General features: G+C 67.0%; 114 protein-coding genes, 3 tRNA genes and 1 other RNA gene (2 of these 118 cut by a window edge). 47 read left to right on the top strand and 71 right to left on the bottom strand.

From position 1 onward, the window contains the following. Positions 1-830, top strand: the 3' portion of a protein-coding gene (locus MRBLWH12_RS04250; protein ID WP_341974965.1) for a glutamate--cysteine ligase. It extends 328 nt beyond the left edge of the window; 830 of the gene's 1158 nt are visible here — the last part of the coding sequence; its start codon lies beyond the left edge, outside the window; the stop codon is at positions 828-830. 7 nt (positions 831-837) lie between these two features. Here the strand turns inward: MRBLWH12_RS04250 and MRBLWH12_RS04245 are convergent, their stop codons facing one another. After that, entirely contained in the window at positions 838-1809 is a 972-nt protein-coding gene (locus MRBLWH12_RS04245; RefSeq protein ID WP_363546447.1) for a sugar-binding transcriptional regulator, read from the bottom strand. 103 nt (positions 1810-1912) lie between these two features. Here MRBLWH12_RS04245 and MRBLWH12_RS04240 point away from each other — a divergent pair, with 103 nt between their 5' ends. The 3 genes from MRBLWH12_RS04240 (at position 1913) to glpK (ending at position 6021) form a co-directional block, all read left to right on the top strand. Continuing rightward, positions 1913-3622, top strand: coding sequence for a glycerol-3-phosphate dehydrogenase/oxidase (locus MRBLWH12_RS04240; protein WP_363546444.1), 1710 nt, complete (start codon positions 1913-1915; stop codon positions 3620-3622). Positions 3623-3712: 90 nt separating this feature from the next. Further along, positions 3713-4465 carry an MIP/aquaporin family protein gene (locus MRBLWH12_RS04235; protein ID WP_341974968.1) on the top strand — a complete coding sequence of 251 codons (753 nt, stop codon included), beginning with the start codon at positions 3713-3715 and terminating at the stop codon, positions 4463-4465. A 41-nt stretch (positions 4466-4506) separates the two neighbouring features. Next, entirely contained in the window at positions 4507-6021 is a 1515-nt protein-coding gene (glpK, locus tag MRBLWH12_RS04230) for a glycerol kinase GlpK (protein WP_341974969.1), read from the top strand. 72 nt (positions 6022-6093) lie between these two features. Here glpK and MRBLWH12_RS04225 read toward each other — a convergent pair whose 3' ends face one another. Then, entirely contained in the window at positions 6094-6957 is an 864-nt protein-coding gene (locus MRBLWH12_RS04225) for a LysR family transcriptional regulator (protein ID WP_363546440.1), read from the bottom strand. A 78-nt stretch (positions 6958-7035) separates the two neighbouring features. On the opposite strand from MRBLWH12_RS04225, the gene MRBLWH12_RS04220 reads away from it, so the two are divergent. After that, positions 7036-7953, top strand: a complete 918-nt coding sequence (locus tag MRBLWH12_RS04220) for an EamA family transporter (protein ID WP_363546437.1) — start codon at positions 7036-7038, stop codon at positions 7951-7953. 7 nt (positions 7954-7960) lie between these two features. On the opposite strand, the gene ffh is transcribed toward MRBLWH12_RS04220, so the two are convergent. Genes ffh through MRBLWH12_RS04205 form a run of 3 tightly spaced genes read right to left on the bottom strand, consistent with a single transcriptional unit; the run spans position 7961 to position 10290 of the window. Then, entirely contained in the window at positions 7961-9517 is a 1557-nt protein-coding gene (gene ffh / locus MRBLWH12_RS04215) for a signal recognition particle protein (RefSeq protein WP_363546434.1), read from the bottom strand. Between the two features lie 36 nt (positions 9518-9553). After that, a complete protein-coding gene (locus tag MRBLWH12_RS04210; protein ID WP_363551298.1) occupies positions 9554-9706 on the bottom strand; it encodes a sigma factor-like helix-turn-helix DNA-binding protein in 153 nt (50 codons plus the stop codon). Continuing rightward, positions 9703-10290: a TetR/AcrR family transcriptional regulator gene (locus MRBLWH12_RS04205; RefSeq protein WP_363546431.1), complete on the bottom strand. Its 588-nt coding sequence runs from the start codon at positions 10288-10290 to the stop codon at positions 9703-9705. Before MRBLWH12_RS04205 ends, MRBLWH12_RS04210 begins: the two co-directional genes overlap by 4 nt. A 96-nt stretch (positions 10291-10386) precedes the next feature. On the opposite strand from MRBLWH12_RS04205, the gene lipB reads away from it, so the two are divergent. Together lipB and lipA are read left to right on the top strand one after the other, a co-directional pair. Continuing rightward, positions 10387-11025 (top strand): lipoyl(octanoyl) transferase LipB, encoded by a 639-nt coding sequence (gene lipB / locus MRBLWH12_RS04200; RefSeq protein ID WP_363546428.1) that lies wholly within the window; start codon positions 10387-10389, stop codon positions 11023-11025. After that, positions 11022-12014 carry a lipoyl synthase gene (lipA, locus tag MRBLWH12_RS04195; RefSeq protein WP_341974975.1) on the top strand — a complete coding sequence of 331 codons (993 nt, stop codon included), beginning with the start codon at positions 11022-11024 and terminating at the stop codon, positions 12012-12014. Before lipB ends, lipA begins: the two co-directional genes overlap by 4 nt. 63 nt (positions 12015-12077) lie before the next feature. On the opposite strand, the gene MRBLWH12_RS04190 is transcribed toward lipA, so the two are convergent. Then, complete coding sequence (locus MRBLWH12_RS04190; protein WP_363546425.1) at positions 12078-12836, bottom strand: SDR family NAD(P)-dependent oxidoreductase; 759 nt, start codon at positions 12834-12836, stop codon at positions 12078-12080. A gap of 138 nt (positions 12837-12974) precedes the next feature. Between MRBLWH12_RS04190 and MRBLWH12_RS04185 the strand changes: the two genes are divergently transcribed. After that, complete coding sequence (locus tag MRBLWH12_RS04185) at positions 12975-13484, top strand: MarR family winged helix-turn-helix transcriptional regulator (protein ID WP_363546422.1); 510 nt, start codon at positions 12975-12977, stop codon at positions 13482-13484. A 26-nt stretch (positions 13485-13510) separates the two neighbouring features. Here MRBLWH12_RS04185 and MRBLWH12_RS04180 read toward each other — a convergent pair whose 3' ends face one another. The 3 genes from MRBLWH12_RS04180 to smc form a co-directional block, all read right to left on the bottom strand. After that, complete coding sequence (locus tag MRBLWH12_RS04180) at positions 13511-14011, bottom strand: DUF2004 domain-containing protein (protein ID WP_341974978.1); 501 nt, start codon at positions 14009-14011, stop codon at positions 13511-13513. Positions 14012-14055: 44 nt separating this feature from the next. Further along, positions 14056-14928 carry a signal recognition particle-docking protein FtsY gene (gene ftsY / locus MRBLWH12_RS04175; RefSeq protein ID WP_341974979.1) on the bottom strand — a complete coding sequence of 291 codons (873 nt, stop codon included), beginning with the start codon at positions 14926-14928 and terminating at the stop codon, positions 14056-14058. 83 nt (positions 14929-15011) lie between these two features. After that, positions 15012-18551 carry a chromosome segregation protein SMC gene (smc, locus tag MRBLWH12_RS04170; RefSeq protein ID WP_363546418.1) on the bottom strand — a complete coding sequence of 1180 codons (3540 nt, stop codon included), beginning with the start codon at positions 18549-18551 and terminating at the stop codon, positions 15012-15014. Positions 18552-19057: 506 nt separating this feature from the next. Here smc and MRBLWH12_RS04165 point away from each other — a divergent pair. The 5 genes from MRBLWH12_RS04165 (at position 19058) to MRBLWH12_RS04145 (ending at position 23669) form a co-directional block, all read left to right on the top strand. Continuing rightward, on the top strand, positions 19058-19348 hold the full coding sequence (locus MRBLWH12_RS04165) for a hypothetical protein (RefSeq protein WP_341974981.1): 291 nt from the start codon (positions 19058-19060) through the stop codon (positions 19346-19348). Between the two features lie 15 nt (positions 19349-19363). Then, positions 19364-20455 (top strand): GNAT family N-acetyltransferase, encoded by a 1092-nt coding sequence (locus MRBLWH12_RS04160; RefSeq protein WP_363546415.1) that lies wholly within the window; start codon positions 19364-19366, stop codon positions 20453-20455. Further along, a complete protein-coding gene (locus MRBLWH12_RS04155; protein ID WP_363546412.1) occupies positions 20452-21531 on the top strand; it encodes a GNAT family N-acetyltransferase in 1080 nt (359 codons plus the stop codon). Before MRBLWH12_RS04160 ends, MRBLWH12_RS04155 begins: the two co-directional genes overlap by 4 nt. Before the next feature lie 108 nt (positions 21532-21639). Then, positions 21640-22350: an ABC transporter ATP-binding protein gene (locus tag MRBLWH12_RS04150; RefSeq protein ID WP_363546409.1), complete on the top strand. Its 711-nt coding sequence runs from the start codon at positions 21640-21642 to the stop codon at positions 22348-22350. After that, entirely contained in the window at positions 22347-23669 is a 1323-nt protein-coding gene (locus tag MRBLWH12_RS04145; protein ID WP_363546406.1) for an FtsX-like permease family protein, read from the top strand. Before MRBLWH12_RS04150 ends, MRBLWH12_RS04145 begins: the two co-directional genes overlap by 4 nt. Before the next feature lie 11 nt (positions 23670-23680). On the opposite strand, the gene MRBLWH12_RS04140 is transcribed toward MRBLWH12_RS04145, so the two are convergent. Then, on the bottom strand, positions 23681-26044 hold the full coding sequence (locus MRBLWH12_RS04140) for an FdhF/YdeP family oxidoreductase (protein ID WP_363546403.1): 2364 nt from the start codon (positions 26042-26044) through the stop codon (positions 23681-23683). Beyond that, positions 26028-26924, bottom strand: coding sequence for a formate dehydrogenase accessory sulfurtransferase FdhD (fdhD, locus tag MRBLWH12_RS04135; protein ID WP_363546401.1), 897 nt, complete (start codon positions 26922-26924; stop codon positions 26028-26030). The genes MRBLWH12_RS04140 and fdhD overlap by 17 nt, the downstream gene beginning before the upstream one ends. Positions 26925-27046: 122 nt before the next feature. On the opposite strand from fdhD, the gene MRBLWH12_RS04130 reads away from it, so the two are divergent. From MRBLWH12_RS04130 to MRBLWH12_RS04105, 6 genes are read left to right on the top strand one after another with little or no spacing between them, the layout of a single operon-like run. After that, positions 27047-28090 (top strand): HesA/MoeB/ThiF family protein, encoded by a 1044-nt coding sequence (locus tag MRBLWH12_RS04130; protein ID WP_363546398.1) that lies wholly within the window; start codon positions 27047-27049, stop codon positions 28088-28090. Next, a complete protein-coding gene (gene glp / locus MRBLWH12_RS04125; protein ID WP_363546396.1) occupies positions 28090-29292 on the top strand; it encodes a gephyrin-like molybdotransferase Glp in 1203 nt (400 codons plus the stop codon). Before MRBLWH12_RS04130 ends, glp begins: the two co-directional genes overlap by 1 nt. Then, positions 29289-29765, top strand: coding sequence for a cyclic pyranopterin monophosphate synthase MoaC (gene moaC / locus MRBLWH12_RS04120; protein WP_341974990.1), 477 nt, complete (start codon positions 29289-29291; stop codon positions 29763-29765). Before glp ends, moaC begins: the two co-directional genes overlap by 4 nt. Continuing rightward, a complete protein-coding gene (gene mobA / locus MRBLWH12_RS04115; protein ID WP_363546393.1) occupies positions 29762-30358 on the top strand; it encodes a molybdenum cofactor guanylyltransferase in 597 nt (198 codons plus the stop codon). Before moaC ends, mobA begins: the two co-directional genes overlap by 4 nt. Continuing rightward, positions 30351-30611, top strand: a complete 261-nt coding sequence (locus tag MRBLWH12_RS04110; protein WP_363546390.1) for a DUF6457 domain-containing protein — start codon at positions 30351-30353, stop codon at positions 30609-30611. Before mobA ends, MRBLWH12_RS04110 begins: the two co-directional genes overlap by 8 nt. Beyond that, a complete protein-coding gene (locus tag MRBLWH12_RS04105; protein ID WP_341974993.1) occupies positions 30608-30844 on the top strand; it encodes a MoaD/ThiS family protein in 237 nt (78 codons plus the stop codon). Before MRBLWH12_RS04110 ends, MRBLWH12_RS04105 begins: the two co-directional genes overlap by 4 nt. A gap of 35 nt (positions 30845-30879) precedes the next feature. Here the strand turns inward: MRBLWH12_RS04105 and MRBLWH12_RS04100 are convergent, their stop codons facing one another. From MRBLWH12_RS04100 to MRBLWH12_RS04090, 3 genes are all read right to left on the bottom strand, one after another. Further along, positions 30880-31308: a molybdenum cofactor biosynthesis protein MoaE gene (locus tag MRBLWH12_RS04100; RefSeq protein ID WP_363546387.1), complete on the bottom strand. Its 429-nt coding sequence runs from the start codon at positions 31306-31308 to the stop codon at positions 30880-30882. Further along, positions 31305-31790 (bottom strand): MogA/MoaB family molybdenum cofactor biosynthesis protein, encoded by a 486-nt coding sequence (locus MRBLWH12_RS04095; RefSeq protein WP_363546384.1) that lies wholly within the window; start codon positions 31788-31790, stop codon positions 31305-31307. The genes MRBLWH12_RS04100 and MRBLWH12_RS04095 overlap by 4 nt, the downstream gene beginning before the upstream one ends. Before the next feature lie 119 nt (positions 31791-31909). Next, positions 31910-32494: an RBBP9/YdeN family alpha/beta hydrolase gene (locus MRBLWH12_RS04090; RefSeq protein WP_363546381.1), complete on the bottom strand. Its 585-nt coding sequence runs from the start codon at positions 32492-32494 to the stop codon at positions 31910-31912. A gap of 52 nt (positions 32495-32546) precedes the next feature. Here MRBLWH12_RS04090 and MRBLWH12_RS04085 point away from each other — a divergent pair, with 52 nt between their 5' ends. Then, a complete protein-coding gene (locus MRBLWH12_RS04085) occupies positions 32547-32906 on the top strand; it encodes a MerR family transcriptional regulator (RefSeq protein ID WP_363546379.1) in 360 nt (119 codons plus the stop codon). 42 nt (positions 32907-32948) lie between these two features. Here MRBLWH12_RS04085 and mutM read toward each other — a convergent pair whose 3' ends face one another. Genes mutM through MRBLWH12_RS04055 form a run of 6 tightly spaced genes read right to left on the bottom strand, consistent with a single transcriptional unit; the run spans position 32949 to position 37979 of the window. After that, on the bottom strand, positions 32949-33812 hold the full coding sequence (gene mutM / locus MRBLWH12_RS04080; protein WP_363546376.1) for a bifunctional DNA-formamidopyrimidine glycosylase/DNA-(apurinic or apyrimidinic site) lyase: 864 nt from the start codon (positions 33810-33812) through the stop codon (positions 32949-32951). After that, positions 33805-34476, bottom strand: a complete 672-nt coding sequence (gene rnc, locus MRBLWH12_RS04075; protein ID WP_341974999.1) for a ribonuclease III — start codon at positions 34474-34476, stop codon at positions 33805-33807. The genes mutM and rnc overlap by 8 nt, the downstream gene beginning before the upstream one ends. Positions 34477-34483: 7 nt before the next feature. After that, positions 34484-34693, bottom strand: coding sequence for a 50S ribosomal protein L32 (gene rpmF / locus MRBLWH12_RS04070; protein ID WP_188436709.1), 210 nt, complete (start codon positions 34691-34693; stop codon positions 34484-34486). 2 nt (positions 34694-34695) lie between these two features. Beyond that, the gene (locus MRBLWH12_RS04065; RefSeq protein WP_363551297.1) at positions 34696-35247 is read right to left on the bottom strand and encodes a YceD family protein; all 552 of its coding nucleotides are present in this window, start codon (positions 35245-35247) and stop codon (positions 34696-34698) included. A 29-nt stretch (positions 35248-35276) separates the two neighbouring features. Beyond that, on the bottom strand, positions 35277-35774 hold the full coding sequence (gene coaD / locus MRBLWH12_RS04060) for a pantetheine-phosphate adenylyltransferase (protein ID WP_341975000.1): 498 nt from the start codon (positions 35772-35774) through the stop codon (positions 35277-35279). A 30-nt stretch (positions 35775-35804) separates the two neighbouring features. Continuing rightward, entirely contained in the window at positions 35805-37979 is a 2175-nt protein-coding gene (locus MRBLWH12_RS04055) for an ATP-dependent DNA helicase RecG (protein ID WP_363546372.1), read from the bottom strand. 61 nt (positions 37980-38040) lie between these two features. Between MRBLWH12_RS04055 and rsmD the strand changes: the two genes are divergently transcribed. Further along, positions 38041-38670, top strand: a complete 630-nt coding sequence (rsmD, locus tag MRBLWH12_RS04050) for a 16S rRNA (guanine(966)-N(2))-methyltransferase RsmD (protein ID WP_363546370.1) — start codon at positions 38041-38043, stop codon at positions 38668-38670. Here rsmD and thiL read toward each other — a convergent pair. After that, positions 38640-39635, bottom strand: a complete 996-nt coding sequence (thiL, locus tag MRBLWH12_RS04045) for a thiamine-phosphate kinase (protein WP_363546367.1) — start codon at positions 39633-39635, stop codon at positions 38640-38642. The genes rsmD and thiL overlap by 31 nt on opposite strands. A 23-nt stretch (positions 39636-39658) precedes the next feature. Here thiL and MRBLWH12_RS04040 point away from each other — a divergent pair, with 23 nt between their 5' ends. Then, on the top strand, positions 39659-40126 hold the full coding sequence (locus MRBLWH12_RS04040) for a DUF3515 family protein (RefSeq protein ID WP_341975004.1): 468 nt from the start codon (positions 39659-39661) through the stop codon (positions 40124-40126). A 42-nt stretch (positions 40127-40168) separates the two neighbouring features. Here the strand turns inward: MRBLWH12_RS04040 and MRBLWH12_RS04035 are convergent, their stop codons facing one another. From MRBLWH12_RS04035 to MRBLWH12_RS04005, 7 genes are all read right to left on the bottom strand, one after another. Next, complete coding sequence (locus MRBLWH12_RS04035; RefSeq protein WP_341975005.1) at positions 40169-41257, bottom strand: D-alanine--D-alanine ligase family protein; 1089 nt, start codon at positions 41255-41257, stop codon at positions 40169-40171. Then, positions 41163-42296, bottom strand: a complete 1134-nt coding sequence (locus MRBLWH12_RS04030; RefSeq protein WP_341975006.1) for an NAD(P)H-dependent glycerol-3-phosphate dehydrogenase — start codon at positions 42294-42296, stop codon at positions 41163-41165. Before MRBLWH12_RS04030 ends, MRBLWH12_RS04035 begins: the two co-directional genes overlap by 95 nt. Next, positions 42286-43041, bottom strand: coding sequence for a lysophospholipid acyltransferase family protein (locus MRBLWH12_RS04025; RefSeq protein ID WP_363546363.1), 756 nt, complete (start codon positions 43039-43041; stop codon positions 42286-42288). Before MRBLWH12_RS04025 ends, MRBLWH12_RS04030 begins: the two co-directional genes overlap by 11 nt. A gap of 5 nt (positions 43042-43046) precedes the next feature. Then, positions 43047-44414, bottom strand: a complete 1368-nt coding sequence (gene murA / locus MRBLWH12_RS04020) for a UDP-N-acetylglucosamine 1-carboxyvinyltransferase (RefSeq protein WP_363546360.1) — start codon at positions 44412-44414, stop codon at positions 43047-43049. 77 nt (positions 44415-44491) lie between these two features. Next, on the bottom strand, positions 44492-45088 hold the full coding sequence (gene leuD, locus MRBLWH12_RS04015) for a 3-isopropylmalate dehydratase small subunit (protein ID WP_341975009.1): 597 nt from the start codon (positions 45086-45088) through the stop codon (positions 44492-44494). 2 nt (positions 45089-45090) lie between these two features. After that, a complete protein-coding gene (gene leuC, locus MRBLWH12_RS04010) occupies positions 45091-46527 on the bottom strand; it encodes a 3-isopropylmalate dehydratase large subunit (RefSeq protein ID WP_363546356.1) in 1437 nt (478 codons plus the stop codon). A gap of 162 nt (positions 46528-46689) precedes the next feature. After that, complete coding sequence (locus MRBLWH12_RS04005) at positions 46690-47694, bottom strand: TerC/Alx family metal homeostasis membrane protein (protein WP_341975012.1); 1005 nt, start codon at positions 47692-47694, stop codon at positions 46690-46692. 174 nt (positions 47695-47868) lie between these two features. Between MRBLWH12_RS04005 and MRBLWH12_RS04000 the strand changes: the two genes are divergently transcribed. From MRBLWH12_RS04000 to MRBLWH12_RS03975, 6 genes are all read left to right on the top strand, one after another. Beyond that, positions 47869-48531 (top strand): TIGR00645 family protein, encoded by a 663-nt coding sequence (locus MRBLWH12_RS04000; protein WP_363546352.1) that lies wholly within the window; start codon positions 47869-47871, stop codon positions 48529-48531. Positions 48532-48608: 77 nt separating this feature from the next. Beyond that, on the top strand, positions 48609-49160 hold the full coding sequence (locus tag MRBLWH12_RS03995; RefSeq protein ID WP_341975014.1) for an RNA polymerase sigma factor: 552 nt from the start codon (positions 48609-48611) through the stop codon (positions 49158-49160). Continuing rightward, positions 49157-50254, top strand: coding sequence for a DUF4349 domain-containing protein (locus MRBLWH12_RS03990; protein WP_363546349.1), 1098 nt, complete (start codon positions 49157-49159; stop codon positions 50252-50254). Before MRBLWH12_RS03995 ends, MRBLWH12_RS03990 begins: the two co-directional genes overlap by 4 nt. 117 nt (positions 50255-50371) lie before the next feature. Next, positions 50372-50920 carry a winged helix-turn-helix domain-containing protein gene (locus tag MRBLWH12_RS03985; RefSeq protein WP_363546346.1) on the top strand — a complete coding sequence of 183 codons (549 nt, stop codon included), beginning with the start codon at positions 50372-50374 and terminating at the stop codon, positions 50918-50920. After that, entirely contained in the window at positions 50920-52188 is a 1269-nt protein-coding gene (locus MRBLWH12_RS03980; RefSeq protein WP_363546343.1) for an MFS transporter, read from the top strand. Before MRBLWH12_RS03985 ends, MRBLWH12_RS03980 begins: the two co-directional genes overlap by 1 nt. 43 nt (positions 52189-52231) lie before the next feature. Then, positions 52232-53557, top strand: a complete 1326-nt coding sequence (locus MRBLWH12_RS03975) for an acyltransferase family protein (RefSeq protein WP_363546341.1) — start codon at positions 52232-52234, stop codon at positions 53555-53557. A gap of 42 nt (positions 53558-53599) precedes the next feature. Here the strand turns inward: MRBLWH12_RS03975 and MRBLWH12_RS03970 are convergent. Next, positions 53600-53672, bottom strand: a tRNA-Glu gene (locus MRBLWH12_RS03970). 153 nt (positions 53673-53825) lie between these two features. On the opposite strand from MRBLWH12_RS03970, the gene MRBLWH12_RS03965 reads away from it, so the two are divergent. Further along, complete coding sequence (locus tag MRBLWH12_RS03965; protein ID WP_341975019.1) at positions 53826-54464, top strand: MBL fold metallo-hydrolase; 639 nt, start codon at positions 53826-53828, stop codon at positions 54462-54464. Further along, positions 54464-55021 carry a GNAT family N-acetyltransferase gene (locus MRBLWH12_RS03960; RefSeq protein WP_341975020.1) on the top strand — a complete coding sequence of 186 codons (558 nt, stop codon included), beginning with the start codon at positions 54464-54466 and terminating at the stop codon, positions 55019-55021. Before MRBLWH12_RS03965 ends, MRBLWH12_RS03960 begins: the two co-directional genes overlap by 1 nt. Here MRBLWH12_RS03960 and pepN read toward each other — a convergent pair. After that, complete coding sequence (gene pepN / locus MRBLWH12_RS03955) at positions 54999-57479, bottom strand: aminopeptidase N (protein ID WP_363546337.1); 2481 nt, start codon at positions 57477-57479, stop codon at positions 54999-55001. The genes MRBLWH12_RS03960 and pepN overlap by 23 nt on opposite strands. Before the next feature lie 61 nt (positions 57480-57540). Beyond that, positions 57541-58506, bottom strand: coding sequence for a DNA topoisomerase IB (locus MRBLWH12_RS03950; protein WP_363546334.1), 966 nt, complete (start codon positions 58504-58506; stop codon positions 57541-57543). A gap of 212 nt (positions 58507-58718) precedes the next feature. Here MRBLWH12_RS03950 and MRBLWH12_RS03945 point away from each other — a divergent pair, with 212 nt between their 5' ends. Both MRBLWH12_RS03945 and MRBLWH12_RS03940 read left to right on the top strand, forming a co-directional pair. Further along, positions 58719-59090 carry a hypothetical protein gene (locus MRBLWH12_RS03945; protein ID WP_341975023.1) on the top strand — a complete coding sequence of 124 codons (372 nt, stop codon included), beginning with the start codon at positions 58719-58721 and terminating at the stop codon, positions 59088-59090. 120 nt (positions 59091-59210) lie between these two features. Continuing rightward, positions 59211-59393 carry a DUF1918 domain-containing protein gene (locus MRBLWH12_RS03940; protein ID WP_341975024.1) on the top strand — a complete coding sequence of 61 codons (183 nt, stop codon included), beginning with the start codon at positions 59211-59213 and terminating at the stop codon, positions 59391-59393. Between the two features lie 9 nt (positions 59394-59402). Here the strand turns inward: MRBLWH12_RS03940 and MRBLWH12_RS03935 are convergent, their stop codons facing one another. Further along, positions 59403-60668 (bottom strand): MFS transporter, encoded by a 1266-nt coding sequence (locus MRBLWH12_RS03935; RefSeq protein WP_363551296.1) that lies wholly within the window; start codon positions 60666-60668, stop codon positions 59403-59405. A 63-nt stretch (positions 60669-60731) separates the two neighbouring features. Further along, on the bottom strand, positions 60732-61130 hold the full coding sequence (locus tag MRBLWH12_RS03930; protein WP_341975025.1) for a VOC family protein: 399 nt from the start codon (positions 61128-61130) through the stop codon (positions 60732-60734). 56 nt (positions 61131-61186) lie between these two features. On the opposite strand from MRBLWH12_RS03930, the gene MRBLWH12_RS03925 reads away from it, so the two are divergent. Beyond that, complete coding sequence (locus tag MRBLWH12_RS03925; RefSeq protein WP_363546330.1) at positions 61187-61978, top strand: hypothetical protein; 792 nt, start codon at positions 61187-61189, stop codon at positions 61976-61978. Between the two features lie 15 nt (positions 61979-61993). Here the strand turns inward: MRBLWH12_RS03925 and MRBLWH12_RS03920 are convergent, their stop codons facing one another. The 10 genes from MRBLWH12_RS03920 to MRBLWH12_RS03875 form a co-directional block, all read right to left on the bottom strand. Then, positions 61994-62404 (bottom strand): hypothetical protein, encoded by a 411-nt coding sequence (locus tag MRBLWH12_RS03920; protein ID WP_341975027.1) that lies wholly within the window; start codon positions 62402-62404, stop codon positions 61994-61996. Positions 62405-62528: 124 nt separating this feature from the next. After that, entirely contained in the window at positions 62529-63698 is a 1170-nt protein-coding gene (locus MRBLWH12_RS03915; protein WP_363546327.1) for a lytic polysaccharide monooxygenase, read from the bottom strand. 165 nt (positions 63699-63863) lie between these two features. Beyond that, positions 63864-63935 (bottom strand) — tRNA-Gln (locus tag MRBLWH12_RS03910). A 96-nt stretch (positions 63936-64031) separates the two neighbouring features. Continuing rightward, the gene (gene gltX, locus MRBLWH12_RS03905; RefSeq protein ID WP_363546324.1) at positions 64032-65537 is read right to left on the bottom strand and encodes a glutamate--tRNA ligase; all 1506 of its coding nucleotides are present in this window, start codon (positions 65535-65537) and stop codon (positions 64032-64034) included. Between the two features lie 58 nt (positions 65538-65595). Beyond that, positions 65596-66360 (bottom strand): class I SAM-dependent methyltransferase, encoded by a 765-nt coding sequence (locus MRBLWH12_RS03900; RefSeq protein ID WP_363546321.1) that lies wholly within the window; start codon positions 66358-66360, stop codon positions 65596-65598. Next, the gene (locus tag MRBLWH12_RS03895) at positions 66357-67616 is read right to left on the bottom strand and encodes an MFS transporter (protein WP_363546320.1); all 1260 of its coding nucleotides are present in this window, start codon (positions 67614-67616) and stop codon (positions 66357-66359) included. Before MRBLWH12_RS03895 ends, MRBLWH12_RS03900 begins: the two co-directional genes overlap by 4 nt. Beyond that, positions 67613-68389 carry a fumarylacetoacetate hydrolase family protein gene (locus MRBLWH12_RS03890; protein WP_341975032.1) on the bottom strand — a complete coding sequence of 259 codons (777 nt, stop codon included), beginning with the start codon at positions 68387-68389 and terminating at the stop codon, positions 67613-67615. Before MRBLWH12_RS03890 ends, MRBLWH12_RS03895 begins: the two co-directional genes overlap by 4 nt. Before the next feature lie 17 nt (positions 68390-68406). Continuing rightward, positions 68407-69507, bottom strand: coding sequence for a branched-chain amino acid aminotransferase (locus MRBLWH12_RS03885; RefSeq protein ID WP_363546317.1), 1101 nt, complete (start codon positions 69505-69507; stop codon positions 68407-68409). Positions 69508-69600: 93 nt separating this feature from the next. Then, complete coding sequence (locus tag MRBLWH12_RS03880; protein ID WP_363546314.1) at positions 69601-70647, bottom strand: 3-isopropylmalate dehydrogenase; 1047 nt, start codon at positions 70645-70647, stop codon at positions 69601-69603. 64 nt (positions 70648-70711) lie between these two features. Next, positions 70712-72259 (bottom strand): MFS transporter, encoded by a 1548-nt coding sequence (locus tag MRBLWH12_RS03875; RefSeq protein ID WP_363546312.1) that lies wholly within the window; start codon positions 72257-72259, stop codon positions 70712-70714. Between the two features lie 96 nt (positions 72260-72355). Between MRBLWH12_RS03875 and MRBLWH12_RS03870 the strand changes: the two genes are divergently transcribed. After that, positions 72356-72898 carry a TetR/AcrR family transcriptional regulator gene (locus MRBLWH12_RS03870; protein WP_363546309.1) on the top strand — a complete coding sequence of 181 codons (543 nt, stop codon included), beginning with the start codon at positions 72356-72358 and terminating at the stop codon, positions 72896-72898. Between the two features lie 5 nt (positions 72899-72903). On the opposite strand, the gene MRBLWH12_RS03865 is transcribed toward MRBLWH12_RS03870, so the two are convergent. From MRBLWH12_RS03865 to MRBLWH12_RS03850, 4 genes are all read right to left on the bottom strand, one after another. Next, entirely contained in the window at positions 72904-73365 is a 462-nt protein-coding gene (locus MRBLWH12_RS03865) for a DUF2867 domain-containing protein (protein ID WP_363546306.1), read from the bottom strand. Positions 73366-73384: 19 nt separating this feature from the next. Beyond that, positions 73385-74989, bottom strand: a complete 1605-nt coding sequence (gene serA, locus MRBLWH12_RS03860; protein ID WP_341975038.1) for a phosphoglycerate dehydrogenase — start codon at positions 74987-74989, stop codon at positions 73385-73387. A 121-nt stretch (positions 74990-75110) separates the two neighbouring features. Then, on the bottom strand, positions 75111-75473 hold the full coding sequence (locus MRBLWH12_RS03855; RefSeq protein ID WP_341975039.1) for a hypothetical protein: 363 nt from the start codon (positions 75471-75473) through the stop codon (positions 75111-75113). Beyond that, positions 75470-75934: a hypothetical protein gene (locus MRBLWH12_RS03850; protein ID WP_363546302.1), complete on the bottom strand. Its 465-nt coding sequence runs from the start codon at positions 75932-75934 to the stop codon at positions 75470-75472. Before MRBLWH12_RS03850 ends, MRBLWH12_RS03855 begins: the two co-directional genes overlap by 4 nt. A 55-nt stretch (positions 75935-75989) precedes the next feature. Here MRBLWH12_RS03850 and MRBLWH12_RS03845 point away from each other — a divergent pair, with 55 nt between their 5' ends. After that, on the top strand, positions 75990-76934 hold the full coding sequence (locus MRBLWH12_RS03845; RefSeq protein ID WP_341975041.1) for a hypothetical protein: 945 nt from the start codon (positions 75990-75992) through the stop codon (positions 76932-76934). A gap of 72 nt (positions 76935-77006) precedes the next feature. Here the strand turns inward: MRBLWH12_RS03845 and MRBLWH12_RS03840 are convergent, their stop codons facing one another. The 12 genes from MRBLWH12_RS03840 to MRBLWH12_RS03785 form a co-directional block, all read right to left on the bottom strand. Beyond that, the gene (locus MRBLWH12_RS03840) at positions 77007-78359 is read right to left on the bottom strand and encodes an alpha-L-fucosidase (protein ID WP_363546298.1); all 1353 of its coding nucleotides are present in this window, start codon (positions 78357-78359) and stop codon (positions 77007-77009) included. A gap of 40 nt (positions 78360-78399) precedes the next feature. Further along, entirely contained in the window at positions 78400-79320 is a 921-nt protein-coding gene (locus MRBLWH12_RS03835) for a carbohydrate ABC transporter permease (protein WP_363546295.1), read from the bottom strand. Then, positions 79310-80215, bottom strand: a complete 906-nt coding sequence (locus MRBLWH12_RS03830; RefSeq protein WP_341975044.1) for a carbohydrate ABC transporter permease — start codon at positions 80213-80215, stop codon at positions 79310-79312. The genes MRBLWH12_RS03835 and MRBLWH12_RS03830 overlap by 11 nt, the downstream gene beginning before the upstream one ends. Before the next feature lie 20 nt (positions 80216-80235). Continuing rightward, positions 80236-81495, bottom strand: coding sequence for an ABC transporter substrate-binding protein (locus tag MRBLWH12_RS03825; RefSeq protein WP_363546292.1), 1260 nt, complete (start codon positions 81493-81495; stop codon positions 80236-80238). A 232-nt stretch (positions 81496-81727) separates the two neighbouring features. Continuing rightward, positions 81728-82990 carry an alpha-L-fucosidase gene (locus MRBLWH12_RS03820; RefSeq protein WP_363546289.1) on the bottom strand — a complete coding sequence of 421 codons (1263 nt, stop codon included), beginning with the start codon at positions 82988-82990 and terminating at the stop codon, positions 81728-81730. 91 nt (positions 82991-83081) lie between these two features. Further along, positions 83082-84110 carry a ketol-acid reductoisomerase gene (gene ilvC / locus MRBLWH12_RS03815; RefSeq protein ID WP_341975047.1) on the bottom strand — a complete coding sequence of 343 codons (1029 nt, stop codon included), beginning with the start codon at positions 84108-84110 and terminating at the stop codon, positions 83082-83084. Between the two features lie 60 nt (positions 84111-84170). Further along, a complete protein-coding gene (ilvN, locus tag MRBLWH12_RS03810; protein WP_102191937.1) occupies positions 84171-84680 on the bottom strand; it encodes an acetolactate synthase small subunit in 510 nt (169 codons plus the stop codon). 3 nt (positions 84681-84683) lie between these two features. Further along, positions 84684-86486, bottom strand: coding sequence for an acetolactate synthase large subunit (locus tag MRBLWH12_RS03805; protein ID WP_341975048.1), 1803 nt, complete (start codon positions 86484-86486; stop codon positions 84684-84686). Between the two features lie 59 nt (positions 86487-86545). Beyond that, positions 86546-88279 (bottom strand): dihydroxy-acid dehydratase, encoded by a 1734-nt coding sequence (gene ilvD / locus MRBLWH12_RS03800; RefSeq protein WP_363546285.1) that lies wholly within the window; start codon positions 88277-88279, stop codon positions 86546-86548. Positions 88280-88288: 9 nt separating this feature from the next. Then, positions 88289-89086, bottom strand: coding sequence for a trehalose-phosphatase (gene otsB / locus MRBLWH12_RS03795; RefSeq protein WP_363546282.1), 798 nt, complete (start codon positions 89084-89086; stop codon positions 88289-88291). 69 nt (positions 89087-89155) lie between these two features. Further along, positions 89156-90586, bottom strand: coding sequence for an alpha,alpha-trehalose-phosphate synthase (UDP-forming) (locus MRBLWH12_RS03790; protein ID WP_341975051.1), 1431 nt, complete (start codon positions 90584-90586; stop codon positions 89156-89158). 71 nt (positions 90587-90657) lie between these two features. Further along, a complete protein-coding gene (locus MRBLWH12_RS03785; RefSeq protein WP_363546279.1) occupies positions 90658-91905 on the bottom strand; it encodes an MFS transporter in 1248 nt (415 codons plus the stop codon). 189 nt (positions 91906-92094) lie between these two features. On the opposite strand from MRBLWH12_RS03785, the gene MRBLWH12_RS03780 reads away from it, so the two are divergent. Both MRBLWH12_RS03780 and MRBLWH12_RS03775 read left to right on the top strand, forming a co-directional pair. Continuing rightward, on the top strand, positions 92095-93300 hold the full coding sequence (locus tag MRBLWH12_RS03780) for a PLP-dependent aminotransferase family protein (RefSeq protein ID WP_363546276.1): 1206 nt from the start codon (positions 92095-92097) through the stop codon (positions 93298-93300). A gap of 9 nt (positions 93301-93309) precedes the next feature. After that, entirely contained in the window at positions 93310-93609 is a 300-nt protein-coding gene (locus MRBLWH12_RS03775; RefSeq protein ID WP_341975054.1) for a hypothetical protein, read from the top strand. A 7-nt stretch (positions 93610-93616) separates the two neighbouring features. On the opposite strand, the gene MRBLWH12_RS03770 is transcribed toward MRBLWH12_RS03775, so the two are convergent. The 3 genes from MRBLWH12_RS03770 to MRBLWH12_RS03760 are packed head-to-tail and all read right to left on the bottom strand — an operon-like array spanning position 93617 to position 96241. Then, entirely contained in the window at positions 93617-94801 is a 1185-nt protein-coding gene (locus MRBLWH12_RS03770) for an acetyl-CoA C-acetyltransferase (protein ID WP_363546273.1), read from the bottom strand. Beyond that, positions 94798-95451 carry a CoA transferase subunit B gene (locus tag MRBLWH12_RS03765; RefSeq protein ID WP_363546270.1) on the bottom strand — a complete coding sequence of 218 codons (654 nt, stop codon included), beginning with the start codon at positions 95449-95451 and terminating at the stop codon, positions 94798-94800. The genes MRBLWH12_RS03770 and MRBLWH12_RS03765 overlap by 4 nt, the downstream gene beginning before the upstream one ends. A gap of 1 nt (position 95452) precedes the next feature. Next, on the bottom strand, positions 95453-96241 hold the full coding sequence (locus tag MRBLWH12_RS03760) for a CoA transferase subunit A (RefSeq protein ID WP_363546268.1): 789 nt from the start codon (positions 96239-96241) through the stop codon (positions 95453-95455). Positions 96242-96345: 104 nt separating this feature from the next. Between MRBLWH12_RS03760 and MRBLWH12_RS03755 the strand changes: the two genes are divergently transcribed. The 4 genes from MRBLWH12_RS03755 to MRBLWH12_RS03740 are packed head-to-tail and all read left to right on the top strand — an operon-like array spanning position 96346 to position 99354. After that, the gene (locus MRBLWH12_RS03755) at positions 96346-97134 is read left to right on the top strand and encodes an IclR family transcriptional regulator (protein ID WP_363546266.1); all 789 of its coding nucleotides are present in this window, start codon (positions 96346-96348) and stop codon (positions 97132-97134) included. 35 nt (positions 97135-97169) lie between these two features. After that, positions 97170-97607, top strand: a complete 438-nt coding sequence (locus tag MRBLWH12_RS03750) for a MarR family winged helix-turn-helix transcriptional regulator (RefSeq protein ID WP_363546264.1) — start codon at positions 97170-97172, stop codon at positions 97605-97607. Continuing rightward, positions 97604-98827: an MFS transporter gene (locus tag MRBLWH12_RS03745; RefSeq protein WP_363546263.1), complete on the top strand. Its 1224-nt coding sequence runs from the start codon at positions 97604-97606 to the stop codon at positions 98825-98827. The genes MRBLWH12_RS03750 and MRBLWH12_RS03745 overlap by 4 nt, the downstream gene beginning before the upstream one ends. A 38-nt stretch (positions 98828-98865) precedes the next feature. Next, entirely contained in the window at positions 98866-99354 is a 489-nt protein-coding gene (locus MRBLWH12_RS03740; RefSeq protein WP_363546261.1) for a YbaK/EbsC family protein, read from the top strand. Positions 99355-99379: 25 nt separating this feature from the next. Here the strand turns inward: MRBLWH12_RS03740 and MRBLWH12_RS03735 are convergent, their stop codons facing one another. Then, positions 99380-99793 carry a protease inhibitor I42 family protein gene (locus MRBLWH12_RS03735; RefSeq protein WP_363546259.1) on the bottom strand — a complete coding sequence of 138 codons (414 nt, stop codon included), beginning with the start codon at positions 99791-99793 and terminating at the stop codon, positions 99380-99382. A 67-nt stretch (positions 99794-99860) separates the two neighbouring features. On the opposite strand from MRBLWH12_RS03735, the gene MRBLWH12_RS03730 reads away from it, so the two are divergent. Then, complete coding sequence (locus MRBLWH12_RS03730) at positions 99861-100367, top strand: GNAT family N-acetyltransferase (protein ID WP_363546256.1); 507 nt, start codon at positions 99861-99863, stop codon at positions 100365-100367. A gap of 66 nt (positions 100368-100433) precedes the next feature. Here the strand turns inward: MRBLWH12_RS03730 and MRBLWH12_RS03725 are convergent. After that, a tRNA-Lys gene (locus MRBLWH12_RS03725) sits at positions 100434-100506 on the bottom strand. Between the two features lie 112 nt (positions 100507-100618). On the opposite strand from MRBLWH12_RS03725, the gene MRBLWH12_RS03720 reads away from it, so the two are divergent. From MRBLWH12_RS03720 to MRBLWH12_RS03710, 3 genes are all read left to right on the top strand, one after another. Beyond that, entirely contained in the window at positions 100619-101413 is a 795-nt protein-coding gene (locus MRBLWH12_RS03720) for an inositol monophosphatase family protein (RefSeq protein WP_363546253.1), read from the top strand. Positions 101414-101444: 31 nt separating this feature from the next. After that, positions 101445-102017, top strand: a complete 573-nt coding sequence (locus MRBLWH12_RS03715; RefSeq protein ID WP_341975065.1) for a hypothetical protein — start codon at positions 101445-101447, stop codon at positions 102015-102017. Positions 102018-102083: 66 nt separating this feature from the next. Continuing rightward, a complete protein-coding gene (locus MRBLWH12_RS03710; protein ID WP_363546250.1) occupies positions 102084-102467 on the top strand; it encodes a hypothetical protein in 384 nt (127 codons plus the stop codon). Between the two features lie 115 nt (positions 102468-102582). On the opposite strand, the gene ssrA is transcribed toward MRBLWH12_RS03710, so the two are convergent. Continuing rightward, positions 102583-102952, bottom strand: a transfer-messenger RNA (tmRNA) gene (ssrA, locus tag MRBLWH12_RS03705). A gap of 142 nt (positions 102953-103094) precedes the next feature. On the opposite strand from ssrA, the gene MRBLWH12_RS03700 reads away from it, so the two are divergent. Beyond that, on the top strand, positions 103095-103823 hold the full coding sequence (locus MRBLWH12_RS03700; protein WP_363546247.1) for an SIMPL domain-containing protein: 729 nt from the start codon (positions 103095-103097) through the stop codon (positions 103821-103823). Here the strand turns inward: MRBLWH12_RS03700 and hflX are convergent. Further along, a complete protein-coding gene (hflX, locus tag MRBLWH12_RS03695) occupies positions 103782-105287 on the bottom strand; it encodes a GTPase HflX (RefSeq protein ID WP_363546245.1) in 1506 nt (501 codons plus the stop codon). The genes MRBLWH12_RS03700 and hflX overlap by 42 nt on opposite strands. A gap of 67 nt (positions 105288-105354) precedes the next feature. Between hflX and MRBLWH12_RS03690 the strand changes: the two genes are divergently transcribed. Further along, entirely contained in the window at positions 105355-105999 is a 645-nt protein-coding gene (locus tag MRBLWH12_RS03690; protein ID WP_363546242.1) for a class I SAM-dependent methyltransferase, read from the top strand. 11 nt (positions 106000-106010) lie between these two features. Here MRBLWH12_RS03690 and MRBLWH12_RS03685 read toward each other — a convergent pair whose 3' ends face one another. The 5 genes from MRBLWH12_RS03685 to miaA form a co-directional block, all read right to left on the bottom strand. Continuing rightward, on the bottom strand, positions 106011-106676 hold the full coding sequence (locus MRBLWH12_RS03685) for an HAD family hydrolase (RefSeq protein WP_363546239.1): 666 nt from the start codon (positions 106674-106676) through the stop codon (positions 106011-106013). Continuing rightward, a complete protein-coding gene (gene dapF, locus MRBLWH12_RS03680) occupies positions 106676-107548 on the bottom strand; it encodes a diaminopimelate epimerase (RefSeq protein ID WP_363546237.1) in 873 nt (290 codons plus the stop codon). The genes MRBLWH12_RS03685 and dapF overlap by 1 nt, the downstream gene beginning before the upstream one ends. 22 nt (positions 107549-107570) lie before the next feature. After that, a complete protein-coding gene (locus tag MRBLWH12_RS03675) occupies positions 107571-108017 on the bottom strand; it encodes a GNAT family acetyltransferase (RefSeq protein ID WP_363546235.1) in 447 nt (148 codons plus the stop codon). Between the two features lie 64 nt (positions 108018-108081). Continuing rightward, positions 108082-108612, bottom strand: a complete 531-nt coding sequence (locus MRBLWH12_RS03670; protein WP_363546232.1) for a dihydrofolate reductase family protein — start codon at positions 108610-108612, stop codon at positions 108082-108084. A 38-nt stretch (positions 108613-108650) separates the two neighbouring features. Beyond that, positions 108651-109218, bottom strand: partial view of a tRNA (adenosine(37)-N6)-dimethylallyltransferase MiaA gene (gene miaA / locus MRBLWH12_RS03665; protein WP_414684919.1) — the 3' portion only. It continues 395 nt past the right edge of the window; 568 of the gene's 963 nt are visible here — the last part of the coding sequence; its start codon lies beyond the right edge, outside the window; the stop codon is at positions 108651-108653.

The raw sequence follows: 109218 nt of genomic DNA, 5'->3' as shown, positions 1-109218 counted from the left end.
GAGTCACCGACAAGTCCCGCTATCACACGCTCATCGAGCGCACGCAATGGTGGGGGCGCAACATGATGATCTGGGGCATCCACGTGCACATCGGCGTCGAGTCGCAGGCCAAGGTGCTGCCGCTCGTCAATGCCCTCGCCGCCTACCTTCCCCACCTTCAGGCATTGGCAGCCTCGAGTCCGTTCTGGGCGGGCGAGCGCACCGGATACGCCTCCAATCGTGCGCTCGTCTTCCAGCAGCTGCCGACCGCCGGTCTCCCCTGGCCCCTGCACGATTGGTCGGAGTTCGAGTCGTACCTCGACGACATGGTCCGCACGGGCGTCATGGCCGATGCCTCCGAGGTGCGCTGGGACATCCGGCCGGCGCCGCGCTGGGGAACGATCGAAGTGCGCGCATGCGATGGCATGTCGACACTTCCCGAGCTCGCCTCGGTAGCCGCACTCACACAGGTCCTCGTCGAGCATTTCTCGCGTCGCCTCGATCAAGGGCTCCCTCTCCCCCAGCTTCCCGCCTGGTATCACCGGGAGAACAAATGGCGGGCGGCGAGGTACGGCCTGGAGGCGCGGGTCATCATCGATGCCGCCGGCACCCAGCTGCCGGTGCGCGAGCACCTCGCCCAGATCCTGTCGGACCTCGCTCCGGTCGCCCAGGACCTCGACTGCGGTCGCGAATTCGGTCGTGTCGCGTCGATCCTCGACGGTGGGGCGAGCTATGCACGACAGCTCGCAGCCGCGGATGCCGCGGACGGCGACCTCGGCGCAGTGGTGCAGCACCTCATCCGTGAGTTCCGCTCGGGTCCCGAGTCGTCCGTCGCCGAGGAGCACCGGTGATGCGGGCTCAGCCCTCCAGCAGCTGACGCGCCAGTCCCTCATCGAGCACGACGTCGGTGATGAGCTCTGCGGCTATCGCGGCACGCAGGCTGACGAGCTTGGGCACGCCGGAGACGACGCACATGCGGCGAGGCACCCGGCGCAGGCGATCGAGACCAGGGCCAGTCGCGCGGGCATTGACGCGGATGTCCTTCCAGCTGCCGTCCGCGCGGAAGAACACCGTCGCCACGTCGCCGATCGCCCGGTCCTCCCGAAGACTCCGATAGTCATCGCGTCCGAGATAACCGCCGACGTAGACCCGGCTCGGCACCTCGGCCGCCGGCGAGCCGAGACTGAACACTGCGATGTCCATCTTCGATTGGAGATCGAGCACGCGGCGTGTGCTGCGCTCCCGCCACATCGCCTCACGCGTCGAGGGGTCATCGAAGAAGGCGGGTACCGGAAACTGCTGCACCTGAGCACCGAAGGCGCTGCCGAAGCGCTGCAGGATGTCGCTCGAGTACTCCACGCCACTCGTCTGCGTGTTCCCGGCGCCATTGAGCTGCACGAATGTCGTGTTGTGCGTCTCCTTCTGTGTGAGCCCGCGACTGACGGCACTGATGGTCGATCCCCACGCAATCCCGATGATCATGTTGGAGTCCACGAACTGCGAAAGCAGCCGCCCTGCTGTGAGCGCGACGCGCTCGAGTCGCTCCATCTCACTGACGATCTCCGGCATCGGCACGACGTGAGCGGCGACCCGGTAGCGGTCTCGGATGCGCTGCTCCAGCATGCCCAGCCGTTCGAGTGGCGAGTTGATGCGGATGTCGACGAGGCCGCTCTCCCGCGCGAAACTCAGCAGACGAGAGACCGACGATCGGGAGGTGCGCAGCTCGCGCGCGATCACCTCCATGGTCTTGTCCTGCATGTAGTAGAGCTGCGCCGCCGTGAGCGCGGCGATCAGCTTCGCCTCCTGGGGCCGTGCGTCCGAGTGCGCCATGAAGTCCTCCTCGCAATCGATCCTTGCACATATGTGCACTGGGGTTGCGCACCGTGCTTGTGCGGGTTGATGCTGGTCGCAAGCAAGGAAGAAGGGGTCGAGGATGATCGATCAGACACACTCGTCGGCGGAGCGAGCCGAGGTACGCAACGTCCGCGAATCGGGGCGCACGTCCGTCCTGGTGATCGGCGCAGGGATCAACGGGATTTCCACGTTCCGCGATCTGGCCCTTCAGGGCGTCGATGTCGTCCTCGTCGAACGCGGCGACTTCGCGTCCGGCGCTTCGTCGGCATCCAGCCACATGATCCACGGCGGCATCCGCTACCTGGAGAACGGTGAGTTCCGCTTGGTGCGCGAGTCCGTGCAGGAACGCAACGGCCTTCTGAAGATCGCGCCGCACTACGTGAAGCCTCTCGAGACCACGATCCCGATCTACTCCACCTTCTCGGGCATCCTCTCCGCGCCCCTCCGTTTCCTGACGCACAAGAGCGGCAAGCCTCAGGAGCGCGGCGCGTTCCTGATCAAGGTCGGGCTGATGATCTACGACACGTTCTCTCGGGATGGCGGCATGGTCCCCCGGCACCGCTTCCTCGGCCGGAAGCGCTCGCTGGCCGAGCTGCCGTCGCTCGACCCGCACATCAAGTACACCGCGACCTACTACGACGCCTCGATGCACGACCCGGAGCGTCTCGCACTCGACGTCCTGCAGGATGGCCGTGCGGCGCACACCGGCGCGCACGCGCTCAACTACGTCGAGGCGATCGCCCGCGACGGCGACAAGGTCGTGCTGCGGGATCGGGAGAGCGGCACGGAGTTCACCATCACGGCCGACGTCGTGGTGAATGCATCAGGACCCTGGACCGATCTCACCAACGACGCCCTCGGCGCGGACACCCGTTTCATGGGCGGCACCAAGGGCTCGCACATCGTGCTCGACCACCCAGAGCTCCTCGATGCCACTCGTGGCCGGGAGATCTTCTTCGAGCACTCCGACGGCCGCATCGTCCTCATCTACCCGCTCAAGGGAAAGGTGCTCGTCGGCACGACCGACATCGACGCCGACCCTCGCGAGGTGCCGGTGTGCACGGAGGATGAGGTCGACTACTTCTTCGACTTGATCCACCACGTCTTCCCGCAGATCAATGTGTCGCGGGACCAGATCGTGTACCGGTTCTCCGGCATCCGCCCGCTCCCCCGCCATGAAGACACCGCCCCGGGCTTCGTGTCCAGGGACTACCGCATCGAAGTCGACAACGAAGGCGCCGCTCCCCTGGTCAGCCTCGTCGGCGGCAAGTGGACCACCTTCCGGGCACTCGGTGAATCCCTCTCCGATGTCGTTCTCGGCCTGCTGGGCCGCACTCGCAAGGTCTCCACCGTGGGCGTCCCGATCGGCGGCGGTCGCGATTTCCCGCGCACGACCAAAGCTCGGCGCATCTGGATCCAGGAGAACCTGCCGGGCGCCGGAGAACGGGCGGAGAAGCTCCTCACCCGCTACGGAACACGTGCGGCAGACGTCTGGGCGTTCATCGAGCAGGGGGATGACGCTCCCCTCGCCGGCGGCGATCTGTCCACCCGCGAGCTCGCGTGGATGGTCGAGAACGAGCTCGTCGCCCGTCTCGAGGACGTCATCCTCCGTCGCACCAGCATCGCCTTCACCGGGCACGCCGATACCGCTGTCCTCGATGAGCTGGCCGATGCACTTGCACAGCTGCTCGACTGGGATCGCAGCCGCCACGACGCGGAAGTGGACCAGACCCGCACGCTCCTCAACGATCGGCATGGACTCACCCTCTCGTCCCGCACCCGCGGCTGACGAGAGATCCGACCGTCGCCCTCCTCGCGACGTTCTCTATCAAGTGCCATGGCAGAGGGGCCATGACACGCAAGAAAGGTCAATGAAGACATGACTGAAGTCAATCTCGGTCTCTACTTCCTCTCGGAACTGGTGGGCACAGCGATGCTCGTCCTGCTCGGCTGCGGCGTCGTCGCCAATGTCGTGCTGGCGAAGAACAAGGGGTTCGGTGGCGGGTTCCTGATGATCAACTGGGGATGGGGCCTCGCGGTCTTCGCCGGTGTGCTCGTCTCGGCATACTCCGGCGCGATCCTCAACCCGGCCGTCGGAATCGGCCTCCTCGTCGCCGGCAAGATCACGTTCACGATGTTCCTCGTCGCCACCGGCGCCGAGCTGCTCGGCGCGATCCTCGGCGCGATCGTGTGCTGGGCCGCGTACAAGCAGCACTTCGACCTCGAAGAGGACCCGGCGAACAAGCTCGGCGTCTTCTCGACCGGCCCCGCGATCCGCTCCTACGGCTGGAACCTCGTCACCGAGGTCATCGGCACCTTCGTGCTGGTGTTCGTGATCTTCGCCTTCGCAGATTACGGTGACATCGAGGTCGGCACGCCCGGAGGCCTCGGCCCGCTCAGCGCACTGCCCGTCGCCCTGCTCGTGGTCGGTATCGGCGCGTCGCTCGGTGGTCCCACCGGCTACGCCATCAACCCGGCCCGTGACCTCGGCCCGCGCATCGCGCACGCGATCCTGCCGATCAAGGGCAAGGGTTCCAGCGACTGGTCCTACTCGTGGGTTCCGGTCGTCGGACCGCTCATCGGTGGTGTGCTCGCCGCTCTCGCAGCCCCGGCGCTGCTCGGCCTCGCGTAACCCATTCGCCGTCCACCACTCTGACTTCAAAGGAGAACACTATGGCTGACTACATCATCGCCATCGATCAGGGAACCACGTCCAGTCGCGCGATCATCTTCGACAAGAAGGGCAGCATCGTCGAGACCGGCCAGAAGGAGCACGAGCAGATCCTTCCTCGGGCAGGCTGGGTGGAACACGATCCTGCCGAGATCTGGCGCAACGTCCAGGAAGTCATCGGCCAGGCATTGAGCCGCGCCGACCTCACCAGGCACGACATCGCCGCGATCGGCATCACGAATCAGCGCGAGACGGCAGTCGTGTGGGACAAGACCACCGGGCAGCCGATCTACAACGCGATCGTCTGGCAGGACACCCGCACGCAGCAGATCGTGGATCGTCTCGCCGCCGAGGGAGGCGTCGAGCGCTTCAAGCCGGTCGTCGGCCTGCCACTGGCGACGTACTTCTCCGGCACGAAGATCGCCTGGATCCTGGAGAACGTCGACGGTGCTCGCGAGAAGGCGGAGGCCGGCGATCTGCTCTTCGGCACCACCGACTGCTGGGTGCTCTGGAACCTCACCGGGGGCGTTGACGGTGGCGTGCACGCCACCGACGTCACCAACGCCTCCCGCACCATGTTCATGGACCTCGAGACTCTCGAGTGGCGCGACGACATCCTCGAGGCATTCGGTGTGCCGCGCTCGATGATGCCGGAGATCCGTTCGTCCTCCGAGGTGTACGGCAAGGCCGAGGATTCGTCGCTCCTGCGCGAGACCCCGATCGCCGGCATCCTGGGTGACCAGCAGGCCGCCACGTTCGGTCAGGCTGCGTTCAACACCGGTGAGAGCAAGAACACCTACGGCACCGGTTGCTTCCTGATCTTCAACACGGGCGAGGAGATCGTCCACTCGAAGAACGGGCTGCTCACCACTGTCGGCTACAAGCTGGGCGACGGCCCGACGCACTACGCGCTCGAAGGCTCGATCGCCGTCACCGGATCGCTGATCCAGTGGCTGCGCGACCAGCTCGGAATCATCGACTCGGCTCCCGAGGTCGAAGAGCTCGCCAAGCAGGTCGACGACAACGGCGGCGTCTACATCGTTCCCGCGTTCTCGGGTCTGTTCGCGCCGTACTGGCGTCCGGACGCACGCGGTGCGATCGTTGGGCTCACCCGCTACGCCAACAAGAACCACATCGCGCGCGCCGCACTGGAGGCCGTCGCCTACCAGACCCGCGACGTGCTCGATGCGGTCAATGCGGATGCCGGTGTGGATCTGACCGAGCTCAAGGTCGACGGCGGCATGGTCGCCAACGACGCGCTCATGCAGTTCCAGGCGGACATCCTTGGCGTGCCGGTCGTCCGTCCGGTCGTCGCCGAGACGACGGCCCTGGGTGCGGCATACGCTGCCGGACTCGCTGTCGGCTTCTGGGACGGTCTGGACGACCTCTCCGCCAACTGGCAGGAGGACAAGCGCTGGGAGCCGTCTATGGAGGACGCCGAGCGCGACCGCCAGCTGCGGTTGTGGCGCAAGGCCGTCACCAAGTCGATGGACTGGGTCGACGACGACGTGAAGTGATCTCGCATCGCTGAGAGGGCGGGCTCGGAGGATTTCTCCGGGTCCGCCCTCTTCGTCTGCAACGCGGATGAGTCAGTCGAGCGCAGCGAGGAAGGCTCTCGCGACACTGCGGGGTGAGGCTGCATCCCATGCGACGTACTCGACGCGGTACGGACCATCGAGCACCTGTTCGGACACCACGTCTGCGTGCGATGTCGCGACGGTGCCTGGTGCGAGGAGGGAGACGGCGAGACCGGCAGCGACCAGCCCCAGGATGAGTCCTGCAGAATCCGCCTCGAACGCAACGTCGCGCTCCAGACCCGCCGCGGCGAACGCCGCATCGCTCTGTGCCCGACCGGACGTCCCCGCGGGAAAATCCGCGAAGACCTCTCCGGCGAGATCCCCCAGCACCGCATCGCGCCCGACGAGCCGATGTCCGCGCGGAAGAGCGACCACGAGACGTTCGCGGGAGAGCGAGCGCACCTCCACTCCCGTCGGGACGCTGTCCTCGTGCAACCCGAGGAGCGCGACGTCAAGATCTCCGCGCTGCACGGCGGGGACGAGGGCGTCGCTGTTTCCGACCCGAAGCTCTACCCGCACGGCAGGATGCGCGGCACGGAACCGCACGAGCAAAGCCGGCAGATCCACGGCCGTGACCGTCGGGATCACTCCGAGCCGGAGCGTTCCGACGACGTGGCCCGCAGCCGCTGCGGCGTCTTCCCTGGCTGCATCCGCGGCGGCAACCGCGATCCTCGCCTGCCTGACGAAGGCCTCCCCCGGCTCGGTGAGCCGTACACTTCGGCTGGTCCGCGCGAAGAGCCTCTCTCCGATCTCACGCTCCAGCGCCGCGATCTGATGGCTCAGCGCCGACTGGGTGACGAAGCAGCGCTCCGCTGCACGAGTGAAGCTCGAGGCATCGGCCACCTCGACGACGTAACGCAGTTGCTGAAGGTCCATACGTTAATGATTGCTGTTCATGGATGCGGTGACAACTATGTGTTGGACTCATCAACTCGGTTTGGACAGGCTGGAAGCATGAACCGCCTGACCATCCTGCTGATCACCGCACTCGCTCCGATCGCCTGGGGCACGACCTACCTCGTCACCACCGAGCTGCTCCCCGTCGGGCATCCGATGTTCGCCGGTCTTCTGCGCTCCCTTCCCGCCGGACTCATCGCGGTCGCCGTCAGCCGGACCCTCCCTCGCGGCGGCTGGTGGTTCAAGTCCTTCGCACTGGGCGCGCTCAACATCGGGGCCTTCTTCCCTCTCCTCTTCCTTGCCGCCGAACGGCTGCCAGGAGGGGTCGCCGCGGCTGTCGCCGGGGTCCAGCCTCTCATCGTGCTCTCGCTCGGGACTCTCGTCCTGAAGGAGCGGATCCGGCCGATGACCGCGGCGGCGGCCGTGGCCGGCGCAGGCGGTGTCGCGCTCGTCGTTCTCGGCCCGGCGGCACGGCTCGATGCACTGGGCATCCTGGCTGCGCTGGGCGGCGTCACCGCCACAGCGCTCGGCATGATCCTCACCAAACGATGGGGACGGCCCGTCGGCGTCGGACCCGTCGGCTACGCAGGGTGGCAACTCGCGGCCGGAGGCCTCCTCCAGCTCCCGCTCACACTTCTCGTCGAGGGGACGCCAGCTTCGATCGACAGCGGAGCCGTCCTGGGTTATCTGTGGCTGGCAACAGCGGGCGGGATCATCGCGTACACGCTCTGGTTCCGCGGAATCCAGAAGCTGCCGATGATCGCATCCGGTCTGCTCGCTTTGCTCTCCCCGGTCGTGGCGACGCTCCTGGGAACGCTCGTCGCCGGTGAATCCTTCACGCCGATCCAGGCAGTCGGATTCGCGATCGCACTCCTCGCTCTGATCGGCGGACAGCTCTCCGTCCGCCCCGCCCAGAACCTGCAACCTCCGCTGGTGGATCCGAACGCCGCGACGGCTCTCACCGTCGGCCGCTGATCGCGGCTCAGCCCTTGCCGAAGAGCTTCTGGATCTCGGCGAGGTCGGCCTCGCTCGGCGCCTGAGCCGCACCACCGCCGAGGCCGAAGCCGGAGCCGGTCGGCTGCGCCGTCGGGAGCCCGGCGTTCTCGGCTGCCCGCTTCGCCGGGTTCCCGGAGCGCGAACCACTGGCCGCCTTGCCCTTCTTGCCGCGCTTCGAGGAGGCGCCGGGGCGTCCCATGCCCGGCATCGCACCCATTCCGGGGATGTTCGGGGTGCCGCCGCGGGCGACGGTCTTCATCATCTTCGCAGCCTGCTCGAAGCGCTGAACGAGCTGATTCACGTCGGTCACCGTCATCCCGGAGCCACGCGCGATGCGCAGTCGACGCGAGCCGTTCAGCACCTTCGGGTTTCGGCGCTCGCCCGGCGTCATCGAGCGGATGATCGCTTCTGTACGGTCGATCTCGCGGTCATCGAAGTCTTCGAGCTGCTGCTTCATCTGGCCCATGCCGGGGAGCATTCCCAGCATCTTCTTCATCGAGCCCATCTTCTTCATCTGCTGAAGCTGGTCGAGGAAGTCCTCCAGGGTGAACTGCTCGGTTGCGAGCTTCTCGGCCATCTTCATGGCCTCTTCCTCATCGAAGGCCTGCTGCGCCTGCTCGATGAGGGTCAGGATGTCGCCGAGGTCGAGGATACGGCTCGCCATGCGGTCGGGATGGAACGGCTCGAGGTCTTCGAGACGCTCACCGGTGGAGGCGAAGAGGATCGGGCGCCCGGTCACGGATGCCACGGAGAGTGCCGCGCCACCGCGGGCGTCACCGTCGAGCTTCGACAGCACGACACCGGTGAAGTCGACGCCCTCCTGGAAGGCCTTCGCCGTGTTCACGGCATCCTGTCCGATCATCGCGTCGATGACGAACAGGACCTCGTCCGGGTTCGTGGCCTTGCGGATGTCGGATGCCTGCTTCATCAGCTCGGCGTCGACGCCGAGGCGTCCGGCGGTGTCGATGATCACGACGTCGTGCTGGTGCCGACGGGCGTGCTCGACGCCGTCGCGGGAGACCTTGACCGGGTCACCCACGCCGTTGCCCGGCTCGGGTGCGTAGATGGTGGCGCCGGCCTGCTCGGCGACGACCTGCAGCTGGTTCACCGCGTTCGGGCGCTGGAGGTCCGCGGCGACGAGGAGCGGCGTGTGCCCCTCGCTCTCGAGCTGCTTGGCGAGCTTGCCGGCGAACGTCGTCTTTCCCGAGCCCTGGAGGCCGGCGAGCATGATGACGGTCGGCGCGGTCTTCGCGAACTGCAGTCGACGCTGCTCGCCGCCGAGGATGGCCACGAGCTCTTCGTTCACGATCTGCACGACCTGCTGAGCAGGGTTCAGCGCCTTGCTGACCTCGTCGCCCAGCGCTCGTTCACGCACCTTGGCGGTGAAGTCTTTGACGACGACGAGAGCGACATCGGCATCGAGCAGTGCCCGACGGATCTCGCGCACGGTGCCGTCGACGTCGGCAGCAGTGAGTTTTCCCTTCGTGCGCAGATTGCGGAAGGTCTCGGTGAGCCGATCGGAGAGCGTGCCAAAGGTAGCCATGGTGCCCACAATCTTACGCGAGCGGAGCCTCCACGCTCACAGCGCAGCGCGGAGTTGCTCCCGCGCGCGCGGGTAGCGGCCCCGGGCGGTCGATGACGGGATGCCGAGAACGTCGGCGGCCTCAGCGAGGGTGAAACCGTCTCCTCGTGACCGTCCGGCCGGCGGGAGTTCGTCCGTGCGCGGTTTCAGCGACCCCAGCGAACCTCATGCACAACCGCGACAGCTTCGTCCAGCACCTGCTCCGGCGTGCTCTGCCCGGCTCCGCGCACCGCCCAGATGCGCAGCGAGGAGAGCAGCGCCCCCGCGTACGCGGCACCGACGACGTCCGCGCGGATCTCTGCGATGCCTGCGCGCTTCGCGGCTGCCGCGATTCCGCCGGCAAGGCGCGCCTGACGAAGGGCCGAGTCTCGGAGCAGTTCGTCCTCGACGCCCATCGCCGCTGTGTTGCGCAGTGCCAGCGCGAGCGGATCCGGCGCGAAGTCGTGAACCACGCCCACGAGGATCATCTCGACGGCGCTCCCGTCTGCGTCGGCGTCCAATCGGTCAAGGGCAGCGAGAGCGGTCTCGACTCGCGCATCCAGACCCGACCACAGCACGTCGCTCTTCGAGGAGAAGTAGTTGAAGAAGCTCGACCGGCTGACTCCCGCGCGCTGCGTGATGTCCGCCACCGACGTCGCGTCGTATCCCTGCTCGAGGAACAACTCGCAGGCAGCCTCGGCGAGAGTCTCCCTCGAAGAGACCTTGGGTCTGCCGGCGCGCGATTCTGTGGCCATCCCCTCACGCTACCGCGACGGCGGCTTCGCGCCGGTCGCGTGCGAGGAGGAGTATTGTTAGACCCGATCCAACTACCTATTCGAAGGTGAAGGCGCATGCTCGACATACTGACGCCCGGTATCGCTCCGGACTTCGTCCCCTACACCGAAGGGTGGGACCTGCAGCGTCGGGTCCACGCCGACATCGTCGCCGGCGTCCGCCCGGACACACTGATCCTGCTCGAGCACGAGGCCGTGTACACCGCCGGGAAGCGCACGGAGCCACAGGAGCGCCCGCAAGACGGCACCCCCGTCATCGACGTCGATCGCGGCGGAAAGATCACCTGGCACGGACCTGGGCAGCTCGTCGGCTACCCCATCGTGCGGCTTCCCGAGCCGATGGATGTCGTCGCCCATGTGCGCCGCCTGGAGCGGATTCTCATCGACGTCCTCGGCCCGTTCGGGGTCGACGGCTACCAGGTCGAAGGACGCAGTGGAGTCTGGGTGCGCCGACCGCTCTCCGAAGACAAGGTCGCCGCGATCGGCGTCCGGGTGCAGCAGGGGGTCACCATGCACGGCTTCGCCATCAACTGCGACAACACCCTCGCCGGCTTCCGTGGGATCATCCCCTGCGGAATAACAGATGCCGGCGTCACGACGGTCAGCGAGGTGGTCGGCGCGGATGTCTCCCCCGCCGACATCATCTCCAGCGTCACGACCGCGTTCCTCGCCGAGTACGCGGAGGTCGCCGCGTGAGCGCCGCCGCACCGGAAGGGCGAAAGCTCCTGCGCCTGGAGATTCGCAATGCCGAGACACCGATCGAGCGCAAGCCCGAGTGGATCCGCACAAAGGCGAAGATGGGCCCGGAGTACACCGCGCTGCACTCGCTGGTGAAGGAAGAGGGTCTGCACACCGTCTGCCAGGAAGCGGGCTGCCCGAACATCTTCGAGTGCTGGGAAGACCGCGAGGCCACGTTCCTCATCGGCGGTTCGCAGTGCACGCGCCGCTGCGACTTCTGCCAGATCGACACGGGGAAGCCGGATGCCTACGACACCGACGAGCCCCGCCGCGTGGCCGAGAGCGTCGTGCGGATGAATCTCCGCTACGCCACTGTGACGAGTGTCGCGCGAGACGACCTGCCCGACACCGGTGCATGGCTCAACGCCGAGACGGTGCGCAAGATCCACGAGCTGAACCCGAACACCGGCGTCGAGCTGCTGGCGAACGAGCACAATGCCGATCCCGCTTTCCTCGGCCAGATCTTCGACGCTCGCCCCGAGGTCTTCGCGCACAACGTCGAGACGGTCCCGCGCATCTTCAAGCGCATCCGCCCGGCGTTCAAGTACGAGCGTTCGCTCGACGTGTTGACGCAGGCGCGGGCTGCAGGGCTCATCACGAAGTCGAATCTCATCCTCGGCATGGGTGAGGAGCCGGAGGAGGTCATTCAGGCTCTGCAGGACCTGCATGACGCCGGCTGCGACATCATCACCATCACGCAGTACCTTCGCCCGACTCCGCGACACCTTCCGGTCGCACGCTGGGTGAAGCCTGCTGAGTTCGTGGAGTTCAAGGAAGAGGCCGAGCGGATCGGTTTCCTCGGCGTCCTCGCGGGCCCGCTGGTGCGCTCGTCGTACCGTGCGGGACGCCTGTGGGCGCAGTCGATGTTGTCCAAGGGCCGTGAGATCCCGCCGCACCTCGCGCACATCGCGGAGAGCGCCGATCTCGGCTTCGCGCAGGCCGTCTGACCGGGCCAGTCGGGCGAGGCGACTCGGCGCAACGGAGCGCCGCGTCGCCGCGCTCGACGGACATCAGATGATCGCGGTCAGAACGCCTCCGTCCGCACGCAGTGTGGCGCCGTTCGTCGCGGACGATACCGGGCTGGCCAGATAGACGGCCAGGCTGGCGATCTCCGCGGGATCGATGAACCTCTGCAGGAGCGACGTCGAGTTCCCGGAGATGATGGCGGCCTTCAATCCGTCGACGGGCACTCCCTGCGCCTGCGAGATCCGACCGACGACATCAGCCACCCCGTCGGAATAGGTCGGGCCGCCGAGGATCGCGTTCACCGTCACCTCGGTACCGCGCGTGAGCTTGGCGAGTCCGTTGCTGAGTGCCAGCATCGCCGCTTTGGTGACGCCGTAGTGCAGCATGTCCGCTGGGACGTTCGCCCCCGACTCGCTCCCGATGAAGATGATGCGGCCCCTCCCCCTGTCGAGCATGCCGCCCAGCACGTGCCGGGAGAGCCGCACGCCGCTCATCACGTTGACGGCGAAGTAGCGCTGCCATTCGTCATCCGTGATATCGCTGAAGGGCGCGACCTCGAACAGCCCGACGTTGTTCACCAGTACGTCGACATCGCCCAACGATTCCAGCAGGTGCCCCACCTCTGCGGGGTCCTCGAAATCCGCGACGATGCTCTCCACGTCTGCTCCCGGCACCTGCGCCGCGAGCCGCTGCACGGCACTCTGGACTTTCTCCTCGCTACGCCCGTTGATCACGACCGACGCGCCCTCGTCGAGAAGCGCTCGCGAGATAGCGAATCCGATCCCCTGGGTGGAACCACTCACAAAGGCCCTCTGGCCACTCAACTTCAGATCCACGATTCTCCCGTTCACTTGCTCAGTCAAGTCAAGTGTCGCTTGCTTGACTTGCTCAGTCAAGTTAAATGAGAGGCGACACGTCGGCGCATCGCGTAGTCTGACGGCATGGCAGCACACGACTCACCAGCCGCGCTGAGTGGAGAGGACCTCGAGACCTGGGCGTCACTCGCCACGGTTCTGGAGTGGTTGCCTGCCGCTCTCGATGCCCAACTGCTCCGCGACTCGGAGATGACGCACTTCGAGTACGGGATCCTTTTCGCGCTCGCCAGCGCTCCTGGATCGACACTCCGCCTGAGCGTGCTCGCAACCCATGCGAACAGCTCGCTGACGAGGCTGTCGCGTGCGGCGACCCGCTTGCAATCCCGAGGATGGATCCAGCGCGCACCCGACCCCGACGATGGTCGATACACTCTGGCGATCCTCACGGTGCTCGGACGCGAGAAGTTCGACCAGGCCACGCCCGGCCACGTACAGACGGTCGATCAGCTGGTTCTCAATCCGCTGACCACGTCACAGCGACGGCAGTTGCGCGAGATCAGTCGCCGCATGCTGCGGGCGATCCGCACGGAAGAAGGCTGGCAGCCGACGTCGTCGGCCGAAACCCCTGGCGGTTGATCCGAAGATCCAGGACCGCGGCGGACCTAGTCCGCGCTCATCACCGACTGCACGCTGCCGTCGGATCCGAGATTCACCAGCAGGACGTCGTCGGTGGAATCGGCATCCAGTGCGTATTCGAGGACGGCGAACGGCTCTGACCCTCCATGCTCGTCAGCGAGAATCGTCATGCTCATGAGGCGGAGCGACCGGATGATGTCGACCGCCGGGTCGCCACTGACGTCGACCAGGACTTCAGCCAGTTCTTCGCCGTAGACCTCCTGCTGCTGGAGGATGTACTCGGTCACTTCGCTGGCACGATCGTCGACCTCGGCCAGCATTCCGCGGCGCGCCACGGCATCTACGTTCTCCAGTCCCGAGATGAGAGACGCAGCGATGTCGAGGGCGTCAGACGATACGTCTTCCTGATCTGGCGCGGTGAGGTCGACAGTGACGGACTGCTCGCCCAGCTCCACCGTCTCGGACCAGAAGATCGATCCGTCAGGCCCCGACGAGAGGAGTCCGAAGTAGTCGTGTTCGATCGCCATAACGCTATGAAACCAGTCTCTTGGGTGCCGCGGTAGTCCCGTCGTCAGTTGACGAGGGCGGAGACGAAAACATGAGGGGTGAAACCGGTGAGATCATCGATCCCCTCGCCCTGCCCCAGAAGCTTTACGGGGATGCCGGTGCGCTCCTGCACCGCCAGGACGAAGCCGCCCTTCGCGGAGCCGTCGAGCTTGGTGAGGACCAATCCGGTCACCCCTGCATGCTCGAGGAACGCCTCGGCCTGCATGACGCCGTTCTGGCCGGTGGTGGCATCCAGGACCAGGAGCACCTCGCTGATCGGCGCCTGCTTCTCGATGACCCGGCGGATCTTGGACAGCTCGTCCATCAGCCCGCCCTTGGTGTGCAGGCGACCGGCGGTGTCGATGATCGCGATCTCGATGCCCTCGCGCTGCGCGAACTCGACGGTCTGGTACGCGACGGACGCCGGATCCTGACCCTCCTGCTGCGGGCGGACGATCGCCGCTCCCCCGCGCTGCGCCCAGGTGGCGAGCTGGTCGACGGCCGCGGCGCGGAACGTATCTGCCGCGCCCACGACGACACTGCGCTGGTAGCCGCGCAGGAACTTGGTGAACTTGCCGATCGTGGTCGTCTTGCCGACACCGTTCACGCCGACGACGAGCACCACGGCCGGGCGTTCGGTGAGCTTGAGTGTGGTGTCGAACTTGGCGAAATGCTCTTCCAGCGTCTCCCGGAGCATGCGCTGGAGATCCTGCGGATCCGTCGTGCGGTAGCGATCGACCTTGTCGCGCAGCTCCTGCACGACCCGCTCGCTGATGTCCGGTCCGAAGTCGGCAGTGATGAGGGCGGTCTCGAGGTCCTCCCACGTCGTCTCGTCGATGGTGGGCTTGACGAACATGCCGCGCAATGCGCGACCGAGGGACCAGGACTTCTCCGCCATGACACCAGCCTACGGGTAGCATCCTGAGATGCTTCACGAGCGCGCTCCGTGAGCACGGCTCGGACCTACGAACGCGACGAAGCTCAGCCTGCCGCGGCGCGATCGCCGACGCGCTGGCCGACGACGGCGGATACGCCGTCCTGTCGCATGGAGACGCCGTACAAGGCATCAGCGATCTCCATCGTGCGCTTCTGATGCGTGATCACCAGCAACTGCGAACTCTCCCGCAGTTGCTCGAACACGGTGAGCAGACGCCCGAGGTTGGCGTCGTCGAGCGCTGCCTCCACCTCATCGAGGATGTAGAACGGGCTCGGTCGCGCCTTGAAGATCGCGACGAGAAGCGCAACGGCTGCAAGCGACCGCTCTCCGCCGGACAGCAGTGAGAGGCGCTCGATCTTCTTCCCGACCGGACGCACAGAGACCTCGATCCCCGTGGAGAGCATGTTCTCCGGATCGGTGAGCCAGATGCTGCCGGATCCGCCAGGGAAGAGCAGCGGGAAGACCTCGCCGAACGCCCGCTGCGTGTCCTCGAAGGCGTCCGCGAAGATCGTCTGCATCCGCTCATCGAGATCGGCGATGATCGTGAGCAGATCCTGGCGAGTCTGCGTCAGGTCCGCGAGCTGTTCGGTGAGGAACGCGTGACGCTGCTCGAGCGCGGCGAACTCCTCCAGCGCGAGCGGATTGACTCGACCGAGCTGAGCGAGCTTGCGCTCCGCCTCGGCGAGCCGTCGCTCCTGGATGCGGCGATCGAACGGGATGGCAGTGTCATCTTCATCGCCGTCCTCGATCACGGCGAGAGGATCGCGCGGCACAGCCTGGTCCGGTCCATATTCCGCAACGAGAATATCTTCGTCGAGGGCGAGTTCAGAGCTCACGCGTTCGAGCAGGCTCGTCAGGTGCAGCTTCTTCTCGTGGATCTGCAGTTCGAGTCCGTGCACGCTCTCGGTGAGTCCGGCGAGCCGCTCTCGCAGCGACGTCTCCTGGGCCCGGAGCCCGGTGAGCTCCGCGTTCTGCGCCGAGCGCGCGGTCTCTGCCTCGGAGAGCGCGACCCGAGCCTCCGTCACCGAGCGATCCAGCGAATCCAGGACCCGGGGCAGTTCCTCGACCACTCCGGTCGCCGCCCCGCGCTGCGCGCGGCGGATCACCGCTCGGCGGGCGGCCTCGGCCGCGGCATCCCGCTCCTGCTCGCGCTGGCGTTCCAGACTCGCAACCCGCGCCTGCGCGGCACGCACGCGCTCACGGAGCGTCTCGATCTCCAGACGGGCGCGCACCTCACCTTCGCGCGCCTGCTCGAGGGCCTCGAGCAGATCGTCGCGGGCCGAAGCGTCGAGCACGGGTCGAGGGGCAGAGATCGCATCATCGAGTTCCGTCTTCGCCTTCGCGGCCTTGGCCTCGGCATCCGCGACAGCCGCTTGGGCCTGACCGAGGCCGGACTCGAGCCGCTCGCATTCCGCGACGGCCGACTCATGGCGCACCGTGACCCGGTTCACGTGCTCGGCATGGCTGGCGAGTGCCGCGTCGTGCTCACGGAGGAGACGCAGCGCCTCCTTTGCGTTCCGCCTTGTGGTCTCGACTGCCTCGTTCGCATCTTCGCGCGCTTCACGGAGCGAATCGACGATCACCTGCACCTCGGCGAGGCGCTCGGATGCCGCATCACGCTCTGCGGCGAGCTCGAGTCGGGAGCGCTCTCCACCTGATCCGGTGCGCAGTGTCTGAGCGGTGATCACATCACCGGTGACCGTGACGATGGTCGTGGTGCTGTCGCCTTCCGAATCCAGCGCCGCGCGGGCTGCACGAGCGGCCTCGAGATCGTCCGCGATGAGGACGTGGGCGAGGATGCCGAGCACGCCGTTCGGGGCCGTCACCGTCTCGACTGCTGGCGTCACTCCCGCGATTCGGGGCAGCTCCACGGCCGGTCGCAGCGCGTCGGCGATCACGAAGTCGACCACTCCCCGGCGCTGCTCGGCCGCATCCGCGGCCAGGGCGAACGCATCGGTTGCCGCGTCGACGAGAACGCCCTCTGCCAACGAGCCGAGCACAGCCGCCACCGCCGCTTCGAAGCCTCCGCGCACCTGCACCGCGTCGCCGACGAGCCCTCGCACACCGGATGCGCCGGATCTGACGATCTCGGCCGCGCCCCCCGAGATCGCGAGGGCGCTCCCCAGAGCTGCTGCCTTCGCCGTCAGCGCATCCACCTCGCGCTCGGCAGCGTGCAGACGTTCCCGCAGGGTCTCACGCTCGGCCTCCGACGCGGTCGCCGCACGCTGGGCGCTCTCGTACGCGGCGGAATGCTCGGCCGCCGTACCCTCAGGCGCCTCCGCATCCTCGATCGCATCCAGGGCGTCGGCCGCCTCGCGACGACGCGTGTTCGCCGCCTCCAGGGCGTTCTCCTGCCGCAGCACCGCACCACGGACCGCGGCAAGGGCAGAGGCGGCGGCATCCGCCGTTCCTCGAAGCGTGTTCAGGCGCATGTCGTACTCGGAGACGAGCGCGCTCTGCTCAGCGATGTCGACGTCGAGAGTGTCGAGTTCGGCTCTGGCGTGCACCACCTCACGGCTCGCAGCGACCGCGGCATCCTGCGCATCGCCCAATCCCGCAGAGATCTCGGTGATTTCGTCCTTCGCCTCGTCGATCGTGCTCTGCGTCACCGTGACGGCCGTCACGGCCGCGTCGTCCTCCTCAGAGCCGAGCAACGCGAGACGCTGATTGGCGAGGGTGAACAGCCCGCGCATCCGCTCCTGCACCTGCTCGAGTCCGAACGCGATGCTGCGCGCCTTGTCGACGGCGACCGAGTTCTGATCCTGTTCGAGTCGGACGATGCTCGCGCGCACGCCCTCTGCCTGATCGGAGAGGACGAGGCGCTCGGTGTGACGCTCGTGCTCTGTCCGGGTGTGATCGGCAAGCGCAGTGCGCAGTGCGACGACATCGTCGGCGAAGATCCGCGCCTTGGCATCTCGGACGACGGCGGCGATCGTCTGCGCTTCTCGGGCGATCTCGGCCTGTCGCCCGAGAGGCTTGAGCTGGCGCCGGATCTCGCCTGCGAGGTCGCTGAGTCGAGTGAGATTCGCCTCCATCGCATCGAGCTTGCGAAGAGTCTTCTCCTTGCGACGCCGATGTTTGAGGATGCCGGCGGCCTCCTCGATGAAGCCACGACGATCCTCCGGGGAGGCCTGCAGGACGGTATCCAGTCGCCCCTGGCCGACGATGACGTGCATCTCACGACCGAGACCCGAATCGCTGAGCAACTCCTGCACGTCGAGCAGACGGCAGTTCTCGCCGTTGATCGCATACTCGCTGGAACCGTTGCGGAACAGCGTCCGGCTGATCGTCACCTCGGCGTATTCGATGGGCAGCAGGCCATCGCTGTTGTCGATCGTCAGCTGCACCTCAGCGCGCCCGAGCGGTCCCCGTGTGGACGTGCCGGCGAAGATGACATCCTCCATCTTGCCTCCGCGGAGCGTCTTCGCTCCCTGCTCCCCCATCACCCAGGCGAGCGCGTCGACGACGTTGGACTTGCCGGATCCGTTCGGACCGACGATGCACGTCACGCCGGGTTCGAAGACAAAGCTCGTCGGCTGTGCGAACGACTTGAATCCCTTGAGCGTCAGGCTCTTCAGATGCATGCGAACCGCTCGCTCATCGGGCGCACACGCGCATGCTTTGAGGACGGATCACGACTTCACGGTACCGGACTCGCCGATCGATGCTTGACGAACACACCAGACGTTCGCTAGCGTGACTGCTCGGATCGCTGTGAAAGGAGGTTACCGATGATGATTACAACTGCTCGTAGACAGGCCCCAGGCCATGTCGCGTCCAGCGCCTTTGCGCTGCGCACTGCCCTCTCGGTGACCGACCCCAGCTTCCGCCTCGTCGCGGCCGCTTAACAGTTCGGCGCGAGAACTCTGCCCTTATCGGGCATTCTCCGCCTTGCCGGCACCACGCCATCGACTGGTCTCAGGATCGTCGATCCCTCGTGCTCCACTCCGGAGCACCGCTCCCGCGCCCGACGCATTCCGCGTCGCGCTCCGCATTCTGCGATCCGCTGCGCACCTTGCGCGCCCCGTGCACCACGCACATCCGTACATTCCGTACATCCGTAAGAAATCAACTCTGAAACGAGAAACTCGTGAACACCCTCACGCTGCCCCGCAGCGCATCCCACCCGCCCGATACACAGGACCTCACGGTCCTCGAGATCACCGTCCCCAGCGACCGAAGCGAACTCGCGCTCGCCGATCGGTTGTCCCTTCGCCTCGGCCTCTGGCTGATGCAACGGGGACAACGAGCCCGCAGCCGGTCCGAACGACGTGCACAGCGCGCACAGGAGCTCGGTCTTCTGCTCCTCGAGGAGCGGAACCGCCCGCCGTTGGAGACATACGCACTGCTCACCCACGACCTGCAGCGTCAGCTGCGCTGACCTGGAGGTCTCCGAATGAGCATTCCGCTCACCGCAGGTGCGACCCTGCATCCGCTCGTGCTCCCCGCACGGGCGGATGCGGGGCCCACCCCCTTGATCCAGGCCTACGCCGAAGCGCGTAACGCTTCGATCCGCGAAACCACCGGCCGTGAAGACGACGCCCTCACGGCCGAGGCGCTGATGCCGCTGCTGCGCTCGAGTCCGGAGCGAACGAGGCGCCAGTGGTACGCCGAGCACGACGGCGAGGTCGTCGGCTGCAGCGCGATCAACCTGCTCACCGATGACGATGGCGCCACCGCAATCGCCACGATCGCACTCGCGAAGCGGCTCTGGGGTCGCGGCATCGGCGCTGCTGTGTACCGAGAGTTGGAAGCCGATGCCCGCGGCGCCGGCGCAGAGAAGATCCTGCACTGGGCGGAACACCACGATGAAGAAGGCACCTCACTGCTGCCATCTCCCACCGGGTTCGGTGCGGTTCCGCTCGATCATGCCGCCCGGTTCCTGCGGCGGCAGCACTACGTCCTCGAGCAGGTCGTGCGCGTGAGCGCCCTGATCTGGGACGAGCAGACGCCCGGAGCGCTGACCAGACTGCGCGAGGAGGCGGCGGCACACGCCGACGAGTACCGAATCGTGCAGTGGACCCTGCCTACGCCGGCCGAGCACGTAGACGGATACGCCTGGTTGAAGTCGCGCATGTCGACCGACACCCCCGATGCCGAACTCGGCCAGCCAGAGGAGGTCTGGGACGCCGAACGCGTCGCCCGCCACGATGACCGGTACGCGCAGATGAGCCACACGGTGCTCGTCACCGCCGCGCAGCATGTGGCCACCGGCGTGCTGTGCGCGTTCAACGAGCTGTCCATCGGCCCCGACGAGGCATCCGTCACCCATCAGGAGGACACCCTGGTGGCGGCGCCGCATCGCGGTCACCGCCTCGGCATGCTCGTGAAGACCGCCGGCCTTCTGACCTGGCGTGAGCACCACCCGCAGTCGTCCAGAGTCGTCACCTACAACGCCGAGGAGAACCGGCCGATGCTCTCCATCAACGAAGCCATCGGCTTCGCCCCGATCGCCTACGAAGGCGCCTGGAAGAAGGTACTGACATGACCACGACCACTCTGACGATCACGCCGCTGAGCGTGCCGCAGTCGGTCGACGCCCCGGACGCGGCCGAATTTCTCGCATACGCCGAGTTGAATCGGCAGATCTGCGATGAGGAGGCCGGCCTTCCCGGCCTTGCCCAGAAGGCCGTCGACATGCTTCCGGGTTGGCTCGATGACACCGACGAGGTCAGCCACGGCTTCGTCGCACGCCGCGACGGAGTCATCGTCGGCATGGTCACCGTCTCCTTCGCGCAAGACGAAGGCGCCAGCACGGCCGAGTTCGACCTGATGGTGCCCCACGAGCACTGGGGGCACGGCGTCGAAGACGCGCTCCTCGCGTGCGCCGAGGACGACGCCCGGCTCGCCGGTCGCCGCGTCCTGCAGACGTGGACCCTGCATCGCCCGATCGAGGGCCCGCGGATGCTCACACCGAAGACCGGGTGGGGGCGGGTGCCCGCGACCGGGCTCACCGCGTTGTTCGAAGCGAACGGCTTCAGCTTCGAACAGGTGGAGCGCAACAGTTCCTTCGACCTGCGAAACGATCCCGCGCCTGTCGCAGGCGCTCTCGCAGAGGCTGTCGAGACAGCCGGCGCCGAGTATCGGGAGTTCTCCTGGGTGATGCCGACTCCTGTCGCCATCAGGGCGGGCTACGCAACCGCGCTCGCTCGGCTCTCCACGGATGCGCCCAGCGGAGACCTGGAGATCGACGAAGAGCAGTGGGACGCCGAGCGCGTCGCCCGACGCGATGCCCGGTTGACGGGAAGCGGCCAGCTCGTTTCGGTGTCAGCGGTGGAGCACATTCCTTCCGGCACGATCGTCGCGTACAACGAGCTCCTGATCGGTGCCGACCGCTCCGAGGTCACGCACCAGATGGGCACCCTGGTCCTCAAGGAGCACCGGGGTCACCGCCTCGGGACCATCGTGAAGTGCGCGAACCTGCTGCGCTGGCGCGAGCTCGCTCCGGAATCTCCCTGGGTTTCGACCTTCAACGCCGAGGAGAACCGCCCGATGCTCGACATCAACGAGGCGATCGGCTTCGTACCGGTCTCGTACGCAGGCGCCTGGCAGAAGAAGCTCTGAGTCGGCGCCGAGGGCGGAGCGGATCTCATCCTGGAGGATGAGGTCCGATCCGCTCTCTTCATTCTCCTGGCCGACGACGCGGCGACCCCCGGCGGCGAGGCTGGAAGCATGAACGTCGCTGCCATCAATCCGCCCGTCATCGAAGCACACGCTCTCACGAAGAGCTTCGGCTCCACCCGCGCACTCGCCGGCGTCGATCTCGCGATCCACCGCGGAGAATCCGTCGCGATCATGGGAGCATCCGGCTCGGGAAAGACGACGCTGCTGCACGTGCTCGCCGGCATCACCGCACCGGATACCGGACGCGTCACCTTCCGCCCTGCCGCCGGCGCTCCGGTCGAGGTGAACGACCTCGGCGAAACCGCTCGCTCTCGCCTGCGCCGTGAGCGGTTCGGGTTCGTCTTCCAGCAGGGGCTGCTCATCCCGGAACTGACTGCGGTGGAGAACGTCGCGTTGGCGTCGATGATCAACGGTGTGAAACGAGCAGACGCCATCCCACATGCTGCGTCCTGGCTTGCCGCCCTCGGCCTGGCAGGGATGGAAGACCGAAGGATCGGCGAGCTCTCGGGCGGCCAGGCCCAGCGCGTGGCGATCGCTCGCGCCCAGGCGACCGGTGCGGAACTGGTCTTCGCCGACGAGCCGACCGGAGCACTCGATTCGCAGACCTCGAACGAGGTCATGGACGCGCTGCTGTGGTCGACATCGGGTCAAGGACGCACCCTGATCGTCGTGACGCACGACTCGGAGGTCGCGGCTCGCTGCACGCGTACCATCGCGGTTCGTGACGGCCTGATCCTCTCTGCTGGGGTGTCCGCATGAACCCGAGGGTTCTCGCCATCCTGCTTCGCCCCGCCCCTGGTCAAGGTGCAGTGCTCGCGCTCCCGATCGTCGCCTTCGGCATCGTGACGACGCTGGTGCTGACAGTGATCGGCGGCGCCCAGTCCTTCTGGGGCTGGAGCGATGAGTACGCTCCGATCTATCAGGCGCTGGCCGCGACCGCCCTGGTGCTCCTCATCGTTCCGCTGATGAGCCTCGGTGGCGCGGCGGCCCGCTTGTCGGCACGGCGCCGCGATGAACGCCTCTCCACCCTCCGCCTGCTCGGCGTCTCCCCCGGCGGTGTCGCGATGGCGACTGTTGTCGAGTCGGTACTGGTCGCCGGAGTGGGAGCGGTCGCCGGCGTGCTGGGCCACCTCGCCCTCAGCCCGCTGATCGGTCTCATCCCGTTCCGAGGCCAACCGCTCGGTTTCTCAGCCGTCGTGCTTCCGCCGATGCTCATCGTCGCCGTCTTCGGCGGCGTGCTGCTCCTCGCCACCGTCAGCGCAGCGGTCGGGCTCCGGCGCGTCGTGATCTCACCTCTCGGGGTGCGCATGCGCACCACCGCATCGAACGTGCATTGGATTCGTGCCGTGATCGCCGCGGTCATCCTCGCGATCGCCTTCGCACTGATCAAGGTCTTCCCCTCGAGCGGCGGATTCATCGCCGTGATCGTCGTGCTGGCCGCGCTGTTCGCCGGGGCGCTCGCCGTGCTGAACATCATCGGGCCATGGGCGCTGAAAGTAGCCGCCTCCCGCCAGCTGCGGCGCGCCGAACTGCCGGATCGTCTGCTCGCCGCTCGGCTCGTCCTGGATTCTCCGAAAGCGGCCTGGCGGCAGATCGGCGGCATCGCCATGGCGAGCTTCATGGCCGTGTTCGCGGGCACCGGCGTCGCGCTGATGAACGTGATGAGCGACGAGAACGCCGCGGCCGGAGACTTGGCGCTCGCGGCGGACATGCGCACCGGACTCGTCATCACCCTCGTCGCGTCGTTCCTCATGGTCGCTGCGTCTGTCGGTGTGAATCAGGCATCGGACATCCTCGATCAGCGCGAACTGCATCGCAGCCTCCATCATCTGGGCATGCCGTTGGACACTGTCGATCGTGCCCGCCGCCGGGCGATCATGTCACCGCTGCTGGTCACCGCGATCGGGTCGTCTCTGTGCGCCGGCGCGCTGGTACTCCCGCTCCTCGGTCTCGCCCTCGTCATCTCCCCGCTCTCCCTGATGACGATCACGCTTGTCGTCGCCGGCGGCATCGGCGTGGTGTGGGTGAGCACGAGGGCAACGCGCCCGCTGCTCGCGCGGTCGTTCTCCGCAGCCTGATCGACGTCGGGTCAGGCCGTCTGCCGCGCGGCGGACGGGCTGACCCGCACATGGATGCTCTTCATCAACGGCTGATCGCTCTGCGCGCTGAAGTCGGCCGGGCCGATCAGGATGTTCATCTCGGGCATGTAGCCGGCGGCACTCCCGCGCGGCGTGTTGTACGCCACCGCGCGATACTGGCGCAGCTCACGGAGTGAGCCGTCCTTCGACGTCGACACGATGTCGACGAAGTCTCCTTGGGCGATACCGCGATCGCTCATGTCGGCTTCGTTCATGAAGATCAGCTCACGGATGTTCTTCACGCCGCGATAGCGATCGTTGTTCGCGTAGATCGTCGTGTTCCACTGATCATGGGAGCGCATCGTCTGCAGCACGAGCATGTCATCGGATGCCGGAAGCACGTCGTACAGCGCAGGCAGGGAGAACTCGGCCTTGCCCGACGCCGTGCGGAAGTCGAGTTCGCGAGCCGGCTGCGGGATGCGGAATCCGTTCGGATGTGCGATGAGATCGTTGAACCCCTCGAAGCCGGGGAGCACCTCGGCCATCACGTCACGGATGACGTCGTAATCGGCGACATAGGATTCCCATGGCAGCGGGCTGTCCGGAAGAACCGCTCTGGCCATCCGAGCGATGATGTCGGGTTCGGACAGCAGATGCTCGGAGGCCGGCTTCTTCTTTCCGACCGAGAGATGCACCATGCTCATCGCATCCTCGACGGTCTGCCCCTGCAGGCCGGATTCCTGCTCGTCCCGCTCGGTGCGGCCGAGGCACGGCAGAATCAGCGCCTTCTCCCCGTGCACGATGTGACTGCGGTTGAGCTTCGTGCTCACCTGCACGGTCAGGTTGCACTGACTCATGCCCTGTGCGGTGTACAGCGGGTCAGGAACCGCAGCGACGAAGTTGCCGCCGAGAGCGATGAAGACCTTGACCGCTCCCTCGTGCATGGCACGGATGCTCGCGACCGTGTCGAGACCGGGTTCCCGCGGTGAGGTGATGCCGAGGACCGCGTCGAGGCGGTCAAGCAGCGCCGCGGGCGCGTGGTGATCGATGCCGCAGGTGCGATTGCCCTGCACGTTGCTGTGCCCGCGCACGGGTGCGGGTCCGGCGCCAGGGCGTCCGATATTGCCGCGGAGGAGCAGCACATTCGTGAACTCGCGCACCATGTCGACGGCGTGCTCCTGCTGACTCACGCCGAGACACCAGCTGATGATCGTCTTGTCCGCCTTGAGGTACAGGCCGCCGGCATGACGAAGCTGCTCCTCGGTGAGCCCGGACTGCAGGACGAGCTCAGACCAGGGAGTCGCCTCCACCAGCGCCCGATATTCGGCGAAACCCTGCGTGTAGCTTTCGATGAAGTCGGCAGCGAGCACCGAGGGGTCGGCCTCCGCCGCCTCGAAGACGACCTTCGCGACGGCACGCATCAGCGCCATGTCTCCACCCGGCCGCACCTGAAGGTCGAGCGTTCCCGTGGTGTGCGTCTTGAAGAGCGCCATGTCGACGAAGTCGTGCGGCACGATCGTGCGCGTGGAAGCCGCCTCGACGAGCGGGTTGACGTGCACCACCAGGGCGCCGTTCTTCACCGCGTTCGAGAGCGAGGTGAGCATCCGTGGAGCATTCGACGCCGCGTTGACGCCGATGAGGAAGAGCAGGTCGGTGTTCTCCCAGTCCTCGAGCGTCGTGGTGCCCTTGCCGGTGCCGATGGAGGCACGCAGGGCACGCCCGGACGCTTCGTGGCACATGTTCGAGCAGTCCGGCATGTTGTTCGTGCCGTACTCGCGCATCATGAGCTGGTACATGAAGGAGGCTTCGTTGCTGAGGCGACCCGAGGTATAGAAGGTCGCCTGATCCGGGCTGTCCAGCGCTCGCAGCTCCTCGCCGATGAGGGCGAAGGCGTCGTCCCAGCTGATGGGCGCGTACCGATCGGTCTCGGGGTCGTAGACCATCGGCTCGGTGAGCCGACCGGCATTCTCGAGCTCGAAATCCGTCCAGGTCGCGAGTTCGGCGACCGTGTGCTTCGAGAAGAAGCCACTCCCCACCCGCTTGTGGGTCATCTCCCACGTCACGTGCTTCATGCCGTTCTCGCAGATGTCGAGCCCGAGCCCGTTCTGGTCGTCCGGCCACGCGCAGCCGGGGCAGTCGAATCCCTTGATCGGATGATTCATCGTGAGCATCGCCAGCGCGCCGCTCACCGGCGCTTTCGAGCGCAGCAGCACTTCACCGACGGAGACCGTCGCACCCCACCCGGCCGCCGGGTGATGGTAATCCTTCTGCGACCACGGCCGATCCGTCACCGGCCCATATCCGCCCTGACGCGGGATCTCAGGCATGAGCCCGAACGCCACGCCCTGCGTCGACTCGTCATCGAGACTGGTCATTGCCCGACCCCTCCAACTGGAGCGCTCCATCGGCGGGCTCTCCTGTTTCTACGGTCACCCGATGCGGGTGCGAATAGACGTTCATCGACCGACCTCGCAGGAAACCCACGAGCGTCAGGCCTCGCGCCTCTGCCAGTTCGGCCGCCAGCGACGAGGGTGCCGAGACGGCGGCCAGAATAGGGATGCCCGCCATGGCGGCCTTCTGAACGAGTTCGAAACTCGCTCGTCCCGACACCTGAAGCACCGCGCCTCGCAACGGGAGCCGGTCGTTCAGTACGGCCCACCCGACGACCTTGTCGACAGCGTTGTGCCGCCCGACGTCCTCCCTGAGTACGAGCAACTCGCCGGTTTCAGCGTCGAACAGCGCAGCGGCATGCAGTCCGCCGGTCTTGTCGAAGACATCCTGTTGTGCGCGCAGCCGGGTCGGGTATGCGGACAGAGCTTCGGCCGTGACCGCTGCTTCGTCGGTCGAGACGTCGTAGCGTGAGACGGTCTCCACCGCGTCGATACTGGCCTTGCCGCACACGCCGCAGGAGCTGGTCGTGTAGAAGGACCGCGCGAGATCGGGGGCAGGCGGCTGCACGCCGGCCGCCAGGATGAGATCGAGGACGTTGTAGGTGTTCTCGGCACCACCGGTGCCCGGACCGCCGCAGTGGATCGCGGACTGGAACTCGCTCCCCTCGGCGATCACTCCCTCGGAGACGAGAAAGCCGGCAGCGAGTTCGACGTCATGCCCCGGCGTGCGCATGGTCACCGCCAGCGGCGTACCGGCGACACGGATCTCGAGCGGTTCCTCGACGGCGAGCGTGTCGGCTCGTCGCTGAGATCCGCTGTCCAACGAGATCTTCAGCACCGACCGCCTCGTCGTGATCCGTCCCATATCCAGAGCGTACCCGGGGTACGGTGACCTGACGATCCGCACCGTGCGTGGAGCGGTACCGTTGCTGCATGGCCTTCCCACCCCTTGTGGCGCCCGCCGCATCTCTTTCCGACGCTGAACGCGTGCGCACCGCACGACAGCTGCGACTGACCGAGATCGGCGAACTCGGACAGCTCCGTCTCTCGGCCGCACGCGTCGGCGTGCTCGGCGCCGGCGGGATCGGCTCCCCCGTACTGCTGTATCTGGCCTCCACAGGGGTCGGCACGATCGGGATCATCGATGACGACGATGTGGAGCGCAGCAACCTTCAGCGCCAGATCGCCTTCGGCACGGCCGATGTCGGGCGCCCCAAGACGACCGTCGCCGCTGAGCGCATCCGCGCCCTCGCCCCGGATGTCCGCATCGTCGAGCATCGCGCGCGGCTGACCGACGCGAATGCCCAGGAACTGCTCGGCGGCTACGATCTGATCATCGATGGCAGCGACAGCTTCGACACCCGCTACGCGGTCGCCGATGCCTGCGATGTGCTCGGCATCCCGCTGGTGTGGGGGTCGGTTCTGCGATTCGACGCACAGGTGAGTGTCTTCTGGTCTCGCCCGTCCTCAGGCTCGCCCATGCGCCTGCGCGACGTCTTCCCGGAGCCGCCGGCCGCCGGCACCGTTCCTTCGTGCGCGGACGCCGGAGTGCTCGGATCGCTGTGCGGACAGGTGGGCTCGATGCTGGTGACCGAGGCGGTCAAACTGATCTGCGGAATCGGCGAGCCGTTGGTGGGCCGGATGCTGGTGCTCGACGCGCTCAGCGGACGAACACGGGAGATTCCTCTCGCAGCCCCGTCCCGCCCTGCGGCGCTCCCCCGGGTCTCCCCGGAGGAACTCGCGGAACTGATCGCCGAAGAGCCGACGATCACCATGCTCGACGTCCGGGAGCCCGACGAGTTCGCCGCCGGGAGCATCCCCGGAGCACGCTCCGTTCCGCTGCGCACTCTGCTCGCGGATCCCGCCGCCGTGGACGTCACCGGAACCATCGTGGTGTTCTGTCAGCAGGGTCCTCGGGCGCGCGCCGCGGGGCGTGCGCTCGCGGCCGCGCACCCTGACGCGGATCTCCGCCTCCTCGCCGGCAGCTATGCGGCCTGGTCCGCCGCGTTCGAACCGTCCGGGACGCAGTGATGATCACCATCGACGAACACCGCGCGCGCATCCTCGAGGCGACGTCCGCGCTCCCCGCCGAGCGTCTTCCGCTCGCAGCGGCACTCGGGCTCGTGCTCGCCGAGAATGTCACGAGCCGCTGGCCGGTTCCGCTCTTCGACAACTCCGCCATGGACGGCTACGCCGTGCGGCGGGCGGATGCGACCGCTGGTGCGGTGCTGCGCATCGTCGCCGACGTCGCGGCGGGTTCGAGCGAGGATCCGTCGCTCGGCGCCGGAGAGGCAGCGCGCATCATGACCGGCGCGCCGATCCCCTCGGATGCCGACGCCATCGTCCCCCTGGAGCAGACCGATCTCGGGACAGCGATCCAGGAGACGCCTCCGGATCAGATCACCGTCCTCACGGCGCCGACTCCCGCCGCGCATATTCGCCCCCGCGGCGAGGACTCCCCCGCGGGGGCTCTGGCCGTCGCCGCGGGCACGCCGCTCGGCGCCTGGCAGCTGTCGTCGATCGCGTCAGCCGGTCATGATCACGTCATGGCGATTCGCGCGCCGCGAGTGGCCGTGATCTCCACGGGTAGCGAGCTCATCTCTCCCGCAGGCACACCGAAGCGCGGACAGATTCCGGAGTCGAACTCAGTGCTGATCAGCGCCGCCGCCCGCTCTGCCGGTGCGGAGATCGTCACGGTGGTCACCGTGGCTGATGATCCGGCCGCTCTGCGCCGCGCGCTGGACGAGCTGGAAGCCGATGTCGTGATCCTCTCCGGAGGCGCAAGCGTCGGCGCGTTCGACGTCGTCAAGGCGGTGCTGGGCGGTGAGCGCGGTGTGCGATTCGACGCGGTCGCGATGCAGCCGGGCAAGCCCCAAGGCTTCGGAGTCCTCGATTCCGGGATGCTGGCGTTCTGCCTGCCGGGGAATCCGGTGAGTGTGGCAGCGTCATTCGAGATGTTCGTGCGTCCCGCGCTGCGCCGGCTGGCCGGACACACCACGATCGAACGGGCTCAGGTCATCCGCACCGCCGCAGTCGGCTGGCGGTGCCCTCCGGGGCGCGTGCAGGTCCTGCCCGCCGTGATCGACGGCGAGACCGTGAGACCGGCGACGAACCGCGGCAGCGGTTCGCATCTGGTCACGTCGCTCGCCATCGCTTCGGCATTCGCGATCATTCCCGCAGAGGTCGAGCGGGTCGAAGAAGGAGATCCTGTGACTGTGATGGTCCTGTCATGAACCAGCCGTTCACCCACCTGGACAGCGCGGGCCACGCGCGGATGGTGGATGTCACCGAGAAGCAGCCGACGGTGCGCTCGGCGACGGCATCCGGATTCGTCCGCTGCTCCCCCCTCGTGGTGTCCGCACTCCGCGACGGGACGACGCCGAAGGGCGATGTCCTGGCTGTCGCCCGGATCGCCGGCATCCAGGCGGCGAAGCGCACCGCCGAGCTGCTGCCGCTCGCGCACGTGATCGGCGTGCATGGGGCGCAGGTCGACCTCGAGATCGTCGACGACGGCGTGCAGATCGAAGCCACCGTCCGCACGGCCGATCGCACCGGCGTCGAGATGGAGGCCTTCACGGCGGTGAGCGTCACGGCGCTCGCTCTCGTCGACATGGTCAAAGGCCTCGACAAATCGATCACGATCGAGAACATCGCTCTGCTCCGCAAGACCGGCGGGAAGAGCGGCGACTGGGTGCGCGTACCGTGACAGCTTCGTCACCTGAATCGGCGGCGATCGTCCTCGCCGGCGGCCGCGCAACACGCATGGATGCCGCGGACAAGGCGTCAGTGGTCGTCGATGGCACAGCACTCGTGGATCATGTGTTCGCCGCCGTGCGCGGATGCGCGCCGATCATCGCTGTCGGCCCCGACAGTCTCTCGCGTCCGGGGATCCGCGTGGTGCGGGAGGATCCCCCGTTCGGAGGGCCGGTCGCGGCCATCTCGGCAGCGCTGCATGCATTGGACGGAGTGGATGTCGTCGAGACATGGTTGCTCGCCTGCGACCTGCCGCGTGCGCAAGATCTCGTCGCCCTGCTCGCCGCCGTCGCGATCCCCGATGATGCGGATGCCGTGATCGCTGTCGACGCAGACGGACGCGAGCAATGGCTCGCCGGCCGGTATCGGCTCAACGCGCTCAGACGCGCAGCTGCGGCGCTCCCCGAGGTTGCCGGCGTCTCCATGCGGAGCCTGATCGCTCCGCTCACGCTGCATACGGTCGATGACGCCGGAACCGCACTCGACCTTGATACCTGGTCCGCCATCGACGACTATCGGAACAGCCGAAAGGATCACCATGTCTGACTCCCCCGCCGACCTCGACGTCTGGGTTGCGGAACTCGCCGACGCACTCGGCCTCGAAACCGCGGAGGTGCCCACAGGTCTGCTGCTGGACGTCACGCGCGAAGCCGCGCATGCCATCATCAGGCCGGCTGGGCCGCTGACGACCTATCTCGTCGGCATCGCCGTTGCGCAGGGCATGCCCGTGGAAGAAGCGGTGGCGCGCACGCGCGCGGCCATCGAGGCCAGGGCGACGGCATCCGAGGTGCAGTCATGAAGCTTCGGTATTTCGCCGGCGCGGCCGATGCCGCGGGGCGCGAGGAGCAGCAGGTCGATGGCCCGATCACGCTCGGCGCACTGCGAGTGGCGCTGAGCACGGAGCACGGGCCGGAGTTCGCCGACGTGCTCGGGCGCTGCTCGCTGCTCGTCGACGGGACGCGCGGCGGGGACGACGTTGTCGTGCCGGATGACGCGACCGTCGACGTGCTCCCGCCGTTCGCCGGCGGCTGAGGGCACTCGCCGCAGAGGAGCGCGCCCACAGGCGATCAGGTCGCGAGGCTCCCCAGCCCGACCCAGATTGCAGTGCCGTCGGCTTCGACCTGCTTCTTCCACACCGGGAGTTCGGCCTTGACTCTCTCGACGAGCTCACGGCACACCTCGAAGGCGTCGGCCCGGTGAGCCGAAGATACGGCGCAGATGATCGCCGCGTCGCCCACAGCCAGGGCGCCGATCCGGTGACTCACCGCGATCCGGATTCCGTCGCCGTCGAGAGACGCGGAGATCTCGCCGAGGATCCGCTCCGCATCGGGGTGGGCGCTGTACTCCAGGAGCACGACTTCGCCCGCGGCATCCGGGTCGTGGTCGCGCACGGTACCGACGAAGAGCGCACTGGCACCCGCCTCCGCCCCTGCCACCGCGTCGAGATGCTCTGAGGGATCGAGCACGACCTCGGACACCCGACTGAAGGCGATCATGCGTGGTCACCGCCGTCCAGTTGCGCGGCGACGTGCGCGGCGACCTGCAGGACGACCGGTATGCCATCCCGGACCGCCCCAGGGGAACCCGCGAGGTTCACCACCAGGGCACCGTCCACAATGCCGGCGCGACCCCTGGACAGCATCGCCTGCGGAAACCCTGCGGTGCCGACGCGACGGATCTCCTCGGCGATGCCGGGGATCTCGCGTTGCAGCAGGCCGGTCATCGCCTCGGGGGTGACGTCCCGAGGCGAGAGGCCGGTGCCGCCGGTCGTCACGACCAGACGAGCGCCGAGAGTCACGACCTGACGCACCGCGCCCGCAATGGCCTCGACTTCGTCCGGCACGACGCGAACAGTTGCAGACCACCCGTCCGCGGCGAGAAGTTCAGCGGCGAGAGGACCGGAGACGTCTTCGCGCAGGCCTGCCGCTGAACGATCAGAGACCGTGATCACGGCGGCGGAAAGGGCGGAGGAAGTCACGATTCCCAGTGTAGGTCGCTGTGGGCCCGGTCAGTCGATAGGAACCGGCCCGGACCAGGGGCGGGCGAACCGTTCCGCTCACCCGCGCCCCGGGCATCCACACCCCAGTCGGAAATCCGCTAGGACGTGATCACGTCGCGAACGAAGGACAGCTCCGTGATGCCCTCGGCGGCGAGGAAGTGCCCAGCGCCAGGAACGACCTGTGCCGAGATTCCGAGCTGTTCGGCGAGACGGTCCGTATGCCCGGGCGGAACGATCGAGTCGTTGTCGGAGCGGACGACCACAAGCCGGCCGATGTGGTCACGAAGTTCCGTCACGTCGCAGCCGCCGCCGATGAATCCGTCCAACTCGGGCAGGGCAGGCAGTGGGTCTACGAAACCCGACACCAGCACCAGCGTTCCCAGCCGCCAGGTACCAGGAAGGGAGCGCAGACAACGCAGCACCGCCAGGCAGCCGAGGCTGTGCGCGATCACGATCGTATGCTCGTCCGGCTGTTTCACTGCAGCGCGGACGTCGTCCTCCCACTGCTCGGTTTGCGGCATGAGGGGGTGCGGGAGGGGCGGGATCGCGGTCCTGATGCTCTCGGTCTCGAGCTGCTCGGCGAGCCAACCGAACCAGTGATCCTCGGGGGTCGCCCCGTAGCCGTGGAAGATCAGGGCCCGCTGATGCGTTGTGCGTGGAGTCTGAGATGCTGCAGTCGTCATAGGACAGGACAGTAGGGGTTCACGCTAGCGTGAAGGTCAATTCGAGAAAGAGGTGCGAAGCGTGCAGATCGGCGAACTCGCGAAGCTGACGGGCATGAGCACACGAGCACTCCGACACTACGAAGACAGAGGACTCCTGATCCCCGATCGCACCAGCGGCGGCTACCGCGACTATTCCGAAGAGGACGTGACTCTGGTGGCGCACATCAAGGCGATGATCGCCGCCGGTCTGGGTACCGCCACCATCCGGCGCTACCTCGACTGCGCTCGGCTCGGAGATCACGGGACCTCTTTGGAGATGTGCCCGGACCTTCGCGCCGAACTGAACTCGATCGCCGAATGCCTCGCCGCGAAGAAATCCGAACTCCGTGAGACTGAGCGACGACTGAACGAGCTCGCATCGACCAGTTGAGAATGGTGCCTGCCTGGTCGCGCTCGCGGCACAACCGGTCAGCTAGCGTTTTCGCTGACAGGCAGGGCAGAAGTGTGAAGAGCGGTTCATGAACGCCTCGCGGCGGATGCTGCCGCCGCACCGAGGGCAGGGCTGACCGCCGCGCCCGTAGGCGTTCAAGGAATGCGCGAAGTACCCGGACTCCCCGTTCACGTTGACGTACTGGGCGTCGAAGCTGGTGCCGCCCTCGGCGAGTGCCTTCGCCAGCACGGCCCGTACCTCGGCGAGCAGCCGGCCGACGGCGACCGCGGACAACCGGTTCGCCGGGGTCTCCGGATGGATCCGCGCGGCCCACAGCGACTCGTCGGCGTAGATGTTGCCGATACCGCTCACGACGCTCTGGTCGAGCAGCACGCGCTTGATCGCGCTGGCCCGCTTGCTCAGTGCCGCTCGGAAGGCGACGTCATCGAATGCGGCATCCACCGGATCCCGCGCGATGTGCACGACTTGCGAAGGGATCAGCGAGTTCCCGTCCGTGACGAGAGCGTCGACGGCGAGCGAGCCGAAGGTGCGCTGATCGGCGAAGACGATCGCGAGATGGCCGTGCTGGGGATGCTCCAGATGGATGCGGATGCGCTCATGGCGTTCCGCCGCCGCATCCGGTGCCCGCAGCAGCATCTGTCCGCTCATGCCGAGGTGGGCGATCAGCGCGGCTTCCTCGCCGTCCAGCGGGAGCCAGAGGAACTTGCCGCGACGTTCCGCCGCACGGAAGGTGCGACCTTCGAGGCGCCCGACGAAATCGGCCGCGCCGGCGGGATGACGGGTCAGGGCGCGCTCATCGAAGACGCTGACGCCGCTGATCCGAGAGCCCACTGCGGCCGGAGCGAGGCCTGCTCTGACGACCTCGACCTCGGGAAGTTCAGGCATGCTCGCTGAGCGAACGCCACGCACTCAGCGCGGCCGCCATCTCTGCGGTCTTCTTGCTGCTGCCGACGCCGGTCATGCTGAGGTCGCCGACGAGAACCGTCGCCAGGAAGCGTCGATCATGATCGGGGCCGCTCGACTCCACCGAATACTGGGGCGGGCTCGCCCCTGTCCTCGCAGCGAGCTCCTGAAGACTCGTCTTCGGATCCATCGCCGCGCCGTAGCGCTCCGGGTCTGCGAGCAGCGGCTCGGTGAGCCTGAGCACGAGTTCGGTGGCGGCCTCGGGGCCTACGGAGATGTAGGTCGCCCCGATCACCGCTTCCATCGTGTCGGCGAGGATCGAATCCTTGTCGCGACCGCCGGTCTGCTCCTCGCCGCGTCCCAGCAGCAGATGGCTGCCGAGATCGATCCCTCTGGCCACTTCGGCGAGGGCCACCGTCGAGACGACGCTCGCGCGGCGCTTCGCCAGCTGACCTTCGTCGAGCTCAGGGTGCGTCGTGAACAGCATCACCGTCACGGCTTGACCGAGCACGGAGTCGCCGAGGAACTCGAGCCGCTCGTTGTGCGGAATCCCGCCGTGCTCGTACGCGTAGGAGCGATGTGTCAGCGCCAACTCCAGAAGCTCCGCGTCGATATCGACGCGGAGCTTCTGCGAGAGAGCCTGCACGGCAGGATCAGACGTCAGCGACCTTGCGGCCCTTGTACTCCATGAAGAGCTCGGTGCCCTGGGAGTCGGTGACGACCTTCGCCTGGTGGGGGCGGCTGTAAACGGTCTTGCCGTTCTCGATCGTCTTGACGAGAGCGATGGGCGCCGCCTTCCACTGCGCGCGACGCGAGCGGGTGTTGGAACGGGATACCTTGCGCTTCGGGGGGTTACCAGCCATGGCTAACTCTCTTCTGTGTTCTTGGTCGCGCTGCGTTCTGCTGCGCTTCCTTGGTCTGTGATCTGTTGGAGCGCGCTCCATCGAGGATCGATGGGAGCGGCTTTCTCCGCCCCGGTGTTCACGGCCAGCCGCTCACCCGTACTCGGGTCGAGTCCAGGGCAGTCCGGCTGACACACCGGTTGAAACGGAAGCGCCAATACGGCCGCTTCCCTGACCAGAGTTTCAAGATCCACGTGGTTGTCTTGAACCTCGAAGTCAGTTTCTTCCTCACCAGGATACGCGAAAAGCTCCTGGAACTCGACTTCGACAGGCTCGGCGATGTCGATGAGGCATCTTCCGCACACTCCGACGTACTCCGCGTCCACTGTTCCGGTCGCGAGAATGCCCTCGTGGACGGACTCCAGGCGCACGTCGATGTCGATCTCGGAACCCGCCTCATAGGAGACGATTCCCTCTCCCCACTGCTCGGCGAGGGGCACGGCGAAACGGTGTTCACGCATTTCGCCTGGCTTGCGGACGATGTCACGGACGGGAAGGATGAACGGGCCATTCAGACGAGGTCGCACCACCCAATGCTACCGCGTCAGATGCCGCGGGCCCCTGTGTCGAGGAAGGCAGCGACGGCCGGCGGCACGAACGGGGTGACGTCCCCGCCCAGGGAAGCGACCTGGCGCACCAGGGAACTGGATACCATGGCATGCGCCGGATCCGGCAGCAGGAACACCGTCTCGATATCGGCGAGGTGCCTGTTCACGATCGCCATCGGCGACTCGTAAGCGACGTCGATCTGCGAGCGGATCCCCTTGATGAGGACGTGGGCGTCGACATCGCGCGCGTAGTCGACCAGAAGGCCCATGCTCCACGATCCGACGATGATGTTGCCCTCCATGCCGTCTTCGGCGATGGACTGCTCGAGCAGGGAGAGCCGCTGCGCGATCGGCAGCATGGCTTCCTTACCGGGGTTGTGTACGACGAGCACGTGCAGCTCGTCGTACAGCTTCGCGGCCCGACGGATCACGTCGAGGTGGCCGAGGGTGGGGGGATCGAAGGAACCCGGGACGACGGCGATCCGGCTGCTCATGCTTCCAGCCTAGGGCACGCCCTCCCCGCATCAGTTCTTCGCCAGCGCCGCCCGATCGTCATCGCTGACGCGCCGGGCGATCACCTCGCGCAGCCCCGGATGCAGGCTCAAATGGGGGTCGTCGGCGAGGATCTTCTCGCCGATCTCCCGCGCCATCATGATGAGGCCGGAATCCTTGACCACGCGCAGCAGCTTCAGGGACGAGCGGACACCGGCTTGCGCGGCCCCGAGCACATCGCCCTCACCGCGCAGCTCGAGATCGACTTCGGCGAGCTTGAAGCCGTCCAGCGTGCCGGCGACCGCATCGACGCGCTCCCGGGCGATGGACCCGGATTCCGCCTCTGTCACCAGCAGGCACAGCCCCGGCACTCCCCCGCGGCCGACACGTCCGCGCAACTGGTGCAACTGGGACACACCGAAGCGATCGGCATCGAGCACGATCATCGTCGACGCGTTCGGCACATCTACCCCGACCTCGATGACGGTCGTCGCCAGGAGCAGATCGATCTCCCCCCTGGCGAAGGCCTGCATCACCGCGTCCTTCTCGTCGGAGGGCATCCGCCCGTGGAGGACCGCACGTCGGAGTGCACCGAGCTTCGGATGCGTGGCCAGAGCCTCGTCGAGCTGCACGACACCCCAGCGCGGACCGTTCGCGCCTTCAGGAGCCGGCGTCTGCTCGGCGCCGGCCTCGACGGTCTTCTTCGCCGTGTCGATCGCCGCACACACCGCGAAGATCTGATGCCCCTTGGCGATCTCCTCAGCGGCGCGATCCCAGACCCGGTTGAACCACCCGGGGTGCTCGGCGAGCGGGGCGACGAAGGTCTCGATACCCGCCCGTCCCGCCGGCATCGTACGGATGACGGACGTATCGAGGTCGCCGAACACCGTCATCGCGACCGTGCGCGGGATCGGAGTGGCCGTCAGCACGAGCGCGTGCGGGCTGGAGCCCTTGGCCCGCAGGGCTTCTCGCTGCTCGACGCCGAAACGATGCTGCTCGTCGACGACGACGAGGCCGAGATCGGCGAAGGTCGTCTTCTCACCCAACAGCGCGTGCGTGCCCACCACGATCAGCGACTGGCCGGATGCCACGCGCAGGGCCGCGCGACGACGGTCGGCGGCTCCGAGCTGACCGGTCAGCAGGGTGGGCATCACGAGAGGTGCGAGCTCCGGCCCCAGCATCCGCGTGATCGAGCGCAGATGCTGCCCGGCGAGCACCTCGGTCGGAGCGATGAGCGCCGCCTGCCCTCCGGACTCCGCGACCTGCAGCATCGCACGCAGCGCCACCAGCGTCTTGCCGGAGCCGACCTCGCCCTGCACCAGTCGGTTCATCGGCCAGGAGCCGACGAGGTCGGCGGCGACCTGCGCGCCGACGCTCTGCTGGTCGTCGGTGAGCGTGTACGGCAGCGCGCGGTCGAAGCGTTCGAGCAGGCCGCCCGGTTGTGCAGGACGCGCGGTCGCCGAGAGGGCGCGAACGGCATCGCGCTGCTGAAGGAGTGCGGTCTGCAGGACCAGAGCCTCATGCATCCGCAGCGTACGTACCGCTGGATCGATGTCATTGCGGGTTCGCGGCCGATGAATCTGCTCCAGCGCCATGCGCGCCTCGAGCAGATCCTCGCGTTCGCGGACCGGGGCAGGCAGCGGATCGGGCACGTCTTCCAGCCCGTCCAGGACGCGGCCGATGAGTTTGGCGATCTGCCAGGTCTGGATGCTCGACGTGGCCGGATAGATCGGAATCGGCACCGCTGCCCTGGCGTCGGCACTGCGGCGCGCGGAATCCTCGTCCTCGAAGAGCTCGTACTCGGGGTGCGCGAACTGCGTCACGTCGTTGTACATGCCGACCTTGCCCGAGAAGACGCCACGACGCCCGACGGCCAGCTCTTCCGAGCGCCACTTCGCCGCCCCGAGGTTCTTCGCGAAGAAGGTCAGCGACATCCGACCGATGCCGTCGCCGATGATCACATCGACCATCGCCCCCTTCCGATTGCGCATCGCGCGGGCACTGGACGAGAGCACCTCGGCGACGATCGTCACCGTCTCTCCGATCGGAAGATCACGGATCGGCGTCAGCTCGCCCGGGTCGGCGTAGCGCCGTGGGTAGTGCACGAGCAGATCGCCGACGCTGCGCATGCCGAAGGCCCGGTCCAGGGTCTTCGCCGGTGCCGCGCCGAGCGCGTCCTCCAGCGATGAATCAAGCGTGAGCGACATGCTCCGAGTCTAGGGAACGCCGCGGACACGGAATCCGGACCGATTGTCGTATCGTGAACGGGTGACGAGGATCATCGCCGGTTCGGCCAGAGGCATTCGCCTGGAGGTGCCGAGTGCAGGTACCCGCCCGACGAGCGACCGCGTCAGGGAGTCGCTCTTCGGGGCGTTGGAATCGGCGGATGCCATCGTCGGAGCACGCGTCCTCGACCTCTACGCCGGCTCCGGAGCGCTCGGACTCGAAACGCTCAGTCGGGGCGCCGTGAGCGCCGACCTCGTGGAGCGGTCCCGCCCTGCGGCCGCGATCATCCGCCGCAACGCCGCCACGGTCGCGAAAGCCGGCGGAGTGGCGACGGCGCGGGTCCATGAGAGCGCGGTGCGGACCTTCCTGCAGCGCACCGCCGGAACATACGATCTGGTGTTCTCCGATCCGCCGTACGATCTGGACGACGAGGCGATGAACGGCGATCTGGCGGCTCTTGCGCCCCTGCTGTCCGCGGACGCTCTCGTGATCGTCGAGCGCGCCCGCCGCTCGACGCCGCCCGATCTCGAGGCTGCCGGACTGGAGCTGCTCCGAGACCGGAGTTACGGCGACACCACCCTGTGGTGGGCCGCGCCGCAGACAACCGAAACACCGGTCGAGGCGTCGGGGGTCGAGGAGACTCAGCCCGACGCCGAGTCCCAGTCCCGGTAGGGGTCCCACCCTTCGACGTCCACCGGAGCGCCGTCGCACAGCAGCGCATCCGCCCCGGCCGAGAGGACGGTGCCGATGACCCGGAATCCTGGAGGCAGCACGCCGTCGGGGAACGTCGCGAGCAGCGCATGATCCTCGCCGCCGGCCAGAGCCCGCCCCCGATTCTCGCCGAGCGCGTCGCCATCGAGCGCGATCGTCACCCCTGATGCCTCGGCCATCCGCCGCGCATCGAGAGCCAGCCCATCGGAGATGTCCATCATCGCGGTCGCTCCCGCCACGGCAGCGACCGGCCCCAGGCCGATCGGCGGTGCCGGACGCAGTTGGGCGGAGAGCGCCGCACGTTCCCCCTCGCGAAGCAACGCGCTGTCGACAGCCACCGGCGTTTCCCCGTCGCGGAATCGGCCGAACAGCACGGCCAGTCCGTACGCGGCGTGGCCGAGTTCGCCGGCGACGGCGACGGCATCCCCCGGCCGCGCACCCGACCTCGTGATCGCCGCGCGTCCTTCCAGATCGCCGAGTGCCGTCACCGCGACCGTGAGCGTGTCCGAGACGGTGAGGTCACCGCCGACGACTCCGCACCCAGGAGCCAGTGCTGCGCAGGCATCGCTGAACCCGTCGGCGAGCCGCTCGACGAACGACAGCCGTAGATCGCGCGGAACGGCCAGGGCGACGAGCAGCGCGGTCGGACGGGCACCCATCGCCGCGACATCGGCGAGGTTCACCGCGGCGGCCTTCCAACCCAGGTCGTAGCCGCTGGACCATGCCAGGCGGAAGTCCGGACCGTGCACGAGGGTGTCGGTCGTCGCCACCACCGTGCCTGATGGGGCGGCGATGACCGCGGCGTCATCACCAGGTCCGATCAGCGTGTGCGAGGCCGGTGCGGTGCGCGCCAGAATCGCCTGCAGGATGCGCCCCTCTGAGATGTCTCCCAGGCGCGGATCGTCGTCTTCGGGTCGGGAGGGCATGCTGTCAAAGGTAGCCTGGAACCATGTTCCGCTCTCGTCGCCTCGCAGTCGCCGCGGGCGCTCTGATCGTGGCTTCCGCCCTTTCCGGATGCTCCACCACAGTGCATCTGGAACCGGCCGACGCCGCGAACGATCCCGCCTGCGCCGACGTCTCCGTGCTCCTGCCCGAGAACGTGGCCGGCCTTGACCGCGTCTGGACCGATGCGCAGGCGACCGGCGCATGGGGCGACCCGAGCATCGTGCTGCGCTGCGGGGTTGCTCCGCCTGCCCCGTCGGCCCTGGATTGCACGACGATCGGCGGCGTCGACTGGCTCGTACTGGATCAGGAGGACACGAGGCAGCGCCTCGTCACCTACGGCCGGGATCCTGCGATCGAAGTGACCATCAAGCGGGGCGAGGAGTTCGACTTCGCCACCGTCGTCGACACGATTTCGAAGAGCATCCAGTCCGGACTCGCGCCGGCTACCGCGCGCTGCACAGAGCGCGGCTAGGTCCGCTCCGCCTGAGCGGAGACAGACCGCCGCACTCGAACCTCAGCGGTCCAGACCCGATTCGATGAGCTCGGTGATGAGCTCGCCGTAACCGAGGCCGGACGCGATCCAGCACTTCGGGAACATCGAGATCGGAGTGAACCCCGGCATCGTGTTCAGTTCGTTGACGATGAGCTCGCCGGACGCCGTGACGAAGAAATCGACGCGGGCGAGGCCCTTGCCGTCCACGGCCTCGAAGACGCGCACCGCCGTCTCACGCAGACGCTCGATCAACTCGTCGTCGACATCGGCAGGGCAGACGATCTCGACGCCGTCACCGCCGAGGTACTTGCCCTCGAAGTCGTAGAAACTGCGCGATGTCAGCACGACTTCGCCAGGCAGCGATGCTCGCGGCCCCTGCCCGCCACGACCGGCGAGCACACCGACCTCGATCTCGCGCCCCTCGACCCGCGACTCGACGAGGACCTTCTCGTCCTCGGCGAAGGCGATCTCGAGAGCGGCATCCAGCCCTTCGCCGTCATCGACCCGCGACACGCCGACGCTCGAGCCGGCACCAGCCGGTTTGACGAACACCACGGGACCGAGCGCCGCGATCTGCGCGCGGACGGCCGACGGATCCGCCCGCCACTGCGCGCGACGCACGGTGATCCCTGGCGACACTGCGATACCGGCGGAGCTCAGTGCGAGCTTGGTGAAGTGCTTGTCGAGGGAGATGGCGGAATCCAGGATGCCGCAGCCGGCGTAAGGCATGTCGATGACCTCGAAGAAGCCCTGGATCGCACCGTCCTCGCCGTGCAGGCCATGCAGAAGCGGCAGCACGATGTCGACTTCGCCGAGGCCCTCCGTCACACCGTCGGGGTGCACGACGCGCAGCGTGCGTTCGCCGCCGGGTTCGGGCCACAGCATCCGGGTGCCGTTGTCGACCACTTCAGGCAGGTGCTCCGCCTCCAGTGGGAACTTCTCCGGACGATCCTCTTCGAGCACGAAAGCGCCGTCGCGGGTGATCCCGACCGGGATCACCCGGTAGCGATCGCGATCAATCGCGCCCAGTACCCCGCCCGCCGTTGCGGAACTGATCGAATGCTCGCTGGAGCGCCCTCCGAAGAGCACCACCACCGTCTGCTTGTCCATGGTTGGTCCTCTCACCCTGCGGGGTGTCGTCGTCCGTCGTCAGGTGCGGTGCGATGTCGCGGGGGTTCATCTTCCCGTCGAGCACCATCTTCACCTGTTCGACGATGGGCATGTCCACCTCGGACTCGCGTGCGAGCTGCAGAATGGGGGCGACCGACGCGAGCCCCTCCGCAGTCTGCTGCATCTGCTTGACGACGTCCTGGAAGCTGTATCCCTGGCCGAGCAGGCGCCCGGCCGTGTTGTTGCGGCTCAGCGGCGACTGGCAGGTGGCGATGAGGTCGCCGAGTCCGGCCAGACCCTGCAGCGTCTCCGGATGCGCGCCGTTGGCGACGGCGAAGTCCGTCATCTCCACGAGTCCGCGGGTGATGATCGAGGCCTTCGTGTTCTCGCCGTATCCGACGCCGTCGACGATGCCGATCGCGACGGCGATGAGGTTCTTCAGCACACCACCGAACTCGGTGCCGATGACATCCGTGTTCACGAACGTCCGGAAGTAGCTGTTGCGCGCGGCGCGGGCGATCGTCTCGGCGGTCTCCCGACTGCGCGAGGAGATCACCGCAGCGGTCGGCTGCTCCTTCGCGATCTCCAGCGCGAGGTTCGGCCCGGATGCCACGGCGATGCGATCGGGGTCGCACTGCATCTCCTGCTCGATGACCTGGCTCATCCGAAGCCCGGTGCCTCGTTCGACGCCCTTCATCAGGCTGACGATCTTGGCGTCGGAGTCCGCGAGGAGCGGGCGCAGCGCCTTGAGGTTCTCACGCAGGGATTGACTGGGAACCGAAAGGTACACCTGCTCGACGCCCTGGAGTGCCAGGGCGAGCTCGTGCGTCGCCGCCATCGATCGCGGGAGATTGATGCCCGGCAGGTAGCGGGAGTTCCGCTTCGCCTCGTCGATCTCGTGCGCGAGCTCGGCCCGGCGGGCCCACATGGTCACCTGCGCTCCGCCGTCGGCGAGGATCTTGCCGAAGGTGGTGCCCCAGCTGCCGGCACCCACCACAGCGACCTTGGGACCGGTGGGGAGAGTTCTCTTAGGGTTCAAGGCGACCGGTCTCCTTCTGGCCGTGCGTCGCCGGATTCCAGCGCTCTGCCGGCGCTTTCGCGTCGCGAAGCTCCTCGAGAAGAACGGTGATCGCGTTCATCAGGCGTGTGGTCGCCTCGTTGAGCACGGCCTGTTCGCTCCCCCGGCCCTTCAGATCCGAGAGGTCGACAGGATCTCCGATGATCACCTGCACCGGCTTGCGCAACGGCCAGATGCTGAGCTTCTTCTGGTAGCGCCCCATGATCGCCTGGGTGCCCCATTGCGCCATCGGGATCAGCGGGATGTCGCCGGCGAGAGCGAGGCGCACTGCGCCGGACTTGCCCCGCATCGGCCACAGCTCGGGGTCACGCGTGAGCGTGCCCTCGGGGTACACGATGACCCCCCTGCCGTGCTCGACGAGCTCTTTCGACTGTCTCATGGTCTGTTTCGCCGCGGACGCGGACGAAGTGCGGGCGACGGGGATCATCCCGGTCTTGCGCAGCAACCACCCGAGCACCGGGACGCGGAACAGACTGTCCTTCGCCATGAATCGCGGCGCTCGCCCCAGCCGCCAGACGGCGACAGCGACGATCAGCGGATCGAACTCCGAGTAATGGTTGGGGGCGAGTACAAAGGCGCCGTCGCGGGGAAGCTTCTCACGCCCGGTGACGCGGATCTTCGCGAGCAGCGAGACCGCCGGGATGACGAGCGCCGCAAGCGGCCAGAACAGGCTGGGCCGGCTCTTCTCGGGCGACGAAGAACCCATCGGGGTCACCGGATGACGTCGAAGTCGGCGCCGACGGCGTCGAGCTTGGCGAGGAACTTCTCGTAGCCGCGGCTGAGGATGTCGACGCCGGAGACCTGGGACTCGCCCTGTGCGGTCAGCGCAGCGATGACGTGGCTGTAGCCGCCACGGAGGTCCGGAACCACGATGTCGGCGCCGTGCAACGGCGTCGGACCGGTGATCACGGCCGCCTGCTCCAGGTCGCGACGCGGCACGCGACGAGGGCCGTCCTGGAGTCCGCGCGGGTGCACGACGATGTCGGCGCCCATCTTGACCAGCGCGTCGGTGAAGCCCAGCCGGTTCTCATAGACGGTCTCGTGCACGACGGAGCGGCCGCGCGCCTGGGTCAGCGCGACCACCAGCGGCTGCTGCCAGTCGGTCATGAAGCCAGGGTGCACGTCGGTCTCGATGACCACAGGGTGCAGTTCGCCGTCGCGGCGGAACAGGATGCCGTCCTCCTGGATGTCGAACCAGCCGCCCGCCTTACGGAACACGTTCAGGAACGTCAGCATCTCCTGCTGCTTGGCGCCGCCGACGAAGATCTCGCCGTCGGTCGCGAGCGCAGCGGATGCCCAGGACGCGGCTTCGTTGCGGTCGAAGATCGAACGGTGATCGTAGCCGCGGAGCTTCTCGACTCCCTCGATCACGATGACCCTGTTGGGCTCGTAGGAGATGATCGCGCCCATCTTCTGCAGGACGGCGATGAGATCCATGATCTCGGGCTCGATGGCCGCGTTGCGAAGCTCGGTGACACCCTCTGCGCGCACGGCGGTCAGCAGCACCTGCTCGGTGGCGCCGACACTCGGGTACGGGAGGTGGATGTTCGCGCCGTGCAGTCGCTCGTTCGGACGCGAGAGGCGGATGCCGCTGGGCAGCTTCTCGACGATCGCGCCGAACTTGCGGAGCGCATCCAGGTGGAAGTCGATCGGCCGGTCGCCGATGCGGCAGCCGCCGAGGTCCGGGATGAACGCCTGTCCGAGGCGATGCAGGAGCGGACCGCAGAACAGGATCGGGATCCGCGATGCACCTGCGTGCGCGTCGATCTCCTCGAAGTGGGCGGACTCCACGTCGCTCGGGTCGAAGACGAGAGCACCGGGCTCGTCGCCCTCGCTCACGCGGACGCCGTGCACCTCGAGCAGCGAGCGCACGACCGCGACGTCACTGATGGCCGGGACGTCGCGCAGCACGCTGACCGTCTCTCCGAGGAGAGAAGCGACCATCGCCTTCGTCGCCAGGTTCTTGGCGCCCTTGACATCGACGCGGCCGCGCAGCGGGCGTCCTCCTCGAATGCTGAGGACGTCTCCGGTGAGAGCAGGAACTCCATCCGGAAGAGCATCGCGCACGGGTGTCGTCATTCGGAGCCTCACTTCATTCCACGGATTGCGGCGGTCGCCGCGGGGCGGTCTGCCCCTGACTCACGACCCGGTCCGTGTCACTGCACGGGGAGGGTACGTGGCCGCCACGACTCGCGACGGGCCTCGAACTGCGCGATCTTGTCTTCGTTGCGCAGCGTGAGCCCGATGTCATCGAGCCCTTCGAGGAGCCGCCACCTAGTGTAATCGTCGATCCCGATGTCGGCCTGGATGCCACCGATCGTCGCCGTGCGTGCCTGCAGGTCCACGGTGATCTGCGCACCCGGATTCGCGTCGATCTCCGCCCAGATCCGCTCGAGATCCTCCTCGGAGATCGTCGCTGCGAGGAGACCCTGCTTGCCGGAGTTCCCGCGGAAGATGTCGGCGAAGCGCGGGCTGAGCACGACCTGGAACCCGAAGTCGCGCAGCGCCCAGACGGCGTGCTCGCGGCTGGAGCCGGTACCGAAGTCGGATCCGGCGACGAGTACCGAGGCGCCCTGGAACGGCTCCTGGTTGAGCACGAAGTCCGGATCCTGCCGCCAGGCATGGAAGAGGGCGTCCTCGAACCCCGTCTTGGTGACGCGCTTCAGGAAGACGGCGGGGATGATCTGGTCGGTGTCGACGTTGGACCGCTTCAGCGGTGCGGCGATGCCGGTGTGGGTGGTGAACTTCTCCATGATCAGGCCTCCAGATCGCTCGGGCTGGACAGGGTTCCGCGGATCGCGGTGGCGGCGGCGACGAGCGGCGACACCAGGTGCGTGCGACCGCCCTTGCCCTGGCGGCCCTCGAAGTTGCGGTTCGAGGTCGAGGCGCAGCGTTCGCCTGGGGCGAGCTGGTCGGGATTCATGCCGAGGCACATCGAGCACCCGGCGAAGCGCCACTCCGCACCGAAGTCGGTGATGATCTTGTCGAGCCCCTCGGCCTCGGCCTCCAGGCGTACACGCGCCGAACCGGGCACGACCATCACGCGCACGCCGTCGGCCTTCTTCTTGCCCTGGATGACGGACGCGAAGGCGCGCAGGTCCTCGATCCGGCTGTTGGTGCAGGAGCCCATGAACACGGCATCCACCGGCACGTCCTTGAGCGGGGTTCCCGGGGTCAACGCCATGTACTCGAGCGCCCGCTGTGCGGCCGCCCGCTCATTCGGGTCGGCGATGTCGGCCGGGTTCGGCACGGATGCCGACAGCGAGCTGCCCTGCCCCGGGTTGGTGCCCCAGGTCACGAACGGCTCGAGTTCATCGGCGTCGATGAACACCTCGGCATCGAAGACGGCACCGTCATCGGTCGGGAGAGTCCGCCAGTAAGCGACGGCGTCCTCCCAGTCCTGGCCCTTGGGCGCGTGCTGCCGACCTTCCAGATACGCGAATGTCGTCTCGTCCGGGGCGACCATCCCTGCGCGCGCACCCGCCTCGATCGACATGTTGCAGATCGTCATCCGTCCCTCCATCGAGAGCGCCCGGATGGCGCTCCCGCGGAACTCCAGGACGAAGCCCTGTCCCCCGCCGGTGCCGATCTTCGCGATCACGGCGAGGATGATGTCCTTCGCGGTGACGCCGGCGCGCAGTGTCCCGTCGACGTTGATCGCCATCGTCTTGAACGGCTTCAACGGCAGCGTCTGCGTCGCCATCACGTGCTCGACCTCGCTGGTGCCGATCCCGAAGGCCATCGCGCCGAAGGCGCCGTGGGTCGAGGTGTGCGAGTCGCCGCAGACGACGGTGATACCCGGCATCGTCAGCCCCAGCTGCGGGCCGACGACGTGCACGATGCCCTGCTCGGCGTCGCCCAGCGAGTGCAGACGCACACCGAACTCCGCGGCGTTGCGACGCAGCGTCTCGATCTGCGTGCGGCTGGTGAGGTCTGCGATGGGCTTGTCGATGTCCCACGTCGGGGTGTTGTGGTCTTCAGTGGCGATCGTGAGGTCGAGTCGGCGCAGCGGGCGTCCCTCAGAGCGCAGACCATCGAACGCCTGCGGGCTGGTGACCTCGTGCACGAGGTGCAGGTCGATGTAGATGAGATCGGGCTCGCCGTTCTCGCCCTTGACGACGAGATGGTCGTCCCAGACCTTCTCGGCAAGCGTGCGCGGACCGTGGAAAGTCTCGGTGGCGTCGGGGGTCATGATGTCGCTGTCTCCTGGGATCGAGGTTCGGCCCACGCTGAACTCCGCGACGAGAGAGGCCTAGATCGAGGTCTCGTCGCGGCCGCTAAGAAGGAGAACCACCCGCCGCATGCGGTCAGTTTACACCGCTGCGACGGGTGGTCCGTCCCTTCGTGAACGCTGTTACTCGACGATCGACGCCTTGTTCTCGGCGCGCTTCTCGCGAGAGGACGAGATGAGGCTGGCGATCGTCGCCACCGTCATGGACGCCAGGATCACGCCGAGCGAGACCATGTTGTCGATGTCCGGCACCCACTCGACGTGCTGCCCGCCGTTGATGAACGGCAGTTCGTTCTCGTGCAGGGCGTGCAGGATCAGCTTGACGCCGATGAAGCCGAGGATGACCGCGATGCCGTAGTGCAGGTACTTGAGGCGATCCAGCAGGTCGCCCAGCAGGAAGTAGAGCTGACGGAGCCCCATCAGCGCGAAGATGTTGGCCGCGAAGACGAGGAAGCCGTTGGTCGTGATCTCGAAGATGGCCGGGATCGAGTCGATCGCGAAGATGAGATCCGTCACGCCGATGGTGATGAACACGATGACCATCGGGGTGAACATGCGCTTGCCGTCGACCGTCGTGCGCAGCTTCGAGCCGTCGTACTCCTCGCTGATGTCGATGCGACGGCGCAGCAGCCGGACGATGAAGTTCTCGCGCTGCACCTCGCCCTCATGATCACCCTCTGGCATTGCCTGGCGGATCGCCGTCCAGATGAGGAACGCACCGAAGATGTAGAAGATCGGCGAGAAGTGCTCGATGATGGCGACGCCGACGAGGATGAAGGCGCCGCGCAGCACGAGCGCGATGATGATGCCGACCATCAGCACCTGCTGCTGCAGGCGGCGAGGCACGGCGAACTGCGCCATGATCAGCACGAAGACGAAGAGATTGTCGATGGAGAGGCTGTACTCCAGCGCCCAACCGGTGATGAAGTCTCCTGCGTTCTTCCACCCGCCGACGTTGCCGAGGAGCACGGCGAAGATCAGCGCAAGGCTGACATAGAAGAGGACCCACAGCGTCGACTCCTTGGTGGAGGGGATGTGCGGGCGGAGCCGGACGAGCAGAAGATCGGCGATCAGGATGATCGTGAGCACGACCATCGAGGTGATTTCGAACCAGACAGGAATTTCCAAGGGCGCACTGCACCTTTCGAGGGAGGGTCGGAAATGAGCCGAAAGTCTCTCCCCCGCACAGAGTGCGTCGCGCGCCCGGAGCAGCGAAGATGATGCTCGTGATGACGATGCGCGCGGAAATGGGATACTCCCTCTCGCACGACAATGCTACCGGAGCATCCCGAACATGATGAAATGGTCGTCGTGACACAGACTTCGCATGAACACGTCGAACACGGCATCGCTCCCCTCGAGACCCCGGCCCAGAATTCATGGGCCCGCGCCATCGGCTCTCTCATCTTCGTCAGCCGCTGGTTGCAGGCTCCCCTCTACCTCGGACTGATCGTCGCCCAGATCGTCTACGTCATCGTCTTCATGGTCGAGCTCTGGCACCTGATCGCAGAGGATGTCTTCAGCGACATCACCCACATCAACGAAGCAACGATCATGCTGGCGGTCCTCGGACTCATCGACGTGGTGATGATCGCGAACCTGCTCATCATGGTCATCATCGGCGGCTACGAGACCTTCGTGTCGCGCATCAACACCGAAGGACACCCCGATCAGCCGGAGTGGCTCTCGCACGTGAACGCCAACGTGCTCAAGGTGAAGCTTGCGATGGCGATCATCGGCATCTCCTCGATCCACTTGCTGAAGACCTTCATCGCCGTCGGCAACATGGATGCGGATGGTGTCTCCTCCTCCGAGGTGGATGGCCTCGGCAGCTATACCCCCACCGGCGTGCTCTGGCAGGTCGTCATCCACATGGTGTTCATCCTCTCTGCCATCGCCCTCGCGTGGATCGACCGGATGTCCCAGCAGACGCTGGCCAAGGCTCACGCGCAGCCGGCGCACTGATCCGGACGTCTTCTGAGACGATGGGGCATCCGTCGACACTTTCAGGGTGAGAGACACCGAACGGAACAGGATGCCCCGTGCAGACGACTGATCAGAGATGGGCGGCACAGGCCGCGGCGGGTGACGAGAGCGCCTTCCGGGAGCTGTACCGAGCCCACGTGCGTCCGGTCTACTGGATCGCCCACGGCATCCTCGGCTCGCCCGCCGATGCCGAGGACGTCACCCAGGAGACCTTCGTGGTCGCATGGCGCAAGCTGCCCGACTTCGAGTTGCAGGGGGAATCGATCCTCCCGTGGCTGGCGACCATCTGCCGATTCCAGGCAGCGAATCGTCTTCGGCAGCGCCGTCGCGACCAGGCGCACACCACGGATGCCGCTGATGAGACGCTGCCGGACACGGTCAGCGTCGAGGAGCAGGTCATCACCGCCGCACTCGCCGCACGGATCGCCGAGGAGGTCGGTTCGCTGAGCGAACTCGACCAGGAGATCTTCCGGCTGTGCGCTTCGGAGGGATACGCCTATCAGGCGGCCGCCGAAGAGCTGGGGGTCAGTCATGCGGTCGTTCGGAACCGTCTCTCCCGAGTGCGCACTCAGTTGCGCGGCGCCGTGAAGGAAGCGAGAGACGCATGAACGACCAGACCACCACCGAGACACTGCCGCCGCTGTCGGATGCGACCATCGACCGCATCGAGAACGCGGTTTTCACGGAGATCGCAGCACAGCGGCCGTCGGCGCGCCCGTCTGTCGACCGTGCCCGTACCCGACGCCGACGCTGGCTCACCGGCGGCGGAATCGCCGCGGCGTTCGTGGTCGGCGTGCTCGTCACGCCCCCGATCCTCGGCATCGTCGGCTCCGGAGGAGCCACGAGTACCGCTGACGGCTGGAGCACCGGGACGGAGTACGACAGCGGCGCACAGGACCTTTCCGCCGAAAGCGCGCCCAAGTCCGACGCCGACAGCTCAGGCGGAGCGACCGAGATGGTCCCGCTGGCGGCGGACGAAGCATCCGCCCGCGAGATCATCGCCAACGCGAACGCCACCGTCCAGGTGAAGGACATCGCGAAAGCGGCGGCAGCGATCTCCACTCTCGCCGAGGAGCACGGCGGATACGTGGAGAGCACCGACATCGGCAAGTCGCTCGCGACCGTCGACACGTCGATGCCCGCTCCCCCGAACGCCGGATACGGATGGATCAGCATCCGCGTTCCGTCTGCCGACCTCACCGCCGTGATCGAAGCTCTCAAGAACTCCGGAGACGTGCTCTCCACGTCGATCTCCAAGCAGGACGTGACGTCGACAGCCATCGATCTGCGGGCACGGGTGGAGGCCACCCGGGCATCGGTGGTGCGCCTGACCGAGCTGATGTCGCAGTCGGGCAGTGTCTCTGAGCTCATCGAGGCAGAGGTCGCGCTGACCGACCGTCAGGCCCAGCTGGAGTCGTACGAACAGCAGCTCGCTGCTCTGGAGGACCAGGTCGCCATGTCGACGCTGCAGGTGCAACTCACGGAGACCGCGGCGCCGACGACGGCGGACCCCGCCGGTTTCGGCGATGGACTGCTCGCCGGCTGGAACGGCCTCGTCGTGTCGCTCAATGCCCTGGTGATCGCGCTCGGATTCGTCCTCCCCTGGCTGGGCGTCGTCGGCATCATCGTGCTCGTGATCTGGCTGATCCGAAGGGCTCGCCGTCATCGCAGGGCGGCGGCGACCGCCTCCGATGAGAGCTGAGACGGAACACTGACGAAAAGTCGCTCCCGAGTTCATCTCGGGAGCGACTTTTCATTGATTTTCCGGGGTATACAAGAAGTCTTGTGCTCTTGATCGTCCGTGCATAGCGTTGTCGACGTGGAAGACATCTCCGTGATCACCGCCGTGCACCACCCGCTCCGACGCCGCATCTTCGATTACCTGCTGCTCTACGGGACGTCTCAGGTGACGGCGATCTCGCGCGCGCTCGACAGCCAGGTCGGCAGCATCAGCCACCATCTGCGGATGCTCGAGCGGGCGGGCGTGGTCGAACGCGCGGAAGACCCCGACGGTGACCTTCGGACCAGTTGGTGGGTGCTGTCCCGGCACAGCTTCACCTGGTCGGCCGATGACTACGCCGACGCGCCGGCGGATGCGCTGCTTGCGCGCGAGGCGGAGCGGAACGGCATCCGCGGGCAGATCGATCGACTGCAGCGCTGGCGCCGACGCCATCGCGCGCGTGAGCTGCCGGACTACGACGGTTTCAACATCGAGACACTCGGGTGGGCGACCCCCGCCGAGCTGCAGGATCTCTCCGAGCGGCTGGGCCGCACCCTCGCCGACTGGCGCACATCGATCGACAGGGCCGACGGTCGCGAGCGAACGCCCGTCTTCTTCTTCGCCCACGCCTTCCCGACGGAGCCGTGATGACCGCCACCGAACCACTTCAGCTGCGCGAACCACCGGTGTTTCGTCGCGACATCGCGGTGCACGCCTGGATCGGCGTGAAGGCGCTCTCCGACGCCGGCGACGCTCTCTGGACGATCGCGCTCGCCTGGACGGCCGTGCAGATCACCTCCCCCGCTGTCGCCGGTCTCATCATCGCCGCCGGAACGGTGCCACGCGCGGTGATCCTGCTCTTCGGTGGAGTCATCGCCGATCGGGCGGATGCGAGGCGCGTCATGATGCTGTTCAACGCTCTCCGCGTGGTCGTGCTGGTGACAGTCGCGCTGTGGGTACTCGCCACACCGCCGTCCGTCGCCGTCCTGCTGTTCGCGGCGATCGCGTTCGGGGTCTGCGACGCATTCTACGAACCGTCCGCGGGCACGATCGCCCGGCAACTGGTGCGCCCTTCCGACCTGCCCTCGTACAGCGCCGTCTCGCAGACCGCGTCGCGACTCGGCAGTATGGCCGGCGCGGCGATCGGCGGCATCCTGGTCGCGCATGTCGGACTCAGTGGCAGTGCCTCCGTGAACGCCCTGACGTTCACTCTGGTGGTCGCGTTCATCGCGATCTGGCTGCGGCCTCGGTTCGCCCTCGCGCGTGCCGACCGGGAGTCGGCGCTGCGCGGCATCGCCCGCGGCTTCGCCCATCTGCGTGAAGCACCGACGACCCGAACGCTCGTCATCGCCCTGTCCGGTCTGAATCTCGCCGTGGGCCCGGCAGTCGGAATCGGTCTGGCATTGCGGGCACACGACCAGGATTGGGGCGCGCAGGCACTCGGGCTGTTCGAAGCGCTCCTCGGCCTCGGCGCGGCACTCGGCGCTGTCTCAGTCGCCCGGTGGCGACCCCGGCGCGAGGCCTACGCCGGATTCTGGGCGCTTGTCGTTCAGGGCGCCGGCATCGTGGCGCTGGGTCTCGGGCCGCTCTGGAGCGTCGCCGCCTCCTCATTCCTCATCGGCGCGACCGCGGGCTACGCATCCGTGCTGCTGAGTTCGACCTTCGCGGCCACCGTCGACACCGCCTACCTCGGACGGATGGGGTCGATCACGCGGCTCGGAGACGACTGCCTGATGCCGCTCGCGATGGCCTGCTTCGGCGCGCTCGCAACGGCGACGGCGCTGTGGGTTCCGTTCGCGCTCTACGGAGCAGCCATGGCGGCGATCATGATCGTTCCGCTGCGCAACCGGACGTTCCGCGAGCTGTCCCTCCGTCAGCCGCCAGTCGCTCCGCGCGAGACCGCGGAAACCCGCTGAGCCCCCTCGAACGACCCGATCACACCCCGCTAGAGTCATCGGCATGAGCAGCGCCGCCACTGATTCGAAGGTTCGCACCGTGCCCGCCGGGCGAGATCTGACGCTCGATCTCACCCGGGTCGCGTGCGTGGCGCTCGTCGTGTTCGTGCACATCCTGTTCACCGGCGTCGGCCACCGCCCGGATGGATCTCTCCTCATCGAGCGCACCGTCGAGCTCCAGGCCTGGTTCACCCCGGCGTCCTGGATCGCGAACATCATGCCGCTGTTCTTCGTTGTCGGCGGATACGCTGCGCGGGCCGGCTGGCGCTCCGCCGTCGCCCGCGGGGAGACCGCCGACCGGTTCATCCGGATTCGTCTGGCGCGCCTCGCGCGACCGGCACTCCCCCTGTTCGCGTTCTTCACACTGGTGCTCGCCGCCACGCGGATCATCGACCTCGACCCGGCGCTCGTCGACACGATCGCGATCGGCGTGGGCTCTCCCCTGTGGTTCCTGGCCGCGTACATGATCGTGCAGGCGCTCTCGCCGACCATGATGCGCCTGCACGAGCGCTACCGCGGATGGGTCCCGCTCGCCTTGATCATCGCGGCGGTCCTGGTGGACGCCGTCCGATATGTCCTCGTGATGGGCGTGCTCGGCGTCGGCCCGGTTCCGTCGGCGGGCTATGGATTCGGCGACGAGCTCGTCGGGGTCCCCAACGTCGTCTTCGTGTGGCTGTTCGCTCAGCAGGTCGGATTCTTCCTGTTCGACGGCTGGTTCGCGAAGCGCCGCTGGTGGCAGCTCGCCCTGCTGATGGTCGCGGGTTATGCGCTGCTGTTCGGAATGGTTTCGATCGGCGGCTACTCGTGGAGCATGCTGGGCAATCAGTGGCCGCCGACCGCGACGATGGCGGTGCTCGCCGTCGTACAGGCATCCGGTCTCACGCTCCTGCACGCTCCACTCACCGCGCTCATGCGCACCCGGCCCGCGCGGGCCGTGGTGTTCCTGCTCGGTTCCCGCCTGATGACGATCTACCTCTGGCACCTACCGATGATCATGGTGCTCACCGGCATTCAGCTGCTGCTGCCGCTTCCGATGCCCTCGCCGGGGAGTCCCGCCTGGTGGTGGACGCGTCCGGTGTTCCTGGTCGTCGTGCTGGGCGCCGTATGGTTGCTCTCGCTGTGGGTGGTGCGGTTCGAGGAAGCCCCGGCGTCCGGAACCCCGCGCTTCTCCGCCCCTTCCACGACCGTGGTCGCTGTCGTGCTGTTCGTGGTTCCGGTGCTGGCGATCACGGCCTATGGGCTCGATCTGCTGCTCGCAGCCGTCGCCCTCGTCGGGACGTGGGTGGCGCTGTGGATGACAGGTTCTCGGTGGACTCGCACGGTGGCCTGAAATGACGAAAGCCCTCGGCGAACCGAGGGCTTTCGTGTTGTGTGACCCCAGCGGGATTCGAACCCGCGTTACCGCCGTGAGAGGGCAGCGTACTAGGCCGCTATACGATGGGGCCGTCTGGCGGAACGTTTCCGTGCCGCGACAACCGTTCAAGTATGCCATGCCGATTCTCCCTCCGCAAAATCGTGGCGGCACCGACCGGATGCCCGGGCGTGGCGCGAACGGGAACGGGTTTGCCCCGGGCGCGGGGACGGAGTTGACTCGTCTCATGCGCGTCACGAAATTCGAACACGCCTGCCTCCGGATCGACGAGGCCGGAGGGACCCTGCTGATCGACCCGGGTTCGTTCACGACCCCGCTGAATGATCTCACCGCCCTCGTGGGCGTCGTGATCACGCACGAGCATCCGGATCACTGGACGCCGGAGCATCTCGACCGCATCCTGCGCGTGGCGCCCGGCACGCCGATCTTCGCGCCCGCAGGTGTTGCACGCGCCGCCGAAGGCTACGAGATCACGGTCGTCGCACCGGGTGACACGGTCGAGGCGGGCGACTTCACGTTGCGCTTCTTCGGCGGTGAGCACGCGGTCATCCACTCCTCGCTTCCCACGATCGAGAACCTGGGCGTTCTGGTGAACGACAAGCTCTACTACCCCGGCGACTCCTACGCGGTGCCCGTCGATGTCGAAGTGGACACGCTCGCCGCGCCCCTGGGGGCGCCCTGGCTGCGAATCGGCGACGCGATGGATTTCGTTCTCGCCGTGCAGCCGCGCCGGGCTTTCGGTACCCACGATATGACGCTGTCCGTCATCGGCAAAGGCATGCACCGTCAGCGCCTGCAATGGGCGACGGAACAGGGAGCCGGCGAGTTCTTCGCGCTGGAACCCGGCGAAGCGATCGACCTCTGATGCCGGTCCGCCGGCTTCTTCCCGCACCCACCGCACGGCTTCGATTCCGGGAGATGGTGCCGGAGGATCTGGACGCGATGGCCGCGATGCTCGGCGACCCTGAGGTCATGGCCTTCTATCCCGCACCGAAGACGCGGGACGAGAGCGCCGACTGGATCGCTCGGAACCAGCAGCGCTACGCCGAAGACGGTCACGGCTTATGGATCATCGAGACGCACGATGGCGAGTTCGTCGGAGGCTGCGGCGTCACCTGGCAGTCCGCCAATGGCGTCCCTCTCCTCGAGGTCGGGTATCAAGTGCGCGCAGCGATGCAGCGTCGCGGCTTCGCGACCGAGGCGGCTCGCGCCTGTGTCGACCTGGTTCGGCGCGAATTCGCGCCCACCCTGCTGACCGCGATCATCCATCCCGACAACGACGCGTCCCGCGGGGTCGCCGAGAAGCTCGGCATGACGCACATCGCCGACGACCACGCCCATCCCTGGATCGTGCGCACGGTCATGGGCATGCAAGTCGATGCCGCTCCGGCATCCAGCGTCAGTGCGCCGCCCGCACCCTGAGATCGCGCGCCAGGTGATCGCGTTGCTCGATGACCAGGCGACGCAGGGCGGCCGGAGCTGAGGCGTTGCCCTCGAGCCAGGCATCGACGAGTTCCAGCGAGTCCGCAGCCGGGAACATCCCGACCACGAGGCGCTGGGCCAGTTCGATACTGCGCGAGCGCCAGGCCTCGGCGATCAGCGAGAAGTAGGCCTCGTCGAATCCCGCGATCAGGTCCCGGCGCCCACCGGCACGGAACCCCGCGATCTCCGCGTCCAGGTGATCGTTACTCAGAGTGAGGTCGTTCCACGCCGCATCCCACGCGGCCGCGCGGATGGCGGCCACCGGGCGTGCAGCGAGAGCGCGCCGCGCGGCCGTGCGCCCGGTTGCCGTGTCGTCGCGCATCTGCTCGTCCGAGATGTCTTCCGCCGTGGCATTCCCCGTGGTCGCGAGTGCAGTGAGCAGCTGCCAGCGCAGATCGGGATCGACGGTGAGGCCGTCGGGCACGCTCCCGTCGAGGAGGGCGCGCACCTCACCGCTGTGCGTGCCGTCGTACGCGGATGCGGAGGCATATGCGCGTGCCCACGACAGTTGAGCGTCGCTCCTGGCCTCGGCACCCTGCAGTGCGGCCCAGGCCGCCGCCGTCCAAGCCTGCTGTTCGTCGGCGCGCGCATCGTCGGCGACGAAGTGGCGGACAGCGAACGCCGCGTTGGCGAGGATTCCGACGAGCAGACCGATGCTGGATTCACGCGGAGCGTGGTTGCGCACGACGGCGAGATACCGTCTGGCCGACAGCTCCCCGTCGCGAGTGGCGTTCCACAGCGACGACCAGACCAAGGCACGCGCCAGCGGGTCTTCGATGTCGGAGAGGGACTCTTCCACGCACGCCAGCGAACGCTCGTCGAGGCGCACCTTCGCGTAGGTCAGGTCGTCATCGTTGACGATGACGAGGTCCGCCTCGGGGAGATCGACCGGGGTCCGTTCCTCGGCGATGTCGATGGAGATCTGTTCGCGCCGCACGACGCGCCCGTCGGTCCGCTCGTACATTCCGACGCGCAGCCGGTGTGGTCGCGGATCGCTCTGCACGATCGTCCGCTGCCCTGCCGCATCCGTCTCCAGCCGGATCGTGGACATTCCCGTCGTCTCCAGCCACGCGCGAGACCAGGCGCGCATGTCCCGCCCGGATACGGCGTTCAGCTCCGTGAGCAGGTCTTCCAACGTGGTGTTTCCGAATGCGTGGGTCGCGAAGTAGCGTCTGGCACCCTCGAAGAAGGCATCGTCGCCGACGAAGGCGACGAGCTGCTTCAGCACGGCAGCGCCCTTGGCGTAGGTGATGCCGTCGAAATTGAGCTTCGCAGCTTCGAGGTCGATGATGTCGGCGACGATCGGATGCGTCGTCGGGAGCTGGTCCTGCTGATAGGCCCACGCCTTGCGGTTCGCGGCGAACTTCGCCCAGGCATCGGTGTAGCGGGTGGCGGCTGCCGAGGCGTGCGATCCCATGTAATCGGCGAAGGACTCCTTCAGCCACAGGTCGTCCCACCAGCGCATCGTGACGAGATCGCCGAACCACATGTGCGCCATCTCGTGCAGGATCGTGTTCGCCCGGCCGGCGCGCTGCGCGTCGGTCGCCGCGCCTCGGGACAGGTAGGCCTCGGTGAAAGTGACGAGGCCTGGATTCTCCATCGCGCCCAGGTTGTACTCGGGAACGAAGATCTGATCGTACTTCCCCCACGGGTACGGGTAGGCGAAGGCATCCGTGAAGAAGTCGAGACCCTGCCCGGTGACCTCGAGGATCTCGTCCGCCTCGAGGTGCTGCGCCAGCGATCGCCGTGCGAAGACGCCGAGCGCGATGTGCTGTTCGTCACGGCGCCACTCCCCCTCGACCCGGACGTACGGCCCGGCGGCGACGGCGGTGATGTAGCTGGAGATCGGAAGGGTGGGCGCGAACTCGACGCGCTGCACTCCGACGCCGCGATCGACTGTCGCCGGCGACTGGTTGGAAAGCACCTCCCATCCTGCGGGGGCATCGACCACGAAGGTGTACGACGCCTTCAGATCGGGCTGCTCGAAGCAGGCCATGACCCGCCGTGAGTCCGCCGGCTCGTACTGTGTGTAGAGGTAGGTCGCGTCATCGGCCGGGTCGTGGAAGCGGTGCAGGCCTTCGCCGGAGCGGCTGTACGCCCCGATCGCCTCGACGCGCACGATGTTGCGCTGTTCGAGGCCGGTCAGTGCGATGCGCGCGCCGTCGTAGTCGATGCTCTGATCGACGCCGTTGACGCTGACACGGTCGACGCTCTCGCCGATGAAGTCGAGCCAGGTTGCAGCAACGGTGCTGTCGAACTCGAGCGTGGTCGTCGTCGGGAAGCCGGTGCGGGATCGCTCCGGGGCTCCGGTCAGGTCCAGTTCGACCCGGATGCTGCGCAGGGTGACCGCTGCGGATCGCGCCGCGGTCTCTTCCCTGGTGAGGTTCGCTGAGTTCATGCCTCCATCGTTTCACGGCGGAGAGATCGACTCGGACTGCTGCGCGTATCCGGCGTCCGTCTCACTCGCCTTCGAAGAGCCGGCGGATCGCGGTCTCCGGCGAGACGGTCAGATCGAGCATCCGTCCGCGGGCGTACAGACGGAAGACCCGCGGATCGATGTAGCTGCCACGGGCGACCGCCGTGGTGTTGCCGAGCGCTGCAGCTGTCGCCTGAACGGCCATCCGCTCCGCCTGCCGACGTTCGCGCGCCGAGTCGAGTGCGCCGATGCGGGCCAACGCGTCGGCAGCGAGGATCGTGCCGTGCAGGGTGCGGAAATCTTTCGCGGTGAACGAGCCTCCGGTCACTTCGCGGAGATAGGCGTTGACCTCACCGGGTGTGATCCGGACGCGGCGGCGCCCTCGCCTGTAAGCGAGCAGGGGGGCTCGCCCAGGACCGGCGGCAAGGTCGGTGAGCGCGTCGGCGAGAACAGAATCGGTGATCTCGATGGCGGCGCGTCGCCCGCTCTTCGCAGGGAACGAGAGTGCGACCGTCGATCCGTCCACCATCACATCTCGCCGCCGCAATGTCGTCAGTCCCCTGCTCCCGTGCCGCACGAGATAGCGCTCCGAGCCGATGCGGAGAGCCGCATCGTCCAGCAACCGGAATGCCGTCGCGAGCACCCGGTCCCGGGATGCCTCCTCGTCTCGCAACCCCCGGGTGACCCGGGCACGCGCTGCCGGCAACGCCTTCGCGAGGGCGAGCGCGCGACTGAACTTGCGTCGATCGCGACGGGCGCGCCAGAGCGGGTGGTAGAGGTATTGGCGACGTCCGGCCTCGTCGGTTCCGACCGCCTGGATGTGCGCGAGCGGTTCTGCGGCGATCCAGACGTCCTCCCACGCGGGGGGAATCACCAGGTCGCGGATGCGCTCGCGATCGCCGTCCCCGACGGGGGCTCCCGTCTCGTCGAGATAGCGGAATCCGCTGCCCGCCCGGACCCGACGGAATCCTGCCTGCTCGCCGGGAACCACACGGATCAGCGATGCCATCCTTCAGCCTCCATGTTCGCGCGTCAGCGGCCTGCCGGCGCATCGCCTCAGGATGTGGGAGTCGCGCTCTCCTTCGGAAGGGGGTGGCACTCCTTCGCAGCCGGTGATAGAAGCGGGATGCCCTATACCCGGGAGAGCCTGTTGTCCAGGGACTTCTCGCTTGTCGTCGAAAGGACGATGCTCGGATGCAATTCTGGGGAAGGAGACCGATCATGGTTCGGGGCCCAGTGCGGAGCCGCGTCGGCGATTCGGCGGACGACCCGTCGCGCGTGCGAAATCAGCCGGCTCTGCGCACGTCGTCGGGAGCGATCTGGCTCATCGTGGGTGCGGTCTTCACCGCGATCTGCCTGATCCCCCTTGTGGGCATCGTGGCGACCGGACGTTCTGCGGGCATGGTCGCGATCGCGACGATCGTGCTCATGGTCGCCCTGTACGCGGCGATGGTCACGGTGCGTCTCGCTGCGTCGCCCGGACCGCAGCGGTTGCAACGGATGGCTTTCTGCTTCCTGAGCATGGCCGCAGTCACGCTGGTCGGCATGATCGCCTGCGTGCTCCTCCAGTGGGGCGCGCCGGGTTCTCTCTAGTCTCCGTGGACTCATCGACCACCCGCCACTCCAGGAATCGTGATGAGGCCCCTTGTCCCGTCGATGAATCCGGAGCAGTCTGAATTCATCAGTTTCGCCGAAATCGCGGAGGCGAGGATCATGAAGGCAAAGGCAGGCGATCGTCTGATCGTGGAGGGCCACACGGACTCCGAGCACCGCCGTGAGGCTGAGGTGCTCGACGTTCGAGGAGAAGACGGCGCACCGCCGTATCTGGTGCGCTGGACCGACGGCCACGAGGGCCTGGTATACCCGGGCACCGATGCCAGAGTGGTCCCGGCTTAGCCCCGACGTCTACATCTCCTGGTCGACCGCGATCGGCGTTGTCTCCTCCTCCGCGCCGTTGGCCGACGCCGGAACGACGCGCTCGAGCACGATCGCGAGCACGCCGACTCCTAGAGCGCCGGCGACCATCACAGCGATGAACCAGCCATCCAGCCCCGCCCCCAGGAGCAAGCCGGCCGCGAGGGGACCGGTGATGGCACCGCCCTGGAACGCCGCCGAGTTGATCGCGTTGTACCGGCCGCGCGTGCGGTCGGAGGCGAGATCGTTGTAGATCGCGGGCACGGTCGGCTGCAGCATGGTCTCGCCGAACGCGAAGACACCCATGAACGCGAGGACTCCGATCGCCGCCGCCAGGGAATCCGGGAGGAAGCCGGTCGCACCGAGCAGCAGCCACGACAGGGCCCAGATCAGGGCCATCACCTGCATGACTCGGGTGCGGCGCTTACCGGTGATGAACCGGAGCACGGCGAACTGCAGCAGCACGATGACCGCGGTGTTCACCGCGAACGACAGTCCGACCACGCGCGTCGAGACCTCTGACACCTGACGTGCGAAGGCGGGGAATCCGGCCTCCATCTGCCCATAGCCGATGAAGACGGCGAGGAACGTCAGAACGGTCAGCCACAGCACCACCGGACGCCGAAGTATCTCTCGATAGCCGCCAGCGGGTGGGGCGCCCTCTTCGACGTCCTCTGTGCGGACGTGGCGCAGCGGCCCGAGAAGCAGAGCCAGCGGGATGAGGCAGCTCACGGCGTCGATGAGGAAGATCGTGGTGAAGGTACCCGGATCGGTCACATCGACGAAGAATCCGCCGATCACGCCGCCGACACCGATTCCGAGGTTCACGAGCGCGAAGTTGACACCGAAATACTGCTGGCGAACCTCTCCGTCGACAACGGTGGCGATGAGGGCGTTGAAGCCGGGCCAGGACACCCCGAAGTTGATGCCGATGAGGATGACGGCGATGGCCGCGACCGCCGGATGCGATGCGAAGGCCAGCAGTGCGCATCCCGCGATCATCGCCACGAGACCCGCGAGCAGCACTCTGCGGGCGCCATAACGGTCGATGAGGGTCCCGCCCGGACCGGTGACGATGAGGCCGGTGATCGCGATGAGGCTCATCAGCGCGCCCGAGAGCCCGAGGTCGAAGCCGCGAACCTCATGGAAGTAGATGATCGTGAACGGGAGGGTCATCCCCCGGCCGAGCGTTTGAATCGCGACCGTCGACAGCAGCCATCGCCCTTCAGCGGGCAGGGCATTCCAGAACGTCTTCATACCGGTCACCCGATCATTCTTCCGGATGCCACCGACATCAGGGTCGTGCGGGCAGCCTCGACGTCAGCGACTCTCCTCGAACACGGTGATCTGCAAGTCCCCCGGCGCGTCGAGCCGAGCATTGAGCGAATCCCACGGCGTGCGCGTCGGCGGCGCGATCACCTCGGCCCCCGCCGCCTCCATGTCTGCGGTCATCGCGGCCGCATCGACGACCTCGAATGCCACGCGCAGACGCGGGCTCACCCGGCGCCCGACCTCGACATCGTCGATGAGGTCGACCTGCTCCGGGGTGCTCAGCTCGAGCGTTGCCCGTCCGACATCCAAGATCGTCACACGAGCGCCGTCCCCGCTGTCGACGAACAGCTCCTCCGGTGCGCCGAGCACGTCACGATAGAAGGCGACGGCCTCGTCGTAATCCGCCGCCTCGACCACCAGCCGCATCTGCAGCACCCGTTCGTTCATCTGAGCCCACCCTCCGGAATTGATCGTTACCGCCCGCTTCTGAGATCATCTCGAGTATGCCGGTGTCATTCAACGAGTTCCATGCCGCTCTGCTGCACGCCGAGACGAGGGACGCGTTGGGCATCTGGATGTCGGATGCCCAGGCGCAGCACGTCCATGCGGATGCGCAGCTTTCCCAGGCGCACTACGCGCACTGGCTCGCCTCGAATCCGGAACCGGTCTTTGCGGCTGCAGGAGCCCACGATTTCTTTCCGACCATGCCGCTGCCGACGCCGTTCGTCAATGCTGCACCGGCGACGATCGTGAACGCCGCACCGGCGCCGGTCTCGACTCCTGCGGCCGGATCCACCCCCGGGAAGAAGAACACCGGGCTCTGGGTACTGCTGTCGATACTCGGAGCTTTGATCCTGATCGCCGTGATCGTCGTCGTCGCCGCGTTCGCGACGGCTCGGCATTGGACGAAGATCGACATTCCTGAGCAGCCGGAGACATTCCACAGCGAGGAGTACGAGACCGGACTGTACGACGTCACCATGGACACCGTGAACCCGTGCTGGGTGGACCAGGGCTGGGCGGACTGCACCAATGCGATGGTCGTCCAGTACAACGCGGCGTGCGCGGATGTCGATCTCACGGCGACCGCAACGGCTCTCTGCGACGACTATCTCTCGTCCATCGACGAGATGAAGGCCGCCGGCGCTGACGGCGTCGTCGCCACGCTCGGCACGTACGGCCATCTGCATCGGACGGCAGAGGTATCGACGCGCGAGGTATCGAACAACGACGCCCGCCCCGCCGTCACGCACGAAGCCGTCTGCTATCTCGGTTTCATCGGCGAGTGCGAGTAGTGCCTCCGACCGGAGCTACTTCTTCGGAGTCACCTCGACGGTGAAGGCGACCTCATCGCCCGAGGCATCGTTGGAGAGGACCACGTCGGTCTCGCCGACCTTCTTCGCGGTCAGGCCCGGATTGAACTGGGCGGAGCCGTCATCCTTGCCGGGTGTGAACGAGACGATGGCCTCGTCGTCGATCTCGGCCTTCCAGTCGAGGTAGTCTTCGTCGTCACCGACGAGATCGATGACGTTTCCTTCGACGACCGTCACCGTCGTGCCGTCGATCTTCGTCAGATCGGCGATGACCGGCGGCAGCGCATTGCCACCGCCGTCGCCACTGGTCGGTGCCGCGCATCCGGTGAGTGCCAGACCGACAGCGAGAAACCCGGCCGCGAGCATCGAGGGACGACGAGTCGAGGGCGACGACGCGAACCACTTCACGGGATACCTCCAGACCGCGTCCGCCGTGCGCAGTCGCTCAGTGCGAATGTAGCGCGTCGACGGGTCCGCGCACAGGGGCGACTTGGACGAGGGCGTTCCCACCGCGACCAGCGAGCACCGCGGGTCATGCCTTCGGTTTCCACAACGAGAGCGCGTTGATCCAGTTGGGGTCACCGACGCCCTGGTAACTCTGCTGGCAGACGAGCTGGAGGCCGTTGTACGTCACGACGTCGCCTTTCGTGTACGTGCCTGTAGGGCTCCACACCGGCACCGTCGGGCCTGTCTCCGTCGCAGTTGTCACCGAGAACACCGCGCTTGCTGGTGACGCGTGGCCTGCGGCATCCACCGCACTCACCCGATAGCGGTACGAAGTCGACGGCGACAGCCCTGTGTCGATGTGGCTGGTGCCCGCGACCTGAACGATCTGCTGGAAGGCTCCGTTGCCGAGTGATCGCTCGATGCGGTAGCCCACGACGCCACGATTGTCGCTCGAGGCTGTCCACATCAGGTCGATACTCGTCGACTTCGTCGCCATGCTGTGCAACCCGGTCGGTGTCGTCGGTGCCGTGACGTCGGGCCCGTTTGTCGGCGTGGGGCGCGGTGTCGGCGTGGGAGTCGGCGTAGGCGTCGGGGTGGGCGTCGGGGTGGGCGTCGGGGTGGGCGTGGTCCCACTGCCCGAAATATTGACGTCGATGACGTTGTAGAAGGCGTTGGCCGTGTCAGCGACCTCCCACACCGCGAGGATGACGTGGTAACCGGTGTGGTCGGACGGGATCGTGATCGTGTGCGCGGGGTTCGTGTTCGCTGCTGTGCCGTTGTGCGGGACCACCGTGAGAAGTTCGAAGTCGCCACGGTCGAGCGGAGCGTTCGGGTTCCAGCCGACCTTCGTGATGTAGTAGCGCCATTCCGCCGCCGGGTGCGGCGCCGTGTAAGCCCAGCCGAACACGTGCGGGCCGGGCGTGACGTTGTTCTTCGCCCATCGCGTCGCGCTCTGAGCGTCGAGCTCTCCGAAGCGCGAATTGCCCGCTGAAGCGATCTGACCATCGGCCGGTCCGGTCACCGGGAACCCACCGGTCCCCTCGAGGCTCTGCGGCTCGTACTGAACCGCGCCGAGGTTCGTGTTCGCGGTGAATGCGGCACGCGCCGTGAGCTCGCTGCCGGCTCCACCGACCCACCCGTGCGCCTGCGCGGCGGAGGTGCCGCCGATGACGAGCGCACCTGCGACCAGGAGTGCGACGACGCTCTTCGCCGTGCTTCTCCTGTGAATCGGATTTCGGGTCTTCGCAGCACTCATGGTGGATTCCCTTTCTCGAGGACGCCGCCACTCGAACGGCATCTCTGGATCGGAGGTGACGCTACTCCACGCCGGGGTACGCCGACATTGTGGATAACCACGTCATCCGAGATGAAGGGATCCGAGAACAAGAAAACCCCCGCCTGAGCGGGGGTTTCAATCTTGCTGGGGTACCTGGACTCGAACCAAGAACAACGGAACCAGAAACCGCCGTGTTGCCAATTACACCATACCCCAAGGGCGAAACCAGGGCCTCGCACCAAGAGTCAAGCTTACCCGAGCGGCGGCCGGAACACCAAAACAGCCCGGTCGGCAGCCCGCTCGGGCGCGTCGTCAGTCCTTTCGGAGCTCCGCGAGGGCCCGGAGGCGTCGCAGTGACTCGTCCTTGCCGATCAGCTCCATCGACTCGAAGAGCGGCGGCGAGATACGGCGCCCCGTGATCGCCACACGCGGCGGACCGTAGGCGACGCGAGGCTTGAGCTCGAGCTTCTCGACCAGTGCGCTGGCGAGAGCATCCTGGATCGCCGCCGGCGTGAAGTCCGTCAAAGGCTCGAGGGCGGCGACGCACGCTTCCAGCACCTCCGCGGCGTTCGCCGGCAGTCCCTTCAGCGCATCCGCCTCGTATGAGATCTCGTCGGTGAAGAGGAAGCCGAGCATCCCCGGCACCTCGCCGAGAAGCTGTACGCGCTCCTGCACCAGCGGTGCGGCACGGAAGGCGAGAACCAGCTGCTCATGGGTTGGCTCATCGAACAGGCCGGCCGCAGCAAGGTACGGGATGCTCCGTTCGGCGAAGTCCTTCACATCGAGCATCCGGATATGGTCCCCGTTGATCGACTCGGCCTTCTTCTGGTCGAAGCGCGCCGGATTCGGGTTCACGTTCTCGATGTCGAACGCGGCGGTGAACTCCTCGAGTGAGAAGACGTCGCGGTCGTGGCCGATCGACCAGCCCAGCAGCGCCAGGTAGTTCAGCAGGCCCTCGTGGATGAAGCCGCGCTCCCGGTGCAGGAAGAGGTCGGCCTGCGGGTCGCGCTTGGAGAGCTTCTTGTTGCCGGTCTCCCCCAGCACCAGCGGCATGTGGGCGAAGCGCGGCACGAAAGTGGTGACGTCGGCGTCGATCAGCGCAGCGTACAGCGCGAGCTGGCGGGCGGTCGACGGCATCAGATCCTCGCCGCGCAGCACGTGCGTGATGCCCATCAGCGCATCGTCGACGGGGTTGACGAAGGTGTACAGCGGCACGCCGTTCGGGCGGACGACGACGAAGTCGGGGAAGGATCCTGCTGGGAACGTCACCTCGCCGCGAATGAGGTCGACGTACGTCAAGTCCTCGTCGGGCACCCGCAGTCGCAACGCGGGCTGACGCCCATCGGCGCGGAACGCTGCCTTCTGCTCATCGGTGAGCTCGCGGTCGAAGTTGTCGTAGCCGAGCTGCTTGGCCCGCCCGTTCGCTTCGTTGCGGGCGTCGATCTCTTCCGCGTTCGAGTAGCTCTCGTACAGAGCACCCGACGCGACGAGCTTGTCGATCACGCCCTGGTAGATATCGTGGCGCTGCGACTGCCGGTACGGCGCATGCGGGCCGCCGATCTCGACGCCCTCATCCCAGTCGATCTTGAGCCAGGTGAGCGCGTCGACGAGCTGGCGGAAGCTCTCTTCGCTGTCGCGGGCGGCATCGGTGTCCTCGATGCGGAAGATCATCTTGCCGCCGTTGTGACGGGCGTAGGCCCAGTTGTACAGAGCGGTGCGCACCATGCCGACGTGCGGCAGGCCGGTCGGCGAAGGGCAGAAGCGAACGCGGACGTCAGCGCCGCTTGCGGTCGTGGTGAGGGGGTGAGGGGTAGCCATAGCCCTCCAATCCTACGGCGCGCTGATACCGCGCCGATCCGTCACTGCCCCGTCCGCCTCAGCCGCGCCGGCCGGACGCGATGGCGGCAGTATGTGGGAGGGCGAGGACCCCGTCGACGGAGCGATCGGCACACACGTCATCGAAAGCACGACGGAAGTCGTCACGACCTGCCTCGTCAAGACTCAGGTAGAACGCGCCGGCAGACGCCACACCGCCCTCGGCCGACGCCCACAGCGCGGCCGGTTCGGCGTGCCACGTCCAGCTGAGCTCCGACACGAGGACGTCGCGCCAACCGGCGGCGCGGAGCATTCCGGCGAACCCCTCCGCGGTGCGCTCGAAATCCTTGTCCGGCGCGAGCCGCTCCCCCGCGACAGGTTCAAGGCCGGCACGCGCGCAGACCTCGTGCCACAACCAGGACGGCGAAGCCAGCCAGATCGTCGCTGCCACCCGGTCCGCACTCACCCGCGCGAGTTCTCGTGCCGACTGTCGTGGATCGTGGACATGGTTGAGGACGAAGTTCGCGATGACGGCGTCGAATGCGGCCTCGTCGAACGGCAGGTCAGGGAGGGATCCGGCGATGACGGCGAGTCTCGGATGCTCTCGTGCGGCGACCGCACGCATCGTCGCTTCCGGTTCGCAACCGGTCACGTCCCACCCGTCCGCCGCGAAGCGCGCGGCGACCATTCCGGTTCCTGAGCCGACGTCCAGCAGCGAACGGCCGGATGCCGGTCCGAGTTCTGCTGCGAGAGCATCCGTGGTTCCGGCGCAGAGTGCCGCATATGACGACGCGTACGCCTCACCGACGCCCGCCCACGGCTTCATCGCATGCCCCTCCGAGCGAGCGGTGAAAGGGCGACGATCGCGGTCACGATCGCGAACGCCGCCGTGCCGAGTCCGGCGTACTGGAAGTTGGAGAGGATCACACCGGCGAGCACCGCTCCGGCCGCAGCGGACAGGCTCATCAGCGAGTCACTGCGCCCCTGGCGTGCCGTGCGCACGTCCGGCGCGCTCGCTTCGGTCAGCAGTGCCGCGCCGGCGACGGTAGCGGCACTCCAGCCGAGCCCGAGCAGGACGAGCGCGATCATCACGCCCGCAGGCGAGGAGTTCGCGAAGATCGCGAAGCCCAGCGCGCCGACCAGCAGCACCTGACCGAAGAGCACCACCCGCAGGCGACCCCACCGGTCGGCGAGGATGCCGAATACCGGCGAGAGAGCGTACATACCGGCGACGTGCATCGCGATGGTCACGCCCACCAGCAGCGAGACGTCTGCCGACGAGGCGTACCCACCGTGTGCGCCGTGCGCCATATGCGCGAGATGCACCGGTGTCATCGCCATCACCGACGCCATCACGACGTGCGAGCCGGCGACGGCGAAGATGGCGTAGCGCGCGGCAAGAGGGCGGTCGGCGCGCTCCTGGCCGGTGGCCTCGGCTGCCGCCTTCGCGATGCGCTGAGCCGCCAGCAGCGGATCCGGGCGCAACGCGATGATGTACAGCAGCAGGGCGGCGCACTGCGCCACGAACGAGAACACGTACGACCCGGTCAGCGGCGGCATCCCGATCGCCTTGCCCACGATCTCGCCCGGACCGAGCAGCAGCGGACCTGCCACGCCGCCGACCGTCGTCGCCCACACCACGACCGACAGGTCTCGACCCCGATGTGCGGGGGCGGCGAGGTCCGTGGCGGCGAAGCGCGACTGGAGATTGCCGGCGTTGCCGGCGCCGATCAACAGGATGCCCACGAGCAGCAGCGGGAACACGCGCAAAGCCGCCGCGAGGATCACGACAGCGATTCCGACGAGTGCGAAGAGGTTCCCGAGCGTGAGCGCACGGCGGCGCCCGACGCGGGCGGCAAGCTTCGCCAACGGAATGGCGCACAGCGCCGCTCCGAGAGTCACTGACGCTGTGGCCAGCCCGGACAACGCGTCATCGCCCGAGATATCTGCGGCCAGGAGTGCGCCCAGCGAGACGGTGGCGCCGAAGGCGATGCCGCCGAGCACCTGGCCCATCGACAGCACCAGCACCGTGCGGCGCTGCACGGCCGCTTGCTGCTGTGCCGTCAGCGCGACGACGGTCATGACGCGGGAAGCGCGTCGCGCACGGAATTGCGCAGGATGCCCAGGCCGGTGATCTCGACCTCGACGGTATCGCCCGCCTCGAAAATCCCCACACCTGCGGGCGTTCCGGTGAGGATGACATCGCCGGGAAGCAGGGTGAAGACGGCCGAGGCGTACTCGATGATCGCCGGAATCGAGTGGATCATGTCGGTGAGCGGCGCGTGCTGGCGCACTTCACCGTTCACCCTGGTCTCGATCGTGGCGGATGCCGGATCGAAGTCGGTCTCGATCACGGGGCCGAGCGGGCAGAACGTGTCGAAGCCCTTCGCCCGCGACCACTGGCCGTCTTTGCGCTGGAGGTCGCGCGCCGTCACGTCGTTGCCGATCGTGTAGCCGAGCACGTAGTCCAGGGCATCCGCCGCCTTGACGTTCTTGGCGATGCGTCCGATCACCACCGCGAGCTCACCCTCGTACTCGGTGCGCTCCGAGAGGGTCGGGCGCACGATGGTGTCGCCAGGGCCGATCACCGCGGTGTTCGGCTTGAGGAACAGCAGCGGTTCCTCCGGCGCTACTCCCCCCATCTCGGCGGCGTGGTCGTGATAGTTCTTGCCGACGCAGACGACCTTCGACCGAGGGATGACCGGTGCGAGCAGCACCGCGTCCGCGAGCGGCACGCGTTCGCCCGTCGTCTCGTATCCGGCGAACAGGGGGTCGCCGGCGAGGACGACCAGATCCTTCTCGTCGAGGATTCCGTAGGTGATGGCGTCATTGTGGCTGAACCGAGCGATCTTCACCCGTCCAGCCTAGAACCTCAGGCGTCCAGACGGACCAGCCAGCCGTGCCGGTCCTCGCGGCGGCCGTACTGGATGTCGGTGAGCTCTTCGCGCAGCGAGAGTGCGAGCTCGCCGATCGGCTGCACATCCTCGAAGTCATCGTTGACGAGCGCGCCGATCGGGGTGACCACGGCGGCCGTGCCACAGGCGAACACCTCGACGATGTCGCCCGATGCCACGCCCTGACGCCACTCGTCGATCGAGATCGGCCGGCGCTCGACCGTGTATCCGCGGTCCTCGGCGAGCTGCAGGAGCGAGTCGCGCGTGATGCCTTCGAGGATGCTGTCGGACTGCGGCGTCACGACGCGACCGTCCTTGAACACGAACACGACATTCATGCCGCCGAGCTCTTCGACATTGCGCTCCTCGTTGAGGAACACCACCTGGTCGCAGCCCTTCGCGCTCGCCTCGGCCTGCGGCAGCAGACTGGACGCGTAGTTGCCGCCGGTCTTGGCCTTGCCTGTGCCACCGCGGCCGGCACGGGCGTAGTCCTCGGAGAGCCAGATGCGCACGGGCTTGATGCCGCCGGAGAAGTACGCACCGGCCGGGCTGGCGATCACGTAGTAGGCGACCTTCTGAGCGGCGCGAACACCGAGGAAGGCCTCTTTCGCGAACATGAAGGGCCGCAGGTACAGGCTCTGGTCAGCGCCGGAGGGCACCCAGCGGCCGTCTACGGCGATGAGCTCGCGCAGCGACTGGATGAAGTACTCGGTCGGCAGCTCGGGCAGAGCCAGACGACGCGCGCTCGCCTGCAGCCGAGCTGCGTTCCGGTCGGGGCGGAACGTGTGGATCGAGCCGTCGGCGTGACGGTAGGCCTTGATGCCCTCGAAGATCTCCTGCGCGTAGTGGAGCACGGATGCGGCGGGATCGAGCGCGATCGGGCCGTACGGCTGCACGCGCGGACGGTGCCATCCCCCCTTGGTGGACCAGCAGATGTCGACCATGTGATCGGTGAAGTTGACGCCGAAGCCCGGATTCTCCAGCACCTCAGCGAGACGTGCAGGCGCCGCTGCCTGCAGGTTCTTCATCACAGTGAACTCCAGCGGGGCCACGGCCGCCTCTGCGTCGATGGTCGTCATGTCGTCATCCATTCCTTGTGGGTGGGCGCTCCGTCGCGCCGTTTCAGCCTACGCCCGAACCGCGGATGCGCGCCGCCGTTCAGAACCAGTTGGTCAGAGCAGAGCAGTGATCGCGGAACCGATGTCCGCCGTGGTGCGCGGCACGCCGTCGCGTGCGGCGATATCGGCCTCGACGGCTTCGCTGACCCGCAGAGACTCCTCCACGAGACCGAGGTGGTCGAGCAGCAGCGCGATCGAGAGGATCGCCGCCGTCGGGTCCGCCTTCTGCTGTCCCGCGATATCGGGAGCCGAACCGTGCACGGGCTCGAACATCGACGGGAACGCGCCGTCGGGGTTGATGTTCCCGGAGGCAGCGAGGCCGATGCCTCCGGTGACCGCTCCGGCGAGGTCCGTGAGGATGTCGCCGAACAGGTTGTCCGTGACGATGACGTCGAACCGAGAGGGGTCGGTCACGAGGAAGATCGTCGCCGCATCCACATGCAGGTAGTCGACCGTGACATCCGGATGCTCGGCGGCGACCTCGTTCACGACGCGCTGCCAGATGCCACCGGCGTGCACCAGGACATTGGTCTTGTGCACGAGGGTGATCTTCTTGCGGCGACGCTCGGCGAGGTCGAACGCGTAGCGGACGACCCGCTCGACGCCGAATGCCGTGTTCACCGAGGTCTCGTTCGCGACCTCATGGGGCGTTCCCTTGCGGATCGCGCCCCCGTTGCCGACGTACGGTCCTTCTGTGCCCTCCCGGACGACGACGAAATCGATCGCTCCGGGGTTCGCGAGGGGCCCGGGAGCCCCGGGGAACAGCTTCGAAGGACGCAGATTCACATAGTGGTCGAGCGTGAAGCGCAGCTTCAGAAGCAGGCCGCGCTCGATGTTGGCGTCCTTCAGCCGGGGGTCGCCCGGGGTGCCGCCGACGGCGCCCAGCAGGATCGCGTCGTGCGCGGCGATGGCCTCGAGATCATCGTCCGTCAAGGTGTCGCCGGTCTCGAGGAAGCGCGCAGCGCCCAGCGAGAAGCGGGTCTTTTCGAAGCTGACGCCGCTGCCTGCGGTGACGGCATCGAGCACCTTCTCGGCTTCGACGACGACCTCGGGGCCGATGCCGTCACCCGGGATGACGGCCAGCTTCACGACACGCGACATGACACTCCTTGCATCGGGATCGCCCGCGATCCGACGCGGCGCGGGCGTGCATCCAGCGTACTGGTCAGTGCATACGCCCTGAGCGCAGTGTGACGGCGGCGATCACTCCGGCTGCCACGACGAGCCCGGCCCCGATCAGCGACGTCACCGTCACTCCGGATCCGAACGCCGTGGCTGCGGCGTTCCAGAGCGTGTCGCCGAGCTGCGCCGGGAGTTCCTGCGCGGCCGTGTACGCGCCTGCGAGCGTCTCCCGCGCGGCATCCACCGCATCCTGCGGCAGACCATCGGGGATCACCAGCGCTCCGCGGTAGAACGCGGTGATGATCCCGCCGAGCACGGCCGTGCCGAGGACAGCGCCGAGCTCGTACGCCGTCTCGGAGACCGCGCTCGCGGCTCCCGCCTTCTCGGCAGGCGCACTGGAGAGGATCAACTCGTTCGAGATGGTCTCCGCAGCGCCGATTCCGATCCCGAGCACCACGAAGGCGACGACGAGGGGCAGCACGCCGTGCTCGTGCGTGGTGAACGCGACGATCAGATATCCGGCGACCGAGAACACCAGTGCCGACGGGACGAGCACATGCGGGGGCACCCGCCGTGAGATGGGCACGACGGAGAGCCCTGCGATGATCATTGCGACCATCCCGGGCACGAGTGCGAAGCCCGCCGTCATGGGCGACAGACCCAGCACGAGCTGCAGGTGCTGGGAGACGAAGTAGAGGAAGCCGACCAGGGCGACGACACTGAGCAGATTCACCAGGATCGCGCCGGAGAACGAGCCCCGGCGGAACAGAGCCATGTCGAGCATCGGAACGTCCGTGCGCAGCTGGCGCCGCACGAACAGGGCACCCAGCAGGATGCCGAGCAGGGTCCAGACGGCGGCGAGCACGGTCGGTCCCTCGACGGCGAGCGACTTGATCGCGTAGACGATCGGAATCATCGCGCCCATCGAGAGCAGGATGCTGATCGGATCGATCCGGCCCGGATTCGGGTCACGGCTCTCGGGGACGAGCAGGGGTGCCGCGATGAGCAGCGGGATGAGCACGGGGACCGCGATGAGGAACACCGATCCCCAGCCGTAGTGCTCGAGGAGGAAGCCGCCGACGATCGGACCGAGCGCGGCACCAGCCGAGAACGCGGATGCCCAGACGGCGATCGCCAGGCGGCGCTGATCGCGGTTCTTGAAGATCGAGCGCAGAAGGGAAAGCGTCGAGGGCATCAGCATCGCGCCGAAGAATCCGAGGAGGGCACGAGCGGCGATCAGCAGCCCCGCTGTGGGTGCGAAGGCGGCCAGCGCAGACACGGCGGCGAAGCCGGTCGCGCCGATGAGCAGCATCCGTCGACGCCCGAACCTGTCGCCGAGCGTGCCCATCGTGACCAGGAGCCCTGCCAGCACGAGCGGGTAGGCGTCGATGATCCACAGCTGCTCGGCTCCGGTGGGTCCGAGCGCGATGGAGATCTCGGGCAGCGCGAAGCTCAGCACCGTGTTGTCCACCGAGACCAGCAGAACCGGCAGCATGAGGACGACGAGTGCCGCCCAGCCGCGCGCACCGGCTCGCGGCGCATCCGTCTCGATATGGTTATCGATCGTGGGAATCGACGCTGTGCGCGTCATGGAACACCTCTCAGTATCTTTTGGACGCCCCGTTACTAAACCGTCCAGCTGGTACAGTAACAGAATCGGCAGAATTTTTCCCGAGACAGGACCCCGATGCCCCGACCGCCGCTCGCACGTGAACGTGTCCTCGATGCCTTCGAGGCGCTCGTCATCGCCGATGGAGAGCGCTCAGCCACACTGGATGCCACGGCCAAGGCAGCGGGTGTCTCCAAGGGCGGCCTGCTCTACCATTTCGGCTCGAAGGACGAACTCGTCGCCGGGATGCTCGAGCGCCTGGATGCACTGACGACGGCCGACCTGGAGCGCATGTCGTCCGCCGCAGAAGGCCCGGTCGCGTACTACGTGCGGACCTCGGTGATGGAGGATGACGCGCTCGATCGGGCTCTCATCGCCGCTTCTCGGCTGGCTCAGGCCGGATCATCGGCGGCAGCAGACGCACTCAGAGACGTCCGCAGACGTTGGGCGGATCAGATCCGGCCTCATGTGCGCGACGACGCGAGTCTTGATCTCGTGATGCTCGTCAGCGACGGTCTCTACTTCAACAACTCGCTCGACGTGCACGGGCCCGAGCGACTCATTCCGAACGGCGATGAGCTCCGAGACCTCATCGAGCTGGTGCTGCGGGCAACGGCCTGAGGCGCTCACCTCCCGCGCACGAGAACCCGTCTGGTTCGACGGAGCATCGACTGCACGATCAGCGGATGCAGCAGGCTCACCGGAGTGAAGTACAACCGCCCGCGCCACCCGTGCAGCCGGACCACCGTGGTCACCCTGACGATCCCGGAGCGAACGTCCACTCCGACGGCGCATCGAAAATCCAGGTGTTCATCGTCGAACACCATCAGGGCTTCGTCGCCGACCACCTCGCGCACGTCGAAGACACCCGACGGAGCTGGTCGGAGGCCGAGCAGCGAAGCGAAGAGCATTCGCACGGCGAACAGTCCCTGCACGGCGCGCGGCACCGAGGACGGCGAGAACATCGTCTCCGCCCAGAGCCGAGGATCGCTCGGCGCCTGCGGCGGGATCGAGACGAAGAGGACGTCGCCGTGATCGAACCTGCCGTCACCGAAGGCGAGGCTGACGAAGGAGGGCTCGCGGTTCATATGCTCGCCCTCCCCCGCGTCACGCCTCGGTGATCTCGATCTGACGGAACAGGTCGGCGTCGATCGCACTCGAGACGTCGTCGAGCAGATCGTCGGAGACCGGCGAGTCCAAGGTGAGGATGCTGAGCGCCTGCGCACCGGCGGCCTGACGCGCGATCTGCATACCCGCGATGTTGATGCCGGCCTGGCCGAACTTCTGCCCGTAGACGGCGACGATTCCGGGGCGGTCCGTGTACAGCATCACGACGTGGTGCTTCTCGATCGGGAGTTCGACGGCGTGGTCGTTGATGCCGACGAGCTTCTCGATCTGCTTCGGCCCGGTCAGCGTGCCGGACACCGACAGCTGCGAGCCGTCGGAGAGGGCGCCGCGCAGCGTGATGACGTTGCGGTACTCGTCGCTCACGTCGTCCTGGATGAGACGGACGGCGACGCCCCGCTGCTCAGCGAGCAGAGGTGCGTTCACGTACGAGACCGTCTCGCTGACGATGTTCGTGAAAACGCCCTTGAGTGCGGCGAGCTTGAGCACGCTGACGTCGTAGTCGTTGAGCTCACCGTGCACCTCGACGTCGAGGCTCGTCAGCGGCGAAGTCGCGAGAGCGGCGAAGATCTGACCGAGCTTGTCGACGAGGGAGATACCCGGGCGCACGTACGGGTCGATGACACCGCCGGCGACGTTCACGGCATCCGGCACCAGGTCTCCACCGAGCGCCAGGCGCACGGAGCGGGCGACCGAGACGCCGGCCTTCTCCTGCGCCTCCTCGGTGCTTGCGCCGAGGTGCGGGGTGACCACGACGTTCGGCAGATCGAGCAGTGCGCGCGCGGAGCCGCCCTCGGCGGGGGGCTCTGAGGTGAAGACGTCGAGTCCGGCGCCGGCGATCTCGCCGGCGACCAGTGCCTCGTGCAGTGCGACCTCATCGATCAGGCCGCCGCGGGCAACGTTCACGACGAACGCGGAGGGCTTCATCGCCTTGAACTGCTCAGCGCCGAGCATGCCGGTGGTCTCCGGGGTCTTCGGCATGTGGATCGTGATGAAGTCCGACTCCGCGACGAGCTCGTCCAGCGAGAGCAGCTGCACGCCGAGCTGCTGGGCGCGTGCGGAGGTTACATAGGGGTCGTAGGCGACGACGCGCATGTCGAAGGCGGCGAGGCGGGCGGCGACGAGGGCGCCGATGCGGCCGAGGCCGATGATGCCGACGGTCTTCTCGAAGAGTTCGGCGCCGGTGAAGGAGCTGCGCTTCCAGGCCCCGGCCGACAGCGACGCGTGCGCCGCGGGAATGCGGCGGGCGAGGCTGAGGATATGGCCGACGGTGAGCTCGGCGGCGGAGACGATGTTCGAGGTCGGGGCGTTGACGACCATCACACCGGCAGTGGTGGCCGCCTTGATGTCGACGTTGTCGAGACCGACGCCGGCACGGGCGACGACCTTGAGCTTCGGCGCGTGGCTGAGCGCCTCCTCATCGATCTTCGTCGCTGAGCGGACGAGCACTGCGTCCGACTCTGCCAACGCGGAGAACAGCGCCGCGCGGTCGGTGCCGTCGACGTTGCGGACCTCGAAGTCCGGGCCCAGGGCCTCGATCGTGGCGGGAGAGAGTTCTTCGGCGATGAGCACAACGGGCTTCGGCACAGTGGATCCTTCGGGGCAGCGCGACAGGCGGGAGGGGCCGATGCGCCGCACACCGTGGGGGCGCGATCGGTTTCAACTGTACCGGAGCGGTTCAGCGCGCCCCGACGTGTGACGTTCGGCGTCAGCGCGCGACGGTCACCAGTTCGTCCATGTTCAGCACGCTGTATCCGAGAAGACTCAGCCAGAAAACGGCCACCACACCGAGTCCGGTGAGCAGGAGCAGCGCGAGCTCTCCGGCGTTGCGGCGCCGTCCGAGCGCGAGGGCGAGCACGAACACGATGATCGGGAACACCACACCGAACAGGAACGTCACCCAGCCGATCGCGGTGAGACCGCTCGGCAGGAACGAGACCAGATGCGCGACGGCGTTCCAGACGGCGTAGGCGTAGAACAAACCGGCTGCGCCGATGACGGTCCAGGTCAGCCAGCGCGGAGCCCCGTTCCCACCGACCGACTCCGGCACGGAATCTCCTGCAGCACTCACGACCCGATCACCCCCACCGTCACGAAGGGCCATGGCACCAGCAGCACCACGCCGACAAGAAGGACGAGCAGCCGGATCCACGTCGCGCGGCCACGCGTGAGGATCCAGGACGTCAGGAACCAGAGAGCGGGTGCGGCGATCGCCAGCACGAACCACGGCACGAACATCGCGTCAGCGACGATCAGGGCCGTCAGCGGCTTGAGCCGCAATCCTCCGATGACCCACCCGACGGTGTACAGCAGGTAGATGCCCCCGACGATGCCGAGCGTCACGAGCATCGCCGTACTCATCGGCGCGGGCGCATCCGCCGGCGTGACGGTCCCGTCCGCTTCGATCCGCCCCACCTTTGCGCTGCCCTTGCCCACGGCATTCCAGCCGTGTGGAAGCGAGGGGTCGCTCTTCGGCGATTGCTCGTCGCCCGCCCAGCCCAACGCGTCGTCGGAATCGGAGTCGGATGTCATGAGGACAGCGTAGGGCTTCCACTAAGCTCGGCGCTGTAACGATCGGGGAGGCACCGTGGCTGAGAGCAAGAAGAAGGTCGTCCGTGACGATCAGACCGTGTCGAGCGACGGCGGAGTCGTCGACCCGCCGGCGAACTGGAAGCCGACTCCGGAGGCGAAGTCGAAGGCGGTGACCTTCCGTTGGATCGCCGTGGTCCTGTGGGTCCTCGCGATCGCCGGAGAGGCCGTCGGCATCTTCTGGCTGCTGCGCCAGCGCGTCTTCGTCGGCGAGGACGGCGCGCTCGTCCGCGACCCCGACACCGGGCTCCTCGAGGAGCAGGGCGTCACCGCACAGTTCCCGCAGTGGGCGTTCATCGCTCTCCTCGTGCTGCTCGTCGTCATCGCCGCGCTGGCGATCACCGGGTCCTTCCTCTGGAAGAAGGCGAATCGCCTCGATCCCGCGAGAAAGTCCGACACCGTGCGGTTCTTCGTGCAGAACCAGCTCGGTGCGATCATCGCCATCATCGCGTTCGTGCCGCTCATCATCCTCATCTTCCTGAACAAGGACATGGACAAGGGGCAGAAGACGACGGCCGGCATCGTCGGTATCGTCCTGGCCGCTCTCGCCGTCGTGCTCGGGATCGACTTCAACCCGCCGTCGGTGGAGAAGTACACGGCAGACCAGTCCACCGTGATCCAGCTGCTCGGCAAGGACGAAGTCGTCTGGGTCGACGGCGGCGCCGTCTACCACGTGTGCGACGAGGTCTCGGACATCCAGACCGGCAGCGAGAAGCGCACCGGCACCACCGCTGAGGCGGTCGAAGCAGGCAAGACCCGCCTGACGCTCGAGTTCGCATCAGAGTTGAAGACCTGCGGACTGGCTGTGCCGGAGAACTCGAGCGAGATCGTCGAGGCGCTCCGCGCCATCCGCGACGGTTCGACCGACACGCTGCTGCCCGCGCCCGTCTGGGCGGACGCGGCCGACGCTCCGATCGAGGTCGAAGAGGCGCCGTCGGAGTGATCCGCTCCTGACCAGCTGAGAACGGAGGAGGCCCGGTGCACGTGCACCGGGCCTCCTCCGTTCTCGCGGGCGTCAGATCCCGGATGCGGAGAGCACGGCGACCGGTTCTCCGCGCAGACCAACGGGAACCTCGACGGACCGGATGCCGTGCGCGTCCCGCTCCGCGCGCGCGGGAGTTCCGTCCTGCCAGCGCACTTCGACATCTCCGAACTCCGCGGGCAGGGCAACCGTACCGACGCTCGGGTCGAGCGCGTGGAGATGCACGCCGTCTGCCGAACGGGTGTACCGCACCGGCACCCCGGCCTGCTCCCCCATCCGGATCCACGGCCGCGTGCCGTAGATCGCGTCGCCGTTCAGACGCAGCCACGCGCCGAGTTCGCGCATCGCATCGCGCTGCAGCTCCGGGATCGATCCGTCTGCAGCCGGTCCCACATTGATCAGCAGGTTTCCGTTCTTCGCGACGACATCCACGAGGAGACGCACCAGCGCTGCTCCGGAGAGCGAATGCCTGGCGTCCTCGTCCTGGTTGTACCCGAAGGAGTACCCGAGTCCTCGCGTGGACTCCCACGGCTCGGAGATGATGTCGGGGATGTCCGTGTATTCACGCGTGAGGAACCCGTGGTACGGCACTCCCCAGCGGTCGTTGACGACGCCGTCCGGCACCGCGTCGAAGTATCTCGACAGGAACGCGGCCACACCGTAGGCCTCCGGCCCTTTGCCGCCGTCCGGCCAGTCGATGTCGTTCCACAGCAGATCCGGAGAGAACCGCTCGACGAGCTCCTCGAGCTGCGCCGCCGAATAGCGGGCGAAATGCTCGTCGGTCCGGCGATATCGGAAGAGGTCCGTGTCGGACTCGATGGCCGGGAAGTCACTCACGTGCCAGTCCAGAGCCCCTGAATAGTAGACGCCGAACTTGGCCCCCGCGCGACGGGTGGCATCGTGGAACTCCGCGATCAGATCCCGGCGGGGACCACGGGCGACCGCATTGAATCCGGTCGTCCCGGTGCCCCAGAGACAGAACCCCTCGTGGTGCTTCGTCGTCGGGACGATGTACTGCGCTCCGGCGTCCATCAGCTCGCCGACGAAGGCATCGGCGTCGAATGCCGAGGCGTCCCATCGATCGGCGAGATCCTCGTATGACGTACCGGGGCCATAGAGACGCTGGTGGCGCTCCCAGGTGGGGCTGCCTGCGATGCGGACGGTGTTGCCGTACCACTCCGCGTACTGATGCCAGGCGTAGGCATCCTCCGTCGGGATGTTCACGCCGTCACCGTGCTGCACGGCCCAGGCGGGCACCGAGTACAGGCCCCAGTGCACGAAGAAGCCCAGCTTCGCGTCGCGGTACCAGCCCGGCACGCCGTTCGTCGGGTAGGTCGGCGCAGCCGCGCCGAGGTCCGGGCCGGTGCGCTTCTCGAAGTTCATCATGCTGTCTTCTTCTCCTCGTCGTGCATGCGAGTCGCGGACATCAGCGCCCGCCGAGTCCTGCCATCGCGATCCCCTTGACCAGGTGCTTCTGGAGCACGATCACCAGCACGGTCGTCGGGATCATCGAGATGATCGCAGCAGCCATCTGCAGATCCCAGCGAGTGCCGGTGAGGCCGGAGAAACTGGCGAGGCCGATCGGCAGCGTGCCGTGCGCGTTGTAGTCCACGGTCACGATGAGCGGCCACAGATAGCTGTTCCAGAAGGACAGGAACGTGAAGACCGAGAGCACGGCGACGGCCGACTTGGCCAGCGGCAGGATGATCTGCACGAACGACCGGACCGGCCCCGCGCCGTCGACGCGCGCGGCTTCTTCGAGCTCGTACGGGATGCCACGGAAGAACTGACGCATCAGGAAGGTGCCGAACGCAGTGAACGCGAACGGGAAGATCAGCGCCTGATAGGTATCGACCCAGTCGAACCATTGCATGACCTGGAACATCGGGATCACGAGGACCTCGGCGGGCACCATGAGCGTCGCGAGGAACAGGACGAAGACGGCATCCCGCCCCTTCCATCGCAGCCGTCCGAAGGCATAGCCGGCGGTGGTCGAGACGAACAGCACGACGAGCGTGCCGGCGATCGCGACGAAGAACGAATTGCCGATGTAGGTCAGGAACGGCCCGTAGGCGAACACGTCGAGGAAATTCGTCCAGCGCACCTCGGATGCGACCAGCGACGGCGGCATCGTGAACATCTCGGAATTCGGCTTGAGCGCCGAGAAGAACGCGTACACGATCGGCGAGACGAAGATCGCCGCGGCGATATAGACGAGCACATGCGCGATGACGAGTCTGGTGCGCTCCGCTGCGCTCAGCGGCGCCCTGGTGCGTCCCTTGCGGTCGACCTCGACGTGTTCGCCATCGCCGAGCACAACGGATGAGGTCTGCAGGTCAGTGCTCATAGTGCACCCACTTCTTCTGCGCGCCGAACTGCAGCGCCGTGATGACGATGATGAGAGCGAACAGGATCCACGCGCCCGCAGCGGCCAGGCCCAGCTCCTGGAATTTGAAGCCCTGGTTGTAGATGAACTGGACCAGCGGTTGCGTCGCATTTCCGGGTCCGCCACCGGTGAGCAGTTGCGGCTGCACGAACACCTGGAGCGCCGTGATCATCGTCATGATCGTGGCGAAGAACACCGCCGGGGAGATCATCGGGACGACGATGCTGAGCTGCATCCGCAATCCGCTCGCACCGTCGATCCTGGCGGCTTCCATCACCGACTCCGGCAACTGCTCGAGCGCAGCCGAGAAGATGAGCATGTTGTATCCGACGCCTTGCCAGACGCTCATGATGACGACCATGATCATCGCCCACTGCGGGTCGGCCAGGAAGTTCGGCAGCGTCACCCCGAACCAGCTCTCCGAAGCGCCATTGAACAGGCCCTGTGGCTGCAGGAGCATCTTCCACACCAGCACGTTGGCGACCATCGGCGTCACCACGGGGATGAAGAACAGCACGCGGAGGGCGCCGCGACCGCGAATGCGCGGCCCCAGCGCCATCGCGAGGACGAGGGAGAGCCCGACGTTCAGCGGAACGTAGAGGATCGTGAAGACCGCGGTGTTCCGCATCGCCGGCCAGAAGTCCGGGCTGGCCGTGAACAGCCGGATGTAGTTGTCGATTCCGATGAAGGTCTTCTCGCCGAACGTCGGCCAGTCGAAGAAGCTCATCACGACGGAGAGCACGACAGGCACGATGGTGAACAGGGCGAGGCCCACCAGGGCCGGGGTTGCGAACCCCAGCGCCTGGCGGCCTTCGACCTTGGCGAGAGACCTGCGACGTGGCACGTTGGCGGTCATCTCTCTTCTTCCTCAGTTCGTCAGTTGGCGAACTGCTGCTGGGCGGATTCGAGGACCTTGGCCATCGTCTCCTGCCCGTTGTACACGCTCACGAGCTGCGGCTGGACGTAGGTGCCGACCTTCGACCAGTTGTCGCTGACGTACTGGCCCTGGACGTTCTCGAACGCTGCCGTGAAGACCTCTTCGACCTGCGCGCGGTACTTCTCATCGATCGACTCGAAGTAGAGCGGCTGGCTCTCGGCGCGCGCCGGGTAGCTGCGCCCGGAGGAGGCGATGTAGTCCTGAGCGTCGGCACTGAGAAGCGAGCCGAGCACCTTGAGGGCGTCTGCCTTGTTCTCGCAGGTCTTGGAGATGCCGAAGCCGGAACCGAGGATGAGGCTGAGCGATTCGCCGCCCTCAGACGGAAGCGGCGCCATGCCTGCGGCGAAACCCGACTCGTTGGCGAGGTAGCTCACCGCGTTCCAGGTGCCGTCCACTGCCATCGCCGCATTGCCACTCGAGTACTGGTTCTCTCCCCAGCCGGTGTCGGATGCGGACGCGACAGGGAGCGCCACCTTCTGTGCGGAGACCAGGTCCCCGTACCACGTGGCCGCCTCGACGAACTTCTTGTCGGTCAGCTGCAGCTCACCATCGGCGCTGACCGGCTGCAGGCCCGCCTTCGCGATCGGGAGAGCCTGCCACTGGAAGTCGCCCATTCCCACGGCGAAGCCCGCCTTGCCGTTGCTGGTGGCCGCCTTGGCCGTCGCTTCGAAGTCGTCGAAGGTCCAGCCGGGAGCAGGAGTCGCCGCGCCGGATGCAGCGAGCTGATCGGCGTTGAAGTAGACGAGCATCGTGGCGACGTCGAAGGGAAGGCCGTACATCGTGCCCTTGTTCTTCAGGATCTCGGTCGCGCCCGGTGCGAAATCGCTCTCGGCGAGTCCGGCGGTCTTGAGGTCGGCCGCGCTGAGCTCGGCGAAGCCGTCGGTGTAGCTGGACAGCATGCCGCTGTTCATACCGGTGACGCACGCCATGTTGCCGGACGCCATGTTGGTCGTGAGCTTCGTGAAGAAGTCACCCCATGGCGCCGTGCGCAGCTCGATCTTCAGGTCGGGGTTCTGCTCCTGGGCGATCTTGATCTGCGCCTCGAGGGCCTTCGTGTCGTCGGCGGAACCGGCCCACATGTCGACGACGATCGTGCCATCGTCACCAGAACCGGACGCTCCACCGGAGCCGGCACATCCCGTCATGGCGACGGCGACGCCGGCGATGGCGGCGACGGCGCCCATGCGTATCTTCTTCATTGAATTACTCCTTGGGAACGGGAAGGTTGTTCCTAAAATCGAAACAACCTAGGAGGGTTTCGTATGAAGTTACCGTTTCATACTTCAGAGGATGGCGCAAGCTGAACATCGGATGTCTGCGCGAATTGGGGTCACCAAAGGGAGACGCCGCGGCAGCCGGTCCTCTGCACCCGCGTGAGGGCTCGACGACGATCGGCGCACTCCGAGGAGCGCGCCGATCTCAGAATGCCCGTCAGTCCGTCAGCGTGAGTTCGATCACGGGGATGAGGACATCGGGGCGCTGCACTGGGAGATGCACCGTCAGCGTGCCCTCTGCTTGACCGGCCGGCGTCATGAGGTCGGCTTCCTGCCCAGGATCGGACACACTCGTCCGCAGCCACGAGCCGTCATTGAGAAGGCGTGCGTACGCGACCTTTCCGGCGAGCTCCGGGAGATGCACGAATCCCATCGGCCAGAAGAAGAGACTCAGGTACAGGCGATTGCCGCGACGCGTGTACACGCCTTCACGAGGCGGGACGAACGAGGAATGCCCGGCCCCGATGACGGCGTCTCGGTGCAACCGCATCCAGGTCCCGATCTCGGACAGGGTCGCGGCATCACGAGGAACGATCGCTCCACGCCCGTCGGGTCCGATGTTGAGCAGCATGTTGCCGCCCATCGATACGGAATCGACGAGCATCTGAGCCAGCAGGGTCGCCGACTTCTGGTCGGTGTTGTCACGGTGATACCCCCACGAGCCGTTGAGGGTCTGACATGCCTCCCACACCAGCGGGCTCCCGTCGCGCACGAGGGGCGCGGTCGGCTGGTACTGCTCCGGTGTGACGAAGTCTGCAGGGATGCCGAGCCGGTCGTTCACCAGCATGTTCGGCTGCAGCTCTCGGCACAGCGCCAGCAACGCCTGCGCATCCCAGTCGTCCGGCCCCTTCCCCGGCCAGCCGTCTTTCTCGTCGGGGCTGGTGAAATCGAAGAACAGGTAGTCGATGTCGCCGTATTCGGTGAGCAGTTCACGCACCTGACCGTGCAGATACTCCCGATACACGGCCATGTCCCTGCCCGCGTCGAGGTCACGTGCGTCGTCGTCGTCGCGGCGCGGGTGGGTCCAGTCGAGGGTGAAATGCGGGTGATGCCAGTCGATCAGCGAATGATAGAGACCGACTTTGAGCCCCTCTGCACGCAAGGCCTCGACGTACTCGCGGACGAGGTCCCGGTCGACGGCGACGGTGGAGGTGAAGTCGGTGAGTGTGGAATCCCAGAGGCAGAAGCCGTCATGGTGCTTCGTCGTCAGCACCACATAACCCATCCCCGTCTCCTTCGCCGTGCGCGCGAGAGCGCGGGCATCGAAGTGATCAGGGTCGAAATGCTCGAAGTACTGCCGGTAGTCGGCGTCGGTGAGGCGCTCGAAGCTCTGCACCCACTCGTGTCGGGCCGCCGCGCTGTAGAGCCCGAAGTGGACGAACATGCCGAATCGGGCGTCACTGAACCAGTCCTGTCGCATGGCCTCATCCTAGCCAAAGACATCGGATGTATCCCAGCGGAGGGACGAGAAAGGGCGCCCCATGCGGGACGCCCTTTCTTCGTGCTTCAGATCAGCGCGCAGCGCTGCCGTCGACGTAGTCTTCGTCCTGCTGCTTCCACGCGAACAGAGCGCGCAGCTCCTTGCCCGTCGCCTCGATCGGGTGCGTCTCTTCCTTCGCGCGGAGCGCGAGGAACTCTTCGCCGCCGTTGTCCTGGTCGTCGATGAAGCGCTTCGCGAAGGCACCCGACTGGATGTCGGAGAGGATCGCCTGCATCGACGCCTTGACCTCGGGAGTCACGACGCGCGGACCGGAGACGTAGTCGCCGTACTCGGCCGTGTCGGAGACAGACCAGCGCTGCTTGGCGATGCCGCCCTCCCACATCAGGTCGACGATGAGCTTCAGCTCGTGCAGCACTTCGAAGTAGGCGATCTGCGGCTGGTAGCCCGCCTCGACCAGGGTCTCGAAGCCGGCCTGCACGAGGTGGCTGACGCCACCGCAGAGCACGGCCTGCTCACCGAACAGGTCGGTCTCGGTCTCTTCGGTGAAGGTCGTCTTGATGACACCGGCACGCGTGCCGCCGATCGCCTTCGCGTAGGAGAGCGCGAGGTCCCAGGCGTGGCCGGACGCGTCGCGCTCGACCGCGATGATGTCCGGGATGCCGCGGCCAGCGACGAACTCACGCCGCACCGTGTGGCCCGGCGCCTTCGGGGCGACGAGGATGACGTCGACGCCCTCGGGCGCGTCGATGTAGCCGAAGCGGATGTTGAATCCGTGTGCGAACGCGAGCGTCTTGCCCGGGGTCAGCTTGTCCTTGATGGACTCGTTGAAGATGGTGCGCTGGTACTGGTCCGGCGCGAGGATCATGATGACGTCAGCCCACTCGGCGGCATCCGCCACCGTCTTGACCGGGAAGCCGGCTTCTTCGGCCTTCGCGGCGGACTTCGAGCCCTCCTTGAGGGCGATCGCGACCTCGACGCCCGAGTCGCGCAGGTTCTGCGCGTGGGCGTGGCCCTGCGATCCGTAGCCGACGATCGCGACCTTCTTGCCCTGGATCAGGGACAGGTCTGCGTCTGCGTCGTAGAAGATCTCGGTGCTCACTGTTTTTCTCCTTGGTAGTGGTTCGTGCGGGACACGGAGCCCCTGAAATTGTGAAAGTTGTCAGCCGCGCAGGACGCGCTCGGTGATGCTCTTGCCGCCACGGCCGATCGCGAGGAGGCCGGACTGGGCGATCTCCTTGATGCCGAAGGGCTCGAGCGCGCGCAGGATCGCTTCGACCTTGCCCTTGTCGCCGGTCACCTCGACGACCAGCGCGTCGGGGGCGTAGTCGACGACCGAGGCCCGGAACAGGTTCACGACCTCGATCACGTTCGAGCGGGTCGCGTTGTCGGTGCGCACCTTGACCAGCATGTGGTCGCGCTGCACCGAGGACGCCGGGTCGAGCTCGACGATCTTGATGACGTTGATCAGCTTGTTCAGCTGCTTGGTCACCTGTTCGAGCGGCAGGTCCTCGACGTCGACGACGACCGTGATGCGGGAGATCCCTGGCACCTCGGTCACGCCGACAGCGAGCGACTCGATGTTGAAGCCGCGACGGGCGAAGAGCCCGGCGACGCGTGTGAGGAGACCCGGCTTGTTCTCCACCAACAGACTCAGTACGTGGGTCGACATGGCTCAGATCTCCTCATCGAACTCGGGGGCGTGCTCCCGCGCGTACTGGACGTAGCTGTTGCTGACGCCCTGCGGCACCATCGGCCACACCATCGAATCCGCGCTGACCACGAAGTCGATCACCACAGGACGGTCGTTGGTCTCGAGTGCCAGCTTGATCGCGGCATCCACTTCCTCTTCCTTCTCCACGCGGATCGCAAGGCACCCGTAGGCCTCGGACAGCTTGACGAAGTCGGGGATGCGGACCGTGCCGTGCCCGGTGTTCAGATCGGTGTTGGAGTGCCGGCCGTCATAGAACAGGGTCTGCCACTGGCGCACCATGCCCAGCGAGGAGTTGTTGATGATCGCGACCTTGATCGGGATGTTGTTGATCGTGCAGGTCGCGAGCTCCTGATTGGTCATCTGGAAGCAGCCGTCACCATCGATCGCCCAGACCACACGATCGGGTTCGGCGACCTTCGCACCCATCGCCGCCGGTACCGAGTAGCCCATGGTGCCTGCTCCCCCGGAGTTCAGCCAGGCGTTGGGACGCTCGTACTTGATGAACTGGGCAGCCCACATCTGGTGCTGTCCGACGCCCGCCGCGTACACGGCTTCGGGACCGGTGAGCTCGCCGATGCGCTGGATCACGTACTGCGGTGCGAGAAGTCCGTCGGTGGTCGGCGCGAAGCCGAGCGGGAACTCATCGCGCAGTCCGTCGAGGTACGACCACCACTCCTCGGTGTCCGGCTTCGTGTCACCGACGGTGCCGCGATAAGCCGCGTCGAGGTCGATCAGCACTTCGCGCACATCACCCACGATCGGCACGTCCGCGGTGCGGATCTTGGAGATCTCTGCCGGGTCGATGTCGACGTGGACGACCTTCGCGTTCGGTGCGAACAGCGCGGCCTTGCCGGTCACGCGGTCATCGAAGCGAGCTCCGAGCGAGATCAGCAGATCCGCTTCCTGCAGCGCCAGCACGGCGGGAACCGTGCCGTGCATCCCGGGCATGCCCAGGTGCTGCGCGTGCGAGTCAGGGAACGCCCCGCGTGCCATCAGGGTCGTCACGACGGGAGCGCCGGTCGATTCGGCGAACTCGAGCAGTTCCGCCGATGCGCGGCCGCGGATCACGCCGCCACCGACGTACAGCACCGGCTTCTTCGCCTCGGCCAGCAGCTTCGCTGCGGCCTGGATCTGCTTCCCGTGCGCCTTCGTCACCGGGCGATACCCGGGAAGATCGATCTTGGGCGGCCAGATGAACGGCGCGAATGCCTGCTGCGCGTCCTTGGTGATGTCGACCAGCACGGGACCGGGGCGGCCCGTGGAGGCGATCTCGAAGGCGGCGGCGAGGGCTCCTGGAACGTCCGCGGGGTCCTTCACGAGGAAGGAGTGCTTCGTCACGGGCATCGTGATGCCGACGATGTCGGCCTCCTGGAAGGCATCCGTCCCCATCAGCGTGGAGAACACCTGACCGGTGATCGCGACCAGCGGCACCGAGTCCATGTAGGCATCGGCGATCGCCGTGACGAGGTTCGTGGCGCCGGGACCGGAAGTCGCGATGCAGACCCCGACGCGGCCCGACGCCGAGGCGTAGCCCTCGGCGGCGTGGCCGGCGCCCTGCTCGTGGCGCACCAGGATGTGGCGGAGTTGGGAGTCGCCCATCAACGTGTCGTAGAGCGGGAGGATCGCACCACCGGGCAGCCCGAAGACGTCGGTGACACCGAGCAGCTCCAGCGACCGGACGACGGCCTCGGCGCCCGAGAGCTCTGGGGCGGCGGATTGGCGGGCGGGTGGCCTCGGCACGGCCGAGACGGGATCAGCAGTCATGACATTCCTTCTGGTGGTCTGTGGACGACGTCGGATGCCGGAGGCGTGGCCGACGCGATTCAGCCGGTCGTCGCGCCTTCGGCGGCGGACCGCACGAGACGCGAGTACTTGGCAAGAACGCCACGGGTATAGCGCGGGGGAAGCGGCTCCCAGCCAGAGCGGCGGGAGGCGAGCTCTGCATCGTCGACGAGTAGGTCGAGGGTGCGAGCCGCGATATCGACCCGTATCAGATCACCATCGCGCACGAAGGCGATAGGACCTGCGTCCACCGCTTCGGGTGCTATGTGGCCGATGCACAGTCCGGTTGTGCCGCCTGAGAATCGACCGTCTGTCAAGAGTAGTACATCTTTTCCGAGCCCCGCGCCCTTGATGGCGGCGGTGATCGCGAGCATCTCGCGCATCCCGGGCCCACCCTTGGGTCCTTCGTAGCGGATCACGATGACATCACCCGCGTTGACCTCACCGGCAGCGAGGGCGTCCATCGCTCCGCGCTCGCGCTCGAACACGCGCGCGGGCCCCTCGAACACGTCGGCGTCGAAGCCGGCGGACTTGACGACGGCGCCCTCCGGTGCGAGCGATCCGTGCAGGATCGTGATGCCGCCGGAGGCGTGGATCGGGTTGTCGAACGTGTGGATGACGTCGCCATCCACCGGGTCCGGATTCAGGTCGGCCAGGTTCTCGGCAACGGTCTTGCCGGTGACCGTGAGTGCATCGCCGTGGAGGAGCCCCTCGTCGAGCATCGCCTTCATGATGACCGGGATTCCGCCGTGGCGGTCGACGTCGTTCATGACGTACTGGCCGAACGGCTTCATGTCGGCGACGTGCGGGGTCTTGCTGCCGATGCGGTTGAAGTCGTGCAGGCTCAAATCGATCTCGGCCTCACGGGCGATGGCGAGGAGATGCAGGACGACGTTGGTCGAGCCGCCCAGCGCCATGGCGAGGGCGATCGCGTTCTCGAAGGACTCCTTGGTCAGGATGTCCTTGGTGGTGATGCCCTGGCGGAGCAGGTTGACCACGGCTTCACCGGAGCGGTGCGCGTAGTAGTCGCGACGACGGTCGGCTGCGGGCGGGGCGGCTGATCCAGGGAGGCTGAGGCCGAGGGCCTCGGCGACGGATGCCATGGTGTTGGCGGTGTACATGCCGCCGCATGCGCCCTCTCCCGGAGCGAAGGCGCACTCGATGCGCTTGAGGTCTTCTTCGCTCATCCTGCCCGCTCGGCAGGCGCCGACGCCCTCGAACGAGTCGATGATCGTGATTTCCTTCTCGGTGCCGTCCGAGAGCTTCACCCAGCCGGGCGCGATGGATCCGGCGTACAGGAACACGCTGGAGAGGCCGAGACGGGCGCTGGCCATCAGCATCCCGGGGATGGACTTGTCGCAGCCCGCGAGGAGCACGGACCCGTCGAGCCGCTCCGCCATCATCACGGTCTCGACCGAGTCGGCGATGACCTCGCGCGACACGAGCGAGAAGTGCATGCCCTCGTGGCCCATGGAGATGCCGTCAGAAACCGAGATGGTGCCGAACTGCAGCGGGTATCCGCCGCCGGCGTGCACGCCCTCCTTCGCACCCTGAGCGAGACGGTCGAGGCTCAGGTTGCAAGGGGTGATCTCGTTCCAGCTGGACGCGATCCCGATCTGCGGCTTCTCCCAATCGGCATCTCCCATGCCGACGGCACGCAACATGCCACGAGAAGTCGTGGCTTCAATGCCGTCGGTGACGACTCGGCTGCGGGGCTTGATGTCGACGGTGCGGGAATCGGCGGGCGCGCTGGCAGAAGGATCATGCGGGGACATGACGGCAGTCTATTCCTGCCGCGCGGCCCGCTCGTCCGCGAGCGTCTCCAGAAGCTGGGCGATCTGTTGTGGGCTGTCCACACGGAGCGCCGCCGCGCTCTCCCCCGGCCCGACCCGCACCCCGAGATCGTCGTCCTGAAGTACGCGCATCGCGTCCTCGTCGGTGACATCATCGCCGGCGAACAGGATCCCGGTGGCATTGAAGTGTTCGCGGAGGGCAGCCATCGCGGCGTCCTTGCCCTCGGTACGGGAGGAGAACTCGAGTACACGGTGTCCGGCCCGACGTCGCAGACCCGGGAATCGCTCGGCGACGAGCGCGTCGATCTCGGCGAACACCTGAGCCTCGGTCTCCCGGTCAGCGCGACGGGTGTGCACACCCATCCCGAAGGTCTTCGGCTCGAACTCAGCCCCCTCGTAACGGTCGATGATCGGCCGGGCTGCCTCCCAGAGTGCCTCGCGTGTCTCTCCGGCTGTCTGTTCGCTCCCGCTGTCGAGCTCACCAGTGCCCGGATACCAGTACTGAGCGCCGTGCGAGCCGGCGAGAACTATCGGCGAGGCGTCGTCATGTTCGGTGATCTCACGAAGGTCGTGCAAGCTTCGCCCGGAGACGTAGGCGACGAGGGTGTCCGGCAACGACGCGAGTCGACTCGCCTGGGCGGCCACCTCGGGGAGGGCCCGTGCCGCCATCGGTTCGGCGACCAGAGGCGAAGCGACGCCGTCGAAGTCGAGCGCGACGACCAGTCGGGGCGTCCGGGCGATCGCCGAGAGGTCGGCATCCGGTGTTCCGGGGGTCCAGCTGCGGGTCACAGGGCATCTCCTTGTTCGGTATCCGTGCTCTGCCAGCCTCTCACGCAGGAGCGCGGCCGCACGCGGCGGTCAGCGTGCTTCGCGCGCCGCGGCGAGGGCGGCGAGGAACGAGTTCGACCAGGCGTTCACGTCGTTGTCGAGCACTCGGCGCCGGAGCGCACGCATCCGTCGTGTCTGTTCCCGCGGCGGCATCTCCACAGCGCGCATGATGGCTTCCTTGAGGCCCTCGATGTCATGAGGATTCACCAGGATCGCGTTGCCGAGCTCGTCGGCAGCACCGGCGAACTCGCTCAACACGAGCACACCACGATTGTCGATTCGAGTGGCGACGTATTCCTTGGCCACGAGGTTCATGCCGTCACGGAGGGCGGTCACGAGCATCACGTCGGCGGCCAGGTACAGGGCCGCCATCTCCTCACGGGGGAACCCCTGGTGCAGGTACCGGATCGCGGTGTGCCCCATCGTGTCGGTGTCGCCGTTGATCCTGCCGACGGAGAGCTCGATCTCGTCGCGCAGGTTCGCGTAGGCGTCCACGCGTTCGCGGCTCGGACTCGCGACCTGCACGAGTGTGACGTCCTCGACGGAGAGGTCTCCTGAGGCGAGCAGCTCACCGTATGCCTTGACGCGGTGACCGATGCCCTTGGTGTAGTCCAGGCGGTCGACTCCGAGCAGCACGTACTTCGGATTGCCGAGGTTCGCTCTGATCTCGGCTGCGCGCGCCTGGATGTCCGGGCGCCGGGCGAGCTCGATGTACGGCGCCGTGTCGATCGAGATCGGGAAGGCCTTCACCAGCGCGCGGTGCGAATCGCCTCTGTCGTCGATCTCGCCGTTGCCCGACGGCACGGTGACGGTCGACGACTTGATCTCGTACTTCAACCGGCGGCGCACGGCGTTGAGGAAGTTCGTGGCATCGGTCGCCCGCTGGAATCCGATCACGTCCGCGCCGAGGAGCCCGCGCAGCACCTGGCCACGCCACGGCAGCTGTGCGTAAAGCCCGTGTGTCGGGAAGGGGATGTGATGGAAGTACCCGATGGTCACATCCGGTCGCAGCGCCCGCACCATCTGCGGAACGAGCTGCAGCTGGTAGTCGTGCACCCAGACGGTCCCGTCCTGCGCGACCGCGGCGGCAGCGGCGTCGGCGAAGCGCCGGTTCACCGCGACGTACGCGTCCCACCATTCGCGGTGGTACTGAGGAGGCGCGATCACATCGTGGTAGAGCGGCCAGATCGTGTCGTTGGAGAATCCCTCGTAGTACTCCGCGACCTCCTGCTCACTCAGCGCGATCGGGATGAGTCGGATGCCACCGGATGCGAAGGGCTTCACCTCGAGGTCGGCCTGCCCCGGCCACCCCACCCAGGCGCCGTTGACGCTCTGCATCACGGGCTCGAGCGCAGCCACGAGTCCACCCGGCGACGTGCGCCAGACTTCTTCTCCGTCGGGCCCGGCAACACGGTCGACGGGCAGCCGGTTGGCCACGACGACGAAATCTGCGGCGGTCATGATGACTCCTCACGCCAGCGGTTCAGTGCCCCCAGGCTATCGAGGTTGCCGAGCCTCCGACGCCACGCCCGTCAGGCTGCGACGCGACGACGGCGCGGTCGGGTGCGGCTGAGGAACCAGTTCACTACTCCCGCGGCGAATGCGATGGACGCTGCGACCACCGGCAGCACGAGTGCGGGCGCCGTGCCGACGCTCTCGGCGATCGCGCCCGTGACCGCGGCGCCGATCGACTGTCCGACGATGACGCCGGACCCGAGCATCGTCATCACGGTCGCCGAACGTCCGAGCGGACTGCGTGCGGCGCCGAAGCTGTATTGGGTGACGAGGGTCGGTCCGATACCGACGCCCATGATCGCCAATGCGAGCATCATCATCGCGGCGGAATCGACGAATCCGAGCAGCAGCGAGCCGGCCAGCAGGATGCCGGAGAACACCAGCCAGCGTGCGCGGAGCGAGAACGACGGCGGAAGCCAGGCGACGCCGAGGGCGAGCAGCGCCGACCCGACGCCCATCACGCCGTAGAGAAGACCAGCCTGTTCCGGAGCACCCCGATCAGCCATGAATGACGTGAGCGCCGTGAGCATCGCGCCGAAGAAGAGCCCGACACCGAGGATGCCCAGCACCACCACCAGCAGTTGCGGACGGAACAGATCAGCGACGGCAGACGGCGCCCGCCCTGACGCGTCACGGTCCAGCGAGACGTGGCGACCGCTCGGGTGCAGCGCGAACGCACCGACGAACAGGACGGTGAGCGCTGCCGCTCCGACCAACGGAGCCCACGGCGCGATGGCAGAGGCCAGGACGCCGACGAGGAACGGGCCGAACACGAACACCGTCTCATCCGCGGCCGATTCATAGGCCATCGTCCCCGAGAGCGTGCCGGCGCGCTGGGCTGGCGGCATCCGGTCGGCGATCATCGTGACCAATCGCGAGCGCGACATCGGCGCGACCTGGGGTGCGGTCGCGCCGATCCCGACGGCGGTGAGCAGCACGAGTGCGTCGGCGGCGGAGCTGTAGACGGTGGCGGTGAACAGCACCAGCATCGTGCCGTTCGCGACCGCCAGGGTCAGCAGGACGACTCGCTGCCCGAACCGGTCGGCGGCGGCGCCGAGGAACGGCCCGAAGCACGCCGTTCCGAGCCCGACGGATGCCGACGTGAGTCCGCCGAGGGAGATCGACCCGCGGGCGGCGACGACGACGGTGAGGACGCCGACCACCATCATCGCGAAAGGTAGCCGCGCGATGAAGGCGATCAGGAAATACGGGAGACCTGCGAGCTTGAGAAGGCTCTGCCGAGGTGCGATGTGTGTCTGTGCCATGGCTCTCACGCGTCGACGGACGCGGTGATCTGGTGCCGCCGCTGTCCGCCGGAATGCCGGCGGCCGGTAGTTACACGGTGTGCGGCCGCAGTCGAATTGCGGCGACTCCATGATACCGCGACACAGTGGCCGCGTGCGGAGAGCGGCGCCGCTATCCTGGGCGACACGCCCCAGGACGGAGAGACCGACATGACGTCAGCCGCGGACACCACCGACCGGATTCTCACCCTGCCGGGAAGATCGCAGCGCGCGGCCTCGGCGAAGACCTCACCGGTTCGTGATCTTCTCGCGCTCACCGAACGGCCGGAGGTCATCTCCTTCGCCGGCGGACTTCCTGCTCCCGAACTGTTCGACCTCGACGGGATCCGCGACTCCTTCGACAACGTGCTGCGCCAGCCGAACGTGCTGCAGTACTCCCCCTCCGATGGCAACCCCGCACTGCGAGAAGAGGTGGCTCGGCGCTACACCGTCGACGGTCTGGAGACTGCGGCATCCGATCTGATCATCACCACGGGATCGCAACAGGGCCTCGGCCTGCTCGCCACGGCGCTGCTCGATCCCGGCGATCGCATCCTGGTGGAGGAGCCCTGCTACCTCGCCGCCCTGCAGACGTTCGCGCTGGCCGGCGCTCATGTCATCGGCGTTCCGTATGCCGGGGATGAACTCGACCTCGACGCGCTGGAACGCCTCGCCGCCGAACACTCTCCGAAGTTCTTCTACACGGTGCCGACATTCCAGAACCCGACCGGGAGGACCCACGCGTTCCCTGCGCGCGAGAGGATCGCCGAAACGGCGATCCGGCACGGCTTCCGGATCATCGAGGACGAGCCGTACAAGCAGTTGCGCTACTCCGGCGACCCCCTCCCGTCTTTGTCGGCTTTCGCTCCCGACCACGTGCTCAGCCTCGGCAGCTTCTCGAAGGTGATCGCGCCGGGCCTGCGCATCGGCTGGATCCGGACGACCGCCAACGTTCGACCGACGGTCACGATCGCCAAGCAGGCCGCCGACCTGCACACCTCCACGGTCGACCAGGCGGCTGCGGCTCACTATCTGGACTCCGGTCGCGGCGAAGCCGCGCTGGAGCGAATCCGCTCCGCCTACGCCGAACGGCGCGATGCGATGCTCGACGCGCTTCCGTCCGCGCTGCCGGCCGGGAGCTCCTGGAACCGGCCAGACGGTGGAATGTTCGTCTGGGCTCGGCTGCCTGAGGGGCTGGATGCCACGTCTTTGCTCGCCTCGGCGCTGACGCACGACGTGGCTTACGTGCCCGGCGCGCCGTTCTTCGCCGGTCCGGCGGATCGTCGGGCTCTCCGCCTTTCATTCACCACCTACGCACCGGAGCGGATCCGGGACGGCTTGTCAAGGCTCGGCACCGCCTGGGGCGACGCCGGGTAGCGTAGGGGCATGCGCTACCTCTTCAGCACCGGACTCATCGCCGCGATCTCGGCAGGCGTCTCGCTCCTGCGCGGCACGCGCGAGGAACCCATCACCTGGCGGGCCGTGCTCTCCTGGTTGAGCTGGGGCATCACCATGGCACTCGCGGTCGGGGCCGTGGTCGACATGAACCGCGCAAGGCGCGGTGTTCTCGTGGACGCCGACTCCCCCCAGTCCGTGAAGAAGTCGAAGAAGGCGCAGCGACTGCAGTTCCGCTCGCAGAAGGCCATGGCCGACGCCCAGGGGCACGCCAAGGACCGACGCCGCTGACCACGGCTCAGCGTGTGAGGATCAGCGCCTCTCCCTGACCGCCGCCGCCGCACAGCCCCACTGCAGCGGTGCCGCTGCCCCGACGTGCCAGTTCGTGCGCGACATGCACGACGAGCCGGTTTCCGGATGCTCCGATCGGATGCCCGATGGCGATGCCACCGCCGTGGATGTTGACGATGTCGGAGGCCACGCCGAGTTCCTTCTGCGACCGCGCCACAACAGCACCGAAAGCTTCGTTGATCTCCACGAGATCGAGATCGACGGGGGTGATGCCCTGCTTCTCGCAGGCCCGCTCGATCGCGCGCGCCGGCTGCGCCTGCAGGGAGTTGTCGGGACCGGCGGTCTGACCGCTCGCTCCGACGGTCACCAGGATCGGCCAGCCCTTCGCCTCCGCGTTGGCGCGCGAGGTGACGATGACAGCAGACGCGCCGTCGGAGATCTGCGAGGAGTTCCCCGCGGTGATCGATCCGCCCTCGGCAAAGGCCGCGCGCAGCCCGGCGAGCGATTCCGCCGTGGTGTCCGGGCGAATGCCCTCGTCCTTCGTCACCCGTAGCGGTTCCCCGCGCCGCTGCGGAACGGAGATCTCGACGATCTCATCCGCGAAGACGCCCGCCTCCTGCGCCGAGGCGGCACGCTGGTGCGACAGCGCAGCGACCGCATCCTGAGCCTCGCGCGTGAGTTCGTAACGGGCGTTGTGCCGCTCGGTCGATGCGCCCATGCTCTCCTTGTCGTACGCGTCGGTGAGCCCGTCGAACGCCATGTGGTCGAGCACCTCGACGCTGCCGTAGGTCCACCCGTCGCGGGATCCCATCAGCAGGTGCGGCGCCCTCGTCATCGACTCCATCCCGGCGGCGACCACTACGGTCGCATCCCCGACGCGGATCATCCGCGCGGCGTCGATGATCGCGGTGAGACCCGACAGGCAGACCTTGTTCACGGAGTGCGCAGGCACATCCCACCCGATTCCGGCGCCGATGGCCGCCTGGCGTGCGGCGTTCTGCCCGGAACCTGCGGCGAGCACCTGCCCGACGATGACCGCGTCGACCTCGGCGGGATCCACGGAGGCCTGCTCCAGCGCACCGCGGATGGCGAACGATCCGAGCTGCGGCGCGGTGAACGACGCCAACTGCCCCTTCAGTCGCCCCTGCGGCGTACGGGCCGCTGCGACGATGACGATTTCCTTCTCAGTCATGACTGCTCCTTCAATGCTTCGGCCACGATCAGTTGCGGCTCGGTCGCGGCGATCACTTCGTCGACCGTGACACCCGGTGCCGTCTCGACCAGCACGAGCCCGGCCGGCGTCACGTCGATGACGGCGAGATCGGTGATGATCCGATCCACCACTCCGCGTCCGGTCAACGGCAGCGAGCACTCGTCGACGATCTTCGCAGAGCCGTCCTTCGCGACGTGCTCCATCAGCACGATGACGCGGGCCGCACCGTGCACGAGATCCATCGCTCCCCCGGGGCCCTTGACCATCTTTCCCGGAATCATCCAGTTCGCCAGGTCTCCCGCGGCCGACACCTGCATCGCCCCGAGGATCGCGGCGTCGATCTTTCCACCGCGGATCATCCCGAAGCTCATCGCCGAATCGAAGTACGCGGACCCCGCGAGAACCGTGACGGTCTCCTTCCCGGCGTTGATGAGGTCAGGGTCGACGGCGTCCTCCCGCGGGTACGGTCCGACGCCCAGAATTCCGTTCTCCGACTGGAGCACGACGGTGACACCGTCGGGCACATGGTTCGGCACGAGCGTCGGCAGACCGATGCCGAGATTGACGTAGGAGCCGTCCTGCAGCTCGGCCGCAGCGCGTGCGGCCATCTGGTCTCGGGTGAGTGTCATCTCACGCTCCTTCCGTGGCGTCTGCGGCAACCGCAACAGTGCGCCGTTCAATGCGCTTGGGGATGTCGGAGCCGACCTCGACGATGCGATGCACGAAGACTCCGGGGAGGTGGACACGATCGGGGTCGAGCTCGCCCGGCTCCACGAGTCGCTCGACCTGCGCGATGCAGACGCGCCCGGCCATCGCCGCCAGCGGATTGAAGTTCCTGGCGGCTTTGTTGAAGATGAGGTTGCCGTGACGGTCACCGACGAGGGCGTGCACGAGCGAGAAGTCGGTGGTGATCGCCTCTTCGAGGACGAACTCGCGCTGCTCACCCCGGACGTCGAAGGAGCGCACGTCCTTGGCCGGCGAGGCGACGGCGATCGAGCCGTCAGGGTCGTACCGCTGCGGGAGACCACCCTCGGCGACCTGCGTGCCCACTCCGGTCTGCGTGAAGAACGCGGCGATCCCGGAGCCGCCGGCGCGCAGCTTCTCTGCCAGGGTTCCCTGCGGGGTCAGTTCCAGCTCGAGCTCGCCCGTGAGGAACTGACGCTCGAACTCCTTGTTCTCCCCCACATACGACGAGGTCATCTTGCGGATGCGGTGCGCCGCGAGAAGAACGCCGAGCCCCCAGTCATCCACGCCGCAGTTGTTGCTCACGACGCTGAGATCCTTCGTCCCCTGGGCGAGAAGCGCCTCGATGAGGGCGATCGGGTTGCCGGAGAGCCCGAACCCGCCCACCGCCAGCGATGCACCGTCAGAGATATCGGCGACGGCTTCCGTCGCGGACGCCCATTGCTTGTCGATCACGCGTACTCCTTCGCATCGTGTCCTCCCTCCAGCATCCGCTTCGCACCGGCCTGAGGGAAGCCGGGTCTTGCGATGTGGCCGAAGTCGGAGATAGCGTCCACATTATGGAACAGGCTTCGAGAATCGTCCCCGGTGCACAGGCGATCGCTCGCGCGGCACTGCTGCTGCGTCTGGTGACCTCGAGCGGTGCGGACGGCGCCTCGCTGCAGGATCTCGCACGGTCAGCCGACCTGTCGCGCTCGACCGCGCACCGCCTTCTCACCGCCCTGCGCGCGGAGGGCCTCGTCGACCGCGACGGCGAGAGTACGCGCTGGATGCCGGGACCCGAGCTCTTCCTCATGGGATCAGTGGCTGCGGCACGCTACGACGTGACCGCACAGGCCAGGGACATCGTCCGGTCACTGGCCGTGAAGACCGAGGAGAGCGCCTTCTTCTCGGTGCGACGTGCTGACGAGACGGTCTGCCTGCTGCGCGAGGAGGGCTCGTTCCCGATCCGTTCGTTCGTGCTCAGCGAAGGGGTGCGTTTCCCCCTCGGCGTCGCGAGCGCCGGACTCGCGATCCTCGCCTTCCTCCCTGACCACGATGTGGATGCCTATCTGGATCGCCATCCCGACCTGGCGTCGCAGTGGGGGCGTCCGCACGGCCAGAAGCCGTTGCGCACTCGCCTCGCCGAGACGAAGGAGCGCGGCTACGCGATCAACCCCGGCCTCATCGTCGAGGGCAGCTGGGGCATCGGCGCTGCGGTGTTCGATCGCGCCGGTCGTCCGGAATGGGCGCTGAGTCTCACCGGGGTCGGATTCCGCTTCGGCCCGGACCGCATCGCCGATCTCGGGCGAACCCTCCTCGCGCACGCGCATCAGCTCTCCGCTCGGATCGCCGGCGCTCGACGCTGAAGCCATTCCATACCACCTGATATATACTGGATGGTATGAATCGCGACGACATCATCCCCTCACTCGTGCTTTCCGCACACGCCCTCGCCCGGATCGCCGCACAGGACGCCGGGAACGAGGCCCCAGCGGCCCAGTGGCGCGTCCTGAGCCGGCTCGAGCAGGGCGGCGGCCAGCGCGTCGGCGAACTCGCGTCTGCAGCGCGCACGACGCAGCCGGGGATGACCCGGCTGCTCGGCAGTCTCGAACGCGAAGGACTCGTGCGCCGTTCAGCGGACCCGGCCGATTCCCGAGCCGTGGTCGTCGACATCACCGCCGAGGGCGTGACCGCGCTGCGGTCCTGGCGTGAGGAGTTCCGGGACACACTCGCCCCACGCTTCGCTGATCTCGGCGACGACGACTGGAGTGTCCTGATGCGGGCAGCGAAGATCTTGACCGAGCACATCGGCAGCGCGAAGACAGGAGAAGCACGGTGAGCACTCCCGCCCCCTCTGTCTGGAAGCAGCCGGCGCAGGTCTGGGCCGTCGCCTTCGCGTGCGTCGTCGCCTTCATGGGGATCGGCCTCGTCGATCCGATCCTTCCGGCCATCGCCGAGTCGCTGAAAGCGACGCCTGTGGAGACCGAGCTGCTCTTCACCAGCTACCTGCTCGTCACGGGTCTCGCGATGCTCGTCACCAGCTGGATCTCCAGCCGGATCGGCGCGAAAGCGACGCTGCTGATCGGGCTCGGTCTGATCGTGGTCTTCGCCCTGCTGTGCGCGCTCAGCGGCAGCGTCGACGCCGTGATCGGCTTCCGCGCCGGCTGGGGCCTCGGCAATGCGCTCTTCATCTCCACAGCGCTCGCGACGATCGTCGGTGCCGCTTCCGGCGGCAGCAGCGCGGCCATCGTGCTCTACGAGGCCGCCCTGGGCCTCGGCATCGCGGTGGGTCCCCTGATCGGCGGCCTGCTCGGCGAGCAGAGCTGGCGTGGACCGTTCTTCGGCGTCGTCGCGCTGATGGCGATCGCGTTCATCGCGGTGCTCGCTCTCTTGCGCGGCCCGACCGAGACGCGCGAGCCGATACCGTTCACGGCCCCGTTCAAAGCCCTCGGCCACCCGGCACTCGCCGTACTGGCCGCCACCGCGCTGTTCTACAACATCGGGTTCTTCGTGCTGCTCGCCTTCTCGCCCTTCCCCCTGGGCTTCGGCGCAATGGGAATCGGCTTCACCTTCTTCGGGTGGGGCGTCGCGCTCGCCGTGACGAGTGTGTGGGTGGCCCCGGTTCTCATGCGCCGGATGCCGCGAACGCGGATCATCCTCGTGGTGCTGCCGATGCTCGCCCTCGATCTCATCGCCGCTGGGCTGGTCGTCACGAACGCTGCTGCCCTGGTTGTCTGCATCATCGTCGGCGGGCTCCTCCTCGGCATCATGAACACGGTGCTGACCGAAGCGGTCATGGAGGCCACGGATCTCCCGCGCTCCGTGGCATCATCGGCCTACTCCGCGGTTCGGTTCCTCGGTGGAGCAGCTGCCCCTCCCCTGGCAGCACTGCTCTGGCACGCCTTCGACGCCACGGTGCCGTATCTGTTCGCGGCAGCATCCATCCTGCTCGCCGCTCTCATCGTCTTCTTCGGTCGCCGAGTGCTCAATCGCATCGACGATCCCGTCGAGGATGCACTCGAGGACGCGGAGGCTATTCTCATCGGAGATGCCGCTTGATCGGCGGCTCTGAACACTTCTGATGAAAGGACGCCGTCGTGACCGCTGAACAGACCCTTCCGTCGCGGAGCCGCATCGTGCAGGAGCATCTCGCGGCGGCAGGGGTCGACACCAACGTGGTCGTCCTGCCGGATTCCGCCCGCACCGCAGCGGCCGCCGCTGCCGCCATCGGCTGTGACGTCGGTGCGATCGCGAACAGCCTCGTGCTCGTCGTCGACGGCGCGCCGGTGCTCGTCATGACGAGCGGCCGGCATCGGGTCGACTTCGCTGTGCTCGCCGACAGTGTCGGAGCGGATGCCGTCGACATGGCGCCGGCCGCGATCGTCCGCGACGTCACCGGGCAGGCGATCGGCGGAGTGGCCCCTGTCGGCCACCCGGCCCCGCTGCGCACGTTCATCGACGGATCCCTCAAGGCCTACCCGCAGATCTGGACGGCGGGCGGCACCCCGCACACCGTGATGCCGCTGACATTCGCTCAGCTCGTCGGAATGACGAACGGTCAGATCGTGAAAGTCGCCGCCGGCTGACCGCCCGGACGCACGCGGGCCGTGATCACTTGACCGTGACCGCGATCTTCGCCGTCTTCTGGTCCGAAGTCTCCTCAGGCACGGAGCCACGGAACTCGTACTCGAACTCGATGACGGTGGTTCCCGAGCCCACCGGAGCGAACCGGTACGAGAACTCGAGAGGCGCACCGGTCATTCCCTCCTCGCCGAGGTAGCGCGTCTCTTCGTCGCCGGGGCCGAGCACCGCTGCATCCGGCTCCTGCGTGATCACCCACGCATCTCCGACCGAGGGATTGATCTCCCCGAAGTCGACGACGAGCGTCTCCCCCGGTGCGAGAGTCACGGAGTCCACCGTGTAGTCGACGGTCTTCTCAGCGGCGCCTGCGCACCCCGCCAGCCCGAAGCCGACCACTGCGGCCGCTGCCAGTGACAGCACCGTGCGAGTCATCCTGTTCGCCATCTGCCCACCCCTCATGTCGAGGCTCACGGTATCGCACCGTGTCGGTGACGCATGGCATCCTGGGCGCGTGAATGAACTGTCTCTTCGCCGCTGGTCTGTCGACGACTTCGATCTGCTGCGCCTGGCCAACACCGCCGAGATGACGGCGCACCTCAACGGCCCGGAAACGGATGAGCAGCTGGTCGCGCGGCAAGAGCGCTATCTCCGACTCGGCGAGTCGGGTGAGGCATGGATGTTCGTGGTCATCGACGGCGATCGCCCGCTCGGCTCGATCGGATGCTGGCGGACGGATTGGCACGGCGAGGCCGTCTTCGAGACCGGCTGGTTCGTCACGCCGGAGGCTCAAGGACACGGCGTGGCGTCCACAGCCCTCGCGCTTCTCATCGACGTCATGCGCGAGCACAGCTCCGAGCGACGTCTCCTCACGGCCTTCCCGTCCGTGACGAACGGACCGTCCAATGCGGTGTGCCGCAAGGCCGGCTTCACTCACGTGGGAACCGTCACCGACGTGTTCCGCGATGCCGAGCTCACCTTCAACGAATGGGTGCTCGATCTGAGCGCTCCACCCGCCTGAGCGCAGCGCTCGGTTCGGAAAATGAAAAAGCCCCGAAGACTGGCGAGAGTCTTCGAGGCGATTCCGTGCACCCCCTCGGACTTGAACCGAGAACCCACTGATTAAGAGTCAGTTGCTCTGCCGATTGAGCTAGAGGTGCGTGGCCCGGGATGACCCCGGCCGAGGAATTACATTACCAGTCGATCGGCGCCATGCGAAATCGAGGCCGACCCGCCGACGGAGACCCGGAATGGGAAGGCTATCCTGAGAAGGTGACCGCCTCCCCCGCTGCCGCCGACCTCCGCGACGACCTCGAGCTCGCCCTCCGACTGGCGGATGCTGCCGACGCACAGTCGCTGCCGCGCTTCGATGCGGCCGACCTCGAGATCTCGACGAAAGCCGACAATTCGCACGTCACGGATGCCGACCTCGCGACGGAGCGTGCCCTCCGCGAGATTCTGGCCGCCGAGCGCCCAGAGGATGGCATCTTCGGCGAGGAATTCGGCGCGCAGGGCGACACGCACCGCCAGTGGATCATCGATCCGATCGACGGCACGGCGAACTTCCTGCGCGGGGTCCCGCTCTGGGGCACGATGATCGCGCTCGCCATCGACGGCGTCCCTCAGGTCGGTGTCGTCAGCATGCCCGCGCTCGGGCGTCGCTGGTGGGCGTCGACCGGCGGAGGATCCTGGACCGCGACCGACGCCGCACCGCGGAGGATCCGCGCGTCATCCGTGTCTTCCATCAGCGACGCGAGCGTGAGCTTCCAGAGCATCACGCAATGGGCCGAGGCCGGCCAACTGCCCGCTCTTCTGAAGCTTGCCGAACACTCTTGGCGCGACCGAGCATACGGCGATGTGTTCGCCTACATGCTCCTTGCCGAGGGACGTCTCGAGATGGTCGCGGAGTTCGATGTGAAGGAATACGACATCGCCGCTGCGGTCCCGATCGTCCGCGAGGCCGGCGGCCGAATGACGTCGTTCGACGGCGTCGAGACGATCTCTGCCCGTTCGACACTCGCCAGTAACGGCATCCTGCACGATGCCTTCCTCGACCTCCTGCACTGACTCCACCCCAGACACACGACAGGGCCCAGCGATGATCCCCCGCATCTCTACTGCCGCCGCCTCGGCGCTGCTCCTCGCGCTCGTTCTCACTGCGTGCGCCGGCGCGCCGACCGATACCGGGACGATCCCGACGCCCAAGGCGTCGGAGCCCGCCGCGGAGGCGAGCGCCGAACCGGTGACCACGCCGACCCCTGCAGCCACGAGCGCGGCTCCCACCTGCGAGACGATGGTCTCGCAGGGCACGGTCGAGGCGCTCACCGATGAAGGTTGGACCGCGGGGGTCAAGGAGTTCAACATCGGAGGCGTGCCCCTCCCGCAGGGGCTGCTCTGCTTCTGGGCGGACTACACCGTCGCCTCCGATCATGGTCAGCTCTATGGATGGTCCCAGATCAGCGCATCCGACGCTGACAAGGCGCAGGCTGCTCTGCTGGCCGACGGGTGGCAGCGCGAGGATTCATCGGAGGGCGTGTACATCACCGAGGATGCCGAGCACTCGATGGGTACCGACGAAGACGGTTACGGCATGACCTACCTCTTCGGCGATGGTTGGGTGAAATTCGCTGACACGAGGCAGGGACTGATCCTCATCGAGTGGGCCGGCTGATCCGCTGACGTTTCGGGATGCGGCTAGGCTTCGTCGGAACCACGCCCCCATTTCCTGAGGACCCCCATGGCATCACACGACTTCATCATCAACGGCGACCACACCGCCGCCAGGGCGACGATCGCCGCTGCTCTGCGGGCGGAAGGGTACGCGCTGAACGCGCTGCCGAACGGGACGACGATCGTCGCCGCGCGCGGCAGCAAGGCCGCGACACTCTGGATCGGCGCTCTGGCCGGGAAGAACTTCCATGTGTCCTTCGCTGTGGACTACGCGCAGGATGCTCAAGGGCGCCTCATCGCCCGCCTGAATCGCGATATGACCGCCGGCGCCCTCAAGGGCGGTGCGATCGGTGCTGCGAAGACCAAGACCGCATTCGAGGAAACCGCGAACGCCCTGCAGGCGGCGCTTGCGTCCACGGGGACGCTGGCTGCCTCCGTCGCGAACCCCTGAGGTCGGGATCGCCCCGTCTCCGGTTCTTGGAGAGTGCATTTCCCCTACAAACACAGAAAACCCCGGCATCCGCGTGGTCACGCGGTTGTCGGGGTTCTCCTGTATGACAGCGGTTCGGTGGAGCTGGGGGGAATCGAACCCCCGTCCAACGCTGAGTCTCCACGCCTTCTCCGGGCGCAGTCTGTGCAGACGTTCTACTCGGCTCCGACCTTTGTCACAGACACCTAAGTCGACAAGCCCAGCCTGGGAAGAGTCCCGTATGACGTCCAGACGCCGTCATACAGCAAGATTCCTAGATGACGCCAGGATCCGTATCGGAATCACATACGGCCTGACGGACTATCGGGCTCGCTTATGCAGCGAGGGCGAAGTCAGTGCGCTTGGTTTCGGCACTTATAGTTTTGCAGGGAGCGTTCACGAGATAACCCTGCATCCTCGGCCCGCTTCTCGTGGATTCACAGGCGCTGTCGAAACCGATCAGCCCCGTGTTCCTTCTTACGAAGGGACCGCTGTCACACTGTGTATTTTTCAACTCCGGATGCGATGCACCGGAGCATCACAGACTACAACGAAAGCGCGCCCCACGCTATTCCGCGCGGGCGTGGAGCAGTCGCGTAGAGTCGCAGCATGACCGACGTCACCATCACCGTCCGCGGCGAGAACGAGGCGCGCATCGCGCCGGAACGCGCCACGATCCACGTCACTGTACGTGCCGAGGGTGCGCAGCGCGCGCCCGTCGTCGACCTCGTGATGAGGCTCGCAGAACCCGTGCGCACGAGCATCGTCGACCGCAAGAATGCGAACAGCGTGGTGGAGTGGACGAGCAAGAGCCTTGCGGTGCGCGCCGAGCGGCCGTGGAACAGCGACGGCAAACGTCTCGCCCCCGTCTTCTACGGGAGCATTTCACTCACGGCCACGTTCGCCGAAGCATCCGAGCTGTCGATCTGGGTCTCCGAGGTCTCGGCGTGGGACGGCGTGGAGATCGGCTGGGTCGACTGGCAGCTGACGCCGGAGACGCGCGGCCGTGTCGAGCGAGAGGTTGCCGCCGAGGCTGTCGGCGTCGCTGTCGCTCGCGCCCAGGCCTACGCCGGCGCTCTCGGATTGACGGAGGTCACGCCGCTCGAGATCGCCGATGTCGGTCTGATGGCTCGCGCCGAGGCCGCTGCCCCCCCCGGCGATGAAGATGCGCGGCGCCGCCTTCGCGGCGGCCGACTCCGGCGCGTCGATGGAATACGAGCCGGAAGAGATCATCGTCTCGGCAACCGTCGAAGCGCGTTTCATCGCCCGCTGAGCCGCCGCTGCGTACCCGTGGATTCAGCGCATGAACGGAGCGAGCTCAGCGGCCAGCCGCTCTGAGACGTGCGCGTGCACGACAGTGCCGTGCTCGCCGTGCTCCGCCGACAACAGCATCCCGGTCTCGTGGATGGCTGCGACGAGGTCTCCGCGGTCGTACGGCACGACGGCATGGATCTCGACGGCCGGCTTGGGCAGTGCCTCCTCGACGGCGGCGCGCAACTCCTCGATGCCCTCCCCGGAGCGGGAGGAGACGAAATGCGCGTTCGGCTCGAGACCACGCAAGACCAGACGATCGTCTTCGCTGAGAAGATCGGCCTTGTTGACGACGACGATCTCGGGGATGTCGCGCGCACCGATGTCGCCCATCACGTCGCGCACGGTCTGCAGCTGACCTGCGGGGTCGGGGTGCGAGCCGTCGACGACGTGCAGCACGACGTCGGCTTCGCCGACCTCTTCGAGGGTCGACCGGAACGCCTCGACCAGCTGATGCGGCAGATTGCGGACGAACCCGACGGTGTCCGTGAACGTGTAGACGCGTCCGTCGGCTGTCTCGGTGCGGCGCACGGTCGCATCGAGCGTCGCGAACAGAGCGTTCTCGACGAGCACCCCGGCGCTGGTCAGCGCGTTGAGCAGACTCGACTTGCCGGCGTTCGTGTAGCCGGTGATCGCAACCGATGGGATCGTGTTGCGCTTGCGCTCCGCGCGCTTCGCCTCGCGGGCAGGGCCGAAATCGCGGATCTGGCGACGCAGCAGCGCCATCTTGGTGCGGATGCGACGGCGGTCGAGTTCGATCTTCGTCTCACCCGGTCCGCGCGAGCCCATACCCGCCCCACCGGCGCCGACCTGGCCACCGGCCTGGCGGCTCATGGAATCACCCCAACCGCGCAGACGCGGCAGCAGGTACTCGAGCTGGGCGAGTTCGACCTGCGCCTTGCCCTCGCGGCTCTTCGCGTGCTGGCTGAAGATATCCAGGATCACGGTGGTGCGGTCGATGACCTTGACCTTGACGACGTCTTCCAGCGCTCGGCGCTGGCTGGGGGCGAGTTCGGTGTCGGCGATGACCGTGTCGGCACCGGTGGCCGCGACGATGTCCTTCAGCTCCTGCGCCTTGCCACGGCCGATATACGTCGCCGCGTCCGGGTGCGGTCGCCGCTGCAGCACTCCGTCGAGAACGACGGCACCGGCAGTCTCGGCAAGGGCGGCGAGTTCACGCAGCGAGTTCTCGGCGTCCGCCTGAGCGCCCTGGGGATACACGCCCACGAGCACCACGTTCTCGAGGCGCAGCTGGCGATACTCGACCTCGGTGACGTCCTGGAGCTCTGTGGAGAGGCCGCCGACACGCCGCAGCGCATGGCGATCCTCGAGATCCCACTGCGCGCCGTCGCTTGCCGCGTGCGCGGCCGTCGATTCATCCTGCAGCGCCTGCGCCGCTCCGAACACGCGGACCTCCGAGTGCTTCTCGGCGTTCGCGAGTACGCGGTCCAGCGCCTCGTCTCCGGTGGAGGGTGTCGAGGTCTGCGTCATCAGTTCCTAATCTCTAGCTTTGATTCGAGCCTTAACCTTAGCCCTCGGTGTCCGGTACGCTCACCGTATGGGGTCCGATCACTACTTCACTGCGGCCCCGGCAAGCCCCGCGAACCTGCGTGCAATCCGTGTGACGCTCGCAGGCCGAGAGCTGGATGTCACCACCGCAGGTGGCGTTTTCAGCCCGGATCGACTGGATGCCGGCACCGCAGTGCTCTTCGCCAACATGCCTCCGGTCCCGCCGGGAGGCGATCTCCTCGACCTCGGCAGCGGGTGGGGGCCCATCAGCTTGTCGATGGCTCTCGCCGCCCCGCACGCGACCGTGTGGGCGGTCGACGTGAACGAGCGGGCTCTCGATCTCGTGCGTCGCAACGCCAAGGCGCTGGGACTCACCAACATCAACGCCGCGCTGCCCGACGATGTTCCCGAGGGCGTGACTTTCCGCACGATCCGCTCGAACCCGCCGATCCGCGTGGGCAAGGATGAACTGCACGGACTCCTCGAGCGATGGATCCCGCGACTCGATGAGAGAAGCGATGCCTGGCTCGTCGTGCAGCGCAACCTCGGCGCAGACTCGCTGCAGCGGTGGATCGGCGCGACCTTCCAGCCCGGCTACAGCGTGTTCCGCACCGCGACGGGCAAGGGCTATCGCGTCCTGAAGGTGCGCAAGCACGGCACGCCCCCGACCGAGCCGATCCTGCTCACGGAGTAGCAGAACAGGGCTTATCCGCCCACGGTCATCCCGAGGAGCGCAGGCAACTCCGCCATGTCTTCGAAAACCGTCGTGCCCTCACCGGCCAACCATTCGGCCGGCGTCAGACCACCCGCGTATCCGAAGGCGTGCATGCCTGCCGCTCCCGCGGCCTCGACGCCGAACCGACTGTCCTCGATGACGACGCAACGCGACGGCGGCACACCCATGCACGAGGCCGCGCGCAGGAACAGGTCCGGAGCAGGCTTGCCGTTCTCCACCTCCGCGGCACTGAAAATCCTGCCATCGAAACGGGGCAGCAGACCGGTCAGCCCGAGAGTCCTTCGGATCTTCTCGTGCGCACCGCTCGACGCGACGCACGTCGGTGCGCTGATCGCGTCGAGAGCGGTGACAACGCCAGGCACCGCCTTAAGATCGCGCACGAAAGCGTCGCTGTAACGGTGCTGATAGGGAGCTTCCCAATCATCCGGCAGAGCACGCCCGAGATAGGCCTCGATCTCGCTGCGGAAGTGGGCGGCCGAGCGTCCGACGAACCGGTGCACGATCTCCTCGATCGTCAACTCCCAGCCGAGATCCGACAACACCTCTCGGTCGATCTCGACCGACAGACGCTCGCTGTCGACCAAAACCCCGTCGCAGTCGAAGATGACCAGTTCGAGGTGCTCCGGAAGCGACATCAGATCAGGTCGATCTCTCCTCGGAACACGAGCTGGGCGGGTCCGGAGAGCGCGACATGCTCTCCGTCCTCGGCTGCAAACATCCGCACACCCAGGGTCCCGCCTGGGACCTCCACACGCCAGCTGTCCGGCGCCTGCTCCCCCGCCCAGTACCTGACGGCCAGGGCGGTGGCCGCGACCCCGGTACCGCAGCTCTGAGTCTCACCGACACCGCGCTCGAAGACGCGCATCCGCACGTGCCCGATGCCGTCGCGTACCAGCGGTTCGCCTGGCACCACGAACTCGACATTCGCTCCCGCAGGCGGCGCGGGCTCCAGCACGGGCGCGCGGTGCAGTTCGAGGGTGGCGAGCTCCTGATCAGAAGCGATCGCGACGACGACATGCGGGTTGCCGACGTCGATCCCGAGTCCCGGTCGGGTGACCGCAAGGCCCTCCACGTTCACGAGCGGATCGTCACCGGAGAGTCGCCAGCGACCGAGATCCACCTGATAACCGGTTTCGCCGCGGGTGACGTCACGCACACCTGCACGGGTGCCGATCGGCAGCGTCGAACCGGGCTCGATCGAGGCGAGGCCCGATCGCACCAGGTAGTGCGCGAACACGCGGATGCCGTTGCCGCACATCTCCGCAATGGATCCGTCCGCGTTGCGATAGTCCATGAACCATTCGGCATCCGGCTCCTCGGCGAGAGCGGCAGCGCCGACGTCGATCGCCGAAGAACGGACCACCCGAAGAACGCCGTCGGCACCGATCCCGAAATTCCGATCGCAGAGCACCGCCACTTGCTCGGCGGTGAGGTCGAGCTCCCCGTCGGGGTCGGCGATGATCACGAAATCGTTGCCCGTGCCGTGTCCTTTGGTGAATGCGACCATGCGCCCAGTCTAGAGTTCGCGTCTATGCGTCAGCGATCAGCCGCTTGCCGGTGTTGGACACGGTGAACCGCTCGTACCCGAGCCGATCGTAGAACCCCAGCACCTCGTCGTTGCCGCCCCGGACCATCAACTGCACCTTCGGGCAGCCCATGGCAAGAAGAAGCCGTTCCGCCTCCGCGACGAGACTTCGTGCGATCCCCTGCCCGCGATGAGCGTCCGCGGTGGCGAGGTAGTACAGCCAGCCGCGATGACCGTCATAACCCGCCATCACCGTTCCGATGATGCGCTCGGCATCCGCGCTCTCCAGCGCCGCAATGCCGGCGACGAGAAAGAGCTCGGGCTGCACAGACATCTTGCGCTCGATGTCGAGGCGAGGATCATTCCACGGGCGGGTGAGGCCCGCTTCTTCCCACAGCGAGACCACGCCCTCTGTGTCCTGCGGTTGGAATGCGCGAATCCGCCAGTTCATCGTGGACCTTCCCGCCGGGCCTCGGATCCGGCGCATCCGAGTCTAGAGGCGCTTCGCGCACCCTTCAGTCGCGGACGACCCGGTATCTCCCGCACATGAAGTTGCGGTTGCGTGCCACTTCCAGAAGCTCGAGGTCGAGTGTTCGAGGAAGCAACGGCGCACCTGATCCCAGCGTCACCGGGGCGTACTGCACCCAGATCTCATCGATCAATCCCGCATCGGAGAACTGGCCGACCAGCTCTCCCCCACCGACGACCCAGAGATCTCGTTCACCGGCCGCAGCAGACATCTCGGCGTGCACGGCACGGACGTCGCCACGCACGAACCGGACGTCGGCGCCGTCGGGAACAGGCAACTCACGATGCGTGAACACCCAGGTCGGCTGCGCGTACCCCCAGGGCTCGCCTTCGGTGTGGCGAAGCACCCACTCGTAGGTGGACGCCCCCATCGCCAAGGCTCCGATGCTCTTCTCGAACTCGGTGTAGGCCATCGGTCCGTTCTGGTCGATGTCCTGCTTCAGCAGCCAGTCGAGGGAGTGCTCAGCGGTCGCGATGAATCCGTCGAGGCTGGACGCGGTGTAGTAGGAGGTGGTCATGGCTCCAGCGTCGCACCGGCGTCGGACATCCGCCAGGATCAGCGTGCGAGCAGCCCTGCCGGATCGACAGGATGCTCATGCCACTCGAGGTCGGGATACCGCTTGAACCAGGACACCTGGCGCCGCGCGTAGCGGCGAGTGAGCGACTGTGTCTGCGCGATCGCCTCGGATTCGCTCATCGTCCCGTTGAGCTGTCCGAGGGCCTGCGCGTATCCGATGGCGCGACTGGCGGTCACGCCGTGCTCGAGGCCCTGCTCGCGGAGGGTGACGACCTCATCGACGAGGCCCGTCGCCCACATACGGTCGACCCGTGCATCGAGTCGCTCGACGAGTTCTGCCCGATCGACACGGAGGCCGATCAACCGGGTGCGCGGATGCCACACCACCGGTTTGTCCGGAAGGGCAGCGCCATGCGTCTCGGCCCCCTGTTCGATGACTTCCAGTGCGCGGATGATCCGTCGCCCGTTCTTCGGGTCGATCCGAGCGGCCGTCTCCGGATCGAGGACGCGAAGCTGCTCCAGCAGCACTGCTGTCCCGGCTTCCTCGAGCTCATTCTCCAATCGCGCCCGGACCACCGCGTCACGCGGGGGGAAACGGAAGTCGAAG

The organism is Microbacterium sp. LWH12-1.2 (genome assembly GCF_040675825.1).
Classification (GTDB): Bacteria; Actinomycetota; Actinomycetes; order Actinomycetales; family Microbacteriaceae; genus Microbacterium.
This window is presented reverse-complemented; position numbering and strand designations above follow the sequence as displayed.

Excerpts from the sequence above, each read along its gene's own strand:
- MRBLWH12_RS04245 (WP_363546447.1), bottom strand. The coding sequence starts at position 1,809 with ATGGCGCACTCGGACGCACGGCCCCAGGAGGCGAAGCTGATCGCCGCG.
- MRBLWH12_RS04240 (WP_363546444.1), top strand. The coding sequence starts at position 1,913 with ATGATCGATCAGACACACTCGTCGGCGGAGCGAGCCGAGGTACGCAAC.
- MRBLWH12_RS04235 (WP_341974968.1), top strand. The coding sequence starts at position 3,713 with ATGACTGAAGTCAATCTCGGTCTCTACTTCCTCTCGGAACTGGTGGGC.
- glpK (WP_341974969.1), top strand. The coding sequence starts at position 4,507 with ATGGCTGACTACATCATCGCCATCGATCAGGGAACCACGTCCAGTCGC.
- MRBLWH12_RS04225 (WP_363546440.1), bottom strand. The coding sequence starts at position 6,957 with ATGGACCTTCAGCAACTGCGTTACGTCGTCGAGGTGGCCGATGCCTCG.
- MRBLWH12_RS04220 (WP_363546437.1), top strand. The coding sequence starts at position 7,036 with ATGAACCGCCTGACCATCCTGCTGATCACCGCACTCGCTCCGATCGCC.
- ffh (WP_363546434.1), bottom strand. The coding sequence starts at position 9,517 with ATGGCTACCTTTGGCACGCTCTCCGATCGGCTCACCGAGACCTTCCGC.
- MRBLWH12_RS04205 (WP_363546431.1), bottom strand. The coding sequence starts at position 10,290 with ATGGCCACAGAATCGCGCGCCGGCAGACCCAAGGTCTCTTCGAGGGAG.
- lipB (WP_363546428.1), top strand. The coding sequence starts at position 10,387 with ATGCTCGACATACTGACGCCCGGTATCGCTCCGGACTTCGTCCCCTAC.
- MRBLWH12_RS04185 (WP_363546422.1), top strand. The coding sequence starts at position 12,975 with ATGGCAGCACACGACTCACCAGCCGCGCTGAGTGGAGAGGACCTCGAG.
- MRBLWH12_RS04180 (WP_341974978.1), bottom strand. The coding sequence starts at position 14,011 with ATGGCGATCGAACACGACTACTTCGGACTCCTCTCGTCGGGGCCTGAC.
- ftsY (WP_341974979.1), bottom strand. The coding sequence starts at position 14,928 with ATGGCGGAGAAGTCCTGGTCCCTCGGTCGCGCATTGCGCGGCATGTTC.
- smc (WP_363546418.1), bottom strand. The coding sequence starts at position 18,551 with ATGCATCTGAAGAGCCTGACGCTCAAGGGATTCAAGTCGTTCGCACAG.
- MRBLWH12_RS04160 (WP_363546415.1), top strand. The coding sequence starts at position 19,364 with ATGAGCATTCCGCTCACCGCAGGTGCGACCCTGCATCCGCTCGTGCTC.
- MRBLWH12_RS04155 (WP_363546412.1), top strand. The coding sequence starts at position 20,452 with ATGACCACGACCACTCTGACGATCACGCCGCTGAGCGTGCCGCAGTCG.
- MRBLWH12_RS04150 (WP_363546409.1), top strand. The coding sequence starts at position 21,640 with ATGAACGTCGCTGCCATCAATCCGCCCGTCATCGAAGCACACGCTCTC.
- MRBLWH12_RS04145 (WP_363546406.1), top strand. The coding sequence starts at position 22,347 with ATGAACCCGAGGGTTCTCGCCATCCTGCTTCGCCCCGCCCCTGGTCAA.
- MRBLWH12_RS04140 (WP_363546403.1), bottom strand. The coding sequence starts at position 26,044 with ATGACCAGTCTCGATGACGAGTCGACGCAGGGCGTGGCGTTCGGGCTC.
- fdhD (WP_363546401.1), bottom strand. The coding sequence starts at position 26,924 with ATGGGACGGATCACGACGAGGCGGTCGGTGCTGAAGATCTCGTTGGAC.
- glp (WP_363546396.1), top strand. The coding sequence starts at position 28,090 with ATGATCACCATCGACGAACACCGCGCGCGCATCCTCGAGGCGACGTCC.
- moaC (WP_341974990.1), top strand. The coding sequence starts at position 29,289 with ATGAACCAGCCGTTCACCCACCTGGACAGCGCGGGCCACGCGCGGATG.
- MRBLWH12_RS04110 (WP_363546390.1), top strand. The coding sequence starts at position 30,351 with ATGTCTGACTCCCCCGCCGACCTCGACGTCTGGGTTGCGGAACTCGCC.
- MRBLWH12_RS04105 (WP_341974993.1), top strand. The coding sequence starts at position 30,608 with ATGAAGCTTCGGTATTTCGCCGGCGCGGCCGATGCCGCGGGGCGCGAG.
- MRBLWH12_RS04100 (WP_363546387.1), bottom strand. The coding sequence starts at position 31,308 with ATGATCGCCTTCAGTCGGGTGTCCGAGGTCGTGCTCGATCCCTCAGAG.
- MRBLWH12_RS04090 (WP_363546381.1), bottom strand. The coding sequence starts at position 32,494 with ATGACGACTGCAGCATCTCAGACTCCACGCACAACGCATCAGCGGGCC.
- mutM (WP_363546376.1), bottom strand. The coding sequence starts at position 33,812 with ATGCCTGAACTTCCCGAGGTCGAGGTCGTCAGAGCAGGCCTCGCTCCG.
- rpmF (WP_188436709.1), bottom strand. The coding sequence starts at position 34,693 with ATGGCTGGTAACCCCCCGAAGCGCAAGGTATCCCGTTCCAACACCCGC.
- coaD (WP_341975000.1), bottom strand. The coding sequence starts at position 35,774 with ATGAGCAGCCGGATCGCCGTCGTCCCGGGTTCCTTCGATCCCCCCACC.
- MRBLWH12_RS04055 (WP_363546372.1), bottom strand. The coding sequence starts at position 37,979 with ATGTCGCTCACGCTTGATTCATCGCTGGAGGACGCGCTCGGCGCGGCA.
- thiL (WP_363546367.1), bottom strand. The coding sequence starts at position 39,635 with ATGCCCTCCCGACCCGAAGACGACGATCCGCGCCTGGGAGACATCTCA.
- MRBLWH12_RS04040 (WP_341975004.1), top strand. The coding sequence starts at position 39,659 with ATGTTCCGCTCTCGTCGCCTCGCAGTCGCCGCGGGCGCTCTGATCGTG.
- MRBLWH12_RS04035 (WP_341975005.1), bottom strand. The coding sequence starts at position 41,257 with ATGGACAAGCAGACGGTGGTGGTGCTCTTCGGAGGGCGCTCCAGCGAG.
- MRBLWH12_RS04025 (WP_363546363.1), bottom strand. The coding sequence starts at position 43,041 with ATGGGTTCTTCGTCGCCCGAGAAGAGCCGGCCCAGCCTGTTCTGGCCG.
- murA (WP_363546360.1), bottom strand. The coding sequence starts at position 44,414 with ATGACGACACCCGTGCGCGATGCTCTTCCGGATGGAGTTCCTGCTCTC.
- leuD (WP_341975009.1), bottom strand. The coding sequence starts at position 45,088 with ATGGAGAAGTTCACCACCCACACCGGCATCGCCGCACCGCTGAAGCGG.
- leuC (WP_363546356.1), bottom strand. The coding sequence starts at position 46,527 with ATGACCCCCGACGCCACCGAGACTTTCCACGGTCCGCGCACGCTTGCC.
- MRBLWH12_RS04000 (WP_363546352.1), top strand. The coding sequence starts at position 47,869 with ATGGTCGTCGTGACACAGACTTCGCATGAACACGTCGAACACGGCATC.
- MRBLWH12_RS03990 (WP_363546349.1), top strand. The coding sequence starts at position 49,157 with ATGAACGACCAGACCACCACCGAGACACTGCCGCCGCTGTCGGATGCG.
- MRBLWH12_RS03980 (WP_363546343.1), top strand. The coding sequence starts at position 50,920 with ATGACCGCCACCGAACCACTTCAGCTGCGCGAACCACCGGTGTTTCGT.
- MRBLWH12_RS03975 (WP_363546341.1), top strand. The coding sequence starts at position 52,232 with ATGAGCAGCGCCGCCACTGATTCGAAGGTTCGCACCGTGCCCGCCGGG.
- MRBLWH12_RS03965 (WP_341975019.1), top strand. The coding sequence starts at position 53,826 with ATGCGCGTCACGAAATTCGAACACGCCTGCCTCCGGATCGACGAGGCC.
- MRBLWH12_RS03960 (WP_341975020.1), top strand. The coding sequence starts at position 54,464 with ATGCCGGTCCGCCGGCTTCTTCCCGCACCCACCGCACGGCTTCGATTC.
- pepN (WP_363546337.1), bottom strand. The coding sequence starts at position 57,479 with ATGAACTCAGCGAACCTCACCAGGGAAGAGACCGCGGCGCGATCCGCA.
- MRBLWH12_RS03950 (WP_363546334.1), bottom strand. The coding sequence starts at position 58,506 with ATGGCATCGCTGATCCGTGTGGTTCCCGGCGAGCAGGCAGGATTCCGT.
- MRBLWH12_RS03945 (WP_341975023.1), top strand. The coding sequence starts at position 58,719 with ATGGTTCGGGGCCCAGTGCGGAGCCGCGTCGGCGATTCGGCGGACGAC.
- MRBLWH12_RS03940 (WP_341975024.1), top strand. The coding sequence starts at position 59,211 with ATGAAGGCAAAGGCAGGCGATCGTCTGATCGTGGAGGGCCACACGGAC.
- MRBLWH12_RS03935 (WP_363551296.1), bottom strand. The coding sequence starts at position 60,668 with ATGAAGACGTTCTGGAATGCCCTGCCCGCTGAAGGGCGATGGCTGCTG.
- MRBLWH12_RS03930 (WP_341975025.1), bottom strand. The coding sequence starts at position 61,130 with ATGAACGAACGGGTGCTGCAGATGCGGCTGGTGGTCGAGGCGGCGGAT.
- MRBLWH12_RS03925 (WP_363546330.1), top strand. The coding sequence starts at position 61,187 with ATGCCGGTGTCATTCAACGAGTTCCATGCCGCTCTGCTGCACGCCGAG.
- MRBLWH12_RS03915 (WP_363546327.1), bottom strand. The coding sequence starts at position 63,698 with ATGAGTGCTGCGAAGACCCGAAATCCGATTCACAGGAGAAGCACGGCG.
- gltX (WP_363546324.1), bottom strand. The coding sequence starts at position 65,537 with ATGGCTACCCCTCACCCCCTCACCACGACCGCAAGCGGCGCTGACGTC.
- MRBLWH12_RS03900 (WP_363546321.1), bottom strand. The coding sequence starts at position 66,360 with ATGAAGCCGTGGGCGGGCGTCGGTGAGGCGTACGCGTCGTCATATGCG.
- MRBLWH12_RS03895 (WP_363546320.1), bottom strand. The coding sequence starts at position 67,616 with ATGACCGTCGTCGCGCTGACGGCACAGCAGCAAGCGGCCGTGCAGCGC.
- MRBLWH12_RS03885 (WP_363546317.1), bottom strand. The coding sequence starts at position 69,507 with ATGACGACCATCGACGCAGAGGCGGCCGTGGCCCCGCTGGAGTTCACT.
- MRBLWH12_RS03880 (WP_363546314.1), bottom strand. The coding sequence starts at position 70,647 with ATGTCGCGTGTCGTGAAGCTGGCCGTCATCCCGGGTGACGGCATCGGC.
- MRBLWH12_RS03875 (WP_363546312.1), bottom strand. The coding sequence starts at position 72,259 with ATGACGCGCACAGCGTCGATTCCCACGATCGATAACCATATCGAGACG.
- MRBLWH12_RS03870 (WP_363546309.1), top strand. The coding sequence starts at position 72,356 with ATGCCCCGACCGCCGCTCGCACGTGAACGTGTCCTCGATGCCTTCGAG.
- MRBLWH12_RS03865 (WP_363546306.1), bottom strand. The coding sequence starts at position 73,365 with ATGAACCGCGAGCCCTCCTTCGTCAGCCTCGCCTTCGGTGACGGCAGG.
- MRBLWH12_RS03850 (WP_363546302.1), bottom strand. The coding sequence starts at position 75,934 with ATGACATCCGACTCCGATTCCGACGACGCGTTGGGCTGGGCGGGCGAC.
- MRBLWH12_RS03840 (WP_363546298.1), bottom strand. The coding sequence starts at position 78,359 with ATGATGAACTTCGAGAAGCGCACCGGCCCGGACCTCGGCGCGGCTGCG.
- MRBLWH12_RS03835 (WP_363546295.1), bottom strand. The coding sequence starts at position 79,320 with ATGAGCACTGACCTGCAGACCTCATCCGTTGTGCTCGGCGATGGCGAA.
- MRBLWH12_RS03830 (WP_341975044.1), bottom strand. The coding sequence starts at position 80,215 with ATGACCGCCAACGTGCCACGTCGCAGGTCTCTCGCCAAGGTCGAAGGC.
- MRBLWH12_RS03825 (WP_363546292.1), bottom strand. The coding sequence starts at position 81,495 with ATGAAGAAGATACGCATGGGCGCCGTCGCCGCCATCGCCGGCGTCGCC.
- MRBLWH12_RS03820 (WP_363546289.1), bottom strand. The coding sequence starts at position 82,990 with ATGCGACAGGACTGGTTCAGTGACGCCCGATTCGGCATGTTCGTCCAC.
- ilvN (WP_102191937.1), bottom strand. The coding sequence starts at position 84,680 with ATGTCGACCCACGTACTGAGTCTGTTGGTGGAGAACAAGCCGGGTCTC.
- MRBLWH12_RS03805 (WP_341975048.1), bottom strand. The coding sequence starts at position 86,486 with ATGACTGCTGATCCCGTCTCGGCCGTGCCGAGGCCACCCGCCCGCCAA.
- ilvD (WP_363546285.1), bottom strand. The coding sequence starts at position 88,279 with ATGTCCCCGCATGATCCTTCTGCCAGCGCGCCCGCCGATTCCCGCACC.
- MRBLWH12_RS03790 (WP_341975051.1), bottom strand. The coding sequence starts at position 90,586 with ATGACCGCCGCAGATTTCGTCGTCGTGGCCAACCGGCTGCCCGTCGAC.
- MRBLWH12_RS03785 (WP_363546279.1), bottom strand. The coding sequence starts at position 91,905 with ATGGCACAGACACACATCGCACCTCGGCAGAGCCTTCTCAAGCTCGCA.
- MRBLWH12_RS03780 (WP_363546276.1), top strand. The coding sequence starts at position 92,095 with ATGACGTCAGCCGCGGACACCACCGACCGGATTCTCACCCTGCCGGGA.
- MRBLWH12_RS03775 (WP_341975054.1), top strand. The coding sequence starts at position 93,310 with ATGCGCTACCTCTTCAGCACCGGACTCATCGCCGCGATCTCGGCAGGC.
- MRBLWH12_RS03770 (WP_363546273.1), bottom strand. The coding sequence starts at position 94,801 with ATGACTGAGAAGGAAATCGTCATCGTCGCAGCGGCCCGTACGCCGCAG.
- MRBLWH12_RS03765 (WP_363546270.1), bottom strand. The coding sequence starts at position 95,451 with ATGACACTCACCCGAGACCAGATGGCCGCACGCGCTGCGGCCGAGCTG.
- MRBLWH12_RS03755 (WP_363546266.1), top strand. The coding sequence starts at position 96,346 with ATGGAACAGGCTTCGAGAATCGTCCCCGGTGCACAGGCGATCGCTCGC.
- MRBLWH12_RS03750 (WP_363546264.1), top strand. The coding sequence starts at position 97,170 with ATGAATCGCGACGACATCATCCCCTCACTCGTGCTTTCCGCACACGCC.
- MRBLWH12_RS03735 (WP_363546259.1), bottom strand. The coding sequence starts at position 99,793 with ATGGCGAACAGGATGACTCGCACGGTGCTGTCACTGGCAGCGGCCGCA.
- MRBLWH12_RS03715 (WP_341975065.1), top strand. The coding sequence starts at position 101,445 with ATGATCCCCCGCATCTCTACTGCCGCCGCCTCGGCGCTGCTCCTCGCG.
- MRBLWH12_RS03710 (WP_363546250.1), top strand. The coding sequence starts at position 102,084 with ATGGCATCACACGACTTCATCATCAACGGCGACCACACCGCCGCCAGG.
- MRBLWH12_RS03700 (WP_363546247.1), top strand. The coding sequence starts at position 103,095 with ATGACCGACGTCACCATCACCGTCCGCGGCGAGAACGAGGCGCGCATC.
- hflX (WP_363546245.1), bottom strand. The coding sequence starts at position 105,287 with ATGACGCAGACCTCGACACCCTCCACCGGAGACGAGGCGCTGGACCGC.
- MRBLWH12_RS03690 (WP_363546242.1), top strand. The coding sequence starts at position 105,355 with ATGGGGTCCGATCACTACTTCACTGCGGCCCCGGCAAGCCCCGCGAAC.
- MRBLWH12_RS03685 (WP_363546239.1), bottom strand. The coding sequence starts at position 106,676 with ATGTCGCTTCCGGAGCACCTCGAACTGGTCATCTTCGACTGCGACGGG.
- dapF (WP_363546237.1), bottom strand. The coding sequence starts at position 107,548 with ATGGTCGCATTCACCAAAGGACACGGCACGGGCAACGATTTCGTGATC.
- MRBLWH12_RS03675 (WP_363546235.1), bottom strand. The coding sequence starts at position 108,017 with ATGAACTGGCGGATTCGCGCATTCCAACCGCAGGACACAGAGGGCGTG.
- MRBLWH12_RS03670 (WP_363546232.1), bottom strand. The coding sequence starts at position 108,612 with ATGACCACCTCCTACTACACCGCGTCCAGCCTCGACGGATTCATCGCG.